Annotated in this window: 97 protein-coding genes and 1 pseudogene; 55 read left to right on the top strand and 43 right to left on the bottom strand. The window is 34.5% G+C overall.

Annotation, left to right across the window (positions count from 1 at the left end; all coding sequences use genetic code 11):
• The first annotated feature begins 131 nt into the window (after positions 1-131).
• On the top strand, positions 132-863 hold the full coding sequence (locus tag ACU68U_RS03005) for a TraX family protein (protein ID WP_094206560.1): 732 nt from the start codon (positions 132-134) through the stop codon (positions 861-863).
• 506 nt (positions 864-1,369) lie between these two features.
• Positions 1,370-2,389, top strand: a complete 1,020-nt coding sequence (gene mnmH / locus ACU68U_RS03000) for a tRNA 2-selenouridine(34) synthase MnmH (protein WP_094206562.1) — start codon at positions 1,370-1,372, stop codon at positions 2,387-2,389.
• 64 nt (positions 2,390-2,453) lie between these two features.
• On the opposite strand, the gene ACU68U_RS02995 is transcribed toward mnmH, so the two are convergent.
• The 17 genes from ACU68U_RS02995 to rpmH all read right to left on the bottom strand — a co-directional run bounded on the left by ACU68U_RS02995 (position 2,454) and on the right by rpmH (position 17,202).
• A complete protein-coding gene (locus ACU68U_RS02995; RefSeq protein ID WP_094206563.1) occupies positions 2,454-3,362 on the bottom strand; it encodes a putative ABC transporter permease in 909 nt (302 codons plus the stop codon).
• Between the two features lie 33 nt (positions 3,363-3,395).
• A complete protein-coding gene (locus ACU68U_RS02990) occupies positions 3,396-3,752 on the bottom strand; it encodes a hypothetical protein (RefSeq protein WP_446762727.1) in 357 nt (118 codons plus the stop codon).
• 1 nt (position 3,753) lies between these two features.
• On the bottom strand, positions 3,754-4,725 hold the full coding sequence (gene pta, locus ACU68U_RS02985) for a phosphate acetyltransferase (RefSeq protein WP_094204536.1): 972 nt from the start codon (positions 4,723-4,725) through the stop codon (positions 3,754-3,756).
• A gap of 24 nt (positions 4,726-4,749) precedes the next feature.
• On the bottom strand, positions 4,750-5,238 hold the full coding sequence (locus tag ACU68U_RS02980) for a DUF4446 family protein (RefSeq protein WP_094204537.1): 489 nt from the start codon (positions 5,236-5,238) through the stop codon (positions 4,750-4,752).
• Positions 5,225-6,382, bottom strand: coding sequence for an aminotransferase class V-fold PLP-dependent enzyme (locus ACU68U_RS02975; RefSeq protein ID WP_446762726.1), 1,158 nt, complete (start codon positions 6,380-6,382; stop codon positions 5,225-5,227). The genes ACU68U_RS02980 and ACU68U_RS02975 overlap by 14 nt, the downstream gene beginning before the upstream one ends.
• Complete coding sequence (locus ACU68U_RS02970; RefSeq protein WP_094206565.1) at positions 6,382-7,017, bottom strand: cyclodeaminase/cyclohydrolase family protein; 636 nt, start codon at positions 7,015-7,017, stop codon at positions 6,382-6,384. The genes ACU68U_RS02975 and ACU68U_RS02970 overlap by 1 nt, the downstream gene beginning before the upstream one ends.
• A complete protein-coding gene (locus tag ACU68U_RS02965; protein WP_094225266.1) occupies positions 7,014-7,823 on the bottom strand; it encodes a ParB/RepB/Spo0J family partition protein in 810 nt (269 codons plus the stop codon). Before ACU68U_RS02965 ends, ACU68U_RS02970 begins: the two co-directional genes overlap by 4 nt.
• Positions 7,823-8,569 (bottom strand): ParA family protein, encoded by a 747-nt coding sequence (locus ACU68U_RS02960; RefSeq protein WP_446762725.1) that lies wholly within the window; start codon positions 8,567-8,569, stop codon positions 7,823-7,825. Before ACU68U_RS02960 ends, ACU68U_RS02965 begins: the two co-directional genes overlap by 1 nt.
• A gap of 52 nt (positions 8,570-8,621) precedes the next feature.
• The gene (locus ACU68U_RS02955; protein ID WP_094206470.1) at positions 8,622-9,854 is read right to left on the bottom strand and encodes a competence/damage-inducible protein A; all 1,233 of its coding nucleotides are present in this window, start codon (positions 9,852-9,854) and stop codon (positions 8,622-8,624) included.
• 872 nt (positions 9,855-10,726) lie between these two features.
• A complete protein-coding gene (rsmG, locus tag ACU68U_RS02950) occupies positions 10,727-11,419 on the bottom strand; it encodes a 16S rRNA (guanine(527)-N(7))-methyltransferase RsmG (protein WP_446762724.1) in 693 nt (230 codons plus the stop codon).
• Positions 11,419-13,302: a tRNA uridine-5-carboxymethylaminomethyl(34) synthesis enzyme MnmG gene (gene mnmG, locus ACU68U_RS02945; protein ID WP_446762723.1), complete on the bottom strand. Its 1,884-nt coding sequence runs from the start codon at positions 13,300-13,302 to the stop codon at positions 11,419-11,421. Before mnmG ends, rsmG begins: the two co-directional genes overlap by 1 nt.
• 1 nt (position 13,303) lies before the next feature.
• On the bottom strand, positions 13,304-14,662 hold the full coding sequence (mnmE, locus tag ACU68U_RS02940; protein WP_304067323.1) for a tRNA uridine-5-carboxymethylaminomethyl(34) synthesis GTPase MnmE: 1,359 nt from the start codon (positions 14,660-14,662) through the stop codon (positions 13,304-13,306).
• A 140-nt stretch (positions 14,663-14,802) separates the two neighbouring features.
• A complete protein-coding gene (gene jag / locus ACU68U_RS02935) occupies positions 14,803-15,753 on the bottom strand; it encodes an RNA-binding cell elongation regulator Jag/EloR (RefSeq protein ID WP_154271745.1) in 951 nt (316 codons plus the stop codon).
• Positions 15,750-16,481, bottom strand: coding sequence for a YidC/Oxa1 family membrane protein insertase (locus tag ACU68U_RS02930; RefSeq protein WP_316082705.1), 732 nt, complete (start codon positions 16,479-16,481; stop codon positions 15,750-15,752). Before ACU68U_RS02930 ends, jag begins: the two co-directional genes overlap by 4 nt.
• Before the next feature lie 15 nt (positions 16,482-16,496).
• Entirely contained in the window at positions 16,497-16,709 is a 213-nt protein-coding gene (yidD, locus tag ACU68U_RS02925; protein WP_094206476.1) for a membrane protein insertion efficiency factor YidD, read from the bottom strand.
• Positions 16,697-17,038, bottom strand: a complete 342-nt coding sequence (gene rnpA, locus ACU68U_RS02920; protein ID WP_002835949.1) for a ribonuclease P protein component — start codon at positions 17,036-17,038, stop codon at positions 16,697-16,699. Before rnpA ends, yidD begins: the two co-directional genes overlap by 13 nt.
• A gap of 29 nt (positions 17,039-17,067) precedes the next feature.
• Positions 17,068-17,202: a 50S ribosomal protein L34 gene (rpmH, locus tag ACU68U_RS02915; protein ID WP_094204583.1), complete on the bottom strand. Its 135-nt coding sequence runs from the start codon at positions 17,200-17,202 to the stop codon at positions 17,068-17,070.
• Between the two features lie 600 nt (positions 17,203-17,802).
• Between rpmH and dnaA the strand changes: the two genes are divergently transcribed.
• From dnaA to ACU68U_RS02845, 14 genes are all read left to right on the top strand, one after another.
• A complete protein-coding gene (gene dnaA / locus ACU68U_RS02910; RefSeq protein ID WP_446762722.1) occupies positions 17,803-19,248 on the top strand; it encodes a chromosomal replication initiator protein DnaA in 1,446 nt (481 codons plus the stop codon).
• A gap of 287 nt (positions 19,249-19,535) precedes the next feature.
• Entirely contained in the window at positions 19,536-20,639 is a 1,104-nt protein-coding gene (gene dnaN, locus ACU68U_RS02905; protein WP_446762721.1) for a DNA polymerase III subunit beta, read from the top strand.
• A complete protein-coding gene (yaaA, locus tag ACU68U_RS02900; RefSeq protein ID WP_446762720.1) occupies positions 20,632-20,838 on the top strand; it encodes a S4 domain-containing protein YaaA in 207 nt (68 codons plus the stop codon). Before dnaN ends, yaaA begins: the two co-directional genes overlap by 8 nt.
• Positions 20,838-21,905, top strand: coding sequence for a DNA replication/repair protein RecF (gene recF / locus ACU68U_RS02895; RefSeq protein ID WP_446762719.1), 1,068 nt, complete (start codon positions 20,838-20,840; stop codon positions 21,903-21,905). Before yaaA ends, recF begins: the two co-directional genes overlap by 1 nt.
• Position 21,906: 1 nt before the next feature.
• Positions 21,907-22,149: a DUF370 domain-containing protein gene (locus ACU68U_RS02890; RefSeq protein WP_094206481.1), complete on the top strand. Its 243-nt coding sequence runs from the start codon at positions 21,907-21,909 to the stop codon at positions 22,147-22,149.
• On the top strand, positions 22,149-24,065 hold the full coding sequence (gyrB, locus tag ACU68U_RS02885) for a DNA topoisomerase (ATP-hydrolyzing) subunit B (RefSeq protein WP_446762718.1): 1,917 nt from the start codon (positions 22,149-22,151) through the stop codon (positions 24,063-24,065). Before ACU68U_RS02890 ends, gyrB begins: the two co-directional genes overlap by 1 nt.
• A 9-nt stretch (positions 24,066-24,074) precedes the next feature.
• Positions 24,075-26,495, top strand: coding sequence for a DNA gyrase subunit A (gene gyrA, locus ACU68U_RS02880; RefSeq protein ID WP_446762717.1), 2,421 nt, complete (start codon positions 24,075-24,077; stop codon positions 26,493-26,495).
• A gap of 10 nt (positions 26,496-26,505) precedes the next feature.
• Positions 26,506-26,817: an STAS domain-containing protein gene (locus tag ACU68U_RS02875; protein ID WP_446762716.1), complete on the top strand. Its 312-nt coding sequence runs from the start codon at positions 26,506-26,508 to the stop codon at positions 26,815-26,817.
• Positions 26,817-27,161 carry an ATP-binding protein gene (locus tag ACU68U_RS02870; RefSeq protein WP_002835934.1) on the top strand — a complete coding sequence of 115 codons (345 nt, stop codon included), beginning with the start codon at positions 26,817-26,819 and terminating at the stop codon, positions 27,159-27,161. Before ACU68U_RS02875 ends, ACU68U_RS02870 begins: the two co-directional genes overlap by 1 nt.
• A gap of 4 nt (positions 27,162-27,165) precedes the next feature.
• Entirely contained in the window at positions 27,166-27,942 is a 777-nt protein-coding gene (locus tag ACU68U_RS02865) for a SigB/SigF/SigG family RNA polymerase sigma factor (protein ID WP_094206581.1), read from the top strand.
• The gene (locus ACU68U_RS02860; RefSeq protein WP_446762715.1) at positions 27,943-28,554 is read left to right on the top strand and encodes an ABC transporter ATP-binding protein; all 612 of its coding nucleotides are present in this window, start codon (positions 27,943-27,945) and stop codon (positions 28,552-28,554) included.
• Between the two features lies 1 nt (position 28,555).
• Positions 28,556-29,329 (top strand): ABC transporter permease, encoded by a 774-nt coding sequence (locus tag ACU68U_RS02855; RefSeq protein WP_002835931.1) that lies wholly within the window; start codon positions 28,556-28,558, stop codon positions 29,327-29,329.
• A gap of 13 nt (positions 29,330-29,342) precedes the next feature.
• The gene (fumC, locus tag ACU68U_RS02850; RefSeq protein ID WP_446762714.1) at positions 29,343-30,701 is read left to right on the top strand and encodes a class II fumarate hydratase; all 1,359 of its coding nucleotides are present in this window, start codon (positions 29,343-29,345) and stop codon (positions 30,699-30,701) included.
• Positions 30,702-30,774: 73 nt separating this feature from the next.
• Positions 30,775-31,005: an LPXTG cell wall anchor domain-containing protein gene (locus tag ACU68U_RS02845; RefSeq protein WP_446762713.1), complete on the top strand. Its 231-nt coding sequence runs from the start codon at positions 30,775-30,777 to the stop codon at positions 31,003-31,005.
• Positions 31,006-31,642: 637 nt separating this feature from the next.
• On the opposite strand, the gene ACU68U_RS02840 is transcribed toward ACU68U_RS02845, so the two are convergent.
• From ACU68U_RS02840 to ACU68U_RS02825, 4 genes are all read right to left on the bottom strand, one after another.
• Positions 31,643-32,287, bottom strand: coding sequence for a DUF3841 domain-containing protein (locus tag ACU68U_RS02840; RefSeq protein ID WP_446762712.1), 645 nt, complete (start codon positions 32,285-32,287; stop codon positions 31,643-31,645).
• Positions 32,287-32,943: a YoaK family protein gene (locus ACU68U_RS02835; RefSeq protein ID WP_446762711.1), complete on the bottom strand. Its 657-nt coding sequence runs from the start codon at positions 32,941-32,943 to the stop codon at positions 32,287-32,289. Before ACU68U_RS02835 ends, ACU68U_RS02840 begins: the two co-directional genes overlap by 1 nt.
• Before the next feature lie 162 nt (positions 32,944-33,105).
• Entirely contained in the window at positions 33,106-33,540 is a 435-nt protein-coding gene (locus tag ACU68U_RS02830) for a DUF3139 domain-containing protein (protein ID WP_446762710.1), read from the bottom strand.
• Positions 33,541-33,549: 9 nt separating this feature from the next.
• The gene (locus ACU68U_RS02825; protein ID WP_081091126.1) at positions 33,550-33,948 is read right to left on the bottom strand and encodes a DUF3139 domain-containing protein; all 399 of its coding nucleotides are present in this window, start codon (positions 33,946-33,948) and stop codon (positions 33,550-33,552) included.
• A gap of 134 nt (positions 33,949-34,082) precedes the next feature.
• On the opposite strand from ACU68U_RS02825, the gene ACU68U_RS02820 reads away from it, so the two are divergent.
• From ACU68U_RS02820 to ACU68U_RS02810, 3 genes are read left to right on the top strand one after another with little or no spacing between them, the layout of a single operon-like run.
• Positions 34,083-34,268 carry a DUF1659 domain-containing protein gene (locus tag ACU68U_RS02820; protein ID WP_446762709.1) on the top strand — a complete coding sequence of 62 codons (186 nt, stop codon included), beginning with the start codon at positions 34,083-34,085 and terminating at the stop codon, positions 34,266-34,268.
• A gap of 11 nt (positions 34,269-34,279) precedes the next feature.
• The gene (locus tag ACU68U_RS02815; protein ID WP_094204605.1) at positions 34,280-34,498 is read left to right on the top strand and encodes a DUF2922 domain-containing protein; all 219 of its coding nucleotides are present in this window, start codon (positions 34,280-34,282) and stop codon (positions 34,496-34,498) included.
• A gap of 9 nt (positions 34,499-34,507) precedes the next feature.
• Positions 34,508-34,654: a YvrJ family protein gene (locus ACU68U_RS02810; protein WP_002835918.1), complete on the top strand. Its 147-nt coding sequence runs from the start codon at positions 34,508-34,510 to the stop codon at positions 34,652-34,654.
• An 86-nt stretch (positions 34,655-34,740) separates the two neighbouring features.
• Here ACU68U_RS02810 and ACU68U_RS02805 read toward each other — a convergent pair whose 3' ends face one another.
• The 3 genes from ACU68U_RS02805 to ACU68U_RS02795 form a co-directional block, all read right to left on the bottom strand.
• Complete coding sequence (locus ACU68U_RS02805) at positions 34,741-35,517, bottom strand: hypothetical protein (protein ID WP_446762708.1); 777 nt, start codon at positions 35,515-35,517, stop codon at positions 34,741-34,743.
• Between the two features lie 101 nt (positions 35,518-35,618).
• The gene (locus tag ACU68U_RS02800; RefSeq protein ID WP_446762707.1) at positions 35,619-36,740 is read right to left on the bottom strand and encodes a transglutaminase-like domain-containing protein; all 1,122 of its coding nucleotides are present in this window, start codon (positions 36,738-36,740) and stop codon (positions 35,619-35,621) included.
• 69 nt (positions 36,741-36,809) lie between these two features.
• Complete coding sequence (locus tag ACU68U_RS02795; RefSeq protein ID WP_446762706.1) at positions 36,810-37,346, bottom strand: rhodanese-like domain-containing protein; 537 nt, start codon at positions 37,344-37,346, stop codon at positions 36,810-36,812.
• 230 nt (positions 37,347-37,576) lie between these two features.
• Here ACU68U_RS02795 and ACU68U_RS02790 point away from each other — a divergent pair, with 230 nt between their 5' ends.
• From ACU68U_RS02790 to ACU68U_RS02780, 3 genes are all read left to right on the top strand, one after another.
• Positions 37,577-39,166 (top strand): potassium/proton antiporter, encoded by a 1,590-nt coding sequence (locus tag ACU68U_RS02790; protein WP_446762705.1) that lies wholly within the window; start codon positions 37,577-37,579, stop codon positions 39,164-39,166.
• A 76-nt stretch (positions 39,167-39,242) separates the two neighbouring features.
• Positions 39,243-40,424 carry a cation diffusion facilitator family transporter gene (locus tag ACU68U_RS02785; protein ID WP_316533306.1) on the top strand — a complete coding sequence of 394 codons (1,182 nt, stop codon included), beginning with the start codon at positions 39,243-39,245 and terminating at the stop codon, positions 40,422-40,424.
• 1 nt (position 40,425) lies between these two features.
• Positions 40,426-41,064 (top strand): phosphatase PAP2 family protein, encoded by a 639-nt coding sequence (locus ACU68U_RS02780; RefSeq protein ID WP_446762704.1) that lies wholly within the window; start codon positions 40,426-40,428, stop codon positions 41,062-41,064.
• A 33-nt stretch (positions 41,065-41,097) separates the two neighbouring features.
• Here ACU68U_RS02780 and ACU68U_RS02775 read toward each other — a convergent pair whose 3' ends face one another.
• Both ACU68U_RS02775 and ACU68U_RS02770 read right to left on the bottom strand, forming a co-directional pair.
• On the bottom strand, positions 41,098-41,355 hold the full coding sequence (locus ACU68U_RS02775; RefSeq protein ID WP_102164476.1) for a hypothetical protein: 258 nt from the start codon (positions 41,353-41,355) through the stop codon (positions 41,098-41,100).
• 9 nt (positions 41,356-41,364) lie between these two features.
• Positions 41,365-41,865, bottom strand: coding sequence for an ECF transporter S component (locus tag ACU68U_RS02770; protein WP_446762703.1), 501 nt, complete (start codon positions 41,863-41,865; stop codon positions 41,365-41,367).
• Between the two features lie 396 nt (positions 41,866-42,261).
• Between ACU68U_RS02770 and ACU68U_RS02765 the strand changes: the two genes are divergently transcribed.
• Together ACU68U_RS02765 and ACU68U_RS02760 are read left to right on the top strand one after the other, a co-directional pair.
• A complete protein-coding gene (locus ACU68U_RS02765; protein WP_446762702.1) occupies positions 42,262-47,997 on the top strand; it encodes a cell wall-binding repeat-containing protein in 5,736 nt (1,911 codons plus the stop codon).
• Positions 47,998-48,095: 98 nt separating this feature from the next.
• The gene (locus ACU68U_RS02760) at positions 48,096-49,268 is read left to right on the top strand and encodes an MSCRAMM family protein (protein ID WP_446762701.1); all 1,173 of its coding nucleotides are present in this window, start codon (positions 48,096-48,098) and stop codon (positions 49,266-49,268) included.
• A gap of 74 nt (positions 49,269-49,342) precedes the next feature.
• Here ACU68U_RS02760 and ACU68U_RS02755 read toward each other — a convergent pair whose 3' ends face one another.
• The 3 genes from ACU68U_RS02755 to ACU68U_RS02745 form a co-directional block, all read right to left on the bottom strand.
• Positions 49,343-49,744, bottom strand: coding sequence for a hypothetical protein (locus ACU68U_RS02755; protein WP_227930605.1), 402 nt, complete (start codon positions 49,742-49,744; stop codon positions 49,343-49,345).
• Positions 49,745-49,813: 69 nt separating this feature from the next.
• Entirely contained in the window at positions 49,814-50,479 is a 666-nt protein-coding gene (locus tag ACU68U_RS02750; RefSeq protein WP_392434656.1) for a hypothetical protein, read from the bottom strand.
• 76 nt (positions 50,480-50,555) lie between these two features.
• Positions 50,556-50,804, bottom strand: coding sequence for a terminase TerL endonuclease subunit (locus ACU68U_RS02745; protein ID WP_446762728.1), 249 nt, complete (start codon positions 50,802-50,804; stop codon positions 50,556-50,558).
• Between the two features lie 41 nt (positions 50,805-50,845).
• Here ACU68U_RS02745 and ACU68U_RS02740 point away from each other — a divergent pair.
• Positions 50,846-51,109, top strand: a pseudogene (locus ACU68U_RS02740) (transposase); the annotation flags it as partial.
• 259 nt (positions 51,110-51,368) lie between these two features.
• Here ACU68U_RS02740 and ACU68U_RS02735 read toward each other — a convergent pair.
• Positions 51,369-51,821 (bottom strand): COG2426 family protein, encoded by a 453-nt coding sequence (locus tag ACU68U_RS02735; protein WP_446762700.1) that lies wholly within the window; start codon positions 51,819-51,821, stop codon positions 51,369-51,371.
• Positions 51,822-51,829: 8 nt separating this feature from the next.
• A complete protein-coding gene (locus ACU68U_RS02730) occupies positions 51,830-52,480 on the bottom strand; it encodes an HAD family hydrolase (RefSeq protein ID WP_316513624.1) in 651 nt (216 codons plus the stop codon).
• A gap of 161 nt (positions 52,481-52,641) precedes the next feature.
• Here ACU68U_RS02730 and ACU68U_RS02725 point away from each other — a divergent pair, with 161 nt between their 5' ends.
• The 16 genes from ACU68U_RS02725 to ACU68U_RS02650 all read left to right on the top strand — a co-directional run bounded on the left by ACU68U_RS02725 (position 52,642) and on the right by ACU68U_RS02650 (position 77,259).
• On the top strand, positions 52,642-53,874 hold the full coding sequence (locus ACU68U_RS02725) for an aminopeptidase (RefSeq protein ID WP_446762699.1): 1,233 nt from the start codon (positions 52,642-52,644) through the stop codon (positions 53,872-53,874).
• Positions 53,874-55,670, top strand: coding sequence for an oligoendopeptidase F (gene pepF, locus ACU68U_RS02720; protein WP_446762698.1), 1,797 nt, complete (start codon positions 53,874-53,876; stop codon positions 55,668-55,670). Before ACU68U_RS02725 ends, pepF begins: the two co-directional genes overlap by 1 nt.
• Before the next feature lie 52 nt (positions 55,671-55,722).
• A complete protein-coding gene (locus tag ACU68U_RS02715) occupies positions 55,723-56,607 on the top strand; it encodes an ABC transporter ATP-binding protein (RefSeq protein WP_446762697.1) in 885 nt (294 codons plus the stop codon).
• Positions 56,600-57,352 (top strand): antibiotic ABC transporter permease, encoded by a 753-nt coding sequence (locus tag ACU68U_RS02710; RefSeq protein ID WP_446762696.1) that lies wholly within the window; start codon positions 56,600-56,602, stop codon positions 57,350-57,352. The genes ACU68U_RS02715 and ACU68U_RS02710 overlap by 8 nt, the downstream gene beginning before the upstream one ends.
• Positions 57,342-58,013: an antibiotic ABC transporter permease gene (locus ACU68U_RS02705; RefSeq protein ID WP_412701404.1), complete on the top strand. Its 672-nt coding sequence runs from the start codon at positions 57,342-57,344 to the stop codon at positions 58,011-58,013. The genes ACU68U_RS02710 and ACU68U_RS02705 overlap by 11 nt, the downstream gene beginning before the upstream one ends.
• Complete coding sequence (locus tag ACU68U_RS02700; RefSeq protein ID WP_446762695.1) at positions 58,013-59,314, top strand: MFS transporter; 1,302 nt, start codon at positions 58,013-58,015, stop codon at positions 59,312-59,314. The genes ACU68U_RS02705 and ACU68U_RS02700 overlap by 1 nt, the downstream gene beginning before the upstream one ends.
• A 10-nt stretch (positions 59,315-59,324) precedes the next feature.
• Entirely contained in the window at positions 59,325-59,777 is a 453-nt protein-coding gene (locus ACU68U_RS02695) for a M3 family metallopeptidase (RefSeq protein WP_227930593.1), read from the top strand.
• Between the two features lie 45 nt (positions 59,778-59,822).
• Complete coding sequence (locus ACU68U_RS02690) at positions 59,823-60,212, top strand: hypothetical protein (protein ID WP_094205012.1); 390 nt, start codon at positions 59,823-59,825, stop codon at positions 60,210-60,212.
• Between the two features lie 89 nt (positions 60,213-60,301).
• On the top strand, positions 60,302-62,044 hold the full coding sequence (locus ACU68U_RS02685; RefSeq protein ID WP_172975100.1) for an ABC transporter ATP-binding protein/permease: 1,743 nt from the start codon (positions 60,302-60,304) through the stop codon (positions 62,042-62,044).
• Entirely contained in the window at positions 62,031-63,689 is a 1,659-nt protein-coding gene (locus ACU68U_RS02680) for an amino acid ABC transporter ATP-binding/permease protein (RefSeq protein WP_446762694.1), read from the top strand. The genes ACU68U_RS02685 and ACU68U_RS02680 overlap by 14 nt, the downstream gene beginning before the upstream one ends.
• A gap of 5 nt (positions 63,690-63,694) precedes the next feature.
• Entirely contained in the window at positions 63,695-64,012 is a 318-nt protein-coding gene (locus tag ACU68U_RS02675; RefSeq protein WP_278726300.1) for a nitrous oxide-stimulated promoter family protein, read from the top strand.
• A gap of 8 nt (positions 64,013-64,020) precedes the next feature.
• Positions 64,021-64,404 (top strand): YbaN family protein, encoded by a 384-nt coding sequence (locus ACU68U_RS02670; RefSeq protein ID WP_446762693.1) that lies wholly within the window; start codon positions 64,021-64,023, stop codon positions 64,402-64,404.
• Between the two features lie 111 nt (positions 64,405-64,515).
• On the top strand, positions 64,516-64,875 hold the full coding sequence (locus ACU68U_RS02665; protein ID WP_446762692.1) for a desulfoferrodoxin family protein: 360 nt from the start codon (positions 64,516-64,518) through the stop codon (positions 64,873-64,875).
• 430 nt (positions 64,876-65,305) lie between these two features.
• On the top strand, positions 65,306-75,496 hold the full coding sequence (locus ACU68U_RS02660; RefSeq protein WP_446762691.1) for a cell wall-binding repeat-containing protein: 10,191 nt from the start codon (positions 65,306-65,308) through the stop codon (positions 75,494-75,496).
• 126 nt (positions 75,497-75,622) lie between these two features.
• Positions 75,623-76,531 (top strand): radical SAM protein, encoded by a 909-nt coding sequence (locus tag ACU68U_RS02655; protein WP_446762690.1) that lies wholly within the window; start codon positions 75,623-75,625, stop codon positions 76,529-76,531.
• The gene (locus ACU68U_RS02650) at positions 76,531-77,259 is read left to right on the top strand and encodes a biotin--[acetyl-CoA-carboxylase] ligase (protein ID WP_446762689.1); all 729 of its coding nucleotides are present in this window, start codon (positions 76,531-76,533) and stop codon (positions 77,257-77,259) included. The genes ACU68U_RS02655 and ACU68U_RS02650 overlap by 1 nt, the downstream gene beginning before the upstream one ends.
• 10 nt (positions 77,260-77,269) lie before the next feature.
• On the opposite strand, the gene ACU68U_RS02645 is transcribed toward ACU68U_RS02650, so the two are convergent.
• Both ACU68U_RS02645 and relB read right to left on the bottom strand, forming a co-directional pair.
• Positions 77,270-77,536: a type II toxin-antitoxin system RelE family toxin gene (locus ACU68U_RS02645; protein WP_227906095.1), complete on the bottom strand. Its 267-nt coding sequence runs from the start codon at positions 77,534-77,536 to the stop codon at positions 77,270-77,272.
• Positions 77,536-77,769, bottom strand: a complete 234-nt coding sequence (gene relB / locus ACU68U_RS02640) for a type II toxin-antitoxin system RelB family antitoxin (RefSeq protein ID WP_316513247.1) — start codon at positions 77,767-77,769, stop codon at positions 77,536-77,538. Before relB ends, ACU68U_RS02645 begins: the two co-directional genes overlap by 1 nt.
• A gap of 129 nt (positions 77,770-77,898) precedes the next feature.
• On the opposite strand from relB, the gene ACU68U_RS02635 reads away from it, so the two are divergent.
• From ACU68U_RS02635 to ACU68U_RS02620, 4 genes are read left to right on the top strand one after another with little or no spacing between them, the layout of a single operon-like run.
• On the top strand, positions 77,899-78,300 hold the full coding sequence (locus tag ACU68U_RS02635) for an ArsR/SmtB family transcription factor (RefSeq protein WP_002835881.1): 402 nt from the start codon (positions 77,899-77,901) through the stop codon (positions 78,298-78,300).
• A gap of 43 nt (positions 78,301-78,343) precedes the next feature.
• Positions 78,344-78,559 carry a cation transporter gene (locus ACU68U_RS02630; RefSeq protein ID WP_002835880.1) on the top strand — a complete coding sequence of 72 codons (216 nt, stop codon included), beginning with the start codon at positions 78,344-78,346 and terminating at the stop codon, positions 78,557-78,559.
• Positions 78,559-80,370 (top strand): heavy metal translocating P-type ATPase, encoded by a 1,812-nt coding sequence (locus ACU68U_RS02625; protein WP_446762688.1) that lies wholly within the window; start codon positions 78,559-78,561, stop codon positions 80,368-80,370. The genes ACU68U_RS02630 and ACU68U_RS02625 overlap by 1 nt, the downstream gene beginning before the upstream one ends.
• A gap of 46 nt (positions 80,371-80,416) precedes the next feature.
• The gene (locus tag ACU68U_RS02620; protein WP_446762687.1) at positions 80,417-80,728 is read left to right on the top strand and encodes a hypothetical protein; all 312 of its coding nucleotides are present in this window, start codon (positions 80,417-80,419) and stop codon (positions 80,726-80,728) included.
• A 47-nt stretch (positions 80,729-80,775) separates the two neighbouring features.
• Here ACU68U_RS02620 and ACU68U_RS02615 read toward each other — a convergent pair whose 3' ends face one another.
• The 3 genes from ACU68U_RS02615 to ACU68U_RS02605 all read right to left on the bottom strand — a co-directional run bounded on the left by ACU68U_RS02615 (position 80,776) and on the right by ACU68U_RS02605 (position 81,980).
• Complete coding sequence (locus ACU68U_RS02615; protein ID WP_446762686.1) at positions 80,776-81,042, bottom strand: type II toxin-antitoxin system RelE/ParE family toxin; 267 nt, start codon at positions 81,040-81,042, stop codon at positions 80,776-80,778.
• Positions 81,042-81,299, bottom strand: coding sequence for an AbrB/MazE/SpoVT family DNA-binding domain-containing protein (locus ACU68U_RS02610; RefSeq protein ID WP_316521617.1), 258 nt, complete (start codon positions 81,297-81,299; stop codon positions 81,042-81,044). Before ACU68U_RS02610 ends, ACU68U_RS02615 begins: the two co-directional genes overlap by 1 nt.
• Before the next feature lie 105 nt (positions 81,300-81,404).
• A complete protein-coding gene (locus ACU68U_RS02605) occupies positions 81,405-81,980 on the bottom strand; it encodes an ECF transporter S component (RefSeq protein WP_094206621.1) in 576 nt (191 codons plus the stop codon).
• A gap of 177 nt (positions 81,981-82,157) precedes the next feature.
• Here ACU68U_RS02605 and ACU68U_RS02600 point away from each other — a divergent pair, with 177 nt between their 5' ends.
• A complete protein-coding gene (locus tag ACU68U_RS02600) occupies positions 82,158-85,910 on the top strand; it encodes a cell wall-binding repeat-containing protein (protein ID WP_446762685.1) in 3,753 nt (1,250 codons plus the stop codon).
• Between the two features lie 44 nt (positions 85,911-85,954).
• Here ACU68U_RS02600 and thiH read toward each other — a convergent pair whose 3' ends face one another.
• Genes thiH through thiS form a run of 4 tightly spaced genes read right to left on the bottom strand, consistent with a single transcriptional unit; the run spans position 85,955 to position 88,666 of the window.
• Positions 85,955-87,109 (bottom strand): 2-iminoacetate synthase ThiH, encoded by a 1,155-nt coding sequence (thiH, locus tag ACU68U_RS02595; protein ID WP_446762684.1) that lies wholly within the window; start codon positions 87,107-87,109, stop codon positions 85,955-85,957.
• A gap of 7 nt (positions 87,110-87,116) precedes the next feature.
• Positions 87,117-87,881 carry a thiazole synthase gene (locus tag ACU68U_RS02590; protein ID WP_002835870.1) on the bottom strand — a complete coding sequence of 255 codons (765 nt, stop codon included), beginning with the start codon at positions 87,879-87,881 and terminating at the stop codon, positions 87,117-87,119.
• Complete coding sequence (thiF, locus tag ACU68U_RS02585) at positions 87,871-88,467, bottom strand: sulfur carrier protein ThiS adenylyltransferase ThiF (protein WP_446762683.1); 597 nt, start codon at positions 88,465-88,467, stop codon at positions 87,871-87,873. The genes ACU68U_RS02590 and thiF overlap by 11 nt, the downstream gene beginning before the upstream one ends.
• Before the next feature lies 1 nt (position 88,468).
• On the bottom strand, positions 88,469-88,666 hold the full coding sequence (gene thiS, locus ACU68U_RS02580) for a sulfur carrier protein ThiS (RefSeq protein WP_002835868.1): 198 nt from the start codon (positions 88,664-88,666) through the stop codon (positions 88,469-88,471).
• Between the two features lie 220 nt (positions 88,667-88,886).
• On the opposite strand from thiS, the gene ACU68U_RS02575 reads away from it, so the two are divergent.
• The 4 genes from ACU68U_RS02575 to ACU68U_RS02560 all read left to right on the top strand — a co-directional run bounded on the left by ACU68U_RS02575 (position 88,887) and on the right by ACU68U_RS02560 (position 92,422).
• Positions 88,887-89,498 carry a glutathione S-transferase family protein gene (locus tag ACU68U_RS02575; RefSeq protein WP_446762682.1) on the top strand — a complete coding sequence of 204 codons (612 nt, stop codon included), beginning with the start codon at positions 88,887-88,889 and terminating at the stop codon, positions 89,496-89,498.
• Between the two features lie 97 nt (positions 89,499-89,595).
• The gene (locus tag ACU68U_RS02570; RefSeq protein WP_446762681.1) at positions 89,596-90,297 is read left to right on the top strand and encodes a DUF5714 domain-containing protein; all 702 of its coding nucleotides are present in this window, start codon (positions 89,596-89,598) and stop codon (positions 90,295-90,297) included.
• A gap of 16 nt (positions 90,298-90,313) precedes the next feature.
• Positions 90,314-91,834: a YifB family Mg chelatase-like AAA ATPase gene (locus ACU68U_RS02565; protein WP_446762680.1), complete on the top strand. Its 1,521-nt coding sequence runs from the start codon at positions 90,314-90,316 to the stop codon at positions 91,832-91,834.
• Positions 91,835-92,023: 189 nt separating this feature from the next.
• Entirely contained in the window at positions 92,024-92,422 is a 399-nt protein-coding gene (locus tag ACU68U_RS02560; protein WP_446762679.1) for an HIRAN domain-containing protein, read from the top strand.
• A gap of 268 nt (positions 92,423-92,690) precedes the next feature.
• On the opposite strand, the gene ACU68U_RS02555 is transcribed toward ACU68U_RS02560, so the two are convergent.
• On the bottom strand, positions 92,691-93,860 hold the full coding sequence (locus tag ACU68U_RS02555; RefSeq protein ID WP_094207811.1) for an IS110 family transposase: 1,170 nt from the start codon (positions 93,858-93,860) through the stop codon (positions 92,691-92,693).
• A 394-nt stretch (positions 93,861-94,254) separates the two neighbouring features.
• Here ACU68U_RS02555 and ACU68U_RS02550 point away from each other — a divergent pair, with 394 nt between their 5' ends.
• A complete protein-coding gene (locus ACU68U_RS02550) occupies positions 94,255-94,662 on the top strand; it encodes a hypothetical protein (RefSeq protein ID WP_446762678.1) in 408 nt (135 codons plus the stop codon).
• Positions 94,663-94,714: 52 nt separating this feature from the next.
• On the opposite strand, the gene ACU68U_RS02545 is transcribed toward ACU68U_RS02550, so the two are convergent.
• Both ACU68U_RS02545 and ACU68U_RS02540 read right to left on the bottom strand, forming a co-directional pair.
• Positions 94,715-95,680, bottom strand: coding sequence for a 3-hydroxyacyl-CoA dehydrogenase family protein (locus ACU68U_RS02545; RefSeq protein WP_446762677.1), 966 nt, complete (start codon positions 95,678-95,680; stop codon positions 94,715-94,717).
• 110 nt (positions 95,681-95,790) lie between these two features.
• On the bottom strand, positions 95,791-95,976 hold the full coding sequence (locus ACU68U_RS02540) for a DUF2871 family protein (protein ID WP_446762676.1): 186 nt from the start codon (positions 95,974-95,976) through the stop codon (positions 95,791-95,793).
• 222 nt (positions 95,977-96,198) lie between these two features.
• Here ACU68U_RS02540 and ACU68U_RS02535 point away from each other — a divergent pair, with 222 nt between their 5' ends.
• The 4 genes from ACU68U_RS02535 to ACU68U_RS02520 all read left to right on the top strand — a co-directional run.
• On the top strand, positions 96,199-98,316 hold the full coding sequence (locus ACU68U_RS02535) for a type I restriction-modification system subunit M (RefSeq protein ID WP_446762675.1): 2,118 nt from the start codon (positions 96,199-96,201) through the stop codon (positions 98,314-98,316).
• On the top strand, positions 98,309-99,682 hold the full coding sequence (locus ACU68U_RS02530) for a restriction endonuclease subunit S (RefSeq protein WP_446762674.1): 1,374 nt from the start codon (positions 98,309-98,311) through the stop codon (positions 99,680-99,682). Before ACU68U_RS02535 ends, ACU68U_RS02530 begins: the two co-directional genes overlap by 8 nt.
• Positions 99,666-102,659 (top strand): type I restriction endonuclease subunit R, encoded by a 2,994-nt coding sequence (locus ACU68U_RS02525; RefSeq protein WP_446762673.1) that lies wholly within the window; start codon positions 99,666-99,668, stop codon positions 102,657-102,659. The genes ACU68U_RS02530 and ACU68U_RS02525 overlap by 17 nt, the downstream gene beginning before the upstream one ends.
• A gap of 136 nt (positions 102,660-102,795) precedes the next feature.
• The coding region (locus tag ACU68U_RS02520; protein ID WP_446762672.1) for a GTP-binding protein at positions 102,796-103,474 on the top strand (679 nt) is incomplete at its 3' end.

Genomic DNA, 103,474 nt, shown 5'->3' with positions numbered 1-103,474 from the left:
TTAAATAGGAAGACTAGCTTCAAGGAGGATAGCTACGACCTCTATCTATACAATTATTATCCCATATGAAAGTGGGATTGAGAATAAAATGTAGTATTCATTACTACAACTATATTATACGAGGAGGACAAATGGATATAAATAAAAGATTTGAACACGATAAATTAAAGAAGTTTCAGATATTTAACGCAGCTCAGCTAAAATACATTGCGTTTACATCAATGCTGATAGATCATGTTAACAACTCGATTGTAACGCATTTTTTAAATGGAAAAGGAGCATTGTTGTATATATCGAACTTTCTATCGATATTAGGAAGAATTGCATTTCCTATTTTTATATTTTTCATTGTTGAAGGATTTTTCAAGACACACGACAGGGCGAAATATCTCAGAAACTTGGTGATTTTTGGGATAATTTCTGAGGTTCCGTTCGATATTTTCACATCGAAGGTATTCTTCGATCCATATTGGAACAATATGATGTTCACGTTGGCTTTGTGTCTTGTAACTGTGTGGATAATTGATTATATTAAAGATAAGTTTAAAAACAGGATACTTTGGTACGGTGCATCTGTAATAATCGTCGCTGTTTTCGGATTCTTGGCAATGTATTTGAGCTTGGACTACGATTATCACGCGATAATTCTAGCTTATTTGTTCTACATTTTCTACGACAAGCCTGTGATTTCCGCAGGTCTTGGATATTTGTCGATTATCAAAGAAGTGTATTCCTTCTTGGGATTCGCCTTTACTGTGACTTACAACGGAAAACGTGGAAAACAAAACAAATTGATAAATTATCTATTCTATCCAGTTCATATATTGATACTTGGACTTATTAGAATGTATTTTAATTTTTAATTGGGAACTTGCTATTTGCAAGTTCTTTTTTACTGAAAATACCCTCATTAATGGTTATTCCAATAATGAGGGTACATTTTTTTACATCTATCAACAATTTTTAATATTCATCTTCTGATATCTACGCTCTATTCTCATATCCTATAGAGAAAAATAGAATTGATATAGCTACTAATACAATTGACAATGGTAGTGCTATAGCAATTAATGCTTCTGGGATATAATCACCAAATATACATATTTTTATTACATATAAAGTGATTAATGCAAAACACACTCCCAAGCACCATTTACAAATATACGCAATATTTTTCATAGTCACACACCTTCTTTTGATTAATTTAATTTTATCATAATATTTTCTATTTATCACTAGTTTTAGTTAGATATTTGTATTATTGAACACGCTATCATATATATAATCAGCCAAAAAATTTCCACTATTTGTTTCCAACACCTTTTACAAACGCAATAAAAGGTGTATAATTAGTATTTTGGAGGCCAAAATGTTTGTAGCAAATACTTATGAAGAACTTATAAATATGGAAAATATAATATTTGTCGATGTTAGAAGCGAGTACGAGTTTCAGAAAGAAACTATACCCGGTTCTATTAATATTCCGATACTAAATAACGACGAAAGAGTGGAAATCTCAACGATTTATGATGCAGGAGATCACGAATGTGCAAAGAAATTGGCGATAAGATATGCATCTGTAAAACTAGAAGACATTTACGTGAAGTTGTTGGATTTGAGCGAAAATCACAACGTGTGCTTGTTTTGCTACAGAGGTTCCATGAGAAGTACTGTGCTTTTTAACATAATGAAATCAATGGGACTTGACATTTACAGGCTAAAAGGAGGATACAAAGCTTATCGTAAATATATTATTGAAAACTTAGATAAGCTTATTAATTCACACGAATACGTAAATATCAAAGGCTACACTGGTGTTGGAAAGACAGAAATTCTGAATATTTTAGAAAATTCTCACAAAAACGTCCTCAACTTGGAACAACTTGCAAACCATAGAGGCTCCATCCTTGGAAATGCCGGATTGAAAAATCAACCATCGCAAAAAATGTTCGAAAGTTTGTTGTTCGATAAGCTCAAAAGTTTTGATAATTCTCCTGTTTTTGTGGAATGTGAAAGTAGCAAAATAGGAAGAATTAATGTTCCCAAATCTTTGAGACAAAAATACAACGGTTCACATCATCAAGTTATGATAAATTCAAGCCTTCAAGATAGAATAGATAGAATAAAAACAGATTATTTGAAAAATGCCGATGCTTTGGAGGATATCAAAAAAGGGATAAATCATTTGTCCAAATACATTGGCAACAATAACTCCTCCATTTTGATTGATAAACTAGAGGACAAAGACTACGATTATGTGATAGAAACTTTAATTACGAAATACTACGATATCAATTACGCAGTCAAAGCAAAAGATTTTGAACTGGAAATAAATAACGTCAACAGCGGAAAATGCGCTGAAGAAATAATGGAATTTTATGCAAAATAATTCTGTATAAATATGTGTTTTTAGTACAACAAAAGCAGATGCTATATAAGACATCTGCTTATTTTTATTTTTTGTAAGTTATATCGTTTCTCTTTGCAACTCTTTGTATGTTTTTTTGGTGAGTTTGTAATCTTTTAAGCCTTTTATCATAGACTTTGTCGATTCTATCGTGGATTAAATCGACCTTTTCAGCGCTTTCAACTCTTTCATCCAACAAGGTTTTGAGCTTTTCTTTGAGGTTGGTTTCTCTTTCAATTCTGTCTTCTAATATTTTGGCGCTGTTTTCTATGAAGGATTTCTTGATTTCCACATGTTCTATCCTGTCTCGAAGAGCAGTCCTTATTTCCGACAAATCAGCTTCAAGTGTTTGTGATCCTTCCAACGCTTTGAGCTTGACATCTTTTCTGATTTCTTTTAAGTAGGATTCCATTTTTTCTTGATATTCAATTATATATCTAAATCCATAAGCTTGTTTTACTGAAATCACAACATCTACTGAAAATATAGCTATAAGAATGTAAATCACGAAGTTGTAGTTGCTGTTTTTGATTTTTTCAGTGAGTTCAAGTATGTATTTGTTGGAATAATTCATCATGAATATGGACATAACTCCGAAAAACAGTGATGATCTGAGGCATATCAGCCCTTTTATGTTCATAAATCTTTCTGTGTAATCCCAATATCTTACTTTGAATATTTTTTCAATCAAATATCCCGTTATAAACTCCAATGCCGTTGCAATTATCAATCCCGAGAAAAATATTACGATGTAAGAATCGTTAAATCTCTCTATTGCGTGATCCACAAAAAGCGTGATGAACACTGCTCCAAACCCATATATCGGAAGTAATGGCCCGTACAAGAATCCTCTGTTAGTAAGTTTTTTCTGTCCAGCGCTTACCCAGATTACTTCCCAAATATATCCAAAAACTGCATAAAAGAAGAACATATATATGAAATTAATTAACTCCATTTTATCTCCTTAAAGACAAAGATAGGCTTTCACCTATCTTTGTGTTTTTGATTTATTTTTGTATATTATTGTATAAACTAGATGTATGATTATTGCAAACGCAAATGGCATATATATTCTACTAAACGAAAATTCTTTCAAATATTTGACTATTGCCATTATGGAAACCACTGCACTTGCAACCAAATACAATCTCAATTCCTTCAAAGATGATATGTCCTCATCTCTTCTGTCGTAAATCATTTTAGTCACGACTAATAACGATGCTACGAAAACTACTAGCATAATTCTTGTGAAATTCTTACCTGATACTGCGATTTCTACTAAAAATCCAGAAAACAGCAAGAATATGACATATGTTATTAGCGTTAACAGTCTATTATTTTTCACTTTATAATGCTTGAGCAGCTGTTATTATAGCTAGCTTGTACACGTCTTCTTCGTTGCAACCACGAGACAAATCGTTAACTGGTTTTGCCATTCCTTGAAGGATTGGTCCTATTGCTTCGAATTTTCCTAATCTTTGAGCGATTTTGTATCCAATGTTACCTGCTTGTAAATCTGGAAATACGAACACATTTGCATGACCTGCTACGTTTGAACCTGGAGCTTTTTGTTTTCCTACAGATTCAACGATACTAGCGTCAAATTGTAATTCTCCATCGATTGGAAGTTCTGGTGCCATTTCTTGGGCAAGTTTAGTAGCGTTGGCAACTTTTTCTGCAAATGAGTGTTTTGCAGAACCTTTTGTAGAGAATGAAAGGAATGCAACTTTTGGATCGATATCGTATAGTTTTGCAGTTTCAGCACTTACAACCCCAACTTCTGCTAATTGTTCTTCGGACAATTCGATGTTGATGGCGATGTCTGAGAATACGTATCTTTCGCCGTTTGGTCCAATCATAACCATTGCTCCTGATACAAGTTTTGTACCTGGTTTTGTTTTGATGATTTGAAGTGCTGGTTTTACAGTGTCTCCAGTTGAGTGAACTGCGCCTGATACAAGTCCGTCTACTTCGTCACAATAAAGCATCATTGTTCCGTAGTAGTTTACATCTTTAAGCATAGTTCTTGCTTGTTCTTCAGTGTTTTTGCCTTTACGTCTTTCAACAAATTTGTCTACTTTTTCATCGAAATCAGAAGCATTTAGTGGATTGATGATTTTAACCCCTTCAATGTTCAAGTTTTCTTGGTTTGCTAATTCTTTGATTTTTTCTTCATCACCTAAAATTACAGGAGTAATGATTTTTTCTTCGTTCAATCTCGCTACTGCTTTTAAAATTCTTAATTCTTCTCCTTCAGGAAATACTATCTTTAAGTTTTTGCCTGAGATTTTTGATTTCAATGATTCAAATATATCCATTTTCTTCTCCTTTATAATAATGTTCTATTTTAAAGCTTTCTTCAAAGCTTCATTTTCTTCTTCGCTTAGTTTTTCGCTACATTTAGCGTTTGTTATGATTTTGATGTAGCTTGTAGATTGTTCTCTTCCGAAAATCGATGTGATTATAAGCCCGTTGTCATTGGCATCCAACAAACATAGTGAATATGAAAGTTTGTTAGTCAAATACTCAAACGCATCATAGTTAACAAGTCCGATTTTTTGAAGTGATATTGCTTGTAAAGTTTCCACAGATTCCAATGTTTTGGACAATTCTTCGATTCTTTTTTGATTTGCCACGATATCTGTAGAATTTTGATTCAAAATATCTTCAATGTCACCATCTTGTGCTCTGAAAAGCGCATCGTATCTTCTTTTGACCCTGTTGACTTTTTTGTTGACGATGTTGATTTTACGGAAATTTATCACGGAAACTAATACCACAAACACCATAAGAATTATCAATATTGTGTTCATAGCACTAGATAGCCCCATCTTTGTCTCCTCTGTTGATTTCTTTCAACGCTTCAATCGCCTTGTCCACTTCTTCTTCAGTGTTGAAATGGCCAAATGAGAACCTAACTGCACCGATGTCTTGTGTATGAATCGTCTTGTGTGCAAGTGGCGCACAGTGAATTCCAGCTCTTGTTGCGATATCGTATTTGTCATCTAGGATGTATGCCAATTGGCTAGAGCCTATTCCTTCAACATTCACAGGCACTACTGGTCCTTGGTGTTCATCCAAACTTCCGTATAATGTGATACCTTTTTCGTCTTTCAAACCATTTATAAATCTGTCTTTAAGACTATTTTCATGATCTCTAATGTTTTTCAAACCTTCTTGTTTGATGAAATCAACTCCTGCAGAAAGTGCATAAATCGCAGGTCCGTTGATAGTTCCAGCTTCTAATCTGTCAGGATATTCGTCAGGTTGTTCCAAATCTTGTGAATGCGAGCCAGTTCCGCCTTGTTTTAAGCTTTTGACATCAATTCCTTCTTTTATATACATAGCTCCCGTTCCCATTGGTCCAAACAACGATTTGTGTCCAGGAAAACACAACACATCTATCGGCATATTTTTCATATCAAAATCCAAATATCCCATAGCTTGTGCAGCATCCACAATGTACAAAATATCGTGAGCGTGCATAATTTCGCCGATCTTGCAGAAATCAACGATGGTTCCTGTCAAGTTACTCATAGCAGTTGTCACGCAAACTCTGGTCTTGTCAGTGATTGCTTCTTCGATTTTGTTGACATCCAAAATCCCACGTTCGTCCGCATACACAACAGTCAAATCGATAAATCCATCTTCTTGCATTTTGTGAAGAGGTCGAATAACTGAGTTGTGTTCCAAAGATGTCGTGATAACGTGGTCTCCTTTTTTAACAAGCCCTTTGATTGCCATGTTCAAGCTATCTGTACAGTTCAATGTGAAAATCAAATTAAGAGGATTCGTTCCGCCGACAAATTCTGTGATGTTCATTCTAGAATTAAAAATCGCCCTATCCATTTTAAGTGACAATTTATGTCCACTTCTTCCCGGATTTGCGGCAAATTCTCTCATTGCTTCATCGAGTTTTTCATAAACTATCTCAGGTTTTGGAAAACTCGTCGCAGCATTATCAAAATAAGTCATTATACCTCACCTATTTTTTTGTATGAAACTTCTTCAATTTCTCTCAATAAAACTTCTGATTTGTCTTCTAATGCTGTGATTTCATCAGCTACTTTCTTACTATCTCCAAGTTGTTTCATGTTGATTTTAGCGTTCAACATTACTGATTTCATGCTAGAATGTAATAAATATGCACTTGCTAAAAGGTCTGTTATTGCATATTTATCGATATATTTTGCAATTTGTTTTACAAGTTCCATTGCTTCCATCATAATTCTAGCAGAAGACATTGGAGATTCTGTAGCGATGATATATCCATCAGCTATCATTTTCTTTCTGTAAGCTTTTTCTTCGTCTGTTTCCTTAGGTAGTTTGTATGCTTGAAGAACAGAGTCAAAGCTTTTAGTATCTTCAACCATTTTTTCCTTTAATTCTTCAATAATTTCAGTAAGTCTGTCTACATGACTTCTGATTTCTTGTTGAGTTTCATCGTCTAATGCTTTGAAAGATTTCTTGTCTTCAGTTAGATAGAAACTCATGTTTCCAATACCTACTCCCAAAAGCGCAGTCAACGCACTTATAGAACCCCCACCTGGAAGTTCCTTTGAGTTTACATTTTTAATAAATTCTTCTAAAGTTTGATCCATAAACATCATAGCTCTAATATCTCCATAATCCTTTCTAAATCTTCATTAGATAGATATTCTATCTCTATACTTCCGCCTTTTCTTCTTGGCTTAATTCTAACCTTTGTAGAGAATTTCTCCAAAAACCTGTTTTGCAAATCCAACAAAAACGGGTCTGTTTCCTTGGACACTTTTTCGATTTCTCTAACATTTGTCTTCTTGGATAATAGCTTGTCCAATAACGCTTTTCTCTTTTTCATATCGTCAATAGCAAGTAAACTTCTAGCTTGTGATGATGTGATGTCGCCTTTTTTTAAGTGTTCCAATGACAACTCATCTAAGTTAAGAAGTCTCAATGTATTTGCAATATATGACCTTGATTTGGACAATTTGTCTGCCAATTCTTTTTGAGTTAAATTATAGTTTTCCATCAAGTTTTTGTAAGCCACAGCCTCTTCAACAGCATTCAAATCCTCACGTTGAATGTTTTCGATAAGCGACACCTCTGCCACTTCACTATCTTCCATTTCCTTAACAATTGCAGGAATCTCAGATAAACCAGCCTCTAAGCTTGCCAAAAACCTTCTTTCTCCGGCGATAATCTCGTATTTTTCGTCCTTTTTTCGAACGATAATCGGAGATATTACTCCGTACTCTTTGATAGAATTTGCTAACTCACGTATTTTATCTTTTTCAAAATGTGTTCTTGGTTGATCTTCTCTTCTAATTATTTTTGATAATTCGATATTAACAATCGAGTCAGAACTTGTCGTTTCTATAATATTTTGTGGTATTAAAGCGTCTAAGCCTCTTCCTAATCCCTTTTTCCTAACCATTATAAAAATTCCTCCGCTAGTCTCGTATAAGCAATAGATCCTTTGGAATTTTTGTCGTAAGATAACGCACTCATTCCATAGCTTGGAGCTTCTGCTAACCTTATATTACGCGGTATCATAGTCGTAAACACCTTGTCCTTGAAGTATTTCTTGACTTCTTCCACCACTTCCAAACTAAGATTATTTCTACCATCAAACATACTCATAACAATACCTTCTATTTCTAAGTTTTCATTGAGTGAACTTCTCACCAAATTAATAGTATTCATAAGTTGACTTACGCCTTCAAGCGCATAAAACTCACATTGGATAGGTATAAGGACAGAATCTGCCGCCACCAATGCGTTTATAGACAACGTCCCCAATGAAGGAGGGCAATCTATAAAGCAAAAATCATATCCACTCACATTAGAAAGTATATTAAATAACACTTTTTCTTTATCATCAGTGTTTATAAGTTCCACCTCAACCCCTGACAAATCAGACGTTGCTGGGATTATATCCACGTTTTTTTCTTCAGTTTTGATAATAAAATCTTCATCAAAATCGTCATGAACCATCAAATCGTAAATGCTTTTTTGAAGCTCAAACTTATTAATTCCAAAGCCTGAAGTCGTGTTACCTTGCGGATCCAAATCCACTACAAGTACTTTTTTTCCTTTCAAACCAAGAGCTGCTGACAAATTAACGACGGTAGTAGTTTTTCCCACTCCACCTTTTTGATTAAATACACATATTGTTTTCAAATTTACAGCTCCTTTCATATTTATTATAGCACAAATAAAGTTGTATTTTATTTTAAAATGTTTCACGTGAAACATTTTCTAAAATCATTAACCTCAGCTCTGCCAAAGCACGATTTGAAACTCTATTTCTGATTTTATTTCGTTCTCCATGAAGCTGTAATTTTAGTGTTTTTATCACATTTTTGTATCCCAAACCAACATAAACAAGCCCAGCGTTTTCTCCTGAAGCGTAACCTGTCGTAGAAATCGCACAGTCAACTCCAAATTTTTCAAACATTCTCTCAACCATCTCAAACGCGACATTTTCACTAACAACACCGTATGTGTCTATAGTTTCAGCCTTAACGCCAAGCAGATCTATCTTAGCCTCATTAGAATACACCACCAATGACCTTTTCAAATAATCGCTAACTCCAGACACATTCACAAGCTTTGATGCAATCATACCACCTGTAATGGATTCTGATGTCATAATCGACAAATCGTATTCTTTCAACACCTTATAGACTGATTCTTCAATTGTTTCATCATTTTCTCCAAAAACATACATGCCCAGTCTTTCTCTAAGCTCTTTTTTCTTTGCATCAATCATCTTAAGAGCAGTTTGTCTGTCACATGCTTTTGCAGTTATTCGAAGTATTCTCTTGTCTTTCTTAAAATACGGAGCGACCGTAGGATTATTTGAAGATTCAATGATATCCTTGACCCTCTCGTTCATGTCCCATTCTCCAAGTATGGATATATTCAAAGTTTCAGAAATAATACAGTCTGTTGCAAATTGCTCCAGAACTTTTTGCACTTGTTGTTCATAAATAGGTTTCATCTCAGCTGGTGGACCTGGAAGAAATAATATTCTCTTTCCATTATGTTCAATCATTGCACAATCTGCTGTTCCATTGAAGTTTTCAAAAACAATCGCATCTTCTGGAAACATACATTGTTTGATATTGCCTTGTATCGCCTTTTCGTCTTCGTTAAAATAATTCCTCAATTTAGCATAGCTTTTTTCATTAAGCACCATTTCCTTGCCAAGACAATCACAGCAGCATTTTTTTGTAATGTCATCTTCAGTCGGCCCCAAACCACCAGTCGTTATAATCAAATCATTTTGTTGTAAACCATCTTTAATTTCCTTGTAAAGCCTGTCGTAATTATCTCCAACCACAACCCTCTTGTACACATCAAACCCCAACTCCTTCATTTTGATAGAAAGGTAGTTAGAATTCGTATCCAAAGTGTCACCAAGCAATAATTCCGTCCCAACGGCTATTATTTGAACTTTCATATCTCCTCCATAGTTTATTACCTATATTTTATTTTCGTCTGTTAAAACGCCTCTCAGAGCGTCGTTTTTTTTCTTCGATTTACAATTAAATTATATCACTAATAAAAATTTGTTTGTAATGTTTCACGTGAAACATTTTAATTCAAAAATAGAAAAACATTCTTCTCTCTCGTAGCATTAAAAATCTTACGAGAAATATCTTTTCTCTTTTCCTCTTAAATCTATCGAAACAAAAAAGTAGAATGCATTCTTGCCTCTCCCGTAGCAATCAAAATCCCACGAGAAATATTTTTTTCTTTTCCTCATAAATCCCCGCAAACAAAAAGCAGATTACCGCGATTGACGGAAAATATCATCTGGAGAAAACAACCTCAAATTCAAGCGAAGTGAATCGTTAAGAAATTGCACTGTCTGAGCGTTAGCGAGTTTGCAATTTTAGATTCACAAGCTTAGAATTTGTTTGTTTTCGTAAGCTAGATATTTGAGCCAATCCGGTTTTCTGCTTATTATTGTGAAATATTCTTTCCTCTCTAGTAGCAATCAAATTTCCATAAATACGACTACTTTTTCCTTTTTCTTCATAAATCTAGCGAAACAAAAAAGTAGAATACACTTTCGCTAAGAATATCATACGTAATAAATTGTTGTGATTTTACATCGAAGAACCACGTCAAAAATCCAACTGTTTGAGAGCTTTAGCTCGAGTTTTGGATTTTAGTGGTTCGAGATTAACAAATCACCAATTTATGGAGTCAGATATTCGTGCAAAATGTTCTTCTACTTTTAGCAATTACAGTAAACTTGTCCCTGTCTTTATATTAAATTCGGTTTTCTGCTTATTATTGTGAAGCATTTTTTTCAAAATCCGTTATTTATAGCGGGTTTTTCTTAGGTTTGCCGCCACCTCGTGGGTATTTCTTCGGCGTTTCTTTGATTTTCTTGATGACAACCAAGCTTCTATCCTCGTCATCTATTTTGTAATCAATAGCTTGTTCTATTTTACCACCGAGGATTTTGATTGCGTTCTCTCCTACGTCTGTTTCGTCGGATTTGCCCTTCATGGCTATCATGTATCCTCCGACTTTTACAAATGGTAAACAGAACTCAGCTAACGTGTCAAGTTTTGACACTGCACGTGATATACAATAATCGTATCGTTCTCTGTATTCAGCAGTTCTCGTGCATTCCTCTGCTCTTTCGTGGACTGCTTTGATGTCTGTAAGTTGTAGTTCATCTATAACATCCTTTAAGAAGTCAACTCTTTTTCTTAAACTGTCGAGCAGTGTGAACTTCAAATCATTTCTCGCTATTTTTATTGGAATTGCAGGAAATCCTGCACCAGTTCCCACGTCAATTATCGTTTTGTTTTCTTCAAAATCGAACAAATTCAATACATACAAGGAATCCACAAAATGTTTCACGTGAAACATTTCTTCATCAGTGATCGCAGTCAAATTCATTACCTTGTTCTTTTCCAAAACCAAATCCATGTATTTCAACAGCAAATCAATCTGATTGTCATCCAATTGTATATCGTAATCGTTCAATGTTTCTTTCAGTGACATTATTTCTTCCTCGTTTCCATATATATCAATAAAACATTGATGTCAGATGGACTCACACCGCTAATTCTGCTCGCTTGTCCCAACGATTCTGGTTTGATGTCGTTGAGTTTTTGCACAGCTTCGTTGGAAAGCCCCATAACTTCCTTGTAATCCTCAATCATATCCAATTTTCTGTTTTCAAGCTTTTTAAATTGCTTGATTTGGCTCATTTGTTTTGCAATGTAGCCCTCGTATTTGATGTGAGTTTCCACTTGTAATCTCAAATATCTCGGTAATTCTGGTCTTTCAGCGTCAAATTCTTCTGTTTTATCGTAAGTTAATTCTGGTCTTTTGATTAAATCCAACAAAGTGATTCCAGTTTTTAGTTCTGATGAACCAAGTTTTCTCAGTTTTTCGTTAGTTTCTTCTGTTGGAGTCACCATGATTGACTTCAATCTCTCGATTTCATCATCAATCGTCTTCTTCTTGTGAAGCATTTTCTCATATCTTTCGTCCGTTGCAAGTCCAATCGCGTGCGCTCTTTCAGTCAATCGCAAATCAGCGTTGTCTTGTCTCAAAGTCAATCGATACTCGCATCTGCTTGTCATCATCCTGTACGGCTCGTTAGTTCCTTTGGTTACCAAATCGTCTATCAATACGCCAATGTACGCGTCGGATCTGTCCAGTACAAATGGCTCTTTGCCAAGCAAATTCATAGCAGCATTGATACCTGCGATAATTCCTTGACCGGCAGCTTCTTCGTATCCACTGGATCCGTTGATTTGTCCCGCAAAGAACAAATTATTGATTTCCAAATGTTCCAAAGTCCTCTTTAATATAGTAGGGTCGATGCAATCATATTCGATTCCGTACGCACTTCTCATAAATCTCACGTTTTCGAAACCAATGATTGTCTTGTACATTTCTTTTTGCACCTCTTCTGGAAGAGTCGATGACACGCCTTGAATGTACATTTCCTTCGTGCTCAAACCTTCAGGTTCCACAAATACTTGATGCTCATCACGGTCTGGAAATCTCACGATTTTGTCTTCAATCGAAGGACAATAACGTGGACCCACACCCTTTACAATTCCAGCATACATCGGAGATCTCTCCAAATTATCCTCAATAATTTGCTTTGTTTTAAGTGTAGTGTAGGTCAAATAGCAGTTTTCTTGCTTCTTTGAAATATCCTTGCCGTCATTCAAAAACGAAAAAGGAATAACATCGTCATCACCAGGTTGCACAGTCATCACTTCGTAGTTCAAACTGTCCTTGTGAACTCTCGCAGGAGTACCAGTCTTGAATCTTCTAAGTTCAATTCCCAACCTCTTCAAAGAATCTGACAATTTCTTAGATGATTTCATACCGTGAGGCCCTGATTCATAAGTGTATTCTCCCATCATCACAAGCCCTTTCAGATATGTCCCAGTCGCAAGAATCACAGCTCTTGTAGGGAAAATAGCCCCTTGTGCAGTTGTAATCGACTTTATTTTGTTGTCTTCAACCCCAATATCCACAACTTCAGCTTCAATCAAATCCAAGTTCTCTGTGTTTTCCAACACGCTTTTCATCTCATCGTGGTATTTTCTCTTGTCTGCTTGAACCCTCAATGAGTGAACCGCAGGACCCTTGGAAGTGTTCAACATTCTCGATTGAATGTACGTCTTGTCGATAACAAGACCCATCTCGCCACCTAATGCGTCAACTTCCTTCACCAAGTGACCCTTTCCAGTGCCACCAATGTTCGGATTACATGGCAAATCAGCCACCGAATCCAAACTAATACTCATAATCGCTGTTTTTAATCCCAACCTCGCTGTAGCCAACGCAGCCTCGCAACCAGCGTGACCTGCGCCTACAACCACAACATCGTAGGGATTTTCATAATATAATCTATCCATTTTATTTACCTATACAAAAATCGCTAAAAATCTTATTCAATACATCGTCATCCACAGTTTCTCCAGTGATTTCGCCTAGAATTTCCCAAGCATTTCTCAAATCAACCTCGAAACAATCAATAGGAACGCCAGCTTCCATATCGTGTAGAGAACTCTCCAAAGATTTAATAGCTTTGTTAATAATATCTCTATGTCTAATGTTAGTAATAATATTGTCGTTATTAGCTTCAATATATCCGTCGTTAAACATCTCTATAATCTTGTTTTCTAAATCCTCGATACCCTCGTTGTTTTTGATTGAAGTGTGAATGACCTCGATTCCTTCCAAGTTTTCATCGAAATCAAATCCACCATCCAAATCAATCTTGTTTAACAAAACAATCGACTTTTTATCTCTAATAAGATCCAAAATCTTCCTATCCTCATCGTCAAACTCTCTCGAAGAATCAAAAATCGCAATAATCAAATCTGAATCAGAAATAAAAGACACAGATTTTTCGACACCGATTTTCTCCACGATATCCTCAGTATCTCTGATACCTGCAGTATCGTTAATCTTAAGACTTATCCCATCCAAATCGATGTATTCCTCGATAACATCACGAGTAGTACCGGGAATATCCGTCACAATAGCTCTGTTTTCCTTCAACAAAGCATTCAACAAAGAAGATTTGCCTACATTTGGCTTGCCAATTATCGTAGTATTGATACCATCTCTGATAATTCTGCCTCTGTTTGCACTCTCAGAAAGCTTTTTAAGCTTATCCAAAACTTCCTTGCCCTCGTTCAAAACAGGAGTGTTGTCCAATTCGTCCTGCATATCTTCAGTAAAATTAATCGAATACTCCACATGAGATAGCATATCCAACAATTGGTCTCTCAACTGTTTGATATTTCTGTTAACACTACCCTCCAACTGCTTCATACTCACGGAATATGCCTTGTCAGTCTTTGCCTTAATCATATCGATAATAGCCTCAGCTTGAGACAAATCAATCCTACCGTTTAAGAAAGCCCTCTTAGTGAACTCACCTGCCTCAGCAAGTCTTGCACCGTTGTTTAATAGAACTTCCAACACCTTTCTCACAGCGACAACCCCACCATGAGTGTAAATCTCCACGACATCCTCACGCGTGTATGTGTGCGGAGCCTTCATATAACAAACCAAGACCTCATCGACGATCTCATTATCGTCAACAATGTGGCCATAAGTCATTTTTCTATTTATAAAATCAGCATTATCATTTGCTCTTTTGAACACAGAATCAAGCACATCCACACAACCCTCTCCAGTCATTCGAACAATGCCAATTCCCGCTTCTCCAGTAGCAGAGCTAATAGCTGCAATACAATCGTCCATATTTAGTCTATCCTTTCATTCTTTATAGCAATATTATATTATATCATACAAAATGATTACAAATAAATAAGAGCCTAATTTCAACAAATTAAACATCCCACAAAAAAAGACCACATACCTAAGATATGTAGTCTTGTAATTTATTTTCTTTTAATAATAACTCTTCTATTAGGCTCATTGCCTTGAGAGAATGTATTCACTTTTTCGTCGTTTTGAAGATAAGTGTGTATGATTCTTCTTTCGTATGGATTCATAGGTTCAAGCTTGATATCTCTTCCTGTTTGAACAGCCTTGTCAGCTAATCTTCTAGCTAATTTTTGAAGAGATCTTTCTCTTTTTGATCTGTATTGGTTACAATCCAAAATAACTCTTATATAAGTATCACTGTTTCTATTAGTAACCAAGTTTACGATATATTGAAGAGAATCCAATGTTTCCCCTCTTTTTCCTATGATAATTCCGATATCAGATTCTTCTGAACACATAATATTGAACTTAATCATATTTCCTTCAGTTCTAGATTCGATATCGCAATCAATTCCCATATCTTCAATCATTTGTTTCAAGAAATTCTTGCTTGTGATGAAAAGTTCGTCGTTTCTATCAATAGTAACATCAGATTCAGCTTCTTGTTCTTCTTCAGTTTCTTCAGATTTTACAGCTTCTTCAGTTTCTTTAACTTCTTCAGCTTCTACTGGTTTTGCTGGTTTTGTTGGTTCTACTGGTTCTACTGGTTTTGCTGATTTTTCTACGATTTCTTCCTTATCATCTTCTGTAGATTTAGTTTCTTCAACTTCTTCTACAATTTTTTTATCTTCTATAACTTTAGTATCTTCTTTTTGTTCTGTTTCAACTGAGTTAGAGTCAGAGTTTAGGATATTCTTCACAAAATCGCCTGTTCCCTTTTCTTTAACATCGTCTTTTAATGACACTCTAACGACAGCGTCCTTTGCTCCAAACAAGCCCAAAAAACCTTGTTTAGCTTCATTTATAACTTCGATGTTAACTTCGTTTCTATTAGCTTGAAGCTTATCCAAAGCTTTATTGACACATTCTTCAACAGTCTTCGCACTAATTACTGTGCTTCTCATCTAACTTCCTCCGCAACATCTTTTTTGTCTTTATTTTTAATTATTAACCTTATTAAAACTTCTATAACGTTTGAAAATCCCCAATAAAGAATCAAACCTGAAGCGTATTTGCTTGAAATGAAGAACATAAATATCGGCATGAAATAAATCATTGATTTGTTCATCATTTCCATTTGATCAGGTTCATTTGACTTCTTATCCTTGTTATTAGTAGGCATACTGATCTTTGCTACTAAAAATTGAGTGAACGCATTTATTAAAGGTAATCCAAATAATACTGGGTCTGGTTTAGTCAAATCAGGTATCCAGAAGAAATTACGAGCAATCTCGTTAATCTTAGCCACATTATCAAACATGTATTTGCCTGGTTCTCTCATTACTCTAAATAATGCCAAAACCAAAACCATTTGTAAGATAATTGGCAAACAACCACTTAAAGGATTGAAATTATACTTCTTGTATAATTCTTGCATCTTTAATTGTTGAGTTTGTGGGTCGTTCTTGTATTTTCTTTGAATTTCCTTAATTTCCGGTTGCATCAAAGCGTTTTGTTCTTGAGTTTTTTGCGTATGAATAGTTACCGGAAGAGTTATAAGCTTATAAATAAGTGTTAATAAAAGAATTGATATCGCAAAATACGATATACTTTTAGGTTCAGCCATCACATGTGAGATGTTTTCATATATAAACCTAAGAATAGTTCCAAATACATTTGCAATTATTTGCAATTCTACAACTCCTTTTTATTTTAGTGGGTCATATCCGCCTTTTGAAAATGGATTACATCTTAAAATTCGCCAAATAGTAAGCCCTAACGCCTTGAAAAACGGCTTTTTTCTGAAAGCCTCCAACGCATATTGTGAACAAGTTGGATAGTATTTACACTTTCCATGCCCCAAATACGGCGATATAGCCTTTTGGTAAAATTTGATTAAAAATATCATCACTTTCGACATTTTTTATTCGATGCCTTTCTACAAACGTGCAATAATGCAGATTCTAGCTGTTTGTAAGTTAAGTCTTCAGTGTTTTTCTTCGGGATAATAACCATATCCAAGCCCTTGTCAAACTCAGAGAAATTAAGCCTTACAATCTCTCTCAGTTTCCTCTTGATTCTGTTTCTTTCAACGGCATTGCCGTACTTTTTAGTAACAGAGAATCCGATTCGAGTTCCTTTTTTTGAATTGTACACTACCAAAGAGAAGTTTCTATTATAATAAGTCTTTCCCCTCTTGTAGACAACATTGTATTCCCTGTTATCTCTTAACCTTACACTTTTATCCATAATAAATTAAAGGCCACAATGAATGTGACCTAAGCTGATAATACTTTTCTACCTTTTCTTCTTCTAGCCTTTAAAACAGCTCTTCCACCTCTAGTAGCCATTCTACTTCTAAATCCGTGGTCTTTTTTTCTTTTTCTGTTATTTGGTTGATAAGTTCTTTTCATCAATCGCACCTCCTAGTATAAAATAAAGGACTTTTGCCTATAAAAACACTACTCCAATTATACTTATGACAATAACAATTGTCAAGCTTTTTTGTTGACAAACGCGAATAAAAAGACAGTTACAAAAAATTTTACTGTAAACAAAATTTTTACATTTTAAATACCAAATCCACAAAACCCAAAAATTTGTGGATAACTTTTATCCACAATTCATTCTAAATTTAAAATATTAAACTCATTTTGGGGATAAGTTATAGCAAACACAAAACCATTTATCAAAATTTTCAATAAATTTGTAATAAAAGATATAATTTGCTATAATTAAAGTATCAAAAAGTATGAAAAGTACGCATTTATTAACAAATTGTGGATAAGTTGTGGATACTATGTGAATTCTTGTTTTAAAACTACACGAATTTGCTGTATATTCTAATTTAATATCCACAATTATTTTTCTATAAATTGATGTGGATAAGTTGTGCGAATGTGAATAAATTATATATTTTTTTTGTTTAAATTGGAAAATAGCTATTTATTTAATGTGGATAACTCATCATTTTGTGGATAAATATGTTGATAAGTAAAAAAACGAGGTGAAAAATGACCGACAAAGATGAACTCTGGTTAAAAATATCTAACACATTTAAACAGGAAATGTCTGATTTGAACTTCAACACATGGATTGCTCCATTAAAACCTCTTTATTTAACAAATACTGAATTTATTTTGCTTTCTCCAAATAGATTTACCAAAAAAACAATCTATAACAAATACTACGACGATATCCAAAAATACTTGGATTTCATCAGTAATGTCAAGAGAAAAGTAGTCATCATAGACCGTTATGAAATGGATAATTACAAAGACGAAAATATAATTCAAAACCAAAACATAGATGGTCAACGATCCATTCTAGTAAGTGAAGAAGTAGCAGAAGATGAAAAATACACTGTAGAAGACAAAAAACCTGAAACAAAACTACCAGAAGAAAAAACTGATTTAAGCCCTTACGGCAAGAATTTAATCAGCAAATACAAATTCGATACATTTGTAAAAGGAAAAAACAACGAACTAGCATTAGCCGCAGCACTTGCAGTCGCACAAAACCCAGCCACAGCATACAATCCATTGTTTATTCATGGAAAAGCAGGATTGGGTAAGACTCACTTGATGCATGCCATTGCTCATGAAATACTTAAAAATAACCCAAAAGCTAGGGTTATTTACACTACTAGTGAATCATTTACAAACGAACTTATATCTTCAATAGGAGATAAATCTACGAAAAAAAATTCACAATTTAGAGAAAAATACCGAAATATAGACGTACTATTAATTGACGATATTCAATTTATAGCAGGAAAACAAGGTACACAAGAGGAGTTTTTCCACACATTCAACGAATTGTACAACCACAACAAGCAAATCATACTTTCCAGTGATAGACCTCCAAAAGAGATAAAAACATTGGAAGAGAGGTTAGTGTCGCGTTTTGAGTGGGGATTAATGGCAGACATTCAACCACCAGATTACGAAACACGTGTGGCTATTATAAACGAGTATTTAGATAGAAATAATACATCACTTACCCCAGAAATAATCGATTATATTGCTATGAATGTCAAAAGCAATATACGTGAGTTGGAAGGGGCAGTAATGAATGTCGTAGGTCAAAAAACTCTGATAGGAGATGGCAACATTACATTAGATTTGGCAAAAAATGTTCTAAAACAACTTATCGCAGACACTCAATTAAGACCTGTAACTATAGATTTAATCATTGAGAGTGTGTGTGATAGGTACAATGTAAGTCAAGATGATTTGCTTTCAAAAAAGAGATCCAAACAAATCGCATATCCAAGGCAAATAGCAATGTATGTGTCCAGAAAATTGTTGGATATTTCTTTGGTTAGTATTGCTTCAAGTTTTGGCAAAGATCACTCAACAGTAATGCATGGAATCAAGAAAATTGAGAATGATATCAAAAAAAGTTCAGAATTTGATGAAGAAATTGATAACCTAATCAACTACATTCAAAATTCTTAATTTATTAAACTTTATGATTGTGGATAAGTTTATTTTAGAGTTTTCTATCCACAATTTAATATTAATAACTATGTGGATAAGTTGTTGATAACTTTAAAGTGATAAACTAAAATTGTAAAAAGTTGATAATGTTGATAATCGCACAGCTTGTGCCAATTATATACACATCGTTATCAATATATAAAACACCACAAATTACAAACAAACTAGAGTTATCCACAATACAAACAGCCCTACTACTACTATTACTAACTATTATTATTATTTGTATAAACGAAAGGTAAAATATGAAATTAAAAATATCGCAAAAAGAATTACTTAAACATATCAATATTGTGCAAAAAGCGGTGTCATCTAGAACGACTATTCAGATATTAGAAGGAATTTTGTTCATCGCAGAAGAAAATTGTCTTAGACTTGTTGCTACGGATTTGGAACTTATTGTGGATACTAGAGCAAATTGTGAAATCTACGAAAAAGGTCAAATTGTAATTAATTCATCAATGATAGGAAATATCATTAGAAAACTTCCTGACGATGATATTTATATTGAAGTGGACGATAATAATATCAATATTAAATGTTTATCTACGGAATTCAACATTCAAGGTCAAGATTCAAACGAATTTCCATCTCTTCCTTATATAGATAAGGATGTTAAATTGACTTTGGAACAATCTGAACTTAGAGATTCCATCAGAAAAACATCATTTGCAACAAGTATGGACCAAACAAGACCAGATTTGACAGGTGTTTTGTTCAATATTATGAACGATAGGATTGAATTTGTGGCCTTAGATGGTTACAGAGTTTCACTTGATTGTATGAGTAATGTGAGTGAGTTTGAAATGAAGGCTATTGTTCCAGCGAGAGCTTTGAATGAAGTTTACAAGATTTTGGAAGAAGGGGAAATAACTCTTAACATTATTACTGGAAATATTATTTTCAAATTGGAAAACACTGATGTTTATTCTAGATTAATCGATGGTCAATATATCGATTACAATCAAGTTATGAAACAAGATTTTTCGACTGTCGTTACTATAGAAAAGAGAGCTTTGCAAATGGCGTTGGAAAGAGCGTCTTTGATGGCAAAAGAAGACAAGGCAAACTTGGTTAAGCTTGATTTTTCTGGAAATGAATTGCATATTTCATCTAATACTGATATTGGTAAGGTCGATGAGTATGTGAAGTGCGAAATCGGTGGAGAAGATTTGAAGATTGCTTTTAATGCTAAGTATTTGTTAGATGGCTTGAAGGTTATTGATGATGACGATATTACATTGAATATGAGTGGAAGTCTAAGACCTATGGTGTTTAAGCCACTTAACGATACGAATTACACTTATCTTGTCCTTCCGGTAAAACTTGCAGGAGGTAATAATGATTAGTGTTAAAATTGAGTCTGAATTTATAAAATTGGAACAGTTTCTAAAATTCGCATCCATCGCACAAACTGGTGGCATGGCGAAAGAACTTATTAAAGAATCCATGGTTAAGGTTAATGACGAGGTGGAGATAAGACGCGGCAAGAAGATTTATCCAGGAGATGTAGTGGAATTTGAAGGAGAGAAATACGTAGTCGAATAATGATCGTTCAAAAATTAAAATTATATAATTACAGGAATTTCTGTGAAATAGAATTGGATTTTTGTGATGGTCTGAATCTGATTGTAGGCAGAAATGCCTCAGGTAAGACTAATATTTTGGAAGCTATTAATGTAGCTTTGAAAGGAAAAAGTTTCAAAACCAATACCAATTCTCACTTGATTAAATTCGGTGAAGATGAGGCTCGTATTGTAATGGATGTCTACGATGATGGTTTTGAGGATAAGATAGATATTACTATTAAAAGTAACGAAAAGATATTCAATGTGAATGAAGCTTTTGTGAATACAATTAAAGAATACAACGAGTATTTTGAGTGTATTGTTTTTAAGCCAGATGATTTGAAGATAGTAAAAGAATCGAAATCTTTGAGAAGAAAATTCTTGGATGAGTCCATAAGTGGTGTGGATAACTATTACAGGACTGTTTTGAAACAGTACAATCAAGTGTTGGATGAGAGAAATAAGCTCATCAAAAACCACAGGTACAATTCGTATTTTAATGAACAGCTTAAGGCTTTGAATATTCAATTGGCAGACACGGGCTCATATATTATGCACAAGAGAAAAAGCTATGTCGAAAGGCTTCATCTTATCGCAAAAAACGTGTGCTCAAATTTGAGTGATGAGAATGATAAGCTGGACATGGAAAATAATTTTTCGATAGAATATGTAGAGGATATGACTAATCAAAAGAATACTTATTACAAGAGTTTGGTAGATATTTTGGATAAGGATTTGGAAAATAAGCAAACTAATTTAGGTATCCATCGTGATGATTTGGATATTTTAATCAACGACAAATCGGCTAAGTTTTTTGCATCTCAAGCTCAGGTGAGAACTGCTATTTTATCGATGAAGCTTGCACAATTGGATTTGAGTAGATTTTATAATGATAGATTGCCAATTATTTTGTTGGATGATGTGTTCAGTGAACTTGACGATTACAGAATCAACTACATCATCAGATATATCAAGGATTTTCAAGCTTTTCTGACGACTTCAGAAAGAGCTCCAGAAGGGTTGTACACGATAAAAATAGGTGAATGATATGTATTTGGATATTGGCAACAACACATTAATTGATGAAAATGAGATTATAGCAGTGGTTAATGTCTCGGACAAGTTCTTCACAGATTTCAAGAAGGATGATTTGGATTATACGAAAAACGTGGAATTTGTGAATGAAGATGAGGACATTACTATAAGGTCTATAGTCATAACAAATAGAGGAGTTTACAAGTCAAATATCAGTGGGAATTATTTGATGAATAACTTTATGAAAGGAATATAATGAAGAAAAATAGAGAATATACTGCAGATCAGATTACAGTATTAGAAGGATTGGAACCGGTTCGTGTAAGACCAGGGATGTATATCGGTTCTACTGATGAAAAAGGTCTACACCATTTGGTGTACGAAGTAGTCGACAACTCAATTGATGAGGCGTTGGCTGGTGTGTGTGATTTGATTAAGGTTACTATAAAAAAGGACAATTCAGTTATTGTAGAAGATGATGGTTCTGGTATTCCAGTTGAAACACACCCAAAAACAGGTAAATCAACGCTTGAAACTGTACTTACAGTGCTTCATGCGGGTGGTAAATTTTCAAACGACGCTTATCAATACTCAGGTGGTCTTCACGGTGTTGGTGTAAGTTGTGTAAATGCTTTAAGTACATATCTTATTGCCAGAGTCAAAAGAGACGGCAAAATGTACGAACAAAGATTTGAAAAAGGAAAAACTGTTACAGAACTTACTGTTATAAAAGAAAATGTCAGAGGAACTGGAACAACAATTGAATTTATGCCGGACAATACGATTTTTGAAACTTTGAATTTCGACAAAAATGTTCTTGCAAAAAGATTCAGAGAAATGGCGTTTTTGAATAAGGGCGTGAAGATAGAATTTGCTGATGAAAGAGAAGGCTACAAGGAATTGTTCCACTACGAAGGTGGTATCAAATCATTTGTAGAATACATCAACAAATCCAAAAAGCCTTTGGATCACGAAGTTATGTATATCGAAGGAGAAAAAGAAACTACTAAAGTGGAAATAGCTATGCAATACACTGAAAGCTATAACGAAACTATAGTTTCATTTACTAATAACATTAAAACAGTTGACGGTGGAACACATGTTGTAGGATTTAAATCTGCACTTACTCGTGCTCTTAACGATTACGCAAGAAATAAAAACATATTAAAAGAAAAAGACGATAACTTATCTGGTGATGATGTCAGAGAAGGTATCACTGCTGTTGTTTCAGTAAAACTTAACAACCCACAATTTGAAGGACAAACCAAAGGAAAATTGGGTAACTCAGAAGCTAGAACTGTTGTAGACAGCGTTGTGTACGAACATTTGAGTTTTTATTTTGAAGAAAACCCAAAAATCGTCAAGACAATCATTCAAAAAGCATTGGCATCTCAAAAAGCGAGACTTGCCGCAAGACGTGCAAGGGATTTGGTTCGTAAGAAATCAGTGCTTGACAATACGACACTTCCAGGAAAACTTGCCGACTGCCAAAGCTCAGACATTGAACACAACGAAATCTTCCTTGTCGAAGGGGATTCTGCCGGTGGTTCTGCAAAAGGTGGCAGGGACAACAAATTCCAAGCTATTTTGCCATTGAGAGGTAAAATCTTAAACGTAGAAAAAGCTCACCTTGAAAGAGTTTTGAATTCAGAAGAAATCAAAGCTATGATTACTGCATTTGGAACGGGAATTGGCAAAAACTTCGACATTAGTAAACTTCGTTACGGCAAAATCGTAATAATGACCGATGCCGACGTCGACGGAGCTCACATTAGAACGCTACTACTCACATTCTTGTACAGATTTATGAAGCCATTAGTGGAAAAAGGTCACGTCTACATCGCACAACCACCACTTTACGGAATCATCAAAGGTGTTAAGGTAATGGAATATTGCTACACAGAAAAAGAATTGGAAGAAGCTTTGGAAAAATACGGCGAAAGAAGTAACATCAAAGTTCAAAGATACAAAGGTCTTGGTGAAATGAACGCAGAACAATTGTGGGATACTACAATGAATCCTGAACACAGAATCCTAATCAAAGTCGAAATCGACGGAGAAGATGAAAACGAACTCGACAACACATTCGATGTTTTGATGGGAGACAACGTAGAACCAAGAAGAGAATTTATAGAACAAAACGCTGTTTATGCACAAAACATTGACGCTTAGGAGAATAATATGACAGAAAGAAAAATCAATATAAAACCAGCTGATTTGAAAAAGGAAATGGAAAGTGCATATTTGGATTATTCTATGAGTGTAATTGTATCTCGTGCGCTTCCAGATGTAAGAGACGGACTAAAACCTGTTCACAGACGTATAATTTACGGAATGCAACAACAAGGGTTGTTCCCAGATAGAAAATACTCCAAGTCTGCAAGACTTGTAGGGGAAGTTATGGGTAAGTATCACCCTCACGGTGACATCGCAATCTACGACGCAGTTGTAAGACTTGCACAGGATTTCAACATGAGATATCCACTTGTAGACGGTCAAGGTAACTTCGGTTCAATCGACGGTGACGGAGCTGCGGCACCTCGTTACACGGAGTTGCGTATGGACAAGCTTGCACTTGAAATGTTGCGCGACATCAACAAAGACACTGTTGATTTCCAAGACAACTACGACGGTGAAGAACAAGAGCCAGTTGTACTTCCATCCAGATTTCCTAACTTAATCGTAAATGGATCCAGTGGTATCGCTGTTGGTATGGCGACAAATATGGCTCCACACAACTTAGGTGAAACTATAGATGCATTAATCGCATCAATCGACAATCCCAATATTACAATAGAAGAATTGATGAAACACATCAAGGCTCCTGATTTTCCAACAGGTGGAAACATCATGGGACTTGAAGAAGTCAAAAATGCATACACAACAGGACGTGGAAAAGTCAAACTAAGGGCAGAAGCTAGGATTGAGGAATCAAAGGGAAGATACAAAATAATCGTCACAGAAATTCCTTACCAAGTTAACAAATCCAATTTAATCAAAAAAATCGCAGACCTTGTAAAACAAAAGAAATTAGAAGGCATCAGCGATTTGAGAGACGAATCAGACAGAAAAGGTATGAGAATTGTCATCGAAACAAAAAGAGATGCCAATCCAAATATCGTGCTTAATAACTTGTACAAATACACTCAAATGCAAACTACATTCGGGATAATTAACCTTGCACTTGTAAATGGTGTTCCAAAAGTTTTGAATTTGAAACAATTGATCGACCATTATCTTGTTCACCAAGAAATAGTCGTTAGAAGAAGAACGCAATTCGATTTGAACAAGGCGAAGGCAAGAATTCACATAGTCGAAGGATTGTTGAAAGCAATCGACAATATCGATGAAATTATCCACATCATAAGAACAAGTTACGATGATGCGCTTGAAAAATTGATGCAAAGATTTGGCTTTTCAGAAATTCAAGCCCAAGCAATCTTGGATATGAGACTTAAAAGATTGCAAGGTTTGGAAAAAGAAAAACTACAAAATGAATTTGACGAATTGAGCGCATTGATTGAACAATTGACAGAAATTTTGAATAACAGACAATTGCTTTTGAATATCATCAAAGACGAATTATCAGAAATTAAAACAAAATATTCAGACGATAGAAGAACTAAAATTCTAAGAGATGACGGTGATTTTGAAGATATGGAACTTCTAGAAGAAGAAGACATGTTTATTACTATCACTAACAAAGGTTACATCAAACGAATTTCCACAGATGCATACAAAGTTCAACACAGAGGTGGACGTGGTGTTAATGCAATGGGAATGAAAGATGGAGATTTCATCAAAGATATGTTCGCAACTACAACTCATCAAGATTTATTGTTCTTTACTAATAAAGGAAAAGTTTATTCACTAAAAGCTTACGAAGTGCCAGAAGCAAGCCGTACAGCCAGAGGATCCAACATTATTAACCTAATCCAAATCGATGCCGATGAAAGTGTTACACAAGTATTGGCGTTGGATAAGGACAAAAAAGACGATCAATTTATAATATTTATTACTAAAAATGGTAAAGTGAAGAAGACTTCGTTGGATTTGTACGAAAATATTAGAAAAACTGGTATTATAGCTATCAAATTTGACGAAGGTGACGAACTTATCGATGTTAAACTTGTCGAAAAAAATGAAAATGTAATTATCGTCACTAAAAAAGGTATGAGTTTGCAATTTAATGTGGATCAATTGAGAGATTTATCCAGAAATGCTATCGGAGTAAAGGCTATAACGCTTAACAAAGACGATGAAGTTATTTCATTTGATTTGGTAAAAGACAATGAATTCTTGGCAGTTATCAGTGAAAATGGTTACGGTAAGAAGACTGAATTATCCAACTATACTACACAAAACAGAGGTGGAAAGGGAATCAGAACTTACAAAATCGCCAAGAAAACAGGAGATGTAGCGTGTGCAAAGGCATTGAAAAACGAAGATGAGATACTTTTGATTAGTAAAAAAGCTGAGGTTATCAGAATTAAAGCGGAAGGAATATCTACACTTTCAAGATCAACATCTGGTGTATTATTGAAAAATACAGATAAGGGCGAAGATGCGATAGTAGCTGTAGCTAAGTATTTTGAAGAATAAGGAGAAAATTATGCAATTAAACTACGATATAGTCACAAAAGACGAAATAATTGTAAGAATCCAAGGTGATTTGGACATTAACACTTGCGACGAATTCAGAGATGATTTATTGAAAGAATACAAGAAAAATCCAAAAGACATCAGAATTGATGCGACAGATCTTTCATTTATAGATTCAACAGGACTTGGCGCTTTGATAAAAGTGTACAACGAACTAAGAGATAATAACCACAAAATCTACATCGACAATATCAAAAAACACGTCAATAAAGTGTTCACGATAACAGAAATGGACAAGATTTTCGTAATAAAGGAGATATAATGGAAGAATTCAGATTAAGTTTTCAAAATGAAAAAGAAAATGTATCTCTTATAAGACTTTCAGCATCTTTTATTGCGATGAAGTGCGGATTTTCAGTGGACGATATTGAAGATATCAAATTGTGCGCGAGTGAATGCTTGAATTTACAAAGAAATAGATCCAAAATCATCGACTGTACAATGACTATTGACGATGAATCTTTAACACTAATCTTCAAATTAGATGGATTTAATCCACGTGAAAACAACGAAAAGGATAAAATATCGGAAATGATTATCCAATCTTTAATGGATGAATATGAAATCAATGGAAGTGAGATAAAAGTAATCAAGAATAGGAAATAATATTATGGCGAATAAATCAATTAGTAAAGAAGAACAGGAGAATATTAAAGAATTATTCTTGAAATTCCAAGAAACACGAGACAAGAAAACAAGAGATACTCTCGTTGAAAAAAACCTGTATATCGCTGAAATATTGGCTAAAAAATACACAGGAAGGGGAATCGAATACGATGATTTGTACCAAGTTGCATGTATCGGACTAATCCTTGCGATTGACCGCTACGATCCATCAAAAGGCTACGAATTCTCCTCCTATGCAACTCCTACAATAGTCGGAGAAATCAAGAAATATTTCAGAGACAAAGGCTGGGTCATCAGAGTTCCACGCAGAATTCAGGAACTCAATAAAAAAGTTGCCAACGCCAAGATTCACCTTGCACAAACTATGCAAAAATCTCCAACAGTTGAAGACATCGCAGATTACTTGTCGATATCCAACGAAGAAGTTTTGGAAGTGTTGGAAGGGGCGAAGGTGTACGCTCCACAATCATTGGATCAATCAATCGATCAGTCAAGTGATGACAGGGACACTAATCTTAGCGATTTGATTGGAGAAGAAGACAAGGACATGCTGAAGTTTGAAAACAGAGATTTGATTAACAGATGCATGGAGGATTTGAACGAAGTTGAGAAGAAAATTCTTCTTGGAAGATATTTTGATAAGAAAACACAAATCGTGATTGCAGAGGAATTGGATATTTCACAAATGACTGTCAGCAGAATGGAGAAGAAAATTCTCAAAAAATTCAAGGCATCACTAAAGGAACAGCTGGAATTTTAAATGGAAATTTTGAGATTTGAAAATGTTAAATTCATCAAAGAGTACGATGATTTTTCTATAGATAAAAACGAAGTAGTTTTCGTTGTGGGTAAGAGTGGAAGTGGCAAATCCACTCTTCTCAAACTTATCAACAACACATTACAAATGAAATCGGGCAGAATTTTCTACAAAGATAAAAATATTTTGAATATCAAACCTGTTGAATTGAGAAGAAATATCATGATGACATCTCAGGAAAATTTCTTATTCGATATGACAATAAGAGAAAATTTTCATGAGTTTTACAAATTGCGTGATTTGAAAGAATTAACAGATGATGAGATAAAAAAATTTCTCAGAATTACAAACTTTGATGTCGATGTGAACCTCAATGTTGAGAAACTTTCCGGCGGAGAAAAGCAAAGGGTTTTCTTGGCGATTGCACTTAGCATGAAGCCTGAGGTTTTGCTTTTGGATGAGCCGACAAGTGCGTTGGATAATAAAACTGCGTTTGATATGATGAAAAATATCGTGGATTACTGCAAACACAACGACATCACACTTGTAGTTGTCACTCACGCAAGGCCATTGGTGGACGAATTTGCAGATAAGATAATCGATTTGGGAGAATAAAATGGGAATAATTAAAATACCATGGACTAGGTTCGTTCTGATTTATTTGCTTTTGTTAGTTGTGTTATTCGTAATGAAAAAATGTCGTATCAACAAAACAAAAATGCTAGTTGTAGCAAGTGTTCGTATGACTGTCCAACTTATAATCGCAGGTTTCATCCTAACTTATGTGATAAATGCGAACAACAATTTATTTGTAATAATTTACATATTGGTGATGGCGACATTTAGCAGTTTAAAAGTTTTCAAAGGAAATCATTTATCTGACAAATTCAAGGTGATAATAGGGCTTAGTATATTATTTTCGGGATTACTTGTGGAGTGTTTCTACGTGGGATTTGTCATCAGAAAACCGATTTTGGATGCACAATATGCGATTCCAATTTCTGGGATGCTTTTCGGAAACACAATGACTGCTGTAAATTTGGGAGTAAATTACTTAAACGAAAATCTGAAACTAAACAAAAACAAAATCACAACGCTAATTAATTTGGGAGTAAGTGCAGACACAGCACTCATTCCGATTGTGAATCAATCCGTAGAAATGGCGATACTACCGAATTTGAACAGTATGATTGCTATGGGAATTATAAGTCTTCCTGGAATGATGACAGGACAAATCCTATCCGGAGTTAGCCCAAACACTGCGATAATTTATCAGATATCTGTGATGATAGCCATCTGCGCAAGTGTCAACATTGCAAGTTTTTTGTCGCTTTATTTGGGATACAAAAGTTTGATTAATAATAGAGAACAAATAAATTTTGAATTATAATTGGAGGAAAAAAATGAGAATTGAAAAGGATTCTATCGGTGAAATCGAAGTAAGTGACGATGTTTTGTGGGGAGCACAAACTCAAAGAAGTTTCAACAATTTTAAAATCGGAACAGAAAAAATGCCACTTGAAGTCATCAAAGCGCTAACAAGATTAAAAAAAGCGTGTGCGATTTCTAATAACAAATTGGGAAAACTTACAGACGAAAAAAAGGATTTGATTGTGGGTGCATGTGATGAAATCTTGGATCACAAACATGACAGCGAATTTCCACTAGCTGTGTGGCAAACTGGATCTGGAACGCAATCCAACATGAATGTGAACGAAGTTATCGCACACATCGCAAACAAAAAGATTGGGGAGAACATCATTCATCCGAACGATGATGTAAACAAATCCCAAAGTTCTAACGATACATTTCCATCTGCAATCCACATTGCACTTAAACACATGATTGATTCAGAACTAATCGAAGAATTAGAAAACACTGAAAAAGTCTTGGAAAAATTGATGGAAGAAAACAAAGATATCATCAAAATAGGACGTACACATTTGCAAGATGCAGTGCCTCTAAGATTGTCACAAGAAATATCGGGATGGCTTTTCATGATAAGAAAAGGAAAACAACACATCATAGAAGCAAGTAAAGCGCTTAACGAACTTGCAATTGGAGCTACAGCTGTGGGAACAGGACTCAACGCAGTTAAAGGATTCGATCAAATGGTAGTAGATGAAATAAATGCCCAAACAAACGGAGAATTTGTCACTGCAGAAAACAAATTCCATGCGCTTACATCAAAAGATGCAATAAGCTATACTCATGGAGCAATCACAGCACTTGCTAATAATTTGATGAAAATTGCAAATGATGTGAGATTTTTGGCGAGTGGTCCAAGATGTGGAATCGGTGAATTATCAATTCCAGCAAATGAACCGGGCTCATCAATCATGCCTGGCAAAGTAAATCCAACACAAGCAGAAGCATTGACAATGGTTTGTGTACAAATAATGGGCAACAACACGACAATTCAAGTCGCAGCAAGCCAAGGAAATTACGAACTAAACGTGTATATGCCTGTGATTATTTACAACGCATTACAATCAGTACGACTAATCAAAGATGCTACAAAATCTTTTACAGACAATTGTCTAAGAGGACTCAAAGCAAACAGAGAAGTCATCGATTATTATTTGAACAATTCGTTAATGCTAGTCACTGCACTTAACACAAAAATTGGCTACGACAAAGCTAGTACAATCGCAAAATACGCACACAAAAACAACACAACATTAAAACAAGCAGCGCTTGATTTGGAAATTCTAACAGAAGAAGAATTTGACGAATACGTCGACCCTACAAAAATGTGCTAGTTAAAAAAATATTTTATATTGAAAAATAATAATATAAAATATATAATAAGTATGAGGGTAATGGGGGGAGAATATGAAAAAGAAATTAACGATATATGTAGTAGCAGTGATGACGTTTCTGATGCATATTGGATATGACATAAGCTACGGTGAAACAGAAAACAGCGTAACAAAAATGTTGGCTAGTACACAATCTTTGCCAAAAGCAGGCATAGACAACGAGCATATTTTAATAAGCATCGCTTGTTTAATAATAATTACTGGTGCATTTTTTGTGTTTTTTAAAAAAAGAGAAAAAAAGTAAGTTATTGATTTACTTACATAGGCAAGTTTACGCAGTTAAGCATATCGCACATATGCTTAGCTGTTTTTTTGTTTATCTACATAGATTGTTTCAGTTTGTAAAGCAAAAAATCACCAAGCACGAATATCTAGACTACAAAAATAAATAAATCCTAAGCTCATAAGCCTAAAATCGCAAACTCGCTATCGCTCAAACAGTGCGATTTTTGACGGCTTATTTCACTTGGATTTATACTTATTTTCTCCGTATGATATTCTTAGCTTTGGATGATTTTTTTCGCTGCTTATTAAAATACTTTATAAGGAAGAAATAAAGATGAGTAGAAAACCAAAATTACAGGTAATAATCTACGGAAATTTTTTAGAGTTAAGTTGGTCGGATTTTTTCAGAAAAATCTGAATGTAATTTTGGTAATCTACTTTTTGTAATTTATCTACAAATGTTGTTTCAGTTAGAAATAAAAAAAATCATCAAGCACGAATATCTAGACTACGAAAATAAATAAATCCTAAGCTCATAAGCCTGAAATCGCAAACTCGCTGACGCTCAAACAGTGCGATTTCTTGACGGCTTATTTCACTTGGATTTATACTTATTTTCTCCGTATGATATTCTTAGCTTTGGATGATTTTTTATTTTACAAATAATCTATTAAATTTTCTTCTGATATATCTATTGGGTCGTCATGGTAGTATACTTTGATGATCATGTCTTCTGTGATTTCCCAGATGTTTCCTTGGACTGCGAAGATGTTCCACTTATCGATGTCGAAGATTCGTTTGTAGCTTTCATATATTTTTTTGTATTCTTCAGGATACAAATATCTATAATCTTCGGAGCCTATTAGAAACGGGTTGGGCATTTTGTTATCTTTTAAATATTTGTAGTATTGTTTCAAATCTTCTTCATTTAATGGTACGTAATGGTTATTGAGTACGTAGTCCCATTTTGCTCCATCTAGATAGACGACCTTTTCTGCGGGTACTTTGAGGCAATAAGCTACGGAGTTTTCGTCTGGTTTCATGCAGTTTTTGTTACTGACTGAGCACCAAATCGGTAGTTTTACATCGTCAGGTTTTGGGACGATTTGTTCTGCTTGTTTGACAAAATAGGTGTATTTTTCTCTGAAAAACTCATAGATGTCTCCCAAATGTTCACTTGCGTATTCCAATTTGTTGATGAATCTTTTTTCTTTTTTCAATACGTCTAGTGATCTTTTGTCTTGCATTGTGTAAAGCATTACGTATCCATTTGTTTCATTTGGGTTTTTCATTTGTTTCATTATTTGTTCCTTTCTGTTTCGTGCATTATGATGAATGCGATGAGTATTATGACAGGAAGTATGAGTATTGATTTTGTTGAGTAGACAATTGATGTTAGTGTTCCGAGTATACAACCTAGTATGAATATCAAGATTGCAGAATATGTCGTAAATGATGCTTTGAGTAGGTTGTTATCTTTTGTGTAGAAGTAGTCGATGAGTCTGTCGGTTGCTTTTTTCAAATTTCCTGTGCACATTGTCGTCATTAAATCTACTCCATTGAATCTTCTAAATGCTTCGATTTGCATTGCGCACACGAATGATATGAGAAGACATGCTAATTTGTTCAAATTTTCTGGGATAAATCCAACTAATGCAAGGATTATTCCTTCAAAAACTATGATAACTTGTCTCCAATGTACGATTTTCATGTATTTGTGCTTTTTCTCAAATATTCTAACCAAAGTTGTCCCCAAAATGAATGCAATAATCGGCATAACGTAGCGCATTATTTTGTCCAAATTCCCGTAGCAAATATTAATCGAGAGTAGAACGAGGTTTCCTGTTTGTGCGAATGCGAAAACTCCACCACGGGTTACGTAACTGTAGCTATCCAAGAATCCTCCGATTAGTGTTAGTATGAACATAATTTGTAAACTTTCAGATTTCTGTGTCATTAAATCACCTGCTTATTTGATTACATTATACCATTTTTTCATTTATAGAAAAAATCAACTGGATTACAACGTAGCAATCATCCTATCAGCAGTGGTTGCGCTACTACAATTTATAAAAACAACAAGCTCATCTTATTAGATGAGCTTTTGTTTTGTGGAGAATTATTTCCAAGTGTTTAGACATTTTTGATACTTAATATAATCAGCAAACGGCTTTCTTGCAAGGTAGTTGTGATTGTCGTACATGTTTTTTTCTTTTTCTAATTTTTTATCATAAGCAAAACAAAACATCTTGTTGTAGTTATTTTTCATAGGATTCAAATAAACATTGGAGTACAAGAAATATCGGTACTCGTATTGTGTATTGGGATCATCTTTGAAATATATCGTAAAACATGTAGTATTCTCACTTGCATCATTATATTTTTCTATAGATTTGATGTTGGATCTGTCAGTTCCTTGTAAAGTGAGGACTTGGTCAAGTTTTTTGTTTGCGAAATAGCTTTGAATTGGATGATCAACAACCCACCACACAACATTGTAAATTACGAAAATACAGATCACAATTTTAATAAATTTGTATAGTTTATTTTTCATATTCACCTCTTAATACCATTCTTCAGTGTATTTCATGTATTTTGCCTTTTTGAAATAGGTGTTTCCGATAGGACTTCCTGTAGGGTATTCGTAAATAAAAACAATGATTTTGTTCGTATCTTCAAACAAATGCGGCAAACTTTTCAATCTAAAATTAACCAAATGATAACTGTATTTGTATTCAACCAATGGATCATCCTTAAAAATCACATTAAATTCAGAATTACCGGATTTATAATCATAACTTGATGAAATTTTCAAAATATTATCTTTATTAGTTCCTTGCTGTTGCATAAAAGAATACAGCCTGTGTTTTCCACAAAAATATTGAACTGGATGATTAACAGTCCATCCGACAATTAAGTAGACGATTACAATTGTAAGTAGAATTTTAAATAACCTTTTCATAAATCTCACAACCTTTCTTGTGTTAAATACATTATACCCAAATCTTGTGTTAAATACATTATACCCAATTTTTTCAAATCAGAATAGTAAAATCACTCCCCGAAATGTATGTATAAATGAAAGGGGGAGTGAAAATGAAAAAATTAAAAATCACTTCAGTAAATGATGTAAACGGAACACAAAAGAAAAGTTCCAAAACATTCAGTAACTTAAAATCAACAGTTACTAACGAAAACTTAAAAACTGCAGCAGCTGCAATCAATTCATTAGTAGATTCTGATGAAAAACACGCGTATGTAGTAGAAGAAACAGAACTTTAGGAGGTACTTAGATGCAAGAATATTTACAAATCAAAATAGGCAATGATTCAAATGAAACAATGACTATCAACTTAACCAACTATGATCGTGCAAAAACTGATGAACAAATCAAAAATGCAATGGATCAAATCTTACAAACAGAAGTATTCACTGGAAAAACAGCTGTCTACAACAAGAAAATCTCAGCAGATATCGTAACTGTAGACAAGAAACCAATGAATATACAATAAGGATAACACATGGACGAATTCTTAAGTTTTGTCGGTAACGTCGGCTTTCCCATTTCAGTGACAGCATTTCTTCTAATCAGAGTAGAATCCAGATTAGAAGACATCAAAATCTCCATTGAAAAGCTGAACGCCATCCTTACTAACTTAAACAGATAACCTTAATTTCATATATCATTTCCTAAAATTAAACCAACAAACCGGTAAGTCTCATGTAAGATTTACCGGTTTTTGTGTGATTATTTTTAGTATCCAATAATTTTCTCATCGATTTCTTCTATTATATCCTCTGATAATTTTTCAACATCAAAGCGATAGGCAGTGTTTTTTCGTGGATTAAAAATCCCCAAATATTTAATATTTTTAAAAGTTTCGTAATCGCTACGCAAACCCATTCTCCAATATATCAATATTTGAAGAGTGTGATTTTTATTAAATTTGTTCTTCAACACCTTTAAATCCCACAACGTATCATTAGTCAAATAATCACCATCACCAGTTGATATCACATCAGTATATCCACCTTCAAATGTAAAACCGTCTGATACAATCGGACCGTAAATATCGAAAAACTTCAACGTGCGTTCAACCAAAATTCTTGTCGCAGCTATTGATTGTTTGTTTGGGTTAATACTTTCAACAGGAACATAATTTTGAACACCTGCTCGAAGTACAACATCAAAACCAGTCAATTTAATAGCGTTGAAAATCGATGTATCATCAAGACCTGTCACATTATTTAACAAAATAGCAGCATCTTCTTCTTTTTTTATATTTATCGCACCAAATATCGAAATCTTAAAAGATTTAACCAAGTCTTTGCTAATCATAAACCTTGATAAATAATCTACCACCATCCCAATCAAACTCGCATGAACATTGATACAATCGAAAATACTCTCATCACAATCTCCAAGCACATTTTCTTCGAAATCACTTGGTTTTATGTATCCACCACGAGGTTGTTCTACAGATTTTACTCTCTGAGTGACAGACATTCCGCCTAAATTTTTAAATTCCACAACGATTCCTTCTTTACTAATTAGTTATAAGATTTATACCCTATTTTAATCAACAAAAAATCGACTCATTAAGAGCCGATTTTCTTACTTAAATATACAAATTATTTTGCTTCTTCAAATTTGATGTTGTATTCAAAATCTGCTGGATTGTAGTAATCAAGAGCTTTTCCTTCTACTTCTGCGTATGGATAACCGAAGTTATTAAGTGGTTTGTCGTCTTGTTTTGGTTCAAGAGTAAGATCACGACCTGTAGTCAATGCTACACGAAGTGAATCCATTCCACCCCAATAATAATCGGCAAGTTCTTTTGTTTTTTCATCAGATTTGTCTAAATTTTGTTTCAAAACAGCCTTCAAAACATCGCCTGGATCTGCTTTTACCCAACCTTGACCTTGAAGGTAGAATTCAGACCAGCAGTGTTGACCTTTAGTTTCATCATCAGATGCTTTCTTGCTCATTCTTACACCGAAGATTTCACGTGCAGGAACGCCAGCTGCTCTACACAAAGCTACGAAAACTGAGTGGATATCAGTACATTTACCTTGTGGCATATCCAATAATTTTTCAACTTCACCAGTACCGCAACCTTTTACAGATTCGTCACGGTTCATATTAGCGATAGTCCAATCGTAAATTGCTTTTACTTTGTCCAAATCAGTAGTCTTGCCTTCAGTGATTTTGTCAGCAAGTTCTTTAACTTTACCATCAACAGGCATCATGCTGTTTGGTTGTAAGAATTCCTTAAGTTCGTCTTTTTTAGCTTGGTCTTCTTTTTCAGTAAGTTCTCCTCTTTTGATTTCCTTACGTTCAGCATCAAAAGCTAGAGAAACCTTACGGTCAGTAGCTTCATTGTCCCATTCAACATAAAGCATCTTGTTACCTAACTTGTCAGTAGTTTGTTGTTGTTTAGCATGAGTTTCATCCAAATCCACCTTAACGTTAGAAATCTTTTGGTAGTCTGAATCTTGTGGAATTGGTAACCACAATTTTACAGATTTGCCCTTATCGTATTTTGACAAATCAACATTTGTTGTCAAAGTTCCTTTTCTTTCTGCGAAGTTTTCTTCCTTATTTTCTTCTTTTTTGATTTCTACCTTATTAGTGTCTTCCTTTGCAGTTTCTTCCTTCTTAGTTTCAGTAGTTTCTTGTGAGTTATTCTTAGCACATGCTGATAAACTAACCACAAATACCAATAAAAGTAAAATCTTTAATGCTTTTTTCAAAAAACATCCCCCTTTATATATTTTTACAAAAAATTAGGCAATATATGAAATATTGCCCAATTAAATATCTTATTTTGCTGCAGAACCTTCGATTTTATATCCTGCATCCATCCAAGCAACAATTCCGCCTGGGTGACGATATACATTTGTAAATCCAGCTTCTTTTGCGATAACTGCGCCGACATCACTTCTAGCACAACCAACAAAACCACAGTATACAACAACAGTTTTGTTTTTGTCTTCGCCTAAAGCTTTCAAGAAAGCTTCTTTTTGTTCTGGTTTCAATTCGTCTGCTTTCATAGGCAATTCAGCATTTACAGCGCCAGGAATTCTGTTTTTGTCAAAAGATTTCGCAGGCATAGTGTCCACTATAACCATGTCTTTCTTTTGGTCAATCCATGAATTCAAATCTTCTGTAGATACAAGTTCATAACCACCCTTGTTAACAGCTTTTACAAGTTTCATACTTGCAGTTTCAATTTTTTGTTCGTTACCGTCTTTTGCAGTTCCAGGACCTTTTGCGTCTCCAGGAGCAGCCTTTTGGCAACCAGTTGCCAAAACCAAAATCATGGCAAACAATGTCAAAGCTTTAATGAATTTCTTCATTATGTAATACCTCCTAAAATATTCTATATACTTATTATATCGTAAAACTTCAGAAAATTTGAATTTTATTTATTGAAATAATTTATAAATGGGCTGTTTTCAGGGTAAATTTGTGTCATTTTCTATAAATGACATACAATTACTAGATTTTTTATACAAATAATCAATTTACGATTATGATATACTATAATTAATTTAACGTTTTACTATCAATTTCCCAAGGAGGATTTATGTATATTTTAATCGTGGCTGTTGTGCTTTTGTTGGCGCTTTTAGCTGTTAAATTTTCAAATAGATATGGTATTCCGTCGTTTCTATTGTTTATTATTTTAGGAATATCGTTTAATTTTTTCGGAAAAGATTTCAATAATTACAGGTTTGTGGACGAATTTTCAAGCGTCGCGCTTTTGATTATTATGTTCTACGGTGGTTTCGGTACGAATTTGAAAATGGCAAAATCTGTGACAACACAGGGAGTTATCATGGCAAGTGCAGGTGTTGTGTTAACGTCTGTTCTTACGGGAGCTTTTTGTTATTTTGTACTTAAAATCAGTTTCGTGGAATCCATGCTTTTGGGTTCTGTCGTAGGTTCCACGGATTTTGCTTCGGTGAGTTCGATTTTACGAAGCAAGAATTTGAATCTTAAATACTCCACTGCATCCATGCTTGAAATCGAAAGTGGTTCCAACGACCCGACAGCTTACACTATGACTATGATTTTTTTGTCGATTTTGATGGGGTCAAAGACTTCTGTGTTCAAACTGATTTTGCTTCAAGTTGGAATTGGGCTGTTGGTAGGATTTTTGATGGCGAAATTGACCGAAAAATTGATTTTCAAGATAGATTTCTCACAAGACGGTCTGTTTACTGTTCTGATTATTTCCTGCGCACTTTTAACTTTTGCGATTAGCAAGAATTTGGGAGGAAATTCGTTCTTGTCAGTGTATGTACTGGGAATTATGATTGGGAATTTGGAATATTATAGGAAGAAAGAGGTTGTGTTCTTCTTCGATGGTTTTTCGGGAATAATGCAGATTGGTTTGTTCTTTTTGCTGGGACTTTTGGCAGATCCTAAAAGTATCGTAAATGCTGTTCCTGTGGCTTTCTTGGTGATGGTTTTTATCACAATTATTGCAAGACCATTGGCAAGTATACTGCTTTTGAAACCTTTTGGCTACAAGAAAAATCAACTTATTGTAATTTCTGCGGCGGGTTTCAGAGGAGCGGCTGCGATTGCGTTTGCGATTATGGTTATCAACAGTAACGCAAAGTTATCTGTGGATTTGTTCCACATAATTTTCGTGATTTGTCTGTTGTCTTGTTTAATTCAAGGATCCCTTTTCCCGATTATTTGTAGGAAAACCGATATGATTGATCCCGACGATACTGTCCTGAAAACTTTCAATTATTACAGTTCTAAAAGCGATGTTGGTTTTATCGAAACGAAAATAAATGAGCACAGTGAACTTGTAGGAAAAAAAGTTAGTGAGATAGGGCTTCATTTCGATATAATTGTTGCAAAAATTATAAGAGATAACAAACTTGTAGTTCCACGTGGTGATACTGTGATTTGTGTAGATGACACTGTTGTAATTGGCGGTAAATCTTATTTTGATCCTACAGGTTACGGTTTGGTTGAAATCACAATTAGCGACAAAAACAACTGGAATGGTAAAAAGTTAAAGGATATCGACATGATTGATTCTGAACTTGTGGTTATGATTCAATCAAAGAATGGCGAAATCATCGTTCCTTCGGGCAATGTTACGCTTAATGTTGGGGATAAGTTGATTATTCTAAAAGAAACAGTAAGATTGTAAATATTTTGTTAATTGTGAACATTTGATATAAACTCTGATATAATAATAAAATAATTACATTTTAAGGAAGGATTTTATGATAGATTTTTTGATTCAAAAATTTGTTAAAAATTACGAGGACACGCAAAGCTTCACTACACGTAGATCATACGGGAATTTGAGCAGTGCTGTGGGATTGTTCATTAACTTATTTTTGTTTTCTACTAAATTAATAATAGGATTACTCACTAATTCCATAGCGATAATGGCTGATGCTATCAACAATTTATCGGATTGTTTCAGTATTATTCTGATGGTTTTAAGCTTTAGTATGAGCACGAAACCCGCCGATGAAAAACATCCGTACGGTCATTCACGATTGGAATACATATTCTCGTCATTGATTACGATTTTGGTCATTTACATCGGGGTGAAATTGGTCGTTGCATCATTTAAGAAGATTATTCACCCGGAAATTATCACATTCAACATATATTCGTTGATTGTTCTAATAGTAGCGATTGTGGCGAAGTTTTGGCTAAGCAAATTTTACTACAAAATTTCCAAGAAAATCGACTCAGATTTGTTGATGGCAACATCTGTGGATTCAAAAAGCGACTGCATATCCACATCTATCGTACTTATATCTGTTGTAGTGTTCAAGTTGACAAGACTTAATATAGACGCATACATCGGACTTTTGGGTGGTGTTATCATCATCAAAAACGGATTTGAAATGATAACTGACACTGTGGACAAACTTTTGGGAACGGGTGCATCCAGAAAATTCGAGCGTGAAATCATTGATTTCATCACATCATACGACGGTATTTACGGGGCGCACGATTTGAGAGTTCACGATTACGGTCCAGGTCACATCTTCATAACTGTGGATGTCGAAGTGAACAGCTCCGAAGAATTCATCAAACTTCACTCATTGGTAGACAAAATCGAGAGAGATTTGATAGAAAAAAAGGGCGTGTATTCGACGATTCACATGGATCCGTTGGCAGTCAACAATCCGAAAGTTCAAAACTTGCACGAAATTGTCGAAAAAATCATCACCGACGTCAACGAAGATTGGATATTGAACGATTTTAGGATTTGTCCTAAAAAAGAAGGCGATGAGATGATTTTTGACATCAGAGTAGATATAGATGAGAAAATGGAAGACAAGGAAATAGTCGATATTGTGAAAGGTAAAATCCTATCGCAAATCACTGACTACAAGCCGATCATAGCGATTACAAGAGGATATCAAAGAAGAAACTTTTATTAAAATGAAAAACATTAAACGAATTTACGATCAAAACCCACTCAAATTCATACTAGAAGTCTATGCAGTGTATTTGGTGTGGTTTTTTGCAATGGAAAAAATACCCAATAGAAATTATCACATAGTATATTCGAAACTAGACGACTACATTCCTTTTTATAAACCAGCGATACTTATGTACTCATCGTGGTTTTTGATGCTAGTGATACCATTTGTGTATTTACTAAAGAGAAAATCATACGATAATATGTACGACATAATTATCCCGATGTTTTCTGTGATGTTCATATCACTTATAATTTATATGATATATCCGACAGCACTTGACATCAGAGTAACAGATATCACTGGAAATGATATTTGTGCGTGGATAATCAAAGGAATTCACAAGATAGACCCACCAAATAACGTGTGTCCAAGCATTCACGTATCTACAACCGTGATAATTGACAACCAGTTTCGAAAAATATTGAAAAATAAAGGAAAATCGAAGGTTTTATTCTTATTGTGGGATGTGGGAATTTGCATAAGCACAATGCTTGTAAAACAACACAGCATTATAGATGTAATGTGTGGAATTATTCTAGCTCATGTTATACTTTTCGTATTCAATAGAAAACAAAACACAGCTTATCACTATTAGTGACAGGCTGTGTTTTTTGGTTTGTAGAATAATTTATTTGTTTGAAACTGGAAATACAAATGATAATATCATTAAAATCGCAAACGCGAAAATTGATATAACATTGATTATAATGTGAATTAGTCTGAGATTTTTGTTGGATATTTGATTTCTTAGCGCCAAATTCAAAATAGCAAACGGAATCAAATACAACAAGCAGAATCCTTGTTGACCAAATCCATCAAAAAATATCAGTCCTATTAATACAATAATTTGTGCCAAATAAGAAAATGGTATTAGTAATTTCTTCATAAAATATTCCTAGTTTTTCAACATAGACTCAGTTATTTTCAAAAATCTCTTCCAAATAAGAGCAAATATAACGAAATTCACTGCGGCTTGGACTGAGTTTGGAAGAATTGTAGCGATTGCCGTTTTGTTTCCGTAAAGAATTACAGATGTGAAGTAATATCCCACAACCATCACCAATTCACAGATAACTCCCGCAGTTAGAACTGTGGATGTTTTTTGGTTGTTAGTTTTTTTCAAGAACAATCCCATTACAAGAGCCATCAAACCTTTGACTACGAATGTAAACGGTGCAAACGCTGCATATCCAAGCAACAAATCTGCCAAGCTTGAGCCAAACGCAGCGGCAATCATTCCGATAACTGGTCCGAATGCGACAGTGGATAATAATATAATGAAGTCTCCAAGATTAACGTAGCCCATCGCAGGTGACACAGGAATTTTGATTACCATTGTAAAAAACGTTGTAAGCGCGATGAAAATCGCGGCTGTAGTTATTTTTCTAGTGTTCATTTAATCCTCCTCCAATATATTATAGGGTATTTATGTGGTGGTTAATAGTAACAAATTCTGAAAAAATTATGGTAACAGATTTGATAATAAAATTTATTTGAAAAAATATTTTGAAAAATAATGTAACAAAAGGGCACGTTTTACACATTATTATTCAATTAAATAATAAAAAAACAATGAATAATAAATGTTATCAGTAATTTGTCCAAATAAAACAACTTAATTTGCAAAATGCGTGGATTATTCTCTTTATTTTGATGAAAACGATAGAAGTATATTTATTAAATACTAATTTCAAAATTAGTTTGACATTTACTATTTTGTTAAGTAAAATTATCTTATGAGCAAAAAGCAAATATTTTGCCGTTTTTGCGTATAAAAAAGTAGGAGGGAAATATGAAACCATATTCCAAAAAGTTTTTGGCTGGTGTGTTATTGTTTTCATTAGTATTGCCGAGTGCAACGACATTTGCAACTAATCAAACAGATAGCACTACATATGCTAAACTTCAAGAACAAGGCGTAAAGGCAGACCAAGAAGTCAAAGTAATCGTAGAAACTAGTGACAAGGCTGCTATCGAAAGAGAACCAAACGTGAAGAGCGCAAGATTCTCAAAAGCTGTGAAGGCATCTGAAGCAGATGTTAAGAAAACTTCAGAAAACATCAAAACTAAACTTAACAAAGAAAACGTTAAAGTTGACAAAGAAGATGAATTTTCTGCAGTTATCACAGGTTTCTCAGCTAAAGTTAAAGCAAAAGACATCGACAAATTGAGAAAACAACCTGGAGTTAAAAAGGTTACAACTCAAATGAAGGCTGAAAGACCTAAAGGAGGAGCATCTCCAAACTTGGCTTCGGCTCCAGGAATGATTAAGGCTAATACTTTGTGGGATCAATACGATTTCTCAGGACAAGGAATGTTAATTAGTATTATAGATACTGGTGTCGATCCATCTCACAAAGATATGAAACTATCGCCTGATATCAAATCAAAATACAGTAGCGAAGACGAAGTAAACAAAGTTATTAAAGAAAATGGATTAAAAGGTAAATGGTACAACAGAAAAGTTCCTTATGGATACAACTACGCTGATGAATCAGAAGAAATCAGAGACTCAGGAATAGGTGGATACCACGGAATGCACGTAGCTGGTATAGTTGCTGCAAATGGTGATGCAAAAAATGAAGGAGTAAAGGGAGTAGCACCAAACGCACAATTATTAGCGATGAAGGTATTCAGCAACGATGCATTAGTATCTACAGTTTACGAAGAAGTATGGTTGAAAGCGATTGACGATTCAGTAAAACTTGGTGCAGACGTATTGAACATGAGTTTGGGAATGGGTTCAGGTTACAGTAGAGAAGGCGTTTCTCCTACAAATGAAGCATTCAACAAAGCTAAAGCTGCCGGTGTTGTATGCGCAGTTGCCATGGGTAATGACCGTGTTACAAACTGGGGTGGAGAAGGCAAGACTAACTTAGCTATCAACCCTGACTTTGGTACTACAGGACACCCTGCAGTTGCAGATCCATCTTATGCAGTAGCATCAATGGAAAACAAAGAAATGAGAGGAAGAGTTGTAAAAGTTGAAGGACAACCTGACATCTCAGCAGGTACTGCAGAAGGCGAAAACGAAAAGACAACAACAGGAAAGAAACCATACGTTTATGTTGGATTAGGAAATACCGAAGAACAATATAATGGACAAGATGTAACTGATAAAATCGTTCTTGCAATGAGGGGAGACGGATCCTTTAACGACAAAGCTCAATTAGCTAAATCACTAGGTGCAAAAGGTATCATAATTTACAACTCTCCAGAAGGCAACAACTTGTCATTTATGTCTGGAATGGAAGATAAAAATTTCCCTTCAGTATTCATCAGTAACAAAGATGGACAAAAATTAATTGATTTATTAGGTAAAAACCCAAATCAACAAATCAACATCACTCCAGTACATTCTGTTAAAAATCCAAAAGGTGAACAAATGAGTGAGTTCTCATCTTGGGGAATCACACCTGATTTGAGATTAAAACCAGATATCGCAGGTGTTGGTGGACAAATCTACTCAACAATAAATGAAGACAAATACACTACGATGAGTGGTACATCAATGGCAACTCCACAAGTTGCAGGTGCAAGTGCATTAGTAATGCAAAGATTGTACAAAGATGGTTTCTTAAAGAGAACAGCTGATGGCAAACCAGACCCAATTCAAGAATACTTGACAGTTTTGGTAATGATGAACACAGCTACCCCTGTAAAAGACACAGAAGTAGATGAAGCTTCATTGTATACTCCAAAACAACAAGGTGCAGGACTTGTGGACCTTGAAAAAGCAGCTACAACTCACGTAACTGTAACAGCTACTGGCGGAAAAGATACAAAAGAAGATGGTAAATTAGAACTTGGAGAAGTTGGAGATCAATTTAATGCAACATTCAAATTGAAAAACTACTCTGACAAAGCCATCACATTTACACCAAAATACATCTCATTAAGAGATGAAGTTAAAGATGGAAGATACACAGAACATTCATCCGTTGCAGAAGAAAAAGAATTACCACAAGTTACAGTAAAAGCTAATAGTGAAGAAACTTACACTGCAACTATATCTACAGAAGGAATTGACAAGAATCAATTCGCACAAGGATATGTAATGTTCAAATCAGAAACTAATCCTACACTTTCAGTTCCTTATACTGGATTTAAGGGCGATTGGTCAGAACCACAATTCTTGGACAACATGCCTGATTTCAGCGACGATGTCAACTACAAACCACTAGTATATGATAATGGTGGAATAGATAAATCAGGATTTATGAGAAGAGGAAAAGAAGGCGGATGGAACTACTGGAATGCTTGGAATGTCGATGGCAAACCAACTGTATTCGTTAATTCACGTGATGACGAAAAATTAAACTCAGAAGTTGCACCAGTAATCACAATCATGAGAAACGCTCTTGATGTAAAATACGACATCTTAGACAAAGATGGCAACACATTGAGAAACTTATTCATCGACCCAATTCTTCTAAAAGTAAATGGATTGTACAAAGACAATGGTAAATGGAACTTCGAATACGTTCCTGGTGGAGCAGCTTGGGATTTCAAAGATCAAAACGGAAAAGATGTTGAAGAAGGACAATACATCTATCAAATCACAGGTCACGTTGATTACAAAGATGCTAAGAAACAAAAATATCAATACAACATTTTGTTAGATAACCAAGCACCTAAATTAAGCTACAAATACGACGAAGACAACAGAACTATAAAAGTAACTGCAAAAGATAACTTGGCAGGCGTATTTAGTGTAGGATATGAAAACACTAAAACTGGTGAATGGCACGAACAAGAAGTTAGAAAAGATCCTCAATTCGAAGATGTTGGAATCGTAAGAGATTACTCTTATACATTCAAAATAGCTGATGGATTTGACTTGGCTAACTTAAGCATTTACGCTTGGGATAACTCAAGAAATGTCGCTGGAGAAAATGTTGACACAGGAGTTAAATCTGACATTAAGATCAAACCAATAGAATTGAAAGTTGGAGATTCAATTCCAGGAATAGATCAAATTAAAGAACACATCGAAGGATTACCAAAAGATGCTGAAGTTAAAATATTAGAAAAGAATTTTGAAAATACAGAAAAACCTGGTGAATTTGGAATTAGAGTATCTGTTAAGATTGGCGATATGGAAACATATTACTGGATTCCAGTTGTTATAAAAGGTGAAGAAAAACCAGAAGAACCTGAACCAGAAAAACCAGCAGAAAAAGACACTACAGTTTACACAATGCCTGTAATCACTGTTCAAAACCCTGATTACTATGCAGCATTTGGTAAATACGAAGACGAAAAAGACCCAGAATCTTACAAGAAGATTCACGTACAAGGTAATGTTACTCACATTGACCAATTAGATCACTTAACATTAACTATCACTAAAGATGGTAAACAAGTTGAAGGAACTGAAGTTCAAGAAATCAAAGTTAACAAAGATAAAGATGGCAATTTCGTATTTGATCACGAATTAGACATTTCTGGATTGGAAGATGGATTTGTTTACGAATTGCAACTAAAAGTTACAGGACAAAACATCGAAGGACGTAAACTTGAAGATACTATCATCAGAAGAATCAGAAAAGACTACGTTGCTCCAACAATTGAATATACTGTAGAACACGAAGATGAAAAAGCCCCTATGGCTAAGATCAAAGTAAAAGGTCATGAAAACATGACTTATTTGGAAATGTATCTTAACAATTCAATGCTTTCAAGAATAGACAAAACTTGGGATGCCTTCGAACTAAAAGAAGGCGTTGACGGAGAATTCGAAATAGAAGTTCCATTGGAAGTTGGCGAAAACAAATTCCAAATCAAAGCATACGACGATGCAGGAAACGAAACAATCGAAGAAGTTGTAATCAACAGAAAAGATCCTAACGTAAAAGATCCAGTTGATACAACAGACTTATTGAACAACTTATTAAAAGCACATTCAATAGTAGAAGTTCCTGAAAAATACGAAGTGACTGATGAACAATTAGCTGAACTTAAAGATTTGATTGAACAAGCAAGAAAAGCTATTGCTGAACAACAACCACAAGACAAGGTTGATGAAATCAACAACAAATTAAAAGAAGTATTAGCTAATATCAAAGAAAAAGAAGCTAAGAAAGTTGATAAGAAAGAACTTATCGGTCAAAAAGAAGATGCAGAAGAATTGTTGAAGAAGAAAGATGATTATAAACTTGACGAACAACAAGAAAAAGCATTACAAGATTTGATTAAAAAAGCTGAAGATTTAGTTAAGAATGAAGATGCAACTCAAGAGGAAGTTGACAAATTAGCTAAAGAAATCAAAGATGAAATAGCTAAGATAAAAGAAGCTGGCAAGGAAGATCCAACAACACCAGATAAACCTGGCAAAGAAGATCCAACAACACCAGATAAACCTGGCAAGGAAGATCCGACAAAACCAGATAAACCTGGCAAAGAAGATCCAACAACACCAGATAAACCTGGCAAGGAAGATCCAACAAAACCAGGCGAAAAACCGGGCGAAAAACCAGGTGAAAAACCAGGTGAAAAACCGGGCGAAAAACCAGGCGAAAAACCAGGTGAAAAACCAGGCGAAAAACCAGGTGAAAAACCAGGCGAAAAACCAGGTGAAAACCCAGGAACAACACCAAGTAATCCTGGTACAGTAACACCAACTCCAAGCGTACCTGGAACAACAACTCCAAGCACACCAGCTGAAACAACAAAAACTACAACAAGAGTTGCAGGAGCTGACAGAATTCAAACATCAGTAGAAGTATCCAAGAAATACTACGAATCTGCTGACACAGTAATCATAGCAAACTACGAAAAATTCGCAGACAGCTTATCAGCATCAGCATTATCAAAAGCATTAAAAGCACCAATCCTACTAGTACAAAAAGATCAATTAGATTCAGTAGTAGCACAAGAAATCAACAGATTAGGCGCTAAGAATGTAATCGTAATAGGTGGAGACCACTCAGTAGATAAAGCTAAAGACAGCCTATCACAATACAACGTTCAAACAATAGCTGGTTCTGACAGATACGAAACAAGTGCTAAGATTGCACAAGAAATCATCAAACGCACAGGAACTAAACAAGCAGTCATCGCAAGCGGCGAAACATTCGCAGACGCATTGACAGTAGCTCCACTAGCAAACAAACACAACATGCCAATACTACTTGTACAACAAAACAACATACCAAAAGCAACACAAGAAGTATTGAAACAAATCAACAAAGTAATAATCGTAGGAGGAGAAAAAACAATCTCCAAAGAAGTAGAAAACAAACTTCCAAATCCTACAAGAATTGCAGGAGCAAACCGTTACGAAACAGCAAAGAAAATCTACGAATACGACTTCAAAGACAGAAAAGAAGTTAACATCGCAAACGGAACAAACTTTGCAGACAGCTTAGTAATAGGCTCCATTGATTGCCCAATATTATTAACAGAAGCAAATGAAATTCCAGAAGCTACAAAACAAGCTTTTGAAGAAGCAAAATTTGAAAAAGTTAATGTATTTGGTGGAGAAAACTCAATAAGTGAATCAGTTGTAAAAGAATTGATTAAATAGAGTGAAAAAGTCGCACGATTTATGTCGTGCGACTTTTTTTGTGCAAATTTTCGAAAAAACGCTTCTTTTATGATATATTATTAAATAGGAGAAGTGTTATGAAAATTTTGAAAAAATTACTATTGGTTTTAGTGGTGATTGTTATGATACCTCAAATCGCCACTGCATCGGAAATAGATAAAATAGACAATATAATCAATCCAAATAGAGGACAAAATGATAGTGTCAGCAAAAAAATCATGCAAAACTTTAAAGCTAACTTATCATTTGCAGTAAAACAAGCGAGGGATGAGGATAATGCTATATTAAAAGTTACAGTATTGGACAAAAAAAGCAAACCAATACCGAAAGTTGAGATAATAGTAACTGATCTTCAGACTGGCAAATCTCGAGAAAATCAGACAGATGAAAAAGGAGAAGCACAATTTTATAAGCTTGCACCATCAGAGCATTCCGTGAAGGTAGTGTCTGCTCCGTCGGGATATTTCTTCGATGAACAAAAAGTGTTACTTGAAAATAACACCGATAATTCCAAAACTTTGATTGCCAAGACAAGAGAGGACAAGGACAAAAAATACAAAATAACTTATAGAATTACCGACAAATACGCAATTGCCTTGAAGGAAATAGATGTCAGATTGCAATCGGATACAAAAGAATACTTGTCAAAAACCGATATGTTTGGTTATGCGTATTTTGAAGTAGAAGATCCTGGGAAATATCAGGTATACGTGGACAAAATGAGTGAATATTTTGAGAAACATGACAATTTCAAAATCAATGACATTGAGATTAATCCAAATTCTGAAGAATCTATTTATAGTTCACAAATAGACGAACAAATCAAAAAAGAGTTTGAATCAGCACTTATAATCAACGTTAAAAAAGCCGACAAACCACAAAAAAAAGTTCTGGTTTCATTAAAAGATAGAAGAACAGATATGTATGCATTCCAGTACACAAATAAAGAAGGAAAAGTAGTATTCGATAATTTGTTTCCGGGAAACTACGTTCTTACTGTAAATAATGAAGATAGGTTGACTGAAAATGGCGTAGGAGGAGTTATATTAAAAGAAGGGCAAGTGCGTGAATTCGATGTAGTATTATCACAAAATTTGTCCAAGAAATCACTTGTGGTAGAAAAGAAGGAACACGTCGATGAAAAACTCCCAGAATCGGGAAATAAAGACGAAAGAATGATGATTTTATTCTCGGTGGGAATAATAGCGTTGGCGTATTTATTTTTGAACAAACAAAAAAGAGAAATCTAAAAAAAAGATGATATGTACCCTCTTTACTGGACAAACCAGTAAGGAGAGTACATATCACTTTTGTAGATGCTTTTTCACTGATTTATGTGAGAGAATTCACAACTTTTTATATCATCTTTTATGGTTTTATTCTCACAAAATTGAAATAAATATCTTAATAACTTTATTTTGTCAGTATCTATTTTCTTGTATAGGTCTGTTACTTTTTTATCATTAAACCAATTTATCTTTGTATTAATTTCCCCTCTATGTTCGATATAGTAATCAGCTATGGATTCTAGTTCTTCTTCAAACTGCTTAGCTTTAGCAAAATTAAAAATTGGGAAAATCATTATTGAAACAAGATTTCTTTTATCAATATATTCAGGATTATTTTCAAATTGTTCTTTATAATATGAAAAATCAGTATCTATAATCTCTGCTCTATTTAAATCTTCATAAACTATTAATGCAAGATCTTGAGAATCTTTTTCCAATGTTAAAACCATAATATTTTTAGCATTATACTCTAATTTTAAGAAATAATCTATTATAATTAACACCTCCTATATAGCAGGTAGTACTGCAGGCAAAGCTTCTGGAGCAAAGAAAGCAACCCCTACTATTGCAACAAAAATTCCTTCTGCTATTATTAAATATTTATATTTATTTAAATTCAATTTTCTCCTTTTTATTTCAGCTTTTGCTCTCTTCATGTTCTTTAAATCATTTTGACCTTTCTTATAGTCTTTTGATCCTCTTACCTTCTCCCTAACTTTTTTAGGAACTCCAGATCTTTCTAAGGTCTTTCCATGACTAGGTGTTCCATCTACATTTTCTGTTCCGTGAATACCTCTTTTGTTATTATCAACATGAACGTGTGGTTTTGCATTACTAGATGAAGGCTTATCAACCCTGTATGTCCAACCATTTCCTAAAGAATGCGTCTCCCCATAACCGTAAAAAACAAAGTCATCATCTTCTTCGTCAAGAATATGTGTTCCTGAGTATGACCCAACGTCTATTCCTAAATAATTTAATTCTTTTTCCAAAGCGTTTATAGTTTCATCGCTAGCTTCACCATTTATTGAAGCTTCTTTTTCAGCTTTCTCGACAAGTTTAGTGATACTTTCAAAACAATCAGAATAAGTATATGATTTAGTTGGAATAATACTTAAACTCATAGCTATAACAAGTATCAAAATTACATATTTTTTAATTAATTTAGTCATATATCCTCCTACGTAATTATTTTAGTATTATTTTAATCCCATTACAATCAATTATTTAAACAGATTGCAAGCTTAATTACAATAAAAAAATAATTAACAATCCTATATCATCATAAACAGACTCACTGGTCTCATTGCCACACATTATAGCCCTGTCAAGTGCCATGATTGTAGCAATAACTCCGTCTATCTTTTCTGTAGATTTTTCCTTATCTGCTTTTATATTTCCAGCAGAATCAGTTCGTATGAAGATATTATCCATCATACATCTAAGGACTGGATGACCTCCGTGGCTATTTTTCTTTCGAGAGTTAGTTTCATTAATTCTTTTGTTGGTGGAGACATGTCTTTAAATTCTTGACCAAAAGGAACAACTGGGCAGAACTATCCACATATTTCAAATACCCAGAAGGTATCAGAAAACTAATATACACAACAAATGCCATGGAAAACTTCAATAGGCAACTAAGAAAAGTTACAAAAAATAAGGCCATATTTCCAAATGACTATTCACTACAAAAAAGCTTGTACCTAGCAATGGTAGACGCTTCAAGTAAGTGGGCAAGTATAATACGTGGCTGGGATCAAATCTTATCGCAATTATCAATATTTTTTGAGGGGAGGTTTTAGATAAGTTAAAAATAGAGTATAAAATTAGCTACAAATTTTTAAAAATTTAACAGTTTATTAAAGTCGTGTAAAATTAAGACAAGCTCCATTCCTATAGGAATGGATAGGTATTGATACATAAAAAATGTATCAACCCTTACCCTTATATCAGGATTTAGGTTGATACACAAAATTATTTACAGACCCATATGACCTGAACCCCTCCATCCTTATTCCGGATTTTGGGGTTCAGGTTACACAGGTCTTTTTTGTATGCCAATTACTTAATCACATTCAACACACCCATTGTTGAAAGCATCACTATTATTCCCGCTGTGATGACTCCAAGTGTTACGGGAAGCATACTTTTTTTAGGACTCAATCCCAAGAATGATGCCACTAATGCGCCAGTCCAAGCGCCTGTTCCAGGAAGTGGAATCGCCACCAAAATGTAGAGTCCAAGCCTTCCGTATTTGTCGATTGTCTTGCTTTTTTCTTGTGCTTTTTTGTTAATCCAATCCACAAATGGTTTGAAAGTGTCGATTGTATCCAACCATTGTAGTACTTTTTGTGTCAACAAAATCAAAAATGGTATCGGCAAGATGTTGCCAATCACAGACAGCCCGAATGCAAGTGCCGGGTTGATGTTATTTGCAAGTGCGTAAATCATCGACCCTCTGATTTCCAAAACAGGAAGCATGGACAATATGAACATATAAATTATTTTATTCATACAAACTCCTATTTAAACAAATCGTAGTCCAAATCATCGTATGATTCGATGTATTGGTCCACTTTTTCATCAATTATATCATAATCATTAACAGTGGATTCGTCAGTTATTCCCACGATTTTAAATCCCATTTTGTCGACCGTATCGATGCAGTACAACGCATCTTCAAACACAATCGTGTCATCCACATTAGAGCCCAATTTTTCAAGTGCACTATTCCAATATTCGTTTTCGTATTTGTGGTAGCCAACGGATTTACAAGTTTGCACGAATTCAAAATAATCCAATATCCCTTGTTTTTCAAGAGCAGGAATTGCCAAGTGGTCTTCTGTGGCTGTTGCAACACACATTTTAATTCCCATTGATTTTAGCTTTTCGAGCATATCCAAAACGCCCGGTTTCAAATCAAATTCATTCATATATCCGTTTCTAATTGTGTAATATATAAAGTTCAAACCATCGTCTGTGGTTTTTTTGATGTCAAAAGTTTCGTGAATGTAATCAATAGATGTCAAAAGTGTTTTGGTTTTGATTGTCCTTATAAAATCATCGTCAGGTTTTATTCCCAAATTTTCAATGTAATCTAAAATAACTCTGTTCCATTTGTACATGGAGTTAATCAAAGTTCCATCCATATCAAAAATTGCGTATTTAATCATAAATTCATCCTTTCATTTATATTTAGATTTTAGTATATGGGGTATGTAAAGTCAATCAAAATCCAGTGTTTTTACGTATTTTACAAATATTTTATTTTTATAAAATTGAAAAATTATCGGGAAAACCATATAATATTATTAGTGATATGAGGAGGAATAATATGGAAAATTTTGACAAAAAACTAAACAATTACGCAAGATTAATTATTGAAAAAGGAATCAATGCAAACGATAGACCACTTGTGATTCGTTGTGCAGTTGAAAGAGCTGATTTTGCAAGACTTTTGGTAAAATACGCTTACGAAAAAGGCTGCAGCGAAGTTATTATGGAATGGAATGACGATGCAATCAACAGAATGTACTATGAAAACGCATCAGAAGAAGCGTTGAAAGACTTTCCAGATTTTATCGTTGAAAAATCCAAATACTATTTTGAAAAAAAGGCAGGGGTAATATCTGTATCTTGTCAAGATCCTGAAAATTTGAAGGGCGTGGATCCTGACAGAGTTCAAATGAGATCCAAGGTTTCTGCTGAAAAGATGAAGCCAATTCAAAAATACACAATGAATGACATCAACAGCTGGTGTGTTGTAGCAGCTCCAAGTGCTGGCTGGGCGAAGAGAGTGTTCCCAGAACTTTCAGAAGAAGAAGCAGTAGAAAAATTATGGGATCAAATCTTCAAGGCAACTCGTTCTGACACAGAAGATCCTATCAAAGCTTGGGATGAACATTTGGATACAATGAACAAACACGCAGAGTTTATGAACAAGCACCAATTCGTGAAGCTTCACTACACAAATTCATTGGGAACTGATTTGACAATCGAACTTCCAAAAGGACACGTATGGATAGCTGCACAATCCACAGATAATTACGGAAATGATTTCGTACCAAACATTCCAACAGAAGAAGTGTTCACAGCACCTCACAAAGACAAGGTAAACGGCGTTGTTTACAGCACTAAGCCTTTGAATTACGGTGGAAACACAATCGACAAGATGAGATTTGAATTTAAGGATGGAAAAGTTGTGGACTTTGATGCAGAAGTTGGCAAGGAAACTTTGAAGAATATGTTCGACACTGACGAAAACGGAAAATACTTGGGAGAAGTGGCACTTGTTCCTTACGAATCACCAATTTCGAAATCAAACGTCACATTCATAAAAACATTGTTCGACGAAAACGCATCTTGCCACCTTGCATTCGGCCAAGCTTATCCAACTTGCGTAGAAGGTGGAGTGGACATGAATGAAGACGAATTGAAGGAAAATGGAATCAACGATTCATTGATTCACGTGGATTTCATGGTTGGTTCAGAAGATATGAGAATCGTTGGAACTACAGCTGACGGCAAAGAAGTAGAAGTATTCAAGGAAGGAAACTGGGCAATCTAATGGATATACTAAAATATTGCAAAAGAGAAGAAGCAGACCCACAATACATGTGGGATTTGTCTGCATTGTATAAAACAGAAGAAGAATTCGAAAAAGCAGTGAAGACAATTGATTTGATGGCAGATGATTTCAAGAAAAATTACGAAAACAAACTCAAATCAGCTGACATCATCAAAAACGCAATGGACGATTACAGAGATATCGTGGCTAACATCGACCGCATCGCACACTACGCGTCACTTGATGTGGAAGCAGATGGCCACAACGAAAAGTCCCAAAAAAGAGCCATGGCGACATTCACAAAAATCGCAGACATCGAAAACAAAATGAGCTTTTTTGAAACAGAACTCGTACAAGTTGACGAACAAACACTTGAAGAAGTGAAAAACGACACCAACAACACAAGATACATCGACGATTTGTTGAAGAAAAAAGAACACATCTTATCCAAAGAAGTGGAAAATGCAATAAGCAAATTCTCACAAACATTCAGCTCATTCTACGAAATCTACAACACAACTAAAATTCACGACATCACATTCCCTGATTTCGAAGTAAATGGCAAAAAATACGAAATGACTTACAATTTGTTCGAAGGAGTTTACGACAACGACCCTGACACAGATTTGAGAAGAAAATCATACGAAGTGTTCTACAACGAACTTGCAAAATACAAAAACACAACAGCAATGATTTATCTATCACATTGCCAAGCAGAAAAGGCAGAAAGTGAACTAAGAGGATACGATTCAGTGATCGATTTCTTGTTGGACAGACAAAACATTTCACGTGAATTGTACGACAGACAATTAGACGTAATAATGGAAGAACTTCCTAAACACATGAGAAAATACGCCCAAATCATCAAAAAAGAATACGATTTGGACAAAGTTACATTCATGGACTTGAAGCTAGATGTGGAAAACTCATTCTCCAAAAACATTTCAGTAGAAGATGCAAGGAATTTGGTCAAAGACGGACTATCAATCCTAGGTGAAGACTATTCCAAAATGCTAGATCGTGCATTTGACGAAAAATGGATTGATTTCGTAAACACATTCGGAAAATCAACAGGAGCATTCTGCGCATCTCCATTCTTGGCACATCCATACGTGTTGATATCTTGGACTGGCAAACTAACAGAAGCTATCGTATTGTCACACGAATTGGGACATGCAGGACAATCCTACATCTCACAAAAAACACAAAACGTATTGGACAACGACCCATCAATGTACTTCGTGGAATCACCATCCACAACAAACGAACTCATCATGAGCAGATACTTGCTAGAAAAAGCAACAACTGACCAAGAAAGAAGATATTTGTGTGGACAAATAATCTCCAGAACCTACTTCCACAACTTCGTCACACACTTTATCGAAGGATACTACCAAAGAGAAGTGTACAAATTAATCGATAAAAAAGAAGGATTCACAGCAGATGATTTGTCAAGAATATTCAAAGAAACACTACAAAAATTCTGGGGAGAAGACGTTGAAATCAACGAAGGATCAGAATTAACATGGATGAGACAACCTCACTACTACATGGGATTGTATCCATACACTTACTCCGCAGGACTAACAATCGGAACACAAGTATCCAAAATGATTGTCGAAGAAGGAAAACCAGCAGCAGACAGATGGCTTAAAGCATTGGCATTAGGCTCCACAGAGGATTCTGTCGGAATCGCAAAAGCTGCAGGAGTAGACATCACAACAGATAAACCACTCAAAGACACCATCGAATACATCGGTAAAGTAATCGATGACATCGAAAAATACGACAAATAATATAAAATTGGCATCGGTATCGGTGCCATTTTACATAGATAAGAGGCAACAAATGTATATACAATTTAATAATATTAAAAAATCGTTCGACGGAAATACTGTACTTGACGTTGAGAATTTACAAATAGAAAAGGGCGAAATAGTTTCAATTATCGGGAAAAATGGATCCGGTAAAAGCACACTAATTAAAATTTTATGTGGATTATTGTACCAAGATCAAGGAGAATGCAGAGTTGATAATATCTCTAACCAAAATTCAAAAATCAGAGAACACACGAAACTCGTGCTTGAAAGCGGTGGAGGATATTACGATTATTTAACAGCCACTGAAAACATCATGTATTTTCTCGGACTAAACCACGTTAATTACAATGAAAATGAAGTGCATAATTTGATGGGTAAACTCAATTTTACAGAATTTAAGGACAAAAAAGTATCAGAATTATCGCAAGGAAATCGTCAAAAACTTTCGCTCATAGTGACACTTCTAACCAATCCAGACATAATTTGCCTAGATGAACCTACAAATGGATTGGACATCAATAGCATGAATATTTTGTTGAATTTTCTACACAAAATAGCAGTTGAAGACCAAAAGACAGTCATCTTCACAAGTCACGACCTATCATTTATGAAAAACATCAACTCCAGATTAATTCTAATAAATGAAGGGAAAATCGTACTGGATAAACCATCAAAACAGTTGTTTGATTCAAAAGATTTACAAAAAGACATCATTGAAATAGAAAACACCAACAGAAATTTACTAGATAATTTGAAGAAAACGAAATACGAATTTACCGACAATTCAATTATACTGTCAGTTTACGATGAAGATGAGAAGGAATTTCTACTGAAAAACTGTGACATCATAAGTATGAGAAAAGAATCTTTAAATGCAGAAGATGTGTACTTCAGGGTGATTTCAAATGTTTAGTAAATTGTTATTGGAATTTAACAGAGATTTCTCAGAAATCAAAAAATACAAATTCAACGTCATATTTGCAAACATCGCAGTGCTTTTGATTGCACTTTTCATCATAGATGGACTGTTTGTAAAAGAAAAAGAAATCGTGTTTTTGATGATGATATTGTGGTATTATGCGACTTATGCGATTGAATCACCAACGTTTTTGATACAAAACGAAATAACAGACAGAACACTGATATCAATTGTCCAATCAAAAACGGGGATACTATCTGTAGTTTTGTACAGAAATTTAGTGGAATATTTGATGAATACGATAAAAGTAATAGTGATATTCACACTGATATTTGTATCAGTAGACTTTGATTATTCGAAATTCAACCACATTCCTATAATAATTTTAGTGATGGTTGTGTCTGTGTTCATACTTTATCAATTGGGCACTTTCTTATCAAGCTTCACACTATTATATAAAAGACTTGGAAGTTTTGTCGCCTTGGCAGAAACATATATGTTGTTTTTCGGAGATATTACAGTAAAAGTCAACAACAAAGTGCTTTTATTTATTAATAAAATAATATTCCCATTTAACAACGCTCGTGAAATCTTCACACAATTACAACTGAATAATATCAGATATGATTTGATAATACAGCTTTTGATTCAGGCTTTGATATTGTCCGTTTTGGTCAAATTTTCATACGATAAAAACATTCAAACAAGCATGAAAAGAGGTAATTTGTATGGGATATAAATACGGAGAATTACGAAAATACATCGATGAAAACAAAAACTATAAAATCGAATATTTCTCAAAGCTAATATCGGATATTATCATGCTTGCGGGCGTTTCATTTATGCTAAAATCAACGGATAATTGGAACAATGAATCGTTCACGTATTTTTTGATATGGTATTTGTTGCAAACAGTGTTATTTGAACTCGTTAAATCTATAGAATTTGAAATCAAAAGCGATGGGCTGATTAATATGATTTCATCTAGAACCAGCATTGTAATGATTTATTTCAGAAGAAGCATTGTTTGGTTAGTAAAAGCGGCGATTTTGTTTTCGATTGTAATATTTTTATCGGGAAATGGATTAAATGGGATAATACAATTCAAGCCAAATCTGATAGTAGCGATAATCTTTTCATTAATTCTAATGTATGGTGTGTTCTTCTTATTCATGGCACTTACATTAATTTACGAAAGAGTCGCATCATTTACTGGATTTATAACTACAGCGTTTTTGATATTTGGATACAAACTCACAATAACACAAGAAATTAGGAAAATAATTGTGGGAAATCAAGCAGATATGAAGAAAATTGTGCTGAATTTGATACTTTTATATGCTGTGGCGTATCATTTTATGAAAAAAGCAAGAACGAAATTACAGTATAGGGGATTCTAATGAACGAAAAATTTAAAAGATTTATGGTGGTATGGTTTGGGCAATTTGTGTCGATGCTTGGGTCGGGGATTTCATCATTTGGATTATCGTTGTGGATTTTCATGATGACAAAAAGTGCCACGACTTTTGCGATGACGTTTTTAGTTCAAATTTTACCGGGAATTATATTTGCGCCATTTGTAGGATCAATGGCAGACAGAAAACAACGAAAACATATTATAGTGTTAACCGATTCGCTCGATGCTGTACTTAAAGTAATACTTATGATTTTGCTTGCAAGAAATCACATGAAGGTGTGGATGGTGTATCCATTGACTTTCTTGTCACAAACTTTAGGAACATTTCAAAATCCTGCATTTAATGCGACAATTCCACTTTTGGTTGAAAAGAAGGATATTCCACGCGCAAATGGTTTTATGCAACTTATCAGGGCGATTCAAAATATGCTTGCTCCGTTGATTGCAGGTGCGTTATTTCCATTTATAGGACTTACTGGATTGTTTGCGATTGATTTTGTAACTTTCTTCGTCGCTATTTTGACGATTTTACCTCAAAAAATCGAGCAAGAAATCGAAGAAGTTAAGGAATCTAACTTCACTAAGACAATTGTTAGTGATTTGAAAATAGCGTTTGAATTGTTGAAACAAAAACAGGGATTTATACAAATAATAGTTGTGTTTTCCATTTTGAATTTTGTGGCAAACATAGCTATGGTATTGGTTGGTCCGTTGGTAATGAGTAATTATGACACAAAAATTTACGGACTTGTGAATTCTGTGTCGGGAATTGCGATGGTGTTAGGTGGAGTAATTTCTGGTGCAATTCCAAGTGAGAAAAACAAAGTAAGATCGATTTTCCTAAGCTTAATAATTTGCTCTATTGGTATGATTGTTATGGGGATAAATTACAGCTGGATTGTTATTGCTGTGGGATTTTTCTTATTTATGATTCCTACTCCTTATGCGAATGGTACTTTGGGATCACTGATGCAATTGAAAATAGAGACTAAAATGCTTGGAAGAGTTGGTTCATTGGTAGATTGTCTAATGAAGATTATCACACCTATAGCAATTATTTTGGCTGGATTTTTGGCTGATAATGTGTTCAATCCACTTTTAGTAAAGGGCGGAAAATTATCTGACACTTTTATCGGGAAAATCATTGGAGTTGGAAATGGCAGAGGAATTGGGCTGTTATTTGTAATTTGTGGAACAATTCTACTTATCATTTGCGTGATGATGCTTTTGAATAAAAACATTAACCGACTTGAAGAATTAAACCCAGATGTAATTAATGATTAGTTTAGTGTAATTGGGGTATAAATACACAGAAACAGTTCAATCTGGAGATTGGAAAGCTGAAAAACACGTTCCAGTTATTCATATCGATAAAAAAGAAGGATTCACAGCAGATGATTTGTCAAGAATTTTCAAAGAAACACTTCAAAAATTCTGGGGAGAAGACGTTGAAATCAACGAAGGATCAGAATTGACATGGATGAGACAACCTCACTACTACATGGGATTGTATCCTTACACTTACTCCGCAGGACTTACAATCGGAACACAAGTATCCAAAATGATTGTAGAAGAAGGAAAACCAGCAGCGGACAGATGGCTTAAAGCATTGGCATTAGGCTCCACAGAAGATTCTGTCGGAATCGCAAAAGCTGCAGGAGTAGACATCACAACAGATAAACCACTCAAAGACACCATCGAATACATCGGTAAAGTAATCGACGACATCGAAAAATACGACAAATAATAAGAATGGCATCGGTATCGGTGCCATTTTACATAGGAGCATCTAATGTATATACAATTTAATAATATTAAAAAATCATTCAACGCTAAGACAGTGCTTGACGTTGAGAATTTGCAAATAGAAAAGGGCGAAATAGTTTCAATTATAGGAAAAAACGGATTTGGAGGAATTCAAATATTCAAATCAAACATACTACTGTCAATATTTTTATCGTTTGTATTTATGTATGGAATATTCCTGTTATTTATGGACTTAGCATTAATTTATGAAAGAATAAGTACATTTACTGGATTTATTACTACTGCTTTTTTGATATTTGGATATAAACTAACCATTGTACAAGAAGTTAAAAATATAATAGTAGAAGGACCTTTTGACTTGAAAAAAGTGGTATTTAATGCTATATTTGATAGTGTTAGTGATAATGGTTTTTAATATTATTTGTAATCGTGAATAAATTTATTAGTTTAAATGAAATTTTATTTTAAATGTATATTTAAATTATATAGTGAGGAGAAATTTATATGATGATTGATAAAAGACTTATTAAAATAGTCGAGAAAAGCAAAAAATACGTTACATTAAATGTTTTGAGTCAATGGATATCATTGGTAGCAAATATTGTAATGATGTTTGCAATTACGAAAGTTTTAGGTAAACTTTACGATAAAACTTTAGATAAAAAAGATATTATTTATCTTTCAGTAGTGGTTCTATTTTGTTTGTTAACTAGAATGATTTGTTATTTTCTATCATCGAGAATGAGTTATTTATCTTCAAAAGAGGTTAAGATTACTTTTAGAAAAAAGATTTATAGGAAGTTACTTTCATTGGGAAGTTCTTATCGTGATGATGTTAATACTTCTGAGATAGTTCAGGTAGCGGTAGAGGGAGTTGATCAGTTAGAAACTTATTTTGGTTCGTATTTGCCACAATTTTTTTATTCTATGTTAGCACCTGTAACTCTTTTTTGTGTTTTGGCTCCGATAAATTTCCCTTCTGCGATAATATTGTTACTTTGTGTTCCGCTTATTCCAATTTCTATAGCAGTAGTAATGACTTGGGCTAAGAAGTTATTATCAAAATATTGGGGACAATATACTGCTTTAGGAGATACTTTTTTAGAAAATTTACAAGGATTGACTACTCTGAAAATTTATCAGTCAGATGAATTTAAGCACGAAAAGATGAATGAAGAGTCGGAAAAATTTCGTAAAATTACTATGAAAGTATTGGCTATGCAACTAAATTCCATAACGATAATGGATGTAATTGCTTATGGTGGAGCTGCTATTGGTTCTATCTTAGCTGTGTATAATTTTAAGACTGGAAATATTGATTTGTCGGGTTGTATACTTATTATTTTATTATCAGCAGAATTTTTCTTGCCTATGAGACTTTTAGGTTCGTTTTTTCATATTGCAATGAATGGAATGGCAGCAAGTGGCAAAATTTTTAAACTCTTAGATATTACTGAATCTGAAGATGGCGAGTATGAATTTAAAATGGGAGATATTGAAATCAGAGATGTTAATTTTTCTTATGAGGAAGATAAGGAAGTATTACATAGAGTAAATATGAAGTTGGAACACGGAAAATTCACAGCTATTGTAGGCGAGTCAGGTTGTGGGAAATCGACAACTGCAGCGATTTTAATGAAAAAAAACAAAAATTATTATGGATCTATAAAAATATCTGGAATCGAACTTTCTAAAATTACTGAAAAAAGTATTATGGAAAATATAACGTATATTGGACATAATAGCTATTTATTTAAAGGTACTGTAAGGGAAAATCTTTTAATAGCAAAGCCAAATTCCACAGATGATGAACTTTCAAGCGTTTTAAAAAGAGCTAAATTATTTGATTTTCTTCAAAATGAGAATGGTTTGGATACATTGGTTAGCGAAAAAGGAGGAAATTTATCAGGAGGTCAATGTCAAAGATTGGCATTAGCGAGAGCTTTACTTCATAATACTCCGGTGTATATATTTGACGAAGCTACATCAAATATCGATTTAGAGAGCGAAGAGGCTATTATGAATGAAATTCATAATTTAGCAAAGTATAAGACTGTAATTATGATTTCTCACAGGCTTGTCAATGTCAAAAATTCAGATGTTATTTACGTCATGGATAAAGGTCGTGTAATAGAAAGTGGCAGTCATGAATTATTGTTAGATAAGGGTTGTGTTTATGCTAGTTTGTGGGAAACTCAGCAAGAATTAGAATGTTATAACAAGGAGGAGAACCATGAAACAACGTAATGGATTTATTGTTATGAAAAAATTAATAGGATTGGTGAGACCGCTGACTGGATATATGATTTTGGCAATTATAACGGGATTATTGGGAAACTTATGTGCGACATTTATCACGGTGTTAGGAGGAGTTGCCCTATTAGATGTGCTAGGACAATCTGTGAAATTAACTTATATGACTGCTTTTGTTATGTTGGTGGTATTTGCGTTGATAAGAGGATTTTTAAGATATGCAGAGCAATCTTTTAATCACTACATTGCTTTTAAATTATTGGCTTTGATACGAAGTAAAATATTTTTTGCTTTGAGAAAGCTATGTCCCGCAAAATTAGAGGGAAAAGACAGGGGGAATTTAATTTCTTTAATTACTTCTGATGTAGAACTTTTGGAAGTTTTCTACGCACATACTATATCTCCTATTGCAATAGCAGTTTTATTTTCGGTAGTTATGGTGTTGTTTATAGGAAGTTTTAATCCAATATATGGATTTATTTCTGCAATTGCCTATATAACTGTGGGGATTATTTTACCAATACTAATGAACAGATTAGGTGGTGAAAATGCAGTTAATTTTCGTAATAAATCTGGAGAATTGTCGAGCTTTGTATTGGATAGCATGAGAGGTTTAGATGAAACTATTCAGTATGGAGATGGTGAAAATCGTTTAAATCAAATAGATAAAAAATCACAATTGCTATCTGACATAGAAAAAAATATGAAGAAAAATATGGGAATTAATGCAGCAGTTACAAATGGAGTAATCATTTTATTTGATATTTCCATTTTAATTTGTGCAATTTTATTGTATGAAAAAGGAGTTGTAAATTTTTCGGGAGTATTATTGCCGTTAATCGCGTTGATGAGTTCTTTTGGACCGGTTATATCATTGGCAAATTTGGGAAGCACATTACAAAACACGTTGGCAGCAGGAAATAGAGTTTTAGATATTTTAGAGGAGGAACCTCTTGTAAAAGATATTCAAGGAAAATCAGAAATAAAATTTCAAGGAGCTTATGCGAATAACGTTAGCTTTGCATACGAAAATGAAAAAATATTAAAGAACTTTTCAATGGATATACCTAAAAATAAAATTATAGGGATTGTAGGAAGAAGTGGTAGCGGGAAATCAACTATATTAAAATTATTTATGCGATTTTGGGACGTTCAAGAGGGAGAACTAAAGATTTCTGACAAAAAAATCTCTGAGATTAACACAAAAAATCTCAGAAATATGGAAAGTTTTGTAACTCAAGAGACCCACTTATTCCACGATAGTATAAAAAATAATTTAAAAATAGCAAAATTAGATGCAACCGATGAAGAGATAGAAAATGCTTGTAAAAAGGCGTCTATTCACGATTTTATTATGACGTTACCTAAAGGATATAATACATCGGTTGGAGAGTTAGGAGATACACTTTCAGGAGGAGAACGTCAAAGGTTGGGACTTGCAAGGGCGTTTTTGCACGACGCACCTTTTATGTTACTAGATGAACCTACATCAAATTTAGATAGCCTTAATGAAGTTGTCATTTTAAAATCGCTTTATCAACAACAAGATGGTAAAACGGTAGTATTGGTCTCTCATCGTCTGTCTACAATGAGAATTGTGGATAAAGTATATTCAGTAGAAAATGGTAGGGTGAGTTAATAAAAATGGATATAGACAAAAAAAGAAAAAAAGAAATAAAAATGATAAGCAATATGATTGACTTATATTGTAAGAAGAACCAGAAATCAATAGAGGACTTGAGTGATTATAAAGAATTAAAAAATTATGCTATTAAAAAGATAAATTCTTGTCCATTTATGGAAACAAAGACTTTTTGCTCTAATTGTAATGTTCATTGTTATAAACCGGATATGCGTAAAAAAATCTGTGAAGTTATGAGGTTTTCTGGGCCACGAATGATTTTTTATCATCCAATTATGACTATTCATCATATAATTTTAAGCAAAAAAAGAAAGAAGTAGAGGTGAATATGAAATTTAAAAAGACAATTTTTATAATTTTAGGTTTAATTAGCTTGGGATTAGGGGCAATAGGAGCGATATTGCCGATGTTACCGACAGTTCCTTTTTTAATGTTATCTGCAATTTGTTTTAGTAAAAGTTCTGAAAAATTAGATAGATGGTTCAAAAGAACTAAACTCTACAAAAATAACTTGGAAACATTTGCGAATGGGGAAGGAATGACTTTGAAAGTTAAAATACGTATTATGCTAACGGTAACTATACTAATGGCGATTGGATTTTTCACAATGTTTCGTAAAAAACTATACATACCTTGTATAATATTAGCTTGTGTGTGGTTGCTCCATATACTTTATTTTTGCTTCGGAGTTAAAAGATATTCTAAATCATAAGTTTTATACAAATACAATTAATATCACTTTATAAATGCCAAAGCTCCTTGATTAATAAAAAAATATTGGGGTATAAATAATCTGTAAGAAATTTTATAGGGGGTAATATTAATGGCCAAATTAACAGAAACAGTTCAATCTGGAGATTGGAAAGCTGAAAAACACGTTCCAGTTATTCATATTGATAAAAAAGACGACGGATTCAAAGTATGCGCAATAGTTGGTGAAGAAATCGAACACCCAAACACATTCGAACACCACATTGCATGGATTAAAGTATTCTTCCAACCAGAAGGAGAAAAATTCCCAGTAGAAGTAGCTTCTTACCAAGCATCAGCTCACGGTGAAGGCGAAGTGTTCACTAAACCACACGTTGACGCTTATGTAAAATCTAATAAACCAGGTAAAGTATTCGCATTAAGTTATTGCAATATCCACGGTTTATGGGAAAGCGCTGAAGAAGTAAAATAGTTTGATATAATGAGGACTCTTATGTGGAGTCCTTTTTTTCGTGGGTAAAATTAGATACACACAAATTCAAAAATGTATTTTAATTCAAAAAGAGTTAGCTCTGAAATTATATGAGTCCAACAATACATTATAATAATAAAAAGATATTTGGAGTTTGGTTTGAAAAAATTTTGATTGTAGATTAAAAAAATATTTCCTATTTTAAAGCAAACAGAAACGATTACATACTTATGTGGGATTTGAAAATCATTGTTAAAAATCGTCTCATAATTTATTTATAGATTTTTATTTAACATTATATTTTGAATTTATGAGCAGTGAATACCAATCCATTATATTGAAAAAACACTGATTCTGTGATATAAATATAATAAGACTAAGTATGGCTAAAAATAAAAAGAAAAAATAAAAAAATTAAGGAAGTGGTATTATGCGACATTCAGTCAGAAAAGAAATCAAACGTTTTATTTGTTTTATTATGACGATGATAATGGTGTTGACTTCAATGCCAGTACACTTATTGGCAGCAGGAGTCGATTATAATAATTTGTCGAACAATAAAACTGAGATTGTGAACAACAAATTGCCTGTAGAGGTTGCAAAAACAGAAAAAGGTAAGACGGCAGCGGATTTAATAAAAAATCCTGATCAGGCAAAAATCTACACGCTACGCACGGATTATAAGGTACCCAAAAATGGTGAAAACAAAATCAACTATCAACCTTATGTTGCAAGCGTAGGAGAAAATGCAACAGAAGCTGAAAAAGCTAAGGTGAACAAGGATATTAATCTTCCTGATTTAAAGGGATATGTAAAGCCACAAAATTCATACAATATTAATTTTAAAGATATTGTAGACAAAGCGAAAAATCCAGAACAAGGTGGATTTAATTTTGTGGGAACGCAAGAATTTGTATATGGTAAAAAGCAAAGTTCTGTAAAAATTGTACACAAATTTCAAAATTTAGAAGATTTTAATAAGTATGAAGAAAATCCAAAGGTTGTGCCGACACAACAAACAGGTTATACAGGTTCTGTATTGGAAGTAAACCCAATTAGAGACAGCAGAATTGACGGGTTTGAACCTGAAGCAGATGTTCTTCCAGTTTTAGTTCCTGAAGATACAAGTCAATTCGAAGTGGAGTTTCGTTACAATCGCAAAACTTATGAAGTAAACTTTAAAACAGACGGAGGATCTTCCATTCCAACAAGACTTGTGTATTTTGAACAAACTATTCCAACTGTTAAACAACCTACAAGAGTGGGATCAAAATTCATGGGATGGAAACCATCTGTTGATTTAAAGGACGAAAAAGGAAATACATTCAAAGCTAACGAACCAATGAAGGATTCTTCTGGCGATGCCATTATGGATTTTTTGAAGGCTAATGTCAAAATGCCAGCAACTGATGTGACATTTACGGCAGTTTGGGATGAGGAAGAAAAGGCTGACTATGTAATTCAATTTTGGACTGAAAAGCCTGATTACAACGACAAAGACGACAAGCTACCTTTGCGTGATCGATACGATTTTATTGGAGCAAGAAGAATAGATAATGCTGACACAGGTTCCACACCAAATCTTACTGATTTGGATATCCACGGCATCACCTTCCCGGACTTAAATGACGGACGATTGGAAAAGGCACAAGATAATAAAGAAGAATTTGAAAGATATTACTTTTTAAATGAAGACTTGACTAAGAAGCAAAATGCAACTGAAAAAGACCCTAATGTTCAAAAATCTGTATCCTCAACGGGCGAAACGGTCTACAATGTCTACTACGACCGCAGAGTCTACACCCTTTACTTTACAGCTGCGAGTGGAGAGGCATTTGATATTGTAGGTAGCTTCTGGCCGATTATAACAAGAGAAGGAAAAGTCATAGGGAAAGAAGGATCTCCTTATAAAGTAGATGTTCGCTTCAACCAAAGCTTGGATAAAATATGGCCAAAGGATGCAGAAGTTTCAAATCTTCCGACTTCTGATGGTAGTGAAGAAGGAGACACTGGCCTAATAGGCTGGACAATTAACAATAACGCGGGTGAACAAGCTTATCGCGATACTCCACCTTATCGTTTAAGTGCAGAAGATTTTATCGACAGTCAAGATGTAGTGGGAACAGGAGAGTTTGAGGGATTTGGTCACTCAGATCAAATACCTATAAAGGATGGAGAAAATAAGAAAAGAGATAAATATGAGATTTCCATTGGATCGACATCCTATGAACAATCTGTTGTCCATCACATTGATATTATAAAGGACGATTTCGATGGCAAGGAACAAATCGATTATGACATGTCCTATTGGAAGAGCGATACGAGTGCAGCTGGACCTAATGGGTATCCCTTCGGTTTGCCTCATCTTCAAGGTTTTACCCTTAAAGAAGATACAAGGACGGCAGAATGGATAGGACTAGAAAAAGGTCGTGTTGGAACTTGGGACGCACGTAAAACTTTTGATGAATTAAATAAAGAGAGAAATAAGAAAACGCCTTTTAGAAGTGACGCCGACAAGATCGAATACATCGATAAATTTCCTTGGGGCACAAAATCCTTTAATGGGGCAAATGCCTACAATTATGCAAACTACACTCGCAACAAGTACAAGTTAAAACTAAACAACGATCCCAAGACAGTAAAAAATGACAGCGAATATGGTGCTGGCAATATTTTAGATGTGCCTTATGAAAAACCACTAAAGGATTTGAAATTAGACACAGCCCATGTGCCCGAAAGACCGGATTGGGTACCGGATGATTGGACATTTAGGGGTTGGGCACTGGATCCCGCTGGTGAGAACCTCATTAAAAATGGAAAAGAAACCAAACTTCATTATGATCAAGTTCTCTACGCTAAGTGGACAGAACCCGACAAGCCATGGAAGATAACTGTAGACCCAAATCAAGGAACGCTAAGAGATATCAAAGCAGATGAATTGACTAAGGATAGAGTTACTGTAGATAAAGATGGAAAACCTACAGAATATCCTATAAAAGAAAACAATGAAGCTAACAAGCAAGTTTTCACGGTTAATAATTTGCAACAATTAAAAAATCTTCCAAAACCAACACGTAAAGGATATGACTTCTTGGGTTGGGAATGGGTTAGATACAAAGAAGACGGAACTGTTGATGACTCGTACACTAAAACTTATCATGTTCCAGAAAGATATCCATTCGGAAATGATGTCGTAAGCAATGTTTATTTGAAAGCTATTTGGGTTGAAAATAATCGTGTGGATGTCGAAGTATATCACCATTTTATAGATAAAGATGGCAATGAAATAAAAGATGCTTATCACCCTAAGAAACAAATATTACGCGATACTAGAGCTAACCAATACGTATCGGCCAGTGCGATTTATCAGGATGAAGATTGGACATTAATGCCTCATGAAGAGTTAGAAAAAATATCAAATGAAGACATTAAGAAACAATACGAAGAATACAACGCAATAGTAAAGTTCAACAATACAGATATGCAAATTATCAGAGTTGAACCAGAAAAAATTCTTCAAGATGGCAAGTCTGTGGATAATCCAGAAGCCAAGAACAATGTATTCCACTTCTACTACAGACATTTCAGAACTCGTGATTACAAAGTAAATTATGTTGACGAAAGAGGGAAAGCTGAGATAGAAGCTGAGAAAGATCCTGCTAAGAAGAAGGAATTAATAGAAAAATACAGCGTTATTGCCCAAGAACAAGTTCAAAGCAAAAACCGTCACTACGACGCAAGAAACTACAGACAAATTCCGGGCTGGGTTTTGGCTAGTGATCCACAACAACAACTTTTCTACGACGTAGATGAAAAGACTGGTGAGTTCAAAGGAATCAATGGAACAGGATCCGATGAGATAACATTCTACTACAAAGACGTAAGAGTAATAGAAGTTCCTGGAAATGAAGAACCTCCAGAAGGTTACGTCAGAGTAACATTCAAAGCTGACGAAGGTGGATCCTTTGGTAAAGATGAAAAAGGTAACGACATAAAAGTTATTCACTACGATGTAATCAAAGGAATTAAATCAGATTTACTTCAAGTACCACAAGAATTAAAAGATGGTGAAACTGCTGAAACAAGCAAGTATTATGTAACACCGGATGCAGGACGAAGATTTAAAGAATGGGACAAACAAAAACTTTTAAACAATAACACAATTATCGATAGGGGATATACTTTTACAGCTTACTTTGAATGGTCAGATGTAAAGATTGATACTTTAGTTGTTACAGAATCTAACAAGGAACATAATAATAACTTTGCTCCAACTACTGACCAATTAAATAAACAAGTTCACTGGTACAAGAATGGCAAAGAAGAATCATTGCCAAAAGGATCAGAAATTATATTTGATGCAGATATCGATAATAAGATTTACGAACAAGTTAAGGAACTAAATAAAAATGACACTACAGAACTTGTAAGAGAAATTAAAGTTCCGGCAGAGATAAAATTTGCAGATAATTCTGTTCAAAAAATTGAAATTCCTGTCAAAATATACAAAAATGTTTACGAAGCTTTGACATCAGGAGAAATGCCAAAAGTTTTAAAGGATGCAACTACAGCACCTAATGGAGACTTAGTGAATGTAACTGGTGAATATAAGAAAGTTACGGTAAATCCAAGTGGAAAACCTAACGACAAAGATAGCAAGATTTATTATGTTAACCCAAAAGCTTGGGTAGATATTCCTGAGATAGAATTAACAGATGAAGAAAAAGCAAATTTAGGATTCACAAATTGGTCAGCAGACAAAAAAGCACAAAATGAAGACCAAACAGATAATGGGGTATATAATTTCGGCAAACGTCACATGTTTACTGAGGACACAGTAATATCACCGGGATTTGCTAAGGATGTAGTAGAACAAAAAGAAGGCGAAGATAAGCCAAAAGTTCCAGATAACTTCGTAAAAGTTATAGTTAAGACAACAGACAAGGCTACAAGTGAAACAGCTTTCGAAAAAACATTCTGGGTTAACCCTACTAAGGAAGTTACAATCCCAGTAGATAATCCAATTGGAAAGACTGTTGATAAAACAGAAACTGAAGAAGCTAAGGCCTATACTTTCAAGGATTGGAAATCAAATGAAGAAACTTCAAGAACTTGGGCAAATGAAATTAAGGGACAATTTACAAAAGAAACAGTAATTAAAGCTGAATATACTGATGTACAAAACATCATTCATTACGATCCAGAAGAGCCAATCACAAGACCTGAAGGATATGTAAGAGTTAAGTTTGCAGCAGAAGAGGGACTTACTTTATCAAATGTAAACTATTACTATGTGAAGAAAAATGCTGGAATAAAACTTGGCAACCAAACAATAGTTAAACCAACTGTGGATTCAAAAACTGGATATAAGTTTGAAAAGTGGGATACAGAAGACACATTTGAAATCACAGATGCTGATATTTTAGTAACTGCAAAGGCAACAAAACTTGATAATGTTATTCCTGAAAAAGATGACAAGGGTAATCCAAATGAAAAGCCAGCAGGCTACAATGAAGTTACATTTGTTATAAAAGATGATGACAAAGACAAGGGTTCAATTACTGGCGTTGCAAAATTCTTCGTAAATCCAACAGAATATGTAACAATTAACCCACCAGCAACAAATGCAAACACAGGCTTTGAATTTGGTGCTTGGGATAAGGACACTACAATCCCAACAGTTTATGACAAAGACACAACAATCACTGCAAGCTTTAACGGATTGAAAGATGTTGTTCCAAAAACAAAAGATGATGATTCTGAAAAACCAGCTGGATATAAGACAGTAACATTTGTAATTGATCCAGCGACAGGTGGAAAGATTGCAGATGGCGAAATTACAGTTTACTATGTAAATCCAGCTAAAGAAGTAACAGTTCCACAACCAAAGACAAAAGCTGAAACAGGCTATGTCTTTGAAAAATGGGATCAAGATACTACAACAGCTAAGAAGTATACAGCTGATACAACAGTTAAAGGTAATTTCAAAAAGCTTGAAGACATTATTCCTTCAACTGATGGCAACGGAACACCAAATGCAAAACCAGAAGGATATGTTACAGTAACATTTGAAAAGGGTGAACATGGAACAGAAATAAAAGGACAAACTGTTTACTATGTAAATCCAGATGCTAATCCAGCTAAAATCTTAGGTGATAAGCTAATAGTAAAACCAACAGTAAAAGCCGATACTGGATATAAATTTACTAAGTGGGATTTTGCTGATACAAAAGAAATCATAAGCGATATAACAGTTACTGCGCAATATGACAAGTTAGATGATGTAATTCCAAAGACAAAAGATGACGATTCAGAAAAACCAGAAGGATATATCACAGTAACATTTAGCGCAGAAAAAAATGGAAAACTTACAGGAACTAGCGTTTATTATGTAAATCCAAATAAAGCGGTTGTATTAGAAGACAAGGCACCAAAAGTTACACCAAATACAGGATTTGACTTCGCTGGATGGGATACTCAAATTGAAAGAGCTATCCAATACAATGACAATGATGTAATAAAAGCTAAGTATAATGTAAAAGGCGATGTGATTCCACAAGAAAAACAAGATGGCTCTGATAAGCCAGACGGATATTTAACAGTAACTTTTGACAAAGGTGAACATGGAAAAGATATAACAGGTAAAACTGTTTATTATGTAAATCCAAATAAAGAAGTCACAGTACCAGTACCAACAGTTACACCTAACACAGGCTGGAAGCAAAAAGATGGCAAAGATGCTTGGGATAAAGCTTTAACTCAAACATTTACTAAAGACACTACAATTACAGCACAATATACTCCTTTAGAAAATATAATTCCAGGAGATCAAACAAAACCAGATGGTTATGTTACAGTAACATTTGTAGCTGATGAAAATGGCACTTTGGAAGGAACTACAGTTTACTATGTAAATCCAAACGTAGAAGTAAGCTTAACTAATCAAGCAAATGCCATTACTAAAAATCCAAACGTAGGTTACACAGCAGATGGTGGAGCTTGGATAAATGATAAGAGCAAAAAGATAATCGATACTTTCAAGGAAGATACAACATTCAAGTTCACATTCAAAAAACTAGACGATGTAATACCAGCAGGAGATAATGTAGAACAACCTAAGGGATACGTGAAAGTTGAATTCACATCTGATGACAATGGTAGCCTTGAAGGTGGAGATAAAACTTATTATGTAAATCCATCTAAGAAAGTTAAAGTAGGTTCAGAAAATCTTCCGATTCCTACACCAAAACCAAATGACAACTATACATTTGTTAAATGGTTAGAAAATATCGATAAGAATGAAGAAATCATAACTGACAAGAAATATGTAGCAACTTTCAAGATTAATAAAGTTACTATGACTTATAAAGCTGATGATAAAACTTCAGGAACAGTTCCAAAAGAACTATCTTATGATGTAGGTACAGAAATTACTTTGGCTGGTGGAAATGATCTTAAAAAAGATAATTTCGTATTAGAAGGATGGAAGATAAAAGATAAGATTTACAAACCGGGAGAAACATTCACTATTAATGAAAACACAACGGCAGAAGCTATTTGGAATGCAGATACTCATACAGTTGAATTTAATACAGATGGTGGAACTCATATTCCATCACAAAAAGTAAAACACAATGAGTTAATCACACAAGTTAACAATCCTGAAAAACAAAATTACACGTTCATTGGATGGAAAGTCGATGGAAAAGATTTTGATCCAGCAACAGAAAAAATCACAAAAGATATTACACTTGTTGCGCAATATGTAAAAGATGTAATTCCACAAACAGGAACAGAAAAACCAAAGGACGTTCCTAACAACTTTGTTGAAGTGAAATTTGTTCCTACGGATAAGGCGACTGATTCTACTGCTCAAATATTCTGGGTAAATCCAGATAAGGAAGTTACAATTCCAGTATCAAATCCAACAGGAAAACAACACTTCACATTTAAAGAATGGAAGATTGGCGAAAAAGCTGACGGAGATGTTTATAAGCCAAGCACTCCAAAGAAATTTGAAACAGCTACAACAATCACTGCAACTTATACAGAAGCTGAAAATATAATTCCTTACGATCCACAAGAGCCAATCACAAGACCTAAAGGATATGTAAGAGTAACATTCGAAGCAGATGAAGGTCTTACTTTATCAGATGTAAAATACTACTATGTAAAGAAGAATTCAGGTGTAATTTTAGAAAAACTTGCAAAACCAAACGTAGAAGCAAAAATTGGATTTGAATTCAAGAATTGGGACAAGGACGATTCACTTGAAATAAAAGACAAAGACGTTGTTGTAAAAGCACAATCAACTCCAATTGATGATGTTATTGAAGGAAAACCAGGTGTAGAAAAACCAGACGGATATGTAGAAGTTAAGTTTGTAGCGGGAGATAATGGAACTGTCGCAGAAACAACATACTACGTAAATCCAACTAAGTATGTAAAATTGACACCACCAACAACAAAACCTAACACGGGATTTGAATTTGGAGGATGGAGTCAAAATGCAGAAATTCCTACTCAATACACTGAAGAACTTACAACAATAACTGCAAACTTTAACCAAGTTGATTCAGTAATTCCAAAAACTGAAGACGATCAACAAAAGCCTGACGGATATGTAACTGTTAACTTCGTAATCAAAGGCGAAGGTGGACAAATAGTAGATGGAGAAACTATCACATACTTTGTAAATCCAAATGAAGAAGTAACAATTTCTCAACCAAATACAAAAGCTGAAATAGGCTATGAATTTGAAGCTTGGGATATTGATACAACGACAAAGGCTAAGTATACAGTTGACACAACAGTTACAGGAAACTTCAGAAAGTTAGATGATATTATTCCTTCAACTGATAAAGATGGTAATCCAAACGCACAACCTGAAGGATATGTAACAGTAATATTTGACAAGGGAGCTAATGGTAACTTAACTGGACAAACTGTATATTATGTAAATCCAAATGCTAACAAGACATTAAAAGATTTACAAAAACCAACAGTAACACCAGAAACTGGATATCAATTTAAAGCTTGGGATACAAAAGATGACTTTGCAATAAAAGCAGATAAAACAGTTACTGCACAATATGACAAGTTAGCTGATGTAATTCCAAAGACAAAAGATGACGATTCAGAAAAACCATCTGGATATATTAAGGTGACATTCGACACAACAGAAAAAGGAAAGATAAAAGATTCAACTGTAACAACAAAAGTTTTGTTTGTAAATCCAAATGTTGCAGTCGTATTGAAAGGATTTGCTCCAGAAGTTGTGGCAAATAAAGGATATGAGTTTGAAAGATGGGATACTTCGATTGAAAAAGCTATCCAATACAATGATGGAGATACAATCAAGGCTATCTACAAGGATGATAAAACTCCGGGAACAACACCAGGAACAAACCCTGATAAGCCAGACGACAAACCAAATCCAGATAAACCAGGTGACAAGCCGGGCGACAAACCAGGCGACCAACCGGGAGATAAACCGGGAGATAAACCAGGTGACAAGCCAGGCGACCAACCAGGAGACAAACCAAATCCAGATAAACCAGGTGACAAGCCAGGCGACCAACCAGGAGACAAACCAAATCCAGATAAACCAGGTGATAAGCCAGGCGACAAACCAGGAACAACACCAGGCACAAATCCTGGAACACCGGGAGAAAATCCAGGAGCAATTCCAGGAACAGAACCAGGAAAACCTGAAAAACATGATAACAGATACGTTGAACGTGTTGCTGGTAAGGACAGAGTTCACACAGCGATCAACACTTCTAAGAGATTCTTCAACAAGTCAAAATATGTAATCATTGCCGATTCAGGAAATTATCCTGACGCGTTGACTGCAACTGTTTTGGCTCACGTATTGGATGCTCCAATATTGTTGAACAACACAAGATATCTAGAAGATGATGTTGCAAAAGAAATTGTAAGATTGGGAGCTAGTGAAGTTATTATCGTTGGTGGTCACAAATCCATTTCTGAAAATGTTAAATCACAATTAGCAAAATACGATCAAAACAAAGTTCAAAGAATTTGGGGTCGTGATAGATATGTAACTTCATCAGAATTAGCTTACGAAATCCAAAGATTAACTGGCAAAGTTAACAAAGCCATCATTGCATCTGGAGAAAATTTCCCTGACGCATTGGCAACAGCACCTCTTGGTTCAAAAGAAATCGCACCAATTCTATTGGTTACAAGAAATCAAATGGACAAGAAGGTAAGCAAGGCTCTTAAAGATTTGAACATTAAGAGAGTTTACGTTGCAGGTGGACAAAATTCAGTATCCAAGAAATTGGAAGCTCAATTGCCACAAGTAATCAGAAGATTTAGCGGACAAGACAGATATGAAACTGCAATTTTAGTTGCAAGTTACACATATCCAGAATCTAAGGAAGTATTTGTAGCATCGGGAGAAGTATTCCCTGACGCATTGGTAATCGGACCTGTATGTGCAAGAAGAAAAGCACCAATACTTTTATCAAAATCAACACCAGTAAAAGTAACTGATGATTATATCGAAAAATCTAAGATAGAATATCTATATATAATCGGTGGTACGAATACAATTTATGCTGAAACAGCACACAAATACGCCATAGAAGATTAAAAAAATATTTTTAGCCGGGCACTTAGTGTCCGGTTTTTTATTTGGTAAAATTAGATACACACAAATTCATATTGCAAACACATCTTGTGTTATAATACTTGTAAAATATCAAACAAAGGTGATTAAATGATTGACGGATTTTACGATAGATATATGTACACTCCGATGCCCGAAATGCACAACGAAATGATTCCCGTAACTGTGGGCTGTTCTTATGGCAAATGCATCTATTGTGATTTGAATGTAGGCAAGAAATTCAAGGTTTTTGACATTGAAGATGTGAAAAATTATATTAGAAATAGGAAAGAATTTTACGAAGACAAAAGGTTTACTCCGAAAAAGTTCACGCTTTTGGAGGGTAACGCTTTGTGTTTGAAGAATGATTATTTGACGGAGATTTTGAAAGAAATCAAAAAGAATTTCCCAAGTATGAAGTACGTGTCGTGTTTTTCCAGAAGTGATGATATTCTCAGAAAAACTGACGATGAATTGTTGGAACTTAAAAATCTGGGGCTTGATCGTATTTGCATTGGGATTGAGTCGGGAAGCGATTGGGTGCTTTCTTACCATAAAAAAGGCGTCACATCACAAGAACAATTGACGGCACTTCACAGACTCGATAATCTGGGAATAAAATATTCCACATACATTATGCTTGGGCTTGGCGGAGAAGCACATTCACGTGAACATATAATGAAGACTGCAGAGTTTCTGAACAAGGTGAATCCGTTTGAAATTGTGGTTGTGAATTTGGTTTTGTTCAAGAATGCAAAGCTTGTGGAAAACGTGAGAAATCATGATTTCAAAAGAGTGTCCATCAGACAGCAAATCCAAGAGGAGATAATGCTTGTGGAAAATTTGAACATAAGATGCGTCTACAACGGAACTCACAAGACTAAGGCAGTGGCTGTGACATCTGTAATTCCAGACAAAAAGGATGAAATTATCGCTGTTTTGAAGCAAAGACTAGAAGATGATGACAAGGAAATGAACAAAAAAGAACGTAAAAAGTGGAATAGATGGGATGAGGGTTAATGGATATTGAAAAAATCAAAGAACAAACTGGAATAAATAAGGTGATTTTTAAAAAGGAAGTTACATCGACAAACGACGAGATTTTAAATCATCAGCAAGATGATACGTTGATGGTCGCATTTTCACAATCAAAAGGCAAGGGACGCTACGGAAGGAAGTTCTTCTCGCCTGAAAATGGATTGTATTTTTCATATTTGTTGAATGAAGAAATGACATTCCAACAATCGCAATTCATCACACCAATTATGGGAATTGCCGTAAGCTATGCAATTGACGAAATTTTCGGCGTGAATACGTCGATTAAATGGGTCAATGATATTCTACTTGACGGTAAGAAAATCTGCGGCATACTCACAGAATGTAAAGTTGAGAAAAATGTCTGCTTGGATATCGTGGCTGGTGTTGGAATTAACGTCTACCAAACGGATTTTCCAGAAGATATCAAAGATACGGCTGGATTTATCGAAGAAAAAAACGACTCAGATAAAAGAGAAGATTTGGTTATTAAAATAATGCAGAATTTCCTAGAATTTTGGAGCGAGGATAGGGATAGTTTGGTTGAAAAATATCGAAAGAAAGCCACGTTTATTGGTAATGAAATCAAAGTACACAAAAACGGAGAATATGTTCCAGCTACTGCAATGAATATCAATGACGATTTTAGCTTGAAAGTAAAATACAACGACGGAACAATTGAAGATTTAAATATAGGAGAGATTTTTTTGTAAAATCTCTTTTTTATTTGTACACACTACTACGGTGTTCAAACGAGATGGCTATTATCAAAAGTTCATCGTCTCTGATTTCTGTGATTAATCGGTAATTTCCAATTCTATATCGCCAAAAGCCGGACTTATCCCCGACCAATGCTTTTCCATGAACTCTAGGATTTTCGGTGTTCAGAAGATTTTTTTCAATCCATTTTTTGAGCATGATTTTGACGCTGTTATCTAGTTTTTGGATTTGTTTTATAGCTTTCTTTTCATATTTTAATTTGTAGACCATTATTCTTCAATACCTATTTCCTTCCAAGCTTCATCGTGATCGACTAATTCGATTTTTTTGTTTTTCTTGGATTCTTCGTATTCTTTTACTACTTGAATGTCGTACTCATCGGATAATTTTTCGAGGGCTAAAGTTTTAATCATAGTTGAAAGTCCCACACCGTGAGTGTCGGCAATATTATTCAACGCATTTATTTCATTTTCATTAAATCTTACGCTTATTACACGAGACATTTTATCCTCCTTTTATTTTTCAAAAATGTATTACATTTGTATTACAAATTTATTATATCAAAATTTTACAAAAAAATCTCTTTTTTTTATTGACAAACTAAAAATAAAATGATATTATCATATTAACAAATGAACAAGTATTCATATGTTCATATAAAGGATGTGATAGATATAGATAAATTCAACGATGAAAAATGTGAAGTAACGCTAATTCACGAGGATAATGTGAAAAAAGCTATCAATGAGCTTCCAGATGACGAATTGATCGTCGATTTGTCCGATATGTTCAAAATTTTCGGAGATCAAACAAGGGTGAAGATTTTGATGGCGTTGGAAAGCGGAGAGTTGTGCGTGTGCGACATTGCAGCTGTGATGAATATGAGCCAATCTGCAATTAGCCACCAATTGAGAGTGTTGAAACAAAGCAACATTGTGAAGACTAGACGTCAAGGAAAAGTTGTGTATTATTCGATTTCGGATGATCATGTGAAAGAAATCTTCGACATTGCGATGGTACACGTGCAAGAATAACGACAATAATTTAAAAAAATAAAAAAACAAAAAGGAGAAAGTTATGAAAAGAAGATATACATTAGAAAATTTGGGATGTGCAAATTGTGCAGCAAAAATGGAAGACAAAATCAAGGAATTGGACGGAGTAAATTCTGTCACTGTGAATTTTATCACTACAAAAATGGTGTTGGATGTAGAAGATGATAAGTTTGATTCTGTGTTGGATCAAGCAAAGGACATCATCAAATCAATTGAGCCTTATGTTGAAGTGAAATAATGAATAAGGAAATAAAATTAACGATAGCTTCGGCGGTATTTTTTGTAATCGGATTTTTTATCAAACAACCATACGCAAGACTTGCGGCTTTCGCTGTGAGTTATCTGATTGTAGGAATTCCAGTAATAAAGTTAGCGTTTTTGAATTTGAAAAACGGTCAGTTATTTGACGAACATTTCCTGATGATGATTGCAACTTTGGGTGCGTTTTTCGTTGGAGAATACGCCGAAGGTGTTGCTGTTATGCTTTTTTATCAAATCGGGGAGATTTTCCAAGACAAGGCCGTTGGGAAATCTCGTGATTCTATCAAGGAATTGATGGACATTGCACCGACTTTTGCGAATTTGAAAACGGAAGATGGTTACGATAAGGTGGATCCTTACGATGTGAATGTTGGAGATATTATCGTAGTCAAACCAGGAGAGAAAGTTCCGTTGGACTGCGTGGTAGTAGATGGAAGCTCCATGGTTGACACGAAGGCGTTGACTGGAGAAAGTGTTCCAATTACTGTCGCAAAAGGCGAGGAACTATTGTCGGGATACATCGTGATGGACAAGGTTTTGAATGCGAAAGTTACGAAGGATTTTGAAAACTCTGCAGTGACGAAGATTTTGGATTTGGTTGAAAATGCATCCAGCCAAAAAAGTAAACAAGAAAAATTCATCACGAAATTTGCAAGAGTATACACTCCTGTTGTAGTATTGGTCGCAGCAGCGCTTGCGATATTGATGCCTTTGATATTGAAACAACCTTTCCAAACATGGTTGTATCGTTCATTGACATTCCTTGTAATTTCGTGCCCTTGCGCACTTGTAATTAGTATTCCGTTGAGCTTTTTCTCAGGAATCGGTGCGAGCAGCAAGGCAGGGATTTTGGTTAAAGGAAGTAACTACATCGAAAAGCTTGCAGAAACAGACACTGTTGTTATGGATAAAACTGGAACATTGACACAAGGTGTGTTCAAAGTTGTAGAAGCAAAATCATTTGATATTTCAGATGAAGAAATGCTAAAATACGTTGCGAGTGCTGAGAAATCATCCAACCATCCAATCGCACAATCGATCATTGATTATTATGGGGACAAAGAATATTTGAACTTGGAATCTGCAGAAAATATCGCAGGCCAAGGGATACAAGCTGTGATAAATGGCAAACATATCCTAGCAGGAAATGCTAAGCTTTTAAAAGATATTGAATTTGAACCGATAAATACTACAGACACTGTTGTATACGTTGCGATAGATGGAAAATTTGCGGGATATATCAGAATCGCCGACGAAGTCAAACAAGACAGCGCCCAAGCGATAACTGATATGAAAAATGTCGGAATCGAAAAAACTTACATGCTAACTGGTGATGGAGAATCTGTAGCCAAATCAGTAGCAGAAAATCTTAAAATTGACGAATACAAATCCAAGCTACTTCCACAAGATAAGGTTGAAATTGTAAAGAAATTGATAGAAAAAGGAAGAAAAGTTGCATTCGTAGGAGATGGAATCAACGATGCACCAGTGCTTGCACTCAGTGATGTCGGAATTTCCATGGGGCAAATCGGAAGCGATGCGGCAATCGAAGCGAGTGATGTCGTAATCATGACAGACGAGCCAACGAAAATCGCACAAGCAATTAAAATTTCCAAGAAAACACTCAAAATCGCAAAACAAAACGCGTATTTTGCAATCGGTGTGAAAATAATCGTGCTAATATTATCGGCGCTTGGACTTACAAATATGTGGGCTGCAATCTTTGCAGACGTCGGAGTTACAGTGCTTGCTATTTTGAATTCATTCAGAGCGATGAGGGTTAGTTGAGTAAAATTGAAATCTCATTTATACTAATCGTAAAGGAGATGATGAAATGAAAATAGTAGGCTATGTGTTTTTGGGAGTATTTGCTGTAGCACTCATTTATGGAATTTATTCGATATCGAAAATATTGGCAATCGCCAAGGTTAGAAAAAACGTAAACTCAGAAAAAGTGTGGCAAACTATCTCGCAAAACAATCGCCAACCAGTAGCGTTAGATAGAATCTTGATGAGAAAAAACAACAGAAAATTTACCAAAAAAGAACTAGAAATGATATTAAAAAGAATATCTACTTGTAGAAAATGCATCCTTGTAGGACTATTAGCGTTGATACTTGCAATTGTGTTTATAGCGATAGGGTAATGACAAAAATAGCGTCAGAGTAAAATCTGACGCATTTTTTAATCCAATCAAAAATCAAATAAAATATCGTGATGACCAATATCCAATAAAATAATCATCTCATTATTTTCGTAATACCAAATAATTCGGATATCCATATTTACAGAAGATTCCCGCAAGCCATTACTACCTTGAATTTTCTTCGTTCTTAAAGATGGGTGAGTTGGATTATCTATAAAGAATGAAAGTTTTTTCTTTGTTTGCTTTTTTTCGATATCAGATAATTTTTTGTAGTGTTTTTTAAATGATTTTGTGTAAGTTATTTTATAGCTCATTATTTGTCCAACTCTTCAAAAAGAGAATCAATATTGTCAAAAACAGGTTGGTCGCCATTTTCAATCGAAACTTTTAGTTCTTTAACGGATTTTTTTAAATTTTCAATCACACATTCTGGATATACAGCTACAGGGACGAAAATAATCTTGCCATCTTCTTCCATAACTTCGAATTGGTCACCTTGATTCAAATCAAGAGAATTCACAATATCTTTTGGAATTGTCACTTGCGACTTTGCTTTAAGTTCAACTAACATATTATCACCTCTCAAGTTAGAATTTCCTACTTTCTAACTTAATTGTAATATCTTCTATTTGAACTGTCAATAAAAATAGCGTCAGATTTTATTCTGACGCATTTTTTAATCCAATAAATGTGAGCGTTTCAACACTGGACGTACTGCCATGTACAAAATATTTGCAACGATAACAGTCACAACAGCATTGAAGAAAGTTACACCGGCGCTGATTTTCGCCAACGCAGATGCTATTTGTTGTGGTTGACCCAAGACATATAATTTATAAAAATAACCTACAAATGGATCAGCGAACACGTTGAACAACATCCCTGCACATGAAGCGATAACAGCCCACTTCAAAATGTATTTGTTGTCGTTAGATTCGTTGATTTTCTTGGATTTGTGAGCGATTGCTCCCACAATCAAACCAATACACAACTTCAACACGAAAGTCTTCGGAGCGACCATTATATACACAGGATCCATGATATCTGCGATAGTCATTCCGATAGCACCAGCAAGTCCACCGTAAAGTCCGCCAAGTAAAAGCGCTGCCAAAACCAAGAACACATTACCAAAATGGATTGATGTAAAATCTCCACCCGGAACAGGCACCTTGATTTGCAAATAAGTGAACGTGATGAAACATAAAGCAGCAAGCACTGCACATTGAACAAGCTTGTGAGTTTTTCTGTCCAAATAAACCCCTCCTCAAAATATTTATAATTAAAGTGTATGGCTAATGGCAAAGTTTGTCAATTAACTTATGATATAAAGATTTCTCATTAAATGTTATTGACAAGAAAAAAATTTAACTGTAAAATAATAATCGTTATCACAGATAATGATTATTATTTTTACTCGGAGGGAGATATTATGCAATTAGATAAGAAAAAAATAATGGCGCTATTTCTTACAGGAATTATGACGACAAGTATGATTCCTGTTGGAAGTTTAGCAAATAACGAAAATGACTTTAGTAAGAGCAAGTTTGAGCAGAATTTGAATGAGAAAACAACTAAAAATAAACCAGATGCTGTTTCAAACTCTACTAATAAGGAAGACAAGTCGCAGGATGGCAATGAAAATCCATCTACACATGAAGACAATCATACAGAAAAAGTTAATGAAAAAACAATAACTGTAGATGAATTATTTAAAGGACAAAAAGGAACTAAAGAAGATCCTTATAAAATTAGTGATAAAGATCAGCTTATTAAATTTGCCTATAGTTTATCAAAAACACAAGATTACAAAGATAAGTATGTTGAGCTTTCAAGTGACATTGAATTAAATAATGATTGGGTTCCTGTAGGATTGGGAGAATACGCTTTTAATGGTCATTTTGATGGTAAAAATCATAAAATAAATGGATTAAAAATTGGAAGCAAAGATAATTTGCACAAAGATCCATCAGAAAAAGATAAAAAAATTGTTTTTTATGGATTATTTGGAGTGCTAGGAGCTAATAGCTACATAGAAAATTTAAAAATAGATGTTGATTTTAATTTAATATCAGATAGTGCGCTTTATGTTGGCGCATTAGCAGGATATGCTAATGGTTCAACTATTAATAACATAGAAGTTACTGGTAAATTAATTGGAAAAACTACTCATCCAAAGACAAATATTTTTGTAGGGGGAGTTATTTCAAATGGAATTAGACAAAAAATAGTAAATTCAAAAAGCGATATTGATATAAGAGTAGAATCTGATGGAGGGCTTGCTGAAGGTGGAGGAATCATGGCTCTTTCTAACAGGGGTCTTGTTTTTAATTGCTATTCTAAAGGTAAAATATCAGCAAATGCAAATAGAGTTACAAAAGAAGGAAGCACTGCTTTAGGTGGAATTTGTGGTGTAAATGCAGGAACTATTTCAAACTGCTATTCTACAAATGATATTATTAGCGATTGTTACACTGGTTTTATCGGAGCGATAACAGGATGGGTAACTGGAATTGGATTAACTTTCCAAAGCTATTATGATAAGGATTCTGTCCTAATTACTGATAATGCTACTAAGAATAAAAACATTATAAAACCTTCTGTTCCTATTGGATGGATGGTTAAAGGTAGTGGTGTAAGCGACGAAGGAATGGCATATGAAGGTAGTGTTAGTATGGATTTAAAGGGAATGACAAAGTCAGAAATGTCGAGTAGTCTTGCTAATATACTAAATTCTAATCTTAAGAAATCTAGAATCAATTTAAAAAAAGGAAGCCGTTCAAAAGATTACTGGAAAAAAGATGAAAATCTAGCTGAAAATATTTTCGAATGGACAAACTCATCAGATTTTCCTGTTTTTTCTGACAAAAAGACATTGGTGGTTTATGATATAAATACAGAAAAGCTTATAAAACAACTTCAAATGAATTCTAAAGAAGGAATAAATGAAGGTGATTTTTACGGAAGAAGTAAAGATAAATCATTAGTTGTAAAAGTTAAATTCGATAAAAAAGGTGATATCATAGACATTAAGACTCTTGAAGGAAGAGTTACAAAAGAAGAAATTGATAAAATAATTAATAAAAAAGAAAAAATATCTGATATCAAAAACAATAAATTAAAAGAGGCTTTATTAAAAGCGGTAGAAAAATCAAAGATAAATGATATAACAGACTATTCAAAGCTAAATTATAATATATTTGAAAAAGGTAAAGGAACTAAAGATGATCCATTTATAATAGATAATGAAAATCAATTTCTAGATTTTGCTAGGTCAGTTAATGAAGAGGAAAACTATGCTGATAAATACGTAAAATTAAATAGAGATATTAAACTTACAAAAGAATGGATAGTGGTAGGATCTCAAGGTAAACACCCATTTAAAGGGGATTTTAACGGGAACAATCATACTATTTCAAATATGAAGATTGGTTCAGAAAAAACACCTCGCCAATACAGATTTGCGGCTCTTTTTGCAGTAATAGATGGAGGAAAGGTTTATAATTTAAACATTAAAGATTTTGAAATATATAATACAATTTTATCTGAAGATAGAGTATTTGTAGGAGCTGTTGCAGGTGGAATACAAAATGGCGCTTTTATTGATAATGTAAATGTTAACGGAAAAATACATTCAAAATCTATGAGAACGCAACAATATATAGGAGCAATTGCAGGGCAATCATTGAAGTCTAGTATAATAAACTCATCTGCAGAAATTCAAATTGATGCAAAAGGAGAATCGAAAGATATTTATGCTGGGGGACTTGTTGGAATTAATGCATTTGGAGCGCTATTTAACAGTTATTCAAAAGGCAATATAACAGCAGATAGTTTATTAAATAAAGTATCTATAGGTGGGTTGTGCGGATACCAATCAGGCGTTATTTTTAACAATTACTCTAGTGTAAACCTAAATTCAACTTCTCCTACAACTGATGTTGGGGAACTAGCAGGAAGGTCTACAGGAACAGGAAAAAATTTCGATAATTTTTACAGCAAGAATTCCTTAGTAAAAATAACAGGAAAATCTAAAAAAACAAAAAATGGATTTGGAGTTGTAGTGAAGAACTCTATAGTTGAAAATTCAAGGGCTATCGACGAGTTGAATGATTCAGATTATTTAAAAAAATTAAACGAGAATTTATCAACCGCAAACTATAGAAAAGCTCTTGATTTTGTTAAAGCCGATAACAAAAATAATATAAAACTAAGAAAATGGAAATTAAAAGAAAACTCTAAAAATTTCGAAAATCCAAATGTCAGCCAAAGTAATAGTTCAAAAACAACTAAAAATATCAACAGAATATCTGGGGAAAATAGAGAACTAACAGCTATTGAAGTATCAAAAGAAACTTACCCTAATGGTACAGATACAGTTATTATAGCTAATAGAGAAACTTTTTCTGATACAATTTCAGCATCTCCTTTAGCCAAAAATGAAAGAGCAGCTATATTATACACATCCAAAGATGAAATTTCAAAAGATACATTAAATGAAATTAAAAGGTTAAAGGCTAAGAATGTTATTATAATAGGCGGAGAAAATTCTATTAAAGTAGAAGTATTAGACAAGTTAAAGAATAATAAATATTCTGTAACTAGAATAGCTGGTAAAGACAGATATAAAACAAGCTTAAAAATTGCAGAAAAAGTTATCCATAAGTCAAATTCTAATAAATTGCAAATAGCAAGTGGAGAACACTTTGCAGATGCATTGGCAATAACCAATTTATCTAACCGAGATAATACACCAATATTACTTGTAGCAAAAGATACGATTGATTCTGAAGTTATAAAACTATTAAGTAAATTAAAATTGGAAAAAATAAACGTAGCTGGAGGAGAAAAATCAATCTCAAATAAAACTTTTAATGATATAAAAACTATTACTAAATCAAAAGTTGAAAGAATTGCGGGAGATAATCGCTACGAAACAAGTTTTAAAATTGCAAAATTGATGAACAAATCAGATAAATTTATAATAGCAAGTGGAGAAAACTTTGCAGATAGTTTAGTGTCAGCTCCATACGCAGATAAAGAAAATGCGGTATTAGTATTAAGTGCAAAAGACGAACTATCATCAGAAATTAAAGAATATCTGACAAAAAATGAATCAATGATAACTATAATAGGTGGAGAAAAATCAGTATCAAAACAGGTTGAAGAACAACTTAATAAATAAATCAAAAAAACCAGCGTTATTTTAAAAAACGCTGGTTTTAAATTCTACACATCAATGTAGTCGCTATACACAGGATACAAATTGTACTTTGCCAAGTCGCGTTCTACTTGGTCGACTGTTCGTGTGTCGTTGATCAAAAATTGTTCATCGCCTTTATCTTTTTCATCATTACGTCTTCCGATTCCTGTGTCGACGCTTGCGGAGATTTTGGTAGCTCCCATTAAGAGTGACAAGTTACGAAATTGGTTGGATTCTCTAGTTGAGATTGTGATTTGCGCGAATGGCAAGAAGATTCTGGTTGCGATTATAAATTGCATTAATTTTGTTTCGGGAACTTCTTTTATGTTCAAATCTTCTTCGTTTTTCGTCGGCCTGATTCGTGGAAATGATATGCTGATTTCTGCGTGTGGATATTTTTTTTGCAGTAAATTTGCGTGCATTCCCAAACAAAAACAGTCTTCAATTCCATCGGAAAGTCCGAACAATGCGCCGAATCCTACGCCTCGAATTCCTCCCATGATTGCACGTTCTTGTGTGTCTAATCTATATGGAAAACAAGATTTGTGTCCTGTTGGGTGATAGAATTTGTAGTTTGTGGGGTTGTATGTTTCTTGGAAAGCTGTAACGAAATCACACCCTGCTTCGTGAAGTTTATTGTAATCTTCAACATTTGTAGGATACACTTCAACGCCAACTACACGGAAATATTTCTTAGCCAATTTGACGGCATCACATATATAATCCACCGAGGAGTATTTTTGCGATTCACCTGTTAGAATCAAAACGTCTTCGATTTTTTCTCGTCTCATTTGTTTCATTTCCGATTCTATTTCATCCATGGTAAGTTTCGCACGGACGATATCTGATTTCGCTCTAAATCCACAGTATTTGCAACTGTTTTCGCAATAATTTGCGATGTAAAGTGGGCTGAACAAGTACACGTTGTTTCCAAAATATTGTAGTCTGAGTTTTTGTGAGATTTCTCCCAATTCTTCTATAAAATCAATTGCAGCATCACTCAACATATTGTAATAATCAAAATGATCCAACGCTTCGTTGTTTTTTATTTTCCCCAAAGTTCTTCTAACATCATCAGCCGTTACATTTACAGATTTTACTTCATTTAATTTTTCAGATAATTTATCGTAAATGTCCGAATGAATGTCTTGCATATTGCTAAAATATTTGAATTCTTCCATTTGTCGCCTACTTGAAGAAATCTCTGAGTGGAGATGAAGGGTCAGCACCTGTTTCCAAAACTCTGCCTGGTTTTGCGATGTGAGCTAGTCTTCCTGCTTTGATTGCTAGTGCGAAAGCTTCTGCCATTTTGTTGATGTCGCCGCTTGTAGCGATGGCAGTGTTCGCCATGATTGCACTTGCGCCCATTTCCATAGCTTCACACGCTTGTGATGGTTTGCCGATTCCTGCATCCACAATCACTGGCAAATCAATTTCGTTGATGATGATTTGGATGAAATCTTTGGTTGCAAGTCCCTTGTTGGATCCAATCGGAGAGCCCAATGGCATGATGCAACTTGCACCAGCTTCTTTCAAATCTCTCGCAAAGTTCAAATCTGGATACATATAAGGCATAACGACGAATCCTTCGTCCGCCAAAACTTTCGTAGCTTTCAACGTTTCAACGTTGTCTGGAAGTAAGTACTTACTGTCACGCATTATTTCTATTTTCACGAAATTGCCGCAGCCCATTTCTCGCGCAAGTCTTGCAATTCTAATAGCTTCGTCTGCGTTTCTCGCTCCAGATGTGTTCGGAATTATCGTCACATTTTCTGGGATAAAGTTCAAAATATTTTTCGTATCGTCTGTATTTGCACGTCTAAGTGCCACAGTAATCATCTCGCAGCCTGCAGATTCCACGCAAGCTTTGATAAGGTTAGGGTCGTATTTTCCAGATCCGAGTATAAATCTTGAGTCAAAAGATTTGCCACCCAAAATTAATTTATCTTCCATTATTTTCCTCCAATAACCAATTAAGTGCGATTATAGCTTGTGTGCTTGCCGCCATCATCACGTTTGGATAGTACAAACCGATGTCGGTCTTCGTTTCAAAATCGCCACAAACTACAATGTTGTTCATTTTTTTAATTTTCATATCTAATTTTTTCACGCCGCCAATTCCAGACACCGATATTAGTTTTTTGTCAGTTCCGATAAAATGCTCCAACACCAATGACTTTGCGTATTCGTCATCGAACGCTTCCAGCACGATATCGTAGCCTTCGGTCAATTCGTCGATGTTGTTTACTGTGATTTTGATATTTTCAACAGAAATATTTGCAAATGGCAAAAAATCATCACAAATTTCCTTGAACGCATCGACCTTGTACTTGCCGACATCTGTTGGTCTGTAGATTTGCCTGTTCAAATTGGAATATTCAACTGTGTCGTAGTCCACTATTTTGATGGTGCCAATGCCTGATTTTGCAAGTAAAAAGCATGAATTGGTACCCAAACCACCACAGCCAAGGATTAGAATTTTGGATTTTCTGAAAATGTCTGTGTGTTCGGGGATTTGTCTTTTAAAAATATCCTGCATTTTAACCTCCTCCAACAAATGAAAACACCTCTATTTCGTCGTTATCAGTGACGATAAAATTATCGTAGTCGATTTTTTTGACGAGGTTTTTGTTCACTTCGCAAACCGTTAACTCCACATTAAAGTTCAAATCTTCAAGAACTTTTCTCAAAGAAGAATTTTCTTCGAATGGATATTTGACAGAATTTACAGTAATCATATTTCACCCCCTAAAAAAAATAACACGAAGGAAACCTACACCCGCGGTGGTGTACCCCTTCGTGTTAAACACTCTGTGATTATTATAGCACATTAATTTGAATTTTCAAAAAATTATCCGAGAAATTTGTCACACAAATTTTCAAATTTGCCATATCAATTTGATTATTAAAAAAGAATAAAGGGTATACAATTTACAGTAAAACAAAAGGAGGAATGTTATGAAATTATATTACGCACCAGGCACATGCGCTGTTGCTTGTTGGATTGCTTTGGAATGGGCGAAAGCAGATTACGAAGTAGAAAAGGTACAACTTGGAACAGATGAATACAGAAAAATCAATCCGTTGGGAGCAGTTCCAGCGCTAGATATCGGAGAAGGTGTTGTGAGAAGCGAATTAGCTGCAATTCTTCGCTACGTTTTGAACAAATACCCTGAAAAAGATTTGGGAGCAGATGAAAGTCCTGAAGATAAGTTCCGATTTGATGAAATAATGGCTTTTATGACTGGAGATTTCCATCCAGCATTTGAAGCGTTGTTCGTACCAGCTGGCTTGACAACATCAACTGACGAAGCAGAGATTGATAAAATCAAACAAAAATCATTTGAAACTATCGACAAAATGATGACTCATTTGGATAGGTTGATTGGAGAAGGCGATCACGTTTACAAAAACAAGAAAACAGTGTTGGATGCTTACGTTTATATTCTTACTCGTTGGAGTGAAATGACTCCAAAATCTTGGAAAGAATATCCAAATATCAAGAGAGTTTCGGAAGCTTTCGAAAAGGACGAAGTTGTACAAGAAATCGTGAAAAAATCTAAAGAATAAAAATATTGTATCGGTGTAGATTTGTCTGCACCGTTTTTTTATTTAAACATATTATAGTGATATAATATAGATAATAAATTATAAGGGGTTTTTGAATATGAATGATGAATGCCTGTTGTGCGGGAAACCGTTAGAATATTTGGACGAATCGGTTGAAATGGAGTGTGCAATCTGTCACAAAAAAGAACTCAGCAATACGAGATGTGTAGATGGTCACTTCGTGTGTAACGAATGTCACACAGATGGAATGGATGTGATTTGGGGGATTTGCAAGAATTCTACATCGAAAAATCCAATCGAAATTATGGATCAAATGATGGACGAATCTTTTTGTCATATGCACGGCCCAGAACATCACATTATGGTCGGCGCGGCGCTTTTGACAGCGTTCAAAAATGCTGGCGGAGATATTAATTTGAACAAAAGTTTGAAGGAAATGAGAACTCGTGGCAAACAAGTGCCTGGTGGAACTTGTGGTTTTTGGGGAGCTTGTGGTGCTGGAATTAGTGCAGGGATTTTTATGTCAATTGTCACAGGATCATCTCCACTTGCGAAGAATACTTGGGGAATGGCGAACAAAATGACTTCCAAAGCGTTGAAATCTATAGGAGAAGTCGGCGGCCCTCGTTGTTGCAAGAGAGATTCCTACATATCAATACTAGATGCAATACAATTTGCCAATGAAAACTTGGGAGTTGAGATGGAATCTAGTGACATTGTGTGTAAATGGTCCAAGCATAACAACCAATGTATAGGATTGCGTTGTCCATTTTTCGATAGAAATCACATTAATAATTAGGTAACAAGGAGAAATTATGTATTCGAAAGTAAACACGTGTTGTTTGGAAGGATTGAACGGGTATGTCGTGGAATGCGAATGCGACCTTGCGAACGGTCTGCGTTCGTTTAACATTGTAGGTCTTCCCGACACTTCTATAAAAGAATCCAAGGAAAGAGTGCGCTCAGCGATTGAAAACACTGGAATCAGATTTCCTGTGAAACGTATCACGATTAATTTGGCACCTGCAAATTTGAGAAAAGAAGGATCTCAGCTAGATCTTGCGATTGCGATGGCTATTTTGCAATCAATGGGAGTTGTGGAAGATTTTTCAGATAAATGGGCGTTTATCGGAGAACTATCATTGGACGGAAGATTGAATCCAGTAAATGGATCGTTGTGCATGGTGTTGTCACTGAAAGATTTGGGATACGAAAGAGTTTACATACCAAAACAAAACGCACAAGAATGCAGTATGGTCAAAGGAATAGAGAAGGTTTGTGTGGAAAGCTTAGATGAAATCATCAGGATTTTGAATGGCGAACAAGAAACTAAAGTTCTGGATGATATTGACATCATGCAGCAAGAAATACAATACGACGTTGATTTTTCGGATATAAAAGGACAGAAATTTCTCAAAAGAGCGATGGAAATATCTGCGGCGGGATTTCATAATTTGTTGATGATTGGGCCACCAGGAAGCGGCAAAACAATGTCAGCAATGAGACTCAGCACGATTTTGCCGGACATGAGCTTCGATGAAATAATGGAAACCACGAAAATTTACTCCGTAGCAGGATTACTCGGAGAAAAAAACATCGTGACCACAAGACCATTTCGTTCGCCTCACCACACCGCAAGTCAAGTCAGCCTTATAGGTGGTGGACGTGTGCCAAAACCAGGGGAAATCAGCCTCGCTCACAATGGAGCATTGTTCTTGGACGAACTTCCAGAATTTTCCAAATCGACAATAGAAGTGTTGCGCCAACCACTTGAAACGAAAAACATAACCATAACAAGAGTCAACGCGTCCTTGTCATATCCTGCAAATTTCCTATTTGTAGCAGGAATGAATCCCTGTCCGTGTGGTTACTTCGGCGATCCTAACCACGAATGCACTTGTTCACAAAATCAAATTGCAAACTATCTGAACAAAGTCAGCCGTCCGATACTCGATAGAATTGACATCCATGTCGAAGTTTCGCCAGTAAAATTGGACGAACTCACAACAGATGAGAAATGCGACACTTCAGAACAAATCAAAAAACGTGTACAAGCAGCACGAGAAATCCAAAAACAACGCTTCGAAAAAGAAAACATCACAACCAACGCACAAATGAACACCCGACAAATTAGAAAATACTGCAAATTAAACGACGAACTAAACTCCATCATACAGTTGGCATTCGATAAATATAAATTCTCCGCCCGATCATTCGACAAAATCCTCAAAATATCGCGCACAATCGCTGATTTGGACGGAAAAGAAAACATCGAAGCCAAACATTTGATGGAAGCCATTAGATATAGGACAGTGGATCAGAAATACTGGGGGTAGTGGTTTGTGTAGAAATGATACCCAAAGTGATACCCAGAAAGACAAAAATGATACCCAAAGTGATACCCAAAAGGGCAAAAATGATACCCAAAATGATACCCAAACACGACTTATTGACAATGTATCAAAAGTATTTTGTAACATTACGACATTTTAGCAACAATTAATTTAGCATAAGTGGAGAAAAACATGGCTGATTTGACAAAAAAAGATGATGAATCTCTTAAAAACATATTAATTAGAAGCAACAGAATAGAAAATATCCCAAAATCTCAAGGTGATATCTACTTATGTGAATGTACTTTGGCACATACAACAAAAATAGAAAAAGTTGAGGAGGTAGAAGCTTCCTTGAAAATGGGAGACAAAATGATTTTTTATCGCGAATTGGAAGATTCATCAGACCATTTTGCGATTCGAGTCGAAACAGTTAATAAAATAAAGCTTGGATATATTCCGCGACAAAACAACATTGTTATTGCGAGACTCATGGATGCGGGCAAAATGATTTATGGAGAATTATCTGCCAAAAAATTAAGGGGAAGATGGATGATGATGAATGTTAAAATATTTCTTCACGAAATTTAGGAGTAAATTATGTACTATAATAACGAAATAATTCAAGGAAATATTCACGTTTTTGACAGTTATGATATGGATATTTCACCGACAAAAGACTAACTATTAAAAGTCAATAGGTGAAATGATAAAAATATAAAAATTAATATTGATAAAAACTGAATAAAAATAAGCATGAAAAAAGATCCTAAAATTTATGAATTTAAAAATAGGGTTAGCATGGTTTTTAACTTTAAAATTGTGATTTTTCAAAAATTAATTTGCAATAAGACAAAAACTAACTTTGTATTTGGTAAGGTTCATTTTTAGTTAAAACAGCAAAAATAGTATGACAAAGCTTTCTAGCAACAGCATTAGTAGCAACTAGATGATGTTTACCTTCACTAATTTTCTTCTGATAATAAGCAGAAAAAACAGAGTCATTAAATTCTGCAATTAAAGCAGCTTGAAATAAAGCACGTCTAAGGTAAGGAGAACCTCTTTTACTCATATGATTATGAATAGACTCATAATCACCAGATTGCGATACACTAGCATCAATACCAGAATAAGCAACTAGCTTAGAAGGATTGGAAAATCTACTAATATCACCAATCTCACCAAGAATAGTAGCACCATTAACTGGACCAATTCCAGGAATTGTAGTAATAGGTGAATTAATTTTTTTTAATAACTCCTCAATCTCTTTATCAATATCAGAAACCTGATTTTGAATAAAAGAAATTTGTTGAATAAGCATCTTAATCTGAAGAGAAAAAGAGTCAAGAGAAAAATTAATGCCAAAAGAAGTAGAAGCTTTTCTAGAAAGCTCATCAATCTTCCTAGAAGCATAATTTTTCCTAGAAACAGACTCAAGAAAAGCACTCAAATCATCAGAAGAAATATTTTCAAAATCAGATGGAGACGAAAAAGTTTCAAGAATTTGTTTAGAAGTTTTACCGAAAATATCGCTAAAAGAAGAAGCATATTCAGGAAAAACTTGATCTAAAAGAGCAATAGTTTTTCTTTTAAGATCTCCAATAGAAGAAATCAAGTAAGATCTAAACCTAGAAAGATTTCTTAGAGACATAAAATCTTCGCTCAAAAGAGAAGATTCAACAAAGTCACCATAGCGTAGAAGATCTGCAATTAAAAGAGAATCGATAATATCAGTTTTTCTTTTTCTAATTTCTATACCTTGTCGCCAACCATCAGTTTGAATAGGATTAATAACACGAACAGTAAAGTTGTTTTTGACAAGATATGAGTAAATAGAAAGCCAATAATGACCAGTAGCCTCCATGCCAACTTCGAGTTCATTTTTGAAATTGCTCAGCTTAGAAATTAAGCTTTCGGCACCCTTAACAGAGTTAGAGAAGGAAAAAGCCTTAAAAACCACTTTTTTCTTATCATCAATTAATGAAGCTACATGAGTATTTTTACCAATATCAATACCTAAATAAAACATTTGATACCTCAAAATAAAAATTTTAGATAGAACCTTCTAAATCTAATAACGTTACTGCCTTATGGGAGATACGAAGTACTGAGAATCAGTCAACATCTAACTTATACGTAAACAGTTAAAAGATTAGAGGACTCACTCTTTCAAGTACGAGATTAAATCTCAAGGAGACAACGAGTACACTCTATCTAATAACAATATTATACAGTAAAACTGAATAATACTTAGTTGAAAAAGGATTATAGGTTACCTTTAACAACCTAAATACATTATATAAGGAGACAATTGCTTTTTAATAGTTCATCATTTTACAGACAAATCAATAATCGACAAATTAGCAAAAAACTTATTACAAAATGGATATAAATATTTCAATATTTTTGGAGAACAGGCTCTTTTGTGGAAAAATGCTATAAACAATCTGTCTAATGATGATTCGATTAGAATTGAATCTAGCAAAGTTGCAAGAATTGAAATGGCGTATAATCTTTGTATGATGTCAAAGCTACATCCAAATCGCACCAATCTTATCATTTCGAATGACGAGTATTTTACAGAATATCTCGTAGAAGATGTGAATGATATATCAAGCGGCAACTCCCGATTTACAGTCGACGATTGGGCAAAATTCAGAGCGGGTTTTGAATTTATTTACAATGGAAAAGATGCCATCGTAAGTGTCTGTGAAGGAGTAATTCTGGGATACCTTGGAGAAGAAGTTGAATACGATACAATTATGGAAGCTTTTATGGATAAGATTTTCGATGGAAAAAGCCTCAATCAAATATATGGAAAAGAAATTTAATAACCAACCAAAAAATCTCCCGAAACATTCGGGAGATTTTCACATTATATCATTAAATTTTATAATCTTTGTGAAGTCTTAATATTTCGACAAGCATACCGTCACGATATTTTGCAAGAGTTTCGTGAGTGTTGCCTATGTCCGCTGGTCTATTTTTGATTGCTTCGTGAACTCCGTCGACTGTTTTCTTCTTGATGTCGTCTGTGAATTTCGTCCATGTAGCAGCATCTTCTAGCCAAGTTTCCATTGAAGGGCCGATATGGTCGAGTAAACCTTGAAGTCCATGTTCACCGCCGCCTAGTTCAAATATTTGTCCTGGACCCATAATTGCCCAGCGAATTGCAGGGCCAAATGTCAACGCAGTTTCGCAATCTTCCATGCTAACGACACCTTTATCCACCAAATCCATCATCTCACGCATAACCACAGCTTGAAGCCTGTTTGCTATAAAACCTGGAACTTCATTTCTGATGATAATAGGTTTTTTGCCCAATCTAGTGAATAATTCACGAAGAGCGTTCGCAGTTTCTGGGTCAGATTTTTCTCCTTGTGAAATCTCAATCAGTGGAATCAAATGAGGTGGGTTGTAAGGGTGCGCTCCGAAAATTCTTTCGGGACGCTCAGCATCTTCTGCGATTTTAGTCACTAGTAGTCCCGATGTTGCTGAACACAAAACAGCGTCAGGCTTTGCGTATTTTTCGAAAACCTTCACGAATTCCTTCTTAACATCGTAATTTTCAGGAATACATTCTTCCACAATATCTGCAAATTCAATCGCTTCTTGTTCGTTCGTAGTATAGCTGATTCTTGATAAAATCGTTTCCTTATCCTCCGCAACGACCTTCTTCTCAATCAACTCGTCCACGTATTTTTCTATAATCTTCTTAGTTTTCTCTTCACTTTCCAAACTTCTGTTGTAACTAATAACATCCATCTTGCCCATCGCAAAAAGTAGCGTAAACGATGAACCAATCACGCCACCGCCAATTACACAGGCTTTTTCAAAATTCTTCGCCATAAAATCCTCCTTTTGTAAAATAAGATATTTGCAATAACTTTCAATACATATATACCCAAACAAAGTCCACAAAACACACAAAGAGTAGCTCGCATAAGCTACTCCCATAATTACTCTGCTATTTTCAAATTATATGCCTTCACAAACATCCACACAATTCCAACGCCTAGAATAATGTGACCGATGCCAGAAGTTCCATCGATTGCCGCACGCACATTTACATCCGCTCCATCACAAACCTTATAAATTAAATTTTTCTTATCTTCATTCAAATTATAAAAAGTTTGCTTCGTCATTTAACCACTCCTCAAATAAAATGACATTCTGTCACAATTAAAATATATGTGACACAGTGTCATTGGTCAAGAGAAATTTTCTGTGAAATGTTCCTATATGTTCCTATATGGTTTTAACGGGTTCTAAATATGTTATAATGTAATATTGAAATACTTTAGTTTTTTACGGAAAAACTAAAAAATTTAAATAAAACTAAAAAGTGTATTAAAAGGTGATTTAAAATGAGCGAAAACATATTGTTAGAAGCAATGACAGACGATGTTTCGATAGATATAACACAGGAAGCAAACTTTATATGGTCGATAGCAAACAAACTTAGAGGAGTTTACATGCCCGACAAATACGGCGATGTAATAATTCCAATGACAGTTATAAGAAGGTTTGAATGTGTGCTTGAAAAGACAAAAGATGCTGTTGTTGAAAAATACAATGACAATAAATCATATCCAGAACGTGCTATGTACAGAATTTCTGGAAAGCCATTTTATAACACATCTCGTTTCACACTCAAAGAGTTGTGCAACGATCCAGATAATATTCAATCCAATTTTATTGAATACATTGAATCATTCTCATCAAACGTATTAGATATTTTGAATCAACTTGAAATCAAAACACATATCAAAAAAATGAACAAAGAAAACTGCTTGTTTGCAGTTGTGAAAGAATTTTCCGAACTTGATTTGTCAGAAGAAACATTCAATTCAATAAAAATGGGATATATTTTTGAAAATTTAATAGGAAGATTTTACCAAAACGTAGATGCTGGTCAGTATTACACAGGTCGTGACATAATCAAAATGATGGTATACGTAATCACAGCAGAAGGCTGCGACGATATTTACGATGAAGGAAAAGTAATTACAATAGCAGATCAAGCCGCAGGAACTTCTGGAATGCTTACCACAGCATACAACCATTTGCACAATCTCAATCCAAAAGCAGACATCAGATTATTTGGACAAGAAATAATGGGACAATCTTATGCGGTGGGACTTGCAGAAATGCTAATCAAAGGACAAGATGCACGAAACTTCAAACACGCCGATACATTCAAGGAAGACTGTTTTGAAGATACCAAAATGAGATTTGTGCTTGAAAATCCACCATTTGGAATGAGCTGGGGCGGCAAGGATGCAAAAGCAGGACAAGAACAAGCAGTATTGGAAAATCACAAAAGAGGTAATGACTCCAGATGGCCTGCGGGGCTTCCATCAAGTGGGGATGCACAACTTTTATTCATGCAATCAGCAATAGACAAAATGGACGATGAACACGGACGAGCAGCCATAATCACCAATGGATCACCATTGTTCAACGGAGGAGTGTCCTCTGGTGAAAGCCAAATCAGAAGATGGTTACTTGAAAATGATTTGATAGAAGCAATCATAGCCATGCCAACAGAATTATTCTACAATACAGGGATTTCAACGTATGTGTGGATATTATCCAAGAACAAAAGACAAAAGAGAATTGGCAAAATTCAACTAATAGATGCAACAGAAATTTATCACACATTAAGAAAATCACTAGGCAACAAAAGAAAAGAATTCACAGCAGAAGATCGCAAAACCATCACCAAACTATACTCTGATTTCGTAGAAAATGACAAATCCAAAATCTACGACAATGAAGAATTCATCTACAGAGAATACACAGTGATGCAACCACTTCAAAGGTCTTATGCAATAAATAACGAGAGAATCGAAAACTTGGAAACATCAGGCAAACTCAACAGCTTCTACGACAAAACAAAACATGATCAAATATTAGAAAAACAAGAAACATCTGAAAAATTAACCAAAACTGAGAAAAATAACCTTAAAAAATACACAGAAAACGAAAAAACATACAACAAAATATTTGAAATACTAAAAGAAAACATAACAGACAAGAAATACATGTCAGTAGATGAATTTGAACCGGTAGTAAATGATTTATTATCAGAATTGTCACTTAACAAGACTGTGTTCAACAATATTATCGATGGACTTTCTGAAATGGACAAGGAAGCGGATATTCAAACGGATAAAAAAGGAAATGTAATCTACGATAAAGACACCAAAGACACAGAAATAGTAAATGTCAGAGAAAACATAGACGACTACATGAAAAGAGAAGTTCTACCACACATTCCAGATGCAAAGTCCTTCTTTGAAGAAGATGTAACCTTGAAGAATCCTAAAATAAAAACAGGTGCAGAAATTCCATTCACTAGATATTTCTACAAATACGAAGCTCCACGCCCATCAGAAGAACTCGCCCAAGAATTCTTGGAATTAGAAGACATGGTAAATCAAAAAGTCAAGGAACTTTTTGGGGGAGAAATCAATGACTAGGAAAATGAAAGACTCTGGTATTGAATGGATAGGTGAAATACCTGAGGATTGGGAAATAGTTAAATTAAAACATTTGGCATTAGACAGGCAAGCGGGTGTTTGGGGAAAAGACGAAAGCCAAGATAATTTAACAAACAACAAAATTTGCATTCGAATCGCTGATTTTGATTATCCCAGAATGACTATAAGGAAAGACAGAGAATTTACCTTAAGAAATTATACCGATAATGAAATTTCAAAATGTTCCTTACAAAAAGGCGATATTCTCATAGAAAAATCTGGTGGTGGCGAAAAAACGCCTGTAGGAAGAACAATTATATGGAATGAAGATTTTCAAGCACTATATGCAAACTTCATTGAGAGGCTTCGTGTAGATAAAAAGCAAATTCTCCCAATGTTTGCACAATTTTGCTTTTTTGCTTTTTATGGAATAGGTGTTTCAAACTTATATTTCAATCAAACAACAGGAATTCAAAACCTAAATATTACTGGAATGATGAATGATTTAAGATTACCAACACCTGATTTATCTACTCAAATTAAAATAGTTGATATTTTAGATAGAAAAAGAAATCAAATTGAAATCATAAAGTCTGCAATAATAAAAGAAATCCAAACTTTAGAAGACTACAAAAAATCTCTAATTACAGAGGCTGTAACAAAGGGCTTGGACAAAAATGTTGAGATGAAAGACTCTGGAATTGAATGGATTGGAGAAATTCCTAAACATTGGAAAATAAATAAAATTGGAAGAATTTGTAATGTTATTACAGATTTCGTTGCAAGTGGTAGTTTTGCATCAATAGCAAAAAATGTGACATATCTCAATAATGAAGACTATGCGATGCTAGTACGAACAGTAGATTTATCTAACAAAAGAGAAAGTGTAAATAGAATATATATTAATAAAAACTCATATGAATTTCTAAGAAATTCCAATTTAATTGGTGGAGAAATAGTTTTGCCGAATATTGGAGCATCAATAGGTGATGTTTATATAGTACCAAAACTATATAAAAGAATGAGTCTTGCACCAAACTCAATAATGATAAAAACAAAATATGTAGATAAATATTATTATTATTGTTTCTCCAGCAAGTACGGAAAAATTCTTCTTCAAAACCTTTCGATAAGCTCGGCACAACCTAAGTTTAATAAAACAGAGCTAAGAAATATTAAAATGATGCAACCACCAATAAAAGAACAGAAATCAATTGTCGCTTATTTAGATGAAAAATGCAAACTAATTGACGACTCAATATCACTCAAAAAAAAGCAACTAGAGACACTAGAAGAATATAAGAAATCACTTATTTACGAGTATGTAACGGGAAAGAAGGAGGTAAAAGATGGCGAAGAAACCTAATATTTTTAATGAAAGATATGAATTTCAACAAGAGTTTGTTGAACATTTAGTAAATGAAAACAAATTTATCGAGAGAACAAACAAAGATTTCGACAGGACATATGCCATGGATACTGACCTTCTTTTCGAGTTTTTGTATAATACACAAAAAGATGTAATGCAGGATTTGGAGAATATATACAAGTCTGAATTGAGGGAGACTCTTGTCAATCATATTAATTCGGAGATTACTAAAAAGGGTAGTTCGTTGATTGATGTGTTGAAAAACGGGGTTGAGATTTCTAATAGGAAAATCGAGTTGATGTACACTAAGCCTGCGACTGATTTTAATCGTGATTTGAATGAAAAATATGAGAATAATATTTTTTCTGTAATGCAAGAGGTGTATGCAACGGCTGATGAGAGAGTCGACTTGGTTATATTTTTGAATGGGTTGGCGATTATTGCTATTGAATTGAAAAGCGAGTTTTCAGGTCAGACGTATCACAATGCTATCAGACAATTTCGAACAGAACGTGATCCAAAATCAAGGCTTTTCTTGTGGAAGGCTGGATGTTTTGTAATGTTTGCGATGGATACTTCGGAAGTTATGATGACTACGAAGCTAGACGGTCAGTCTACTTTCTTCTTACCTTTTAACAAGGGAAAGGGAGAAGGCGTGTACACTGGAGCAGGCAATCCACAATACGAGGATAAGCTTTCTGTGTCGTATATGTGGGAAGAAATTCTTACCAAGGATTCTATTATCGAACTTATCAAAAAGTTTATATTTATTGAGAGAAAATCAGAATTTGACGAGGACAAGAATATTACAAGAATCAAAGAAACTGTGATTTTCCCGAGATTTCACCAATTGGATTTGATTCGTAAAATATTGGAAGATGTTCATCACAACAAGACAAGGCTCAATTATTTGGTGCAACACTCCGCAGGATCTGGCAAGACGAATTCTATTGCTTGGCTTGCTCATAGGTTGGTGTCACTTCACGATGAAGATAATAATGTGATTTACGATACTATTATTATCGTTACTGACAGGGTTGTTGTTGATAGACAATTGCAAAAAGCTGTGGTCAGCTTGGAGCATGCTAATGGTTTGATTAGGATAATGGACGACAAGTGTACGTCTCATGATTTGAAATTGGCGTTGGAAGGCAATACGAAAATTGTCGCTACGACTATTCAAAAGTTTCCATATATTGTGGATGAATTAAATAATTTGAAGAATAAGAATTTTGCGGTGATTATTGACGAGGCTCATTCGTCAACTTCAGGAAAAAATATGCAGGCTGTGTCGATGTCTTTGGGTTCAGATGATTGTGAATTTGAGGATGATGCAGATATGATTGAACACGAGGTTAAAAAGTCGGGCAAGCAATCTAATGTTTCGATGTTTGCTTTTACTGCAACGCCTAAGCCTACTACGCTTAGGATGTTTGGCAGGTTGAATAAGTACGGAAATTACGAAGCGTTCCATTATTATTCGATGAAGCAAGCAATAGAGGAAGGATTCATCCTCGATGTTTTGCAAAACTACACTACTTACAAGACGATGTACAGGATTAACAAGGAGATTGAAGAAGATCCAGAGCTTCAAACTTCGAAGGCAAAACGTCAGATTGCAAGATTTATCGATTTGCACGATACTAATATTACTCAAAAGGTTGAGATAATTATTGAGCATTTCAGAAATAATGTTATGAGTGAGTTGGGCGGTCAAGCGAAGGCGATGGTTGTAACTTCATCGAGAGAAGCTGCGGTAAAATACTCACAAGCATTTGAGGAATACGTCAATAAAAAAGGCTACAAAGGAATCAATGCGTTGGTTGCTTTTTCTGGAAAAGTAAATGTTGGTGATGAGGAGAAAACTTATACTGAAACTGGAATTAATAATATCAGAGAAGAGGAAGTTCCTTATGCTTTTGATTCTGATGATTATAACATTATGATTGTAGCTAACAAATATCAGACAGGATTTGACCAAAAGAAATTGAGTGCGATGTATGTGATTAAATCTTTAAGAGGTGTCAACGCTGTGCAGACTTTGTCCAGACTTAACAGGGTGTGTCCACCGTTTGATAAGAAAGTGTTCGTGCTTGATTTTACCAATGATTATTCGGATATTAAAGATGCATTTGCACCTTTTTACACGACTACTTTATTGGCGAGCGATATTTCAGCTAATAAAATTCACGATATTTTGATAAATTTGGAAGCGTATTATATTATTGATCCGCTCGATGTTGATAAGGTGAATAATCTTATTTTTAAGAAAAGAACGGGCAATATTACGATGAACGAGCAACGTTCTTTGTTGTTTTCGTTGGAAAATTCAAATAGAAGATTCAACGAACTTAAAGATGATGAAAAACGTGATTTCTTGAGTAAGATGCGTAATTTTAAAAGATTTTACGAATATTTGATTCAAGTATCGTGTTTTGAAGATGTAGAAGTGCACAAATATTATATATATATTTCGTATTTGTTGAGTATGATTAGTATTGGTGATGGTGGCGATGGTTTTGATTTGAAAGGAAAGGTCAGAGCGTCAAACTTCATTCAACAAAAAAACGAAATTCATACGAATGAAAAAATTACTCCAAAGCCAATTGTTAATTTGCCGGTAGCAGATTCGATTAGTTTGACGGAAGATAAAAAAGAAAGATTATCTGAGATTATCGAAGATATTAATGCGAAGACTGGGTCTGATTTTGATATTAGTCAAGCTACGGCAGCGGCTTTACAGGTAAGAGATATTATGTTGAAATCTGAAGAACTCAGAATGTCTGCAAAAAATAATACGCAATCTGATTTTGGTTTTTCGTATTTTTCCAATGTAGAAGATGCGCTAGTCCAAGGCTACGAAAAAAACAAGGGATTTTTCGGGTATTTGTTGGAGAATGCAGATGTGCAAAAGGAAGTTATGGGAATGTTTTTAAATGAAATATATAATAGTTTGAGAGCAGATGCCAGATAAAAATTATATAAAATTTTCTACGCCTCACCGATGATTTGCCGGTGGGGTTTTCATTTCTACAATTTCCCCGAAGAAATGTAATTTGTTAACGTTTGTGATATAATAAAAATAACTATAAATTTCCAGGAGGGAAGCAATGAGTAAAGCTAAATTTGAAAGAACAAAACCACATGTTAACATTGGTACAATAGGTCACGTTGACCACGGTAAAACAACATTAACAGCAGCCGTAACACTTGTATTAAACAAGAGAATGGGCTCAGGAGAATTCGTAGACTACGCTAACATCGACAAAGCACCAGAAGAAAGAGAAAGAGGAATCACAATCAACACTTCTCACGTAGAATACGAAACAGAAAAAAGACACTACGCACACGTAGACTGTCCAGGTCACGCTGACTACGTTAAAAACATGATCACAGGAGCAGCACAAATGGACGGAGCAATCCTAGTAGTAAGTGCAGCAGACGGTCCAATGCCACAAACAAGAGAACACATCTTGTTAGCAAGACAAGTAGGCGTACCAAAAATCGCAGTATTCTTAAACAAAGAAGACCAAGTAGATGACCCAGAACTAATCGAATTAGTTGAAATGGAAGTACGTGAATTATTAAACGAATACGAATACGATGGAGACAACACACCAATCGTAGTAGGATCAGCATTAAAAGCATTAGAAGATCCAGATGGAGAATGGGGAGACAAAATCATGAAATTGATGGAAGAAGTAGACGAATGGATCCCAGCTCCAGTAAGAGACGTTGACCACCCATTCCTAATGCCAGTAGAAGACATCTTCACAATCACAGGACGTG

The sequence above is a fragment of the Finegoldia sp. P3-F-LR genome, assembly GCF_052932165.1.
This window is presented reverse-complemented; position numbering and strand designations above follow the sequence as displayed.

Bases quoted from the DNA above. Each gene is read 5' to 3' on its own strand.
- ACU68U_RS02645 (WP_227906095.1), bottom strand. From the start codon at position 77,536: ATGGTCTACAAATTAAAATATGAAAAGAAAGCTATAAAACAAATCCAA.
- recF (WP_446762719.1), top strand. From the start codon at position 20,838: ATGATCGTTCAAAAATTAAAATTATATAATTACAGGAATTTCTGTGAA.
- ACU68U_RS02575 (WP_446762682.1), top strand. From the start codon at position 88,887: ATGAAATTATATTACGCACCAGGCACATGCGCTGTTGCTTGTTGGATT.
- ACU68U_RS02955 (WP_094206470.1), bottom strand. From the start codon at position 9,854: ATGAAAGTTCAAATAATAGCCGTTGGGACGGAATTATTGCTTGGTGAC.
- jag (WP_154271745.1), bottom strand. From the start codon at position 15,753: ATGAGAAGCACAGTAATTAGTGCGAAGACTGTTGAAGAATGTGTCAAT.
- ACU68U_RS02965 (WP_094225266.1), bottom strand. From the start codon at position 7,823: ATGGTTAGGAAAAAGGGATTAGGAAGAGGCTTAGACGCTTTAATACCA.
- rnpA (WP_002835949.1), bottom strand. From the start codon at position 17,038: ATGGATAAAAGTGTAAGGTTAAGAGATAACAGGGAATACAATGTTGTC.
- ACU68U_RS02975 (WP_446762726.1), bottom strand. From the start codon at position 6,382: ATGACTTATTTTGATAATGCTGCGACGAGTTTTCCAAAACCTGAGATA.
- ACU68U_RS02650 (WP_446762689.1), top strand. From the start codon at position 76,531: ATGGATATTGAAAAAATCAAAGAACAAACTGGAATAAATAAGGTGATT.
- ACU68U_RS02690 (WP_094205012.1), top strand. From the start codon at position 59,823: ATGTATATACAATTTAATAATATTAAAAAATCATTCAACGCTAAGACA.
- ACU68U_RS02765 (WP_446762702.1), top strand. From the start codon at position 42,262: ATGAAACCATATTCCAAAAAGTTTTTGGCTGGTGTGTTATTGTTTTCA.
- ACU68U_RS02540 (WP_446762676.1), bottom strand. From the start codon at position 95,976: ATGACGAAGCAAACTTTTTATAATTTGAATGAAGATAAGAAAAATTTA.
- ACU68U_RS02675 (WP_278726300.1), top strand. From the start codon at position 63,695: ATGGATATAGACAAAAAAAGAAAAAAAGAAATAAAAATGATAAGCAAT.
- ACU68U_RS02830 (WP_446762710.1), bottom strand. From the start codon at position 33,540: ATGAAAAATAAACTATACAAATTTATTAAAATTGTGATCTGTATTTTC.
- ACU68U_RS02710 (WP_446762696.1), top strand. From the start codon at position 56,600: ATGTTTAGTAAATTGTTATTGGAATTTAACAGAGATTTCTCAGAAATC.
- ACU68U_RS02725 (WP_446762699.1), top strand. From the start codon at position 52,642: ATGGAAAATTTTGACAAAAAACTAAACAATTACGCAAGATTAATTATT.
- ACU68U_RS02625 (WP_446762688.1), top strand. From the start codon at position 78,559: ATGAATAAGGAAATAAAATTAACGATAGCTTCGGCGGTATTTTTTGTA.
- ACU68U_RS02570 (WP_446762681.1), top strand. From the start codon at position 89,596: ATGAATGATGAATGCCTGTTGTGCGGGAAACCGTTAGAATATTTGGAC.
- gyrA (WP_446762717.1), top strand. From the start codon at position 24,075: ATGACAGAAAGAAAAATCAATATAAAACCAGCTGATTTGAAAAAGGAA.
- mnmG (WP_446762723.1), bottom strand. From the start codon at position 13,302: ATGGATAGATTATATTATGAAAATCCCTACGATGTTGTGGTTGTAGGC.
- ACU68U_RS02655 (WP_446762690.1), top strand. From the start codon at position 75,623: ATGATTGACGGATTTTACGATAGATATATGTACACTCCGATGCCCGAA.
- ACU68U_RS02815 (WP_094204605.1), top strand. From the start codon at position 34,280: ATGCAAGAATATTTACAAATCAAAATAGGCAATGATTCAAATGAAACA.
- ACU68U_RS02980 (WP_094204537.1), bottom strand. From the start codon at position 5,238: ATGGGGCTATCTAGTGCTATGAACACAATATTGATAATTCTTATGGTG.
- ACU68U_RS02610 (WP_316521617.1), bottom strand. From the start codon at position 81,299: ATGTTAGTTGAACTTAAAGCAAAGTCGCAAGTGACAATTCCAAAAGAT.
- mnmH (WP_094206562.1), top strand. From the start codon at position 1,370: ATGTTTGTAGCAAATACTTATGAAGAACTTATAAATATGGAAAATATA.
- ACU68U_RS02620 (WP_446762687.1), top strand. From the start codon at position 80,417: ATGAAAATAGTAGGCTATGTGTTTTTGGGAGTATTTGCTGTAGCACTC.
- rsmG (WP_446762724.1), bottom strand. From the start codon at position 11,419: ATGTCACTGAAAGAAACATTGAACGATTACGATATACAATTGGATGAC.
- pta (WP_094204536.1), bottom strand. From the start codon at position 4,725: ATGGATATATTTGAATCATTGAAATCAAAAATCTCAGGCAAAAACTTA.
- yidD (WP_094206476.1), bottom strand. From the start codon at position 16,709: ATGTCGAAAGTGATGATATTTTTAATCAAATTTTACCAAAAGGCTATA.
- ACU68U_RS02615 (WP_446762686.1), bottom strand. From the start codon at position 81,042: ATGAGCTATAAAATAACTTACACAAAATCATTTAAAAAACACTACAAA.
- ACU68U_RS02795 (WP_446762706.1), bottom strand. From the start codon at position 37,346: ATGAAGAAATTCATTAAAGCTTTGACATTGTTTGCCATGATTTTGGTT.
- thiF (WP_446762683.1), bottom strand. From the start codon at position 88,467: ATGCAGGATATTTTTAAAAGACAAATCCCCGAACACACAGACATTTTC.
- mnmE (WP_304067323.1), bottom strand. From the start codon at position 14,662: ATGGACGATTGTATTGCAGCTATTAGCTCTGCTACTGGAGAAGCGGGA.
- ACU68U_RS02535 (WP_446762675.1), top strand. From the start codon at position 96,199: ATGAGCGAAAACATATTGTTAGAAGCAATGACAGACGATGTTTCGATA.
- ACU68U_RS02890 (WP_094206481.1), top strand. From the start codon at position 21,907: ATGTATTTGGATATTGGCAACAACACATTAATTGATGAAAATGAGATT.
- rpmH (WP_094204583.1), bottom strand. From the start codon at position 17,202: ATGAAAAGAACTTATCAACCAAATAACAGAAAAAGAAAAAAAGACCAC.
- pepF (WP_446762698.1), top strand. From the start codon at position 53,874: ATGGATATACTAAAATATTGCAAAAGAGAAGAAGCAGACCCACAATAC.
- ACU68U_RS02705 (WP_412701404.1), top strand. From the start codon at position 57,342: ATGGGATATAAATACGGAGAATTACGAAAATACATCGATGAAAACAAA.
- ACU68U_RS02545 (WP_446762677.1), bottom strand. From the start codon at position 95,680: ATGGCGAAGAATTTTGAAAAAGCCTGTGTAATTGGCGGTGGCGTGATT.
- ACU68U_RS02730 (WP_316513624.1), bottom strand. From the start codon at position 52,480: ATGATTAAATACGCAATTTTTGATATGGATGGAACTTTGATTAACTCC.
- ACU68U_RS02860 (WP_446762715.1), top strand. From the start codon at position 27,943: ATGGAAATTTTGAGATTTGAAAATGTTAAATTCATCAAAGAGTACGAT.
- ACU68U_RS02670 (WP_446762693.1), top strand. From the start codon at position 64,021: ATGAAATTTAAAAAGACAATTTTTATAATTTTAGGTTTAATTAGCTTG.
- ACU68U_RS02665 (WP_446762692.1), top strand. From the start codon at position 64,516: ATGGCCAAATTAACAGAAACAGTTCAATCTGGAGATTGGAAAGCTGAA.
- ACU68U_RS02855 (WP_002835931.1), top strand. From the start codon at position 28,556: ATGGGAATAATTAAAATACCATGGACTAGGTTCGTTCTGATTTATTTG.
- yaaA (WP_446762720.1), top strand. From the start codon at position 20,632: ATGATTAGTGTTAAAATTGAGTCTGAATTTATAAAATTGGAACAGTTT.
- ACU68U_RS02775 (WP_102164476.1), bottom strand. From the start codon at position 41,355: ATGAAGAAATTACTAATACCATTTTCTTATTTGGCACAAATTATTGTA.
- ACU68U_RS02820 (WP_446762709.1), top strand. From the start codon at position 34,083: ATGAAAAAATTAAAAATCACTTCAGTAAATGATGTAAACGGAACACAA.
- ACU68U_RS02635 (WP_002835881.1), top strand. From the start codon at position 77,899: ATGAACAAGTATTCATATGTTCATATAAAGGATGTGATAGATATAGAT.
- ACU68U_RS02995 (WP_094206563.1), bottom strand. From the start codon at position 3,362: ATGGAGTTAATTAATTTCATATATATGTTCTTCTTTTATGCAGTTTTT.
- ACU68U_RS02870 (WP_002835934.1), top strand. From the start codon at position 26,817: ATGGAAGAATTCAGATTAAGTTTTCAAAATGAAAAAGAAAATGTATCT.
- ACU68U_RS02700 (WP_446762695.1), top strand. From the start codon at position 58,013: ATGAACGAAAAATTTAAAAGATTTATGGTGGTATGGTTTGGGCAATTT.
- ACU68U_RS02825 (WP_081091126.1), bottom strand. From the start codon at position 33,948: ATGAAAAGGTTATTTAAAATTCTACTTACAATTGTAATCGTCTACTTA.
- ACU68U_RS02735 (WP_446762700.1), bottom strand. From the start codon at position 51,821: ATGAATAAAATAATTTATATGTTCATATTGTCCATGCTTCCTGTTTTG.
- fumC (WP_446762714.1), top strand. From the start codon at position 29,343: ATGAGAATTGAAAAGGATTCTATCGGTGAAATCGAAGTAAGTGACGAT.
- ACU68U_RS02785 (WP_316533306.1), top strand. From the start codon at position 39,243: ATGATAGATTTTTTGATTCAAAAATTTGTTAAAAATTACGAGGACACG.
- ACU68U_RS02715 (WP_446762697.1), top strand. From the start codon at position 55,723: ATGTATATACAATTTAATAATATTAAAAAATCGTTCGACGGAAATACT.
- ACU68U_RS02560 (WP_446762679.1), top strand. From the start codon at position 92,024: ATGGCTGATTTGACAAAAAAAGATGATGAATCTCTTAAAAACATATTA.
- ACU68U_RS02590 (WP_002835870.1), bottom strand. From the start codon at position 87,881: ATGGAAGATAAATTAATTTTGGGTGGCAAATCTTTTGACTCAAGATTT.
- ACU68U_RS02865 (WP_094206581.1), top strand. From the start codon at position 27,166: ATGGCGAATAAATCAATTAGTAAAGAAGAACAGGAGAATATTAAAGAA.
- ACU68U_RS02840 (WP_446762712.1), bottom strand. From the start codon at position 32,287: ATGAAACAAATGAAAAACCCAAATGAAACAAATGGATACGTAATGCTT.
- ACU68U_RS02770 (WP_446762703.1), bottom strand. From the start codon at position 41,865: ATGAACACTAGAAAAATAACTACAGCCGCGATTTTCATCGCGCTTACA.
- ACU68U_RS02835 (WP_446762711.1), bottom strand. From the start codon at position 32,943: ATGACACAGAAATCTGAAAGTTTACAAATTATGTTCATACTAACACTA.
- thiS (WP_002835868.1), bottom strand. From the start codon at position 88,666: ATGATTACTGTAAATTCTGTCAAATATCCATTCGAAGAAAATTCTTCT.
- dnaN (WP_446762721.1), top strand. From the start codon at position 19,536: ATGAAATTAAAAATATCGCAAAAAGAATTACTTAAACATATCAATATT.
- ACU68U_RS02600 (WP_446762685.1), top strand. From the start codon at position 82,158: ATGCAATTAGATAAGAAAAAAATAATGGCGCTATTTCTTACAGGAATT.
- ACU68U_RS02845 (WP_446762713.1), top strand. From the start codon at position 30,775: ATGAAAAAGAAATTAACGATATATGTAGTAGCAGTGATGACGTTTCTG.
- dnaA (WP_446762722.1), top strand. From the start codon at position 17,803: ATGACCGACAAAGATGAACTCTGGTTAAAAATATCTAACACATTTAAA.
- ACU68U_RS02750 (WP_392434656.1), bottom strand. From the start codon at position 50,479: ATGACTAAATTAATTAAAAAATATGTAATTTTGATACTTGTTATAGCT.
- ACU68U_RS02875 (WP_446762716.1), top strand. From the start codon at position 26,506: ATGCAATTAAACTACGATATAGTCACAAAAGACGAAATAATTGTAAGA.
- ACU68U_RS02680 (WP_446762694.1), top strand. From the start codon at position 62,031: ATGAAACAACGTAATGGATTTATTGTTATGAAAAAATTAATAGGATTG.
- ACU68U_RS02685 (WP_172975100.1), top strand. From the start codon at position 60,302: ATGATGATTGATAAAAGACTTATTAAAATAGTCGAGAAAAGCAAAAAA.
- ACU68U_RS02760 (WP_446762701.1), top strand. From the start codon at position 48,096: ATGAAAATTTTGAAAAAATTACTATTGGTTTTAGTGGTGATTGTTATG.
- ACU68U_RS02660 (WP_446762691.1), top strand. From the start codon at position 65,306: ATGCGACATTCAGTCAGAAAAGAAATCAAACGTTTTATTTGTTTTATT.
- relB (WP_316513247.1), bottom strand. From the start codon at position 77,769: ATGTCTCGTGTAATAAGCGTAAGATTTAATGAAAATGAAATAAATGCG.
- ACU68U_RS02790 (WP_446762705.1), top strand. From the start codon at position 37,577: ATGTATATTTTAATCGTGGCTGTTGTGCTTTTGTTGGCGCTTTTAGCT.
- ACU68U_RS02530 (WP_446762674.1), top strand. From the start codon at position 98,309: ATGACTAGGAAAATGAAAGACTCTGGTATTGAATGGATAGGTGAAATA.
- ACU68U_RS02565 (WP_446762680.1), top strand. From the start codon at position 90,314: ATGTATTCGAAAGTAAACACGTGTTGTTTGGAAGGATTGAACGGGTAT.
- ACU68U_RS02525 (WP_446762673.1), top strand. From the start codon at position 99,666: ATGGCGAAGAAACCTAATATTTTTAATGAAAGATATGAATTTCAACAA.
- ACU68U_RS03005 (WP_094206560.1), top strand. From the start codon at position 132: ATGGATATAAATAAAAGATTTGAACACGATAAATTAAAGAAGTTTCAG.
- ACU68U_RS02810 (WP_002835918.1), top strand. From the start codon at position 34,508: ATGGACGAATTCTTAAGTTTTGTCGGTAACGTCGGCTTTCCCATTTCA.
- thiH (WP_446762684.1), bottom strand. From the start codon at position 87,109: ATGGAAGAATTCAAATATTTTAGCAATATGCAAGACATTCATTCGGAC.
- gyrB (WP_446762718.1), top strand. From the start codon at position 22,149: ATGAAGAAAAATAGAGAATATACTGCAGATCAGATTACAGTATTAGAA.
- ACU68U_RS02555 (WP_094207811.1), bottom strand. From the start codon at position 93,860: ATGTTTTATTTAGGTATTGATATTGGTAAAAATACTCATGTAGCTTCA.
- ACU68U_RS02780 (WP_446762704.1), top strand. From the start codon at position 40,426: ATGAAAAACATTAAACGAATTTACGATCAAAACCCACTCAAATTCATA.
- ACU68U_RS02630 (WP_002835880.1), top strand. From the start codon at position 78,344: ATGAAAAGAAGATATACATTAGAAAATTTGGGATGTGCAAATTGTGCA.
- ACU68U_RS02970 (WP_094206565.1), bottom strand. From the start codon at position 7,017: ATGATGTTTATGGATCAAACTTTAGAAGAATTTATTAAAAATGTAAAC.